This is a genomic window from Altibacter lentus, assembly GCF_000746845.1.
GTDB lineage: Bacteria > Bacteroidota > Bacteroidia > Flavobacteriales > Flavobacteriaceae > Altibacter > Altibacter lentus.
In genome coordinates this window covers 2,818,188-2,933,530 of record NZ_KN050846.1, presented here as the reverse complement: position 1 = coordinate 2,933,530, position 115,343 = coordinate 2,818,188, and the positions used below count along the sequence as shown (strand labels likewise).

117 protein-coding genes and 1 tRNA gene (2 of these 118 cut by a window edge) are annotated in these 115,343 nt (G+C 42.1%); 58 read left to right on the top strand and 60 right to left on the bottom strand.

Annotated elements, in window-relative coordinates:
* The 3 genes in view from JS40_RS13665 to prfA are tightly spaced (each overlapping or abutting the next) and all read right to left on the bottom strand, a layout consistent with a single transcriptional unit that may run on beyond the window.
* A protein-coding gene (locus JS40_RS13665) for an ABC transporter substrate-binding protein (protein ID WP_034261440.1) crosses the window boundary here: on the bottom strand, window positions 1–333 show its start. Its footprint begins 441 nt before the window's first position; only the first 333 of its 774 coding nucleotides appear in the window; the start codon lies at window positions 331–333; the stop codon falls past the left edge of the window.
* Entirely contained in the window at window positions 323–1,141 is an 819-nt protein-coding gene (gene pyrF, locus JS40_RS13660) for an orotidine-5'-phosphate decarboxylase (RefSeq protein WP_034261439.1), read from the bottom strand. The genes JS40_RS13665 and pyrF overlap by 11 nt, the downstream gene beginning before the upstream one ends.
* Window positions 1,142–2,218 carry a peptide chain release factor 1 gene (gene prfA / locus JS40_RS13655; protein WP_034261437.1) on the bottom strand — a complete coding sequence of 359 codons (1,077 nt, stop codon included), beginning with the start codon at window positions 2,216–2,218 and terminating at the stop codon, window positions 1,142–1,144.
* Between the two features lie 116 nt (window positions 2,219–2,334).
* On the opposite strand from prfA, the gene JS40_RS13650 reads away from it, so the two are divergent.
* Entirely contained in the window at window positions 2,335–2,850 is a 516-nt protein-coding gene (locus tag JS40_RS13650; RefSeq protein ID WP_034261435.1) for a peptide-methionine (S)-S-oxide reductase, read from the top strand.
* Here the strand turns inward: JS40_RS13650 and JS40_RS13645 are convergent.
* From JS40_RS13645 to JS40_RS13595, 10 genes are all read right to left on the bottom strand, one after another.
* Window positions 2,819–3,550, bottom strand: a complete 732-nt coding sequence (locus JS40_RS13645; RefSeq protein WP_152558191.1) for a hypothetical protein — start codon at window positions 3,548–3,550, stop codon at window positions 2,819–2,821. The genes JS40_RS13650 and JS40_RS13645 overlap by 32 nt on opposite strands.
* 55 nt (window positions 3,551–3,605) lie before the next feature.
* Window positions 3,606–4,784, bottom strand: a complete 1,179-nt coding sequence (locus tag JS40_RS13640; protein WP_034261432.1) for an AIR synthase related protein — start codon at window positions 4,782–4,784, stop codon at window positions 3,606–3,608.
* Window positions 4,785–4,861: 77 nt separating this feature from the next.
* Window positions 4,862–6,361: a carboxypeptidase-like regulatory domain-containing protein gene (locus JS40_RS13635; protein WP_084677514.1), complete on the bottom strand. Its 1,500-nt coding sequence runs from the start codon at window positions 6,359–6,361 to the stop codon at window positions 4,862–4,864.
* Window positions 6,362–6,368: 7 nt separating this feature from the next.
* On the bottom strand, window positions 6,369–7,766 hold the full coding sequence (locus JS40_RS13630; RefSeq protein WP_152558190.1) for a CsgG/HfaB family protein: 1,398 nt from the start codon (window positions 7,764–7,766) through the stop codon (window positions 6,369–6,371).
* Window positions 7,767–7,788: 22 nt separating this feature from the next.
* Window positions 7,789–8,163, bottom strand: a complete 375-nt coding sequence (locus tag JS40_RS13625) for a curli assembly protein CsgF (protein ID WP_034261427.1) — start codon at window positions 8,161–8,163, stop codon at window positions 7,789–7,791.
* 10 nt (window positions 8,164–8,173) lie between these two features.
* Window positions 8,174–8,956 (bottom strand): CsgE family curli-type amyloid fiber assembly protein, encoded by a 783-nt coding sequence (locus JS40_RS14925; RefSeq protein WP_051957617.1) that lies wholly within the window; start codon window positions 8,954–8,956, stop codon window positions 8,174–8,176.
* Window positions 8,957–8,962: 6 nt separating this feature from the next.
* Window positions 8,963–9,478: a hypothetical protein gene (locus tag JS40_RS13610; protein ID WP_034261425.1), complete on the bottom strand. Its 516-nt coding sequence runs from the start codon at window positions 9,476–9,478 to the stop codon at window positions 8,963–8,965.
* 146 nt (window positions 9,479–9,624) lie between these two features.
* Window positions 9,625–10,455, bottom strand: a complete 831-nt coding sequence (locus JS40_RS14920; RefSeq protein WP_051957616.1) for a hypothetical protein — start codon at window positions 10,453–10,455, stop codon at window positions 9,625–9,627.
* A gap of 578 nt (window positions 10,456–11,033) precedes the next feature.
* Window positions 11,034–13,220: a glutamine synthetase III family protein gene (locus JS40_RS13600; protein ID WP_034261423.1), complete on the bottom strand. Its 2,187-nt coding sequence runs from the start codon at window positions 13,218–13,220 to the stop codon at window positions 11,034–11,036.
* 186 nt (window positions 13,221–13,406) lie between these two features.
* Window positions 13,407–14,360 carry a calcium/sodium antiporter gene (locus JS40_RS13595; RefSeq protein WP_034261421.1) on the bottom strand — a complete coding sequence of 318 codons (954 nt, stop codon included), beginning with the start codon at window positions 14,358–14,360 and terminating at the stop codon, window positions 13,407–13,409.
* Between the two features lie 241 nt (window positions 14,361–14,601).
* On the opposite strand from JS40_RS13595, the gene JS40_RS13590 reads away from it, so the two are divergent.
* The 4 genes from JS40_RS13590 (at window position 14,602) to JS40_RS13575 (ending at window position 17,573) form a co-directional block, all read left to right on the top strand.
* Entirely contained in the window at window positions 14,602–15,048 is a 447-nt protein-coding gene (locus JS40_RS13590; RefSeq protein ID WP_152558189.1) for a hypothetical protein, read from the top strand.
* Window positions 15,049–15,054: 6 nt separating this feature from the next.
* Entirely contained in the window at window positions 15,055–15,411 is a 357-nt protein-coding gene (locus JS40_RS13585; protein WP_034262554.1) for a BlaI/MecI/CopY family transcriptional regulator, read from the top strand.
* Between the two features lies 1 nt (window position 15,412).
* Entirely contained in the window at window positions 15,413–17,356 is a 1,944-nt protein-coding gene (locus JS40_RS14915; protein WP_051957615.1) for a hypothetical protein, read from the top strand.
* A 64-nt stretch (window positions 17,357–17,420) separates the two neighbouring features.
* The gene (locus JS40_RS13575) at window positions 17,421–17,573 is read left to right on the top strand and encodes a hypothetical protein (protein WP_034261415.1); all 153 of its coding nucleotides are present in this window, start codon (window positions 17,421–17,423) and stop codon (window positions 17,571–17,573) included.
* On the opposite strand, the gene JS40_RS13570 is transcribed toward JS40_RS13575, so the two are convergent.
* The 10 genes from JS40_RS13570 to JS40_RS13525 form a co-directional block, all read right to left on the bottom strand.
* Window positions 17,570–18,082, bottom strand: coding sequence for an adenine phosphoribosyltransferase (locus tag JS40_RS13570; RefSeq protein ID WP_034262552.1), 513 nt, complete (start codon window positions 18,080–18,082; stop codon window positions 17,570–17,572). The two genes, JS40_RS13575 and JS40_RS13570, sit on opposite strands and share 4 nt — an antisense overlap.
* Before the next feature lie 133 nt (window positions 18,083–18,215).
* On the bottom strand, window positions 18,216–18,434 hold the full coding sequence (locus JS40_RS15425) for a hypothetical protein (protein ID WP_152558188.1): 219 nt from the start codon (window positions 18,432–18,434) through the stop codon (window positions 18,216–18,218).
* Between the two features lie 91 nt (window positions 18,435–18,525).
* Window positions 18,526–18,599: transfer RNA gene (locus JS40_RS13560), tRNA-Arg, on the bottom strand.
* Between the two features lie 102 nt (window positions 18,600–18,701).
* Window positions 18,702–19,547: a zinc-dependent metalloprotease gene (locus JS40_RS13555; RefSeq protein WP_034261411.1), complete on the bottom strand. Its 846-nt coding sequence runs from the start codon at window positions 19,545–19,547 to the stop codon at window positions 18,702–18,704.
* A gap of 156 nt (window positions 19,548–19,703) precedes the next feature.
* Window positions 19,704–19,979 (bottom strand): ATP-dependent Clp protease adaptor ClpS, encoded by a 276-nt coding sequence (locus JS40_RS13550; protein ID WP_034262550.1) that lies wholly within the window; start codon window positions 19,977–19,979, stop codon window positions 19,704–19,706.
* A gap of 16 nt (window positions 19,980–19,995) precedes the next feature.
* Window positions 19,996–20,829, bottom strand: a complete 834-nt coding sequence (prmA, locus tag JS40_RS13545; RefSeq protein WP_034261410.1) for a 50S ribosomal protein L11 methyltransferase — start codon at window positions 20,827–20,829, stop codon at window positions 19,996–19,998.
* Window positions 20,826–21,578: a triose-phosphate isomerase gene (gene tpiA, locus JS40_RS13540; RefSeq protein WP_034261408.1), complete on the bottom strand. Its 753-nt coding sequence runs from the start codon at window positions 21,576–21,578 to the stop codon at window positions 20,826–20,828. The genes prmA and tpiA overlap by 4 nt, the downstream gene beginning before the upstream one ends.
* A gap of 11 nt (window positions 21,579–21,589) precedes the next feature.
* Window positions 21,590–22,663, bottom strand: coding sequence for an ABC transporter permease (locus tag JS40_RS13535; RefSeq protein ID WP_034261406.1), 1,074 nt, complete (start codon window positions 22,661–22,663; stop codon window positions 21,590–21,592).
* A gap of 1 nt (window position 22,664) precedes the next feature.
* Complete coding sequence (locus JS40_RS13530) at window positions 22,665–23,762, bottom strand: BT_3928 family protein (protein WP_034261404.1); 1,098 nt, start codon at window positions 23,760–23,762, stop codon at window positions 22,665–22,667.
* Window positions 23,759–24,301, bottom strand: coding sequence for a DUF1599 domain-containing protein (locus JS40_RS13525; protein WP_034261402.1), 543 nt, complete (start codon window positions 24,299–24,301; stop codon window positions 23,759–23,761). The genes JS40_RS13530 and JS40_RS13525 overlap by 4 nt, the downstream gene beginning before the upstream one ends.
* Window positions 24,302–24,353: 52 nt before the next feature.
* Here JS40_RS13525 and folP point away from each other — a divergent pair, with 52 nt between their 5' ends.
* Genes folP through JS40_RS13510 form a run of 3 tightly spaced genes read left to right on the top strand, consistent with a single transcriptional unit; the run spans window position 24,354 to window position 26,845 of the window.
* Window positions 24,354–25,187 (top strand): dihydropteroate synthase, encoded by an 834-nt coding sequence (gene folP, locus JS40_RS13520; RefSeq protein WP_034261399.1) that lies wholly within the window; start codon window positions 24,354–24,356, stop codon window positions 25,185–25,187.
* Window positions 25,188–25,230: 43 nt separating this feature from the next.
* Window positions 25,231–26,016 (top strand): diadenylate cyclase, encoded by a 786-nt coding sequence (locus JS40_RS13515; RefSeq protein ID WP_034261397.1) that lies wholly within the window; start codon window positions 25,231–25,233, stop codon window positions 26,014–26,016.
* Between the two features lie 4 nt (window positions 26,017–26,020).
* Complete coding sequence (locus JS40_RS13510; protein WP_034261395.1) at window positions 26,021–26,845, top strand: DUF3667 domain-containing protein; 825 nt, start codon at window positions 26,021–26,023, stop codon at window positions 26,843–26,845.
* Here the strand turns inward: JS40_RS13510 and JS40_RS13505 are convergent.
* Together JS40_RS13505 and truA are read right to left on the bottom strand one after the other, a co-directional pair.
* Complete coding sequence (locus JS40_RS13505; protein WP_034261394.1) at window positions 26,809–28,572, bottom strand: ABC transporter ATP-binding protein; 1,764 nt, start codon at window positions 28,570–28,572, stop codon at window positions 26,809–26,811. The genes JS40_RS13510 and JS40_RS13505 overlap by 37 nt on opposite strands.
* Window positions 28,573–28,576: 4 nt before the next feature.
* Window positions 28,577–29,350 (bottom strand): tRNA pseudouridine(38-40) synthase TruA, encoded by a 774-nt coding sequence (gene truA / locus JS40_RS13500; protein WP_034262549.1) that lies wholly within the window; start codon window positions 29,348–29,350, stop codon window positions 28,577–28,579.
* A gap of 75 nt (window positions 29,351–29,425) precedes the next feature.
* On the opposite strand from truA, the gene JS40_RS13495 reads away from it, so the two are divergent.
* A complete protein-coding gene (locus JS40_RS13495) occupies window positions 29,426–29,917 on the top strand; it encodes a metallophosphoesterase family protein (protein WP_034262547.1) in 492 nt (163 codons plus the stop codon).
* A gap of 80 nt (window positions 29,918–29,997) precedes the next feature.
* On the opposite strand, the gene JS40_RS13490 is transcribed toward JS40_RS13495, so the two are convergent.
* On the bottom strand, window positions 29,998–30,408 hold the full coding sequence (locus tag JS40_RS13490; RefSeq protein ID WP_034261392.1) for a DUF4293 domain-containing protein: 411 nt from the start codon (window positions 30,406–30,408) through the stop codon (window positions 29,998–30,000).
* Between the two features lie 192 nt (window positions 30,409–30,600).
* On the opposite strand from JS40_RS13490, the gene rho reads away from it, so the two are divergent.
* On the top strand, window positions 30,601–32,364 hold the full coding sequence (gene rho / locus JS40_RS13485) for a transcription termination factor Rho (protein ID WP_034261390.1): 1,764 nt from the start codon (window positions 30,601–30,603) through the stop codon (window positions 32,362–32,364).
* 175 nt (window positions 32,365–32,539) lie between these two features.
* On the opposite strand, the gene JS40_RS13480 is transcribed toward rho, so the two are convergent.
* On the bottom strand, window positions 32,540–33,409 hold the full coding sequence (locus tag JS40_RS13480) for a T9SS type A sorting domain-containing protein (RefSeq protein WP_034261389.1): 870 nt from the start codon (window positions 33,407–33,409) through the stop codon (window positions 32,540–32,542).
* A gap of 146 nt (window positions 33,410–33,555) precedes the next feature.
* On the opposite strand from JS40_RS13480, the gene JS40_RS13475 reads away from it, so the two are divergent.
* Window positions 33,556–35,301, top strand: a complete 1,746-nt coding sequence (locus JS40_RS13475) for a M14 family metallopeptidase (protein ID WP_034261388.1) — start codon at window positions 33,556–33,558, stop codon at window positions 35,299–35,301.
* Here the strand turns inward: JS40_RS13475 and JS40_RS13470 are convergent.
* Window positions 35,263–35,892, bottom strand: a complete 630-nt coding sequence (locus tag JS40_RS13470) for an NUDIX hydrolase (RefSeq protein WP_034261387.1) — start codon at window positions 35,890–35,892, stop codon at window positions 35,263–35,265. The two genes, JS40_RS13475 and JS40_RS13470, sit on opposite strands and share 39 nt — an antisense overlap.
* 7 nt (window positions 35,893–35,899) lie before the next feature.
* On the opposite strand from JS40_RS13470, the gene pyrE reads away from it, so the two are divergent.
* Together pyrE and JS40_RS13460 are read left to right on the top strand one after the other, a co-directional pair.
* Window positions 35,900–36,568: an orotate phosphoribosyltransferase gene (pyrE, locus tag JS40_RS13465; protein ID WP_034261385.1), complete on the top strand. Its 669-nt coding sequence runs from the start codon at window positions 35,900–35,902 to the stop codon at window positions 36,566–36,568.
* A gap of 36 nt (window positions 36,569–36,604) precedes the next feature.
* Entirely contained in the window at window positions 36,605–36,997 is a 393-nt protein-coding gene (locus JS40_RS13460; protein ID WP_034261383.1) for a hypothetical protein, read from the top strand.
* Here the strand turns inward: JS40_RS13460 and JS40_RS13455 are convergent.
* Window positions 36,994–37,725, bottom strand: a complete 732-nt coding sequence (locus JS40_RS13455) for a biotin--[acetyl-CoA-carboxylase] ligase (RefSeq protein ID WP_034261381.1) — start codon at window positions 37,723–37,725, stop codon at window positions 36,994–36,996. The two genes, JS40_RS13460 and JS40_RS13455, sit on opposite strands and share 4 nt — an antisense overlap.
* Window positions 37,726–37,810: 85 nt before the next feature.
* Between JS40_RS13455 and rsfS the strand changes: the two genes are divergently transcribed.
* The 6 genes from rsfS to JS40_RS13425 all read left to right on the top strand — a co-directional run bounded on the left by rsfS (window position 37,811) and on the right by JS40_RS13425 (window position 42,567).
* Complete coding sequence (gene rsfS / locus JS40_RS13450) at window positions 37,811–38,182, top strand: ribosome silencing factor (protein ID WP_034261379.1); 372 nt, start codon at window positions 37,811–37,813, stop codon at window positions 38,180–38,182.
* Window positions 38,183–38,197: 15 nt separating this feature from the next.
* Complete coding sequence (gene ftsH, locus JS40_RS13445; RefSeq protein WP_034261378.1) at window positions 38,198–40,141, top strand: ATP-dependent zinc metalloprotease FtsH; 1,944 nt, start codon at window positions 38,198–38,200, stop codon at window positions 40,139–40,141.
* A 113-nt stretch (window positions 40,142–40,254) separates the two neighbouring features.
* Window positions 40,255–40,857 carry an LUD domain-containing protein gene (locus tag JS40_RS13440; RefSeq protein ID WP_034261376.1) on the top strand — a complete coding sequence of 201 codons (603 nt, stop codon included), beginning with the start codon at window positions 40,255–40,257 and terminating at the stop codon, window positions 40,855–40,857.
* 3 nt (window positions 40,858–40,860) lie between these two features.
* Window positions 40,861–41,664, top strand: coding sequence for a phosphatidate cytidylyltransferase (locus tag JS40_RS13435; protein WP_034261374.1), 804 nt, complete (start codon window positions 40,861–40,863; stop codon window positions 41,662–41,664).
* Window positions 41,654–42,304 carry a phosphatidylserine decarboxylase family protein gene (locus JS40_RS13430; protein ID WP_034261372.1) on the top strand — a complete coding sequence of 217 codons (651 nt, stop codon included), beginning with the start codon at window positions 41,654–41,656 and terminating at the stop codon, window positions 42,302–42,304. The genes JS40_RS13435 and JS40_RS13430 overlap by 11 nt, the downstream gene beginning before the upstream one ends.
* Window positions 42,301–42,567, top strand: coding sequence for an acyl-CoA-binding protein (locus JS40_RS13425; RefSeq protein ID WP_034261370.1), 267 nt, complete (start codon window positions 42,301–42,303; stop codon window positions 42,565–42,567). Before JS40_RS13430 ends, JS40_RS13425 begins: the two co-directional genes overlap by 4 nt.
* 88 nt (window positions 42,568–42,655) lie before the next feature.
* On the opposite strand, the gene JS40_RS13420 is transcribed toward JS40_RS13425, so the two are convergent.
* Entirely contained in the window at window positions 42,656–45,286 is a 2,631-nt protein-coding gene (locus tag JS40_RS13420) for a valine--tRNA ligase (RefSeq protein WP_034261368.1), read from the bottom strand.
* A 126-nt stretch (window positions 45,287–45,412) separates the two neighbouring features.
* Between JS40_RS13420 and JS40_RS13415 the strand changes: the two genes are divergently transcribed.
* A complete protein-coding gene (locus JS40_RS13415; protein ID WP_034261367.1) occupies window positions 45,413–45,808 on the top strand; it encodes a DUF1573 domain-containing protein in 396 nt (131 codons plus the stop codon).
* Between the two features lie 51 nt (window positions 45,809–45,859).
* Here the strand turns inward: JS40_RS13415 and JS40_RS13410 are convergent, their stop codons facing one another.
* Window positions 45,860–47,212 carry an aspartyl protease family protein gene (locus JS40_RS13410; RefSeq protein WP_160172977.1) on the bottom strand — a complete coding sequence of 451 codons (1,353 nt, stop codon included), beginning with the start codon at window positions 47,210–47,212 and terminating at the stop codon, window positions 45,860–45,862.
* A 94-nt stretch (window positions 47,213–47,306) separates the two neighbouring features.
* On the opposite strand from JS40_RS13410, the gene JS40_RS13405 reads away from it, so the two are divergent.
* Both JS40_RS13405 and murB read left to right on the top strand, forming a co-directional pair.
* Window positions 47,307–48,497 carry a pyridoxal phosphate-dependent aminotransferase gene (locus JS40_RS13405; RefSeq protein ID WP_034261365.1) on the top strand — a complete coding sequence of 397 codons (1,191 nt, stop codon included), beginning with the start codon at window positions 47,307–47,309 and terminating at the stop codon, window positions 48,495–48,497.
* Window positions 48,497–49,510, top strand: a complete 1,014-nt coding sequence (gene murB, locus JS40_RS13400; RefSeq protein WP_034261364.1) for a UDP-N-acetylmuramate dehydrogenase — start codon at window positions 48,497–48,499, stop codon at window positions 49,508–49,510. Before JS40_RS13405 ends, murB begins: the two co-directional genes overlap by 1 nt.
* Here the strand turns inward: murB and JS40_RS13395 are convergent.
* The gene (locus JS40_RS13395) at window positions 49,507–50,124 is read right to left on the bottom strand and encodes a fasciclin domain-containing protein (RefSeq protein ID WP_034261362.1); all 618 of its coding nucleotides are present in this window, start codon (window positions 50,122–50,124) and stop codon (window positions 49,507–49,509) included. The two genes, murB and JS40_RS13395, sit on opposite strands and share 4 nt — an antisense overlap.
* 90 nt (window positions 50,125–50,214) lie before the next feature.
* Here JS40_RS13395 and JS40_RS13390 point away from each other — a divergent pair, with 90 nt between their 5' ends.
* From JS40_RS13390 to JS40_RS13360, 7 genes are read left to right on the top strand one after another with little or no spacing between them, the layout of a single operon-like run.
* Window positions 50,215–50,421, top strand: a complete 207-nt coding sequence (locus JS40_RS13390) for a hypothetical protein (protein ID WP_034261360.1) — start codon at window positions 50,215–50,217, stop codon at window positions 50,419–50,421.
* A gap of 14 nt (window positions 50,422–50,435) precedes the next feature.
* Complete coding sequence (locus JS40_RS13385; protein ID WP_034261358.1) at window positions 50,436–51,527, top strand: glycosyltransferase; 1,092 nt, start codon at window positions 50,436–50,438, stop codon at window positions 51,525–51,527.
* Window positions 51,518–52,084 (top strand): RNA polymerase sigma factor, encoded by a 567-nt coding sequence (locus JS40_RS13380; protein ID WP_034261356.1) that lies wholly within the window; start codon window positions 51,518–51,520, stop codon window positions 52,082–52,084. The genes JS40_RS13385 and JS40_RS13380 overlap by 10 nt, the downstream gene beginning before the upstream one ends.
* 5 nt (window positions 52,085–52,089) lie before the next feature.
* The gene (locus JS40_RS13375; RefSeq protein ID WP_034261354.1) at window positions 52,090–53,295 is read left to right on the top strand and encodes an Nramp family divalent metal transporter; all 1,206 of its coding nucleotides are present in this window, start codon (window positions 52,090–52,092) and stop codon (window positions 53,293–53,295) included.
* Between the two features lie 42 nt (window positions 53,296–53,337).
* Entirely contained in the window at window positions 53,338–54,210 is an 873-nt protein-coding gene (gene lipA, locus JS40_RS13370) for a lipoyl synthase (RefSeq protein ID WP_034261353.1), read from the top strand.
* A gap of 3 nt (window positions 54,211–54,213) precedes the next feature.
* Window positions 54,214–55,218 carry a type I glyceraldehyde-3-phosphate dehydrogenase gene (gene gap / locus JS40_RS13365; RefSeq protein ID WP_034261351.1) on the top strand — a complete coding sequence of 335 codons (1,005 nt, stop codon included), beginning with the start codon at window positions 54,214–54,216 and terminating at the stop codon, window positions 55,216–55,218.
* A gap of 51 nt (window positions 55,219–55,269) precedes the next feature.
* The gene (locus JS40_RS13360) at window positions 55,270–57,525 is read left to right on the top strand and encodes a response regulator (RefSeq protein WP_034261349.1); all 2,256 of its coding nucleotides are present in this window, start codon (window positions 55,270–55,272) and stop codon (window positions 57,523–57,525) included.
* Here JS40_RS13360 and lpxK read toward each other — a convergent pair.
* The gene (gene lpxK, locus JS40_RS13355; protein ID WP_034261348.1) at window positions 57,522–58,541 is read right to left on the bottom strand and encodes a tetraacyldisaccharide 4'-kinase; all 1,020 of its coding nucleotides are present in this window, start codon (window positions 58,539–58,541) and stop codon (window positions 57,522–57,524) included. The two genes, JS40_RS13360 and lpxK, sit on opposite strands and share 4 nt — an antisense overlap.
* A gap of 122 nt (window positions 58,542–58,663) precedes the next feature.
* Here lpxK and JS40_RS13350 point away from each other — a divergent pair, with 122 nt between their 5' ends.
* The 3 genes from JS40_RS13350 (at window position 58,664) to msrA (ending at window position 61,334) form a co-directional block, all read left to right on the top strand.
* Complete coding sequence (locus JS40_RS13350) at window positions 58,664–59,758, top strand: Nif3-like dinuclear metal center hexameric protein (protein WP_034261346.1); 1,095 nt, start codon at window positions 58,664–58,666, stop codon at window positions 59,756–59,758.
* 3 nt (window positions 59,759–59,761) lie between these two features.
* Window positions 59,762–60,544 carry a zinc ribbon domain-containing protein gene (locus JS40_RS13345; RefSeq protein ID WP_034261344.1) on the top strand — a complete coding sequence of 261 codons (783 nt, stop codon included), beginning with the start codon at window positions 59,762–59,764 and terminating at the stop codon, window positions 60,542–60,544.
* Between the two features lie 106 nt (window positions 60,545–60,650).
* The gene (gene msrA, locus JS40_RS13340) at window positions 60,651–61,334 is read left to right on the top strand and encodes a peptide-methionine (S)-S-oxide reductase MsrA (protein ID WP_034261342.1); all 684 of its coding nucleotides are present in this window, start codon (window positions 60,651–60,653) and stop codon (window positions 61,332–61,334) included.
* Here the strand turns inward: msrA and JS40_RS13335 are convergent.
* Window positions 61,331–62,131 carry a class I SAM-dependent methyltransferase gene (locus JS40_RS13335; protein ID WP_034261341.1) on the bottom strand — a complete coding sequence of 267 codons (801 nt, stop codon included), beginning with the start codon at window positions 62,129–62,131 and terminating at the stop codon, window positions 61,331–61,333. The two genes, msrA and JS40_RS13335, sit on opposite strands and share 4 nt — an antisense overlap.
* Window positions 62,132–62,315: 184 nt before the next feature.
* Between JS40_RS13335 and JS40_RS15420 the strand changes: the two genes are divergently transcribed.
* Window positions 62,316–62,474: a lmo0937 family membrane protein gene (locus JS40_RS15420; protein WP_152558187.1), complete on the top strand. Its 159-nt coding sequence runs from the start codon at window positions 62,316–62,318 to the stop codon at window positions 62,472–62,474.
* Window positions 62,475–62,523: 49 nt separating this feature from the next.
* Here the strand turns inward: JS40_RS15420 and JS40_RS13330 are convergent, their stop codons facing one another.
* Both JS40_RS13330 and JS40_RS13325 read right to left on the bottom strand, forming a co-directional pair.
* The gene (locus JS40_RS13330; RefSeq protein ID WP_034261339.1) at window positions 62,524–62,808 is read right to left on the bottom strand and encodes a GNAT family N-acetyltransferase; all 285 of its coding nucleotides are present in this window, start codon (window positions 62,806–62,808) and stop codon (window positions 62,524–62,526) included.
* A gap of 2 nt (window positions 62,809–62,810) precedes the next feature.
* Entirely contained in the window at window positions 62,811–63,227 is a 417-nt protein-coding gene (locus JS40_RS13325) for a (4Fe-4S)-binding protein (RefSeq protein WP_034261337.1), read from the bottom strand.
* A gap of 66 nt (window positions 63,228–63,293) precedes the next feature.
* On the opposite strand from JS40_RS13325, the gene JS40_RS13320 reads away from it, so the two are divergent.
* Complete coding sequence (locus JS40_RS13320; RefSeq protein ID WP_034261335.1) at window positions 63,294–63,977, top strand: hypothetical protein; 684 nt, start codon at window positions 63,294–63,296, stop codon at window positions 63,975–63,977.
* A gap of 4 nt (window positions 63,978–63,981) precedes the next feature.
* Here JS40_RS13320 and JS40_RS13315 read toward each other — a convergent pair whose 3' ends face one another.
* On the bottom strand, window positions 63,982–66,141 hold the full coding sequence (locus tag JS40_RS13315; RefSeq protein WP_034262541.1) for a T9SS type A sorting domain-containing protein: 2,160 nt from the start codon (window positions 66,139–66,141) through the stop codon (window positions 63,982–63,984).
* A gap of 112 nt (window positions 66,142–66,253) precedes the next feature.
* Here JS40_RS13315 and kynU point away from each other — a divergent pair, with 112 nt between their 5' ends.
* The 7 genes from kynU (at window position 66,254) to JS40_RS13280 (ending at window position 73,622) form a co-directional block, all read left to right on the top strand.
* A complete protein-coding gene (gene kynU, locus JS40_RS13310; protein ID WP_034261334.1) occupies window positions 66,254–67,516 on the top strand; it encodes a kynureninase in 1,263 nt (420 codons plus the stop codon).
* Window positions 67,517–68,914, top strand: coding sequence for an FAD-dependent oxidoreductase (locus JS40_RS13305; RefSeq protein ID WP_034261332.1), 1,398 nt, complete (start codon window positions 67,517–67,519; stop codon window positions 68,912–68,914). It begins immediately after the preceding gene.
* A 5-nt stretch (window positions 68,915–68,919) separates the two neighbouring features.
* The gene (locus tag JS40_RS13300; protein ID WP_034261330.1) at window positions 68,920–69,348 is read left to right on the top strand and encodes a RidA family protein; all 429 of its coding nucleotides are present in this window, start codon (window positions 68,920–68,922) and stop codon (window positions 69,346–69,348) included.
* A gap of 38 nt (window positions 69,349–69,386) precedes the next feature.
* Window positions 69,387–70,832 (top strand): aldehyde dehydrogenase, encoded by a 1,446-nt coding sequence (locus tag JS40_RS13295; protein ID WP_034261328.1) that lies wholly within the window; start codon window positions 69,387–69,389, stop codon window positions 70,830–70,832.
* Window positions 70,833–70,871: 39 nt separating this feature from the next.
* A complete protein-coding gene (locus tag JS40_RS13290; protein WP_034261326.1) occupies window positions 70,872–71,657 on the top strand; it encodes an SDR family oxidoreductase in 786 nt (261 codons plus the stop codon).
* A 153-nt stretch (window positions 71,658–71,810) separates the two neighbouring features.
* Window positions 71,811–72,896: an amidohydrolase family protein gene (locus JS40_RS13285; RefSeq protein WP_034261324.1), complete on the top strand. Its 1,086-nt coding sequence runs from the start codon at window positions 71,811–71,813 to the stop codon at window positions 72,894–72,896.
* An 81-nt stretch (window positions 72,897–72,977) separates the two neighbouring features.
* The gene (locus JS40_RS13280) at window positions 72,978–73,622 is read left to right on the top strand and encodes an O-methyltransferase (RefSeq protein ID WP_034261322.1); all 645 of its coding nucleotides are present in this window, start codon (window positions 72,978–72,980) and stop codon (window positions 73,620–73,622) included.
* Here the strand turns inward: JS40_RS13280 and JS40_RS13275 are convergent.
* The 10 genes from JS40_RS13275 to JS40_RS14910 all read right to left on the bottom strand — a co-directional run bounded on the left by JS40_RS13275 (window position 73,619) and on the right by JS40_RS14910 (window position 81,988).
* Window positions 73,619–74,257 carry a response regulator transcription factor gene (locus JS40_RS13275; RefSeq protein WP_034261320.1) on the bottom strand — a complete coding sequence of 213 codons (639 nt, stop codon included), beginning with the start codon at window positions 74,255–74,257 and terminating at the stop codon, window positions 73,619–73,621. The two genes, JS40_RS13280 and JS40_RS13275, sit on opposite strands and share 4 nt — an antisense overlap.
* Window positions 74,258–74,263: 6 nt before the next feature.
* Window positions 74,264–75,025, bottom strand: a complete 762-nt coding sequence (locus JS40_RS13270) for a sensor histidine kinase (protein WP_034261318.1) — start codon at window positions 75,023–75,025, stop codon at window positions 74,264–74,266.
* Window positions 74,995–75,636, bottom strand: coding sequence for a hypothetical protein (locus JS40_RS13265; RefSeq protein ID WP_034261316.1), 642 nt, complete (start codon window positions 75,634–75,636; stop codon window positions 74,995–74,997). Before JS40_RS13265 ends, JS40_RS13270 begins: the two co-directional genes overlap by 31 nt.
* A gap of 11 nt (window positions 75,637–75,647) precedes the next feature.
* The gene (locus JS40_RS13260) at window positions 75,648–76,133 is read right to left on the bottom strand and encodes a hypothetical protein (protein ID WP_051957612.1); all 486 of its coding nucleotides are present in this window, start codon (window positions 76,131–76,133) and stop codon (window positions 75,648–75,650) included.
* A gap of 387 nt (window positions 76,134–76,520) precedes the next feature.
* Window positions 76,521–77,105 carry a phosphatase PAP2 family protein gene (locus JS40_RS13255; protein WP_034261314.1) on the bottom strand — a complete coding sequence of 195 codons (585 nt, stop codon included), beginning with the start codon at window positions 77,103–77,105 and terminating at the stop codon, window positions 76,521–76,523.
* Window positions 77,106–77,393 carry a Sec-independent protein translocase subunit TatA/TatB gene (locus tag JS40_RS13250; protein ID WP_034261312.1) on the bottom strand — a complete coding sequence of 96 codons (288 nt, stop codon included), beginning with the start codon at window positions 77,391–77,393 and terminating at the stop codon, window positions 77,106–77,108.
* 82 nt (window positions 77,394–77,475) lie between these two features.
* Window positions 77,476–79,782 (bottom strand): M1 family metallopeptidase, encoded by a 2,307-nt coding sequence (locus JS40_RS13245; protein WP_034261311.1) that lies wholly within the window; start codon window positions 79,780–79,782, stop codon window positions 77,476–77,478.
* A 71-nt stretch (window positions 79,783–79,853) separates the two neighbouring features.
* The gene (locus JS40_RS13240) at window positions 79,854–80,360 is read right to left on the bottom strand and encodes a DUF6702 family protein (protein WP_034261309.1); all 507 of its coding nucleotides are present in this window, start codon (window positions 80,358–80,360) and stop codon (window positions 79,854–79,856) included.
* 55 nt (window positions 80,361–80,415) lie between these two features.
* Window positions 80,416–81,189: a hypothetical protein gene (locus JS40_RS13235; RefSeq protein ID WP_034261308.1), complete on the bottom strand. Its 774-nt coding sequence runs from the start codon at window positions 81,187–81,189 to the stop codon at window positions 80,416–80,418.
* The gene (locus tag JS40_RS14910) at window positions 81,176–81,988 is read right to left on the bottom strand and encodes a carboxypeptidase-like regulatory domain-containing protein (protein WP_051957611.1); all 813 of its coding nucleotides are present in this window, start codon (window positions 81,986–81,988) and stop codon (window positions 81,176–81,178) included. Before JS40_RS14910 ends, JS40_RS13235 begins: the two co-directional genes overlap by 14 nt.
* An 85-nt stretch (window positions 81,989–82,073) precedes the next feature.
* Here JS40_RS14910 and pepE point away from each other — a divergent pair, with 85 nt between their 5' ends.
* A complete protein-coding gene (gene pepE, locus JS40_RS13225; RefSeq protein ID WP_051957610.1) occupies window positions 82,074–82,775 on the top strand; it encodes a dipeptidase PepE in 702 nt (233 codons plus the stop codon).
* 5 nt (window positions 82,776–82,780) lie between these two features.
* Here pepE and JS40_RS13220 read toward each other — a convergent pair whose 3' ends face one another.
* Entirely contained in the window at window positions 82,781–83,215 is a 435-nt protein-coding gene (locus JS40_RS13220; RefSeq protein ID WP_051957609.1) for a GNAT family N-acetyltransferase, read from the bottom strand.
* 36 nt (window positions 83,216–83,251) lie between these two features.
* Here JS40_RS13220 and JS40_RS13215 point away from each other — a divergent pair, with 36 nt between their 5' ends.
* From JS40_RS13215 to JS40_RS13185, 7 genes are all read left to right on the top strand, one after another.
* Window positions 83,252–83,995 carry a M15 family metallopeptidase gene (locus JS40_RS13215; protein ID WP_034261303.1) on the top strand — a complete coding sequence of 248 codons (744 nt, stop codon included), beginning with the start codon at window positions 83,252–83,254 and terminating at the stop codon, window positions 83,993–83,995.
* A 24-nt stretch (window positions 83,996–84,019) separates the two neighbouring features.
* Window positions 84,020–84,781, top strand: coding sequence for a M48 family metalloprotease (locus JS40_RS13210; protein WP_034261301.1), 762 nt, complete (start codon window positions 84,020–84,022; stop codon window positions 84,779–84,781).
* A gap of 86 nt (window positions 84,782–84,867) precedes the next feature.
* A complete protein-coding gene (locus JS40_RS13205; RefSeq protein ID WP_034261300.1) occupies window positions 84,868–85,386 on the top strand; it encodes a RidA family protein in 519 nt (172 codons plus the stop codon).
* Window positions 85,387–85,524: 138 nt separating this feature from the next.
* Entirely contained in the window at window positions 85,525–87,039 is a 1,515-nt protein-coding gene (gene gpmI, locus JS40_RS13200) for a 2,3-bisphosphoglycerate-independent phosphoglycerate mutase (RefSeq protein ID WP_034261298.1), read from the top strand.
* Window positions 87,040–87,125: 86 nt separating this feature from the next.
* A complete protein-coding gene (locus tag JS40_RS13195; RefSeq protein WP_034261297.1) occupies window positions 87,126–87,530 on the top strand; it encodes a BT0820 family HAD-type phosphatase in 405 nt (134 codons plus the stop codon).
* Window positions 87,531–87,539: 9 nt separating this feature from the next.
* A complete protein-coding gene (gene map / locus JS40_RS13190) occupies window positions 87,540–88,358 on the top strand; it encodes a type I methionyl aminopeptidase (RefSeq protein WP_034261295.1) in 819 nt (272 codons plus the stop codon).
* A gap of 11 nt (window positions 88,359–88,369) precedes the next feature.
* A complete protein-coding gene (locus tag JS40_RS13185; protein ID WP_034261294.1) occupies window positions 88,370–89,146 on the top strand; it encodes a class I SAM-dependent methyltransferase in 777 nt (258 codons plus the stop codon).
* Here JS40_RS13185 and JS40_RS13180 read toward each other — a convergent pair.
* The 10 genes from JS40_RS13180 to JS40_RS13130 all read right to left on the bottom strand — a co-directional run bounded on the left by JS40_RS13180 (window position 89,132) and on the right by JS40_RS13130 (window position 102,610).
* Window positions 89,132–90,139 carry an FAD:protein FMN transferase gene (locus tag JS40_RS13180; RefSeq protein ID WP_034261292.1) on the bottom strand — a complete coding sequence of 336 codons (1,008 nt, stop codon included), beginning with the start codon at window positions 90,137–90,139 and terminating at the stop codon, window positions 89,132–89,134. The two genes, JS40_RS13185 and JS40_RS13180, sit on opposite strands and share 15 nt — an antisense overlap.
* A complete protein-coding gene (locus JS40_RS13175; RefSeq protein WP_034261290.1) occupies window positions 90,136–90,498 on the bottom strand; it encodes a hypothetical protein in 363 nt (120 codons plus the stop codon). The genes JS40_RS13180 and JS40_RS13175 overlap by 4 nt, the downstream gene beginning before the upstream one ends.
* A gap of 106 nt (window positions 90,499–90,604) precedes the next feature.
* The gene (locus JS40_RS14905; protein ID WP_051957608.1) at window positions 90,605–95,386 is read right to left on the bottom strand and encodes a S8 family serine peptidase; all 4,782 of its coding nucleotides are present in this window, start codon (window positions 95,384–95,386) and stop codon (window positions 90,605–90,607) included.
* Between the two features lie 177 nt (window positions 95,387–95,563).
* Window positions 95,564–96,871, bottom strand: coding sequence for an NADH:ubiquinone reductase (Na(+)-transporting) subunit F (gene nqrF, locus JS40_RS13160; protein WP_034261288.1), 1,308 nt, complete (start codon window positions 96,869–96,871; stop codon window positions 95,564–95,566).
* A gap of 1 nt (window position 96,872) precedes the next feature.
* Window positions 96,873–97,610, bottom strand: a complete 738-nt coding sequence (nqrE, locus tag JS40_RS13155) for an NADH:ubiquinone reductase (Na(+)-transporting) subunit E (protein ID WP_034261286.1) — start codon at window positions 97,608–97,610, stop codon at window positions 96,873–96,875.
* A gap of 74 nt (window positions 97,611–97,684) precedes the next feature.
* Complete coding sequence (locus JS40_RS13150) at window positions 97,685–98,332, bottom strand: NADH:ubiquinone reductase (Na(+)-transporting) subunit D (protein WP_034261284.1); 648 nt, start codon at window positions 98,330–98,332, stop codon at window positions 97,685–97,687.
* A 3-nt stretch (window positions 98,333–98,335) separates the two neighbouring features.
* Window positions 98,336–99,085 (bottom strand): Na(+)-translocating NADH-quinone reductase subunit C, encoded by a 750-nt coding sequence (locus JS40_RS13145; protein ID WP_034261282.1) that lies wholly within the window; start codon window positions 99,083–99,085, stop codon window positions 98,336–98,338.
* Window positions 99,086–99,087: 2 nt separating this feature from the next.
* Window positions 99,088–100,311: an NADH:ubiquinone reductase (Na(+)-transporting) subunit B gene (locus JS40_RS13140; RefSeq protein ID WP_034261280.1), complete on the bottom strand. Its 1,224-nt coding sequence runs from the start codon at window positions 100,309–100,311 to the stop codon at window positions 99,088–99,090.
* 4 nt (window positions 100,312–100,315) lie between these two features.
* Window positions 100,316–101,668, bottom strand: a complete 1,353-nt coding sequence (locus JS40_RS13135) for a Na(+)-translocating NADH-quinone reductase subunit A (RefSeq protein ID WP_034261278.1) — start codon at window positions 101,666–101,668, stop codon at window positions 100,316–100,318.
* Between the two features lie 225 nt (window positions 101,669–101,893).
* On the bottom strand, window positions 101,894–102,610 hold the full coding sequence (locus JS40_RS13130; RefSeq protein ID WP_034261276.1) for a T9SS type A sorting domain-containing protein: 717 nt from the start codon (window positions 102,608–102,610) through the stop codon (window positions 101,894–101,896).
* Window positions 102,611–102,834: 224 nt separating this feature from the next.
* On the opposite strand from JS40_RS13130, the gene JS40_RS13125 reads away from it, so the two are divergent.
* The 5 genes from JS40_RS13125 (at window position 102,835) to JS40_RS14895 (ending at window position 109,584) form a co-directional block, all read left to right on the top strand.
* Entirely contained in the window at window positions 102,835–104,088 is a 1,254-nt protein-coding gene (locus JS40_RS13125) for a type IX secretion system plug protein (protein ID WP_034261275.1), read from the top strand.
* A 109-nt stretch (window positions 104,089–104,197) separates the two neighbouring features.
* Window positions 104,198–105,337 carry a DUF3667 domain-containing protein gene (locus tag JS40_RS13120; RefSeq protein WP_034261274.1) on the top strand — a complete coding sequence of 380 codons (1,140 nt, stop codon included), beginning with the start codon at window positions 104,198–104,200 and terminating at the stop codon, window positions 105,335–105,337.
* Window position 105,338: 1 nt separating this feature from the next.
* Window positions 105,339–105,725 (top strand): Co2+/Mg2+ efflux protein ApaG, encoded by a 387-nt coding sequence (apaG, locus tag JS40_RS13115; RefSeq protein WP_034261273.1) that lies wholly within the window; start codon window positions 105,339–105,341, stop codon window positions 105,723–105,725.
* A 378-nt stretch (window positions 105,726–106,103) separates the two neighbouring features.
* Window positions 106,104–106,637 carry an SgcJ/EcaC family oxidoreductase gene (locus tag JS40_RS14900; RefSeq protein WP_051957607.1) on the top strand — a complete coding sequence of 178 codons (534 nt, stop codon included), beginning with the start codon at window positions 106,104–106,106 and terminating at the stop codon, window positions 106,635–106,637.
* Window positions 106,638–106,752: 115 nt separating this feature from the next.
* The gene (locus JS40_RS14895) at window positions 106,753–109,584 is read left to right on the top strand and encodes an ATP-binding protein (RefSeq protein WP_051957606.1); all 2,832 of its coding nucleotides are present in this window, start codon (window positions 106,753–106,755) and stop codon (window positions 109,582–109,584) included.
* Here the strand turns inward: JS40_RS14895 and JS40_RS13100 are convergent.
* Window positions 109,581–110,288 (bottom strand): NRDE family protein, encoded by a 708-nt coding sequence (locus tag JS40_RS13100; protein WP_034261271.1) that lies wholly within the window; start codon window positions 110,286–110,288, stop codon window positions 109,581–109,583. The genes JS40_RS14895 and JS40_RS13100 overlap by 4 nt on opposite strands.
* Window positions 110,289–110,470: 182 nt before the next feature.
* Between JS40_RS13100 and pruA the strand changes: the two genes are divergently transcribed.
* Both pruA and JS40_RS13090 read left to right on the top strand, forming a co-directional pair.
* Window positions 110,471–112,096, top strand: a complete 1,626-nt coding sequence (pruA, locus tag JS40_RS13095; protein WP_034262522.1) for an L-glutamate gamma-semialdehyde dehydrogenase — start codon at window positions 110,471–110,473, stop codon at window positions 112,094–112,096.
* A 172-nt stretch (window positions 112,097–112,268) separates the two neighbouring features.
* Window positions 112,269–113,345, top strand: a complete 1,077-nt coding sequence (locus tag JS40_RS13090; protein WP_034261269.1) for a T9SS type A sorting domain-containing protein — start codon at window positions 112,269–112,271, stop codon at window positions 113,343–113,345.
* 54 nt (window positions 113,346–113,399) lie between these two features.
* Here JS40_RS13090 and rsmG read toward each other — a convergent pair whose 3' ends face one another.
* A complete protein-coding gene (gene rsmG / locus JS40_RS13085; protein WP_034261267.1) occupies window positions 113,400–114,029 on the bottom strand; it encodes a 16S rRNA (guanine(527)-N(7))-methyltransferase RsmG in 630 nt (209 codons plus the stop codon).
* A 127-nt stretch (window positions 114,030–114,156) separates the two neighbouring features.
* Between rsmG and JS40_RS13080 the strand changes: the two genes are divergently transcribed.
* Window positions 114,157–115,257: a fatty acid desaturase family protein gene (locus JS40_RS13080; protein WP_394332686.1), complete on the top strand. Its 1,101-nt coding sequence runs from the start codon at window positions 114,157–114,159 to the stop codon at window positions 115,255–115,257.
* 6 nt (window positions 115,258–115,263) lie between these two features.
* Window positions 115,264–115,343 carry the 5' portion of a pyridoxal phosphate-dependent aminotransferase gene (locus tag JS40_RS13075; RefSeq protein ID WP_034261266.1) on the top strand. 1,111 nt of this gene lie beyond the right edge of the window, so only the first 80 of its 1,191 coding nucleotides appear in the window; its start codon is at window positions 115,264–115,266; its stop codon lies beyond the right edge, outside the window.

Genomic DNA, 115,343 nt, shown 5'->3' with positions numbered 1-115,343 from the left:
AGAATCTTCCAGGGTCACAATATCACTTACCCACACAGGAGCAACATCAGTTAAATCATTGACCATGGCTTCTGTGTTTTCTTCCTTATTACAAATGATAACATCGGGAGCAAGGGATCGAATCTTATCGATGTGTACTTGTTTAGTACCTCCTACTACCTCTATTTCGTTTCGAAGTGTTCCGGGGTGCACACAAAATTTGGTGATTCCAACAAGCTGTTCTTTAAGCTGAAGGTCTACAAGCAATTCCGTTTGAGAAGGAACAAGTGAAACGATTCGCTGTGGTGTTTTTTTAAAAACCAGTTCTCTATGGAGTTGATCCTTAACGAGCATTGAGGATCTGTTCCATTTCAAATTGCAATTCTGCGGCTTGAGAGGCAGCAGCCGATGCAAAATCATCCCCTTCTGAAGCATAAATAATGCTTCTTGAAGCATTAATTAGCAAACCAACCGTATCGTTTAATCCGTATTTACACACTTCCTTAAGACTTCCTCCTTGCGCTCCTACGCCGGGCACAAGTAGAAAACTGCTAGGAATAATTTCACGAATATCGGCCAAGAAACTTGCTTTGGTAGCACCTACTACGTACATTAAATTTTGAGCATTCTTCCACCTCTTCGATGTTTCCAAAACACTCTTGTACAATTCTAGATCGTCTATTAATTTCGTTTGAAAATCGAAAGCTCCCGGGTTGGATGTAAGTGCTAATAGTATGGTGTGCTTATCGTTGAATTCCAAAAATGGTTCCACAGAATCCTTTCCCATATACGGTGCAACGGTAACCGAATCGAAGCCGAGGTTTTCAAAGAATGCTTTCGCATACATGGAGGAAGTATTCCCTATATCGCCGCGTTTCGCATCGGCAATGGTAAAAACTTCCGGATGGTGTGCATTGAGATATTCAATGGTCTTCTGAAGCGATCTCCAACCGGCCAGTCCGGAGGCTTCATAAAATGCAGTATTAGGTTTATATGCAACCGCCAAATGATGGGTCGCATCTATAATTGCCTTATTAAAGCTGAAGATAGGATCTTCTTCTTTCAGAAGGTATTTGGGAATTTTATTGATGTCACTATCCAGACCAATGCATAGGAATGATTTTTTTCGCTGTATTTCTGAAACAAGTTGCTGTGTAGTCATTTAAAAGGCTTCTCCCGATTCTTTTAACTTCTCGGTATTACTTACTAACTGCAATTCATCAATGATCCTTTGAACGTCCCCATCGATAATATTGCCCAGATCGTAAAGGGTAAGATTTATACGGTGATCGGTGACACGTCCTTGCGGATAGTTGTATGTTCTAATTTTTGCACTTCTATCACCACTGGTCACCATAGACCCTCGTTTCGCGGCATCTTCTGCTTGCTTCTTTGCTAACTCCATATCGTAGAGACGTGAACGCAGCACTTTAAAAGCCTTTTCCTTATTCTTATGCTGTGATTTTTGATCTTGGCATTGTGCCACCAATCCTGTTGGAATGTGTGTTAAACGCACCGCCGAATAAGTTGTATTTACCGATTGTCCGCCGGGTCCCGAAGAACAAAAGAAATCAACTCTCACTTCCTTTGGATCTATTTCCACATCAAACTCTTCGGCTTCAGGAAATACCATAACGGTAGCAGCACTCGTATGCACACGTCCCTGTGTTTCGGTTTGAGGTACCCGTTGTACCCTATGTACACCTGCTTCAAACTTTAACGTTCCGTAGACATCTTCCCCTTCAATTTCGAACTGGATCTCTTTGAATCCGCCACTGGTACCTTCACTAAAATCTACAACGCTGGTACGCCAGCCTTTACTCTCACAATATTTGGAATACATTCTAAATAGATCTCCTGCAAATATACTTGCCTCATCTCCACCCGTTCCTGCCCGAATCTCCATCACTGCATTTTTAGCGTCTTCAGGATCCTTAGGCACTAAAAGAAACTTGATCTCTTCTTCCAGTTTGGGAATACGCTCTTTGGCCTCTTCCATCTCGAGTTTGGCCATGTCGACCATTTCGGGGTCACTGCCATCTGCTATGATCTCTTCGGCTTCCTTTATTGAATTTGTAAGCTGTATATATTCCTCGCGCTTATTCATAAGCAAACGAAGATCTTTGTACTCTTTATTAAGCTGAATGTATTGTTTTTGATCGCTGATGATATCCGGCTGAATGATAAGATCACTCACTTCATCGAAACGTTGTTTAACTATTTGAAGTTTTTCTAGCATATTTCTTTATAAGCCTGCTACCTTTACTGATAGACAGCTGCAAATTTACGATAATTTCATCTAATTATTTTTATCGAATCTTGAAATGAATATCAAACAATACCGACAGTAGTAATATGCAGCATTACAAAAAAATTGGCTTCGGCGGGGGATGTCATTGGTGCACTGAAGCAGTCTTTCAACACATAACCGGGGTCCACGAAGTGCTTCAAGGGTACATTGCAGCGGAGGGCGCCTATGCCGACTTTTCGGAAGGGGTTATTGTAACCTACGACCCTAATGTTATTTCACTTACTCAGTTAATAGAAGTACATCTGCGCACACATCAAGCTACCGTTTCACATTCATTTCGAAAAAAATACCGCAGTGCCGTATACTATTTTGAACAAGAACAGAAAGCTTCGGCGCAAGCAGCTTTACAAGAGCTTCAGCAGTACTTTCAAGCTCCTATTATAACTAAAGTACTTCCGCATGTACAGTTTTCTCCAAGCAGAGAATCTCTTCAGAATTATTTCAGAAAGAACCCCACGGCTCCCTTTTGCGAACGTTATATCCTTCCGAAACTGGCAAAATTAAAAGAGAGGTCACTTATAACATCAACTAAAGGAGATATTCCCTTTTGCGTTCGGTGATACGGCTCTCTTGAATTATCTTTTGATTTAGCGAGAAATTTACCAACAATACTAGCCCTATAATATAGAAAGCCCGTTCTGGAAAATATGCTGGTTCAAACTTGAAAAAATAAGCTGCCAACCCGCAGAGATCCGACAAAATAAAGCACAATACAAAATAGAGATAGATAAGAGGTGTCTTCCCCTCAACACGTTCATTGTACATAAAACCAACAAAGCCAAGTACAATGAGAACAGCACCCTGCACAAAGAAAAGCACCAACTGAAACGGAGTATCTAACTCGTTTCTAACAACATCTGACAGATAATAGACATTGAAAACGTTGAGCGCTATCAAAGTGAGAACAAAAATAATGATAACGGGCGTTGACTTGGATAAACGTAGTTTTTTCAACGGAACAGACACCAGCAAGAGGTAAGCAAAAATTGTAATTATAAATACGAAGGTTTTATTGAACTCGGTTTCATAATCGATGATCAAACTGTCTCTTAATGCAAAAAACAATATTCCTAAAAAAACGATCAACTGCTTATGTCCCCTGTGATACGATAAAAAGAGCAGTAATAAAAGGGTCGTTGACACTCTAACCAAACGACTTAATTCTATAGGCAATAGGGCGACTGTAGCCATATTGATCACTAAAAAAATAATGCATAGCAGTGTGAGCTGAAGGCAGGCATCAGGCAGTTTTGTTTTCATAATTTGGCTGTTTAGTAAATACTTAATGTTAAAATAATAGGAATTACCCTACATATTAATACGTAAACACTCCAAACTTGGATTTAATTGTTAGCTGTTTTTTTTCTGAAGATTCCACGCGCCCAATAATTTGAGCGGGAATATTAAACGATTCTGAGATCGCAATGATGGTTTCAGCAATAGATTCCGGCACATACAGTTCCATACGATGCCCCATATTGAATACCTGATACATTTCCTTCCAATCGGTGCCGCTTTCCTGCTGAATTAGTTTGAAAAGAGGCGGGATCTCGAACATGTTATCTTTGATGACATGAAGGTTTTCCACAAAATGAAGTATTTTGGTCTGTGCTCCTCCACTGCAATGGACCATGCCATGAATTTCGTTGTTTGAAAACTGCGAAAGGATTTTCTTTACCACCGGCGCATAGGTTCGCGTAGGCGAAAGCACCAGTTTACCTGCATTTAAGGGGCTGTCAGGGATCTTATCGGTCAAGTTCTTGCTTCCGGAATACACCAGGTCCGCCGGCACCGAAGGATCAAAGCTCTCTGGATAACGTTCTTTAAGTCCTTTCCCGAAGACATCATGGCGAGCGGAGGTAAGCCCGTTACTTCCCATACCACCGTTGTATTCCTTTTCATAGGTAGCCTGGCCAAATGAAGCCAGCCCTACAATGACATCCCCATCCTGAATATTGGCATTGTCGATAACGTCACTTCGTTTCATGCGCGCAGTAACCGTTGAATCAACTATGATCGTTCGAACGAGATCTCCAACATCTGCTGTTTCGCCTCCGGTGGAATGTATTACTACACCAAATTTTGCCAGATCTTTAATTAGTGCTTCGGTTCCGTTAATAATCGATGAGATCACCTCACCCGGGATAAGGTTCTTGTTTCTTCCAATGGTAGAGGACAGGAGTATGTTATCCGTAGCTCCTACACAAAGGAGGTCATCCACATTCATGATCAAAGCATCTTGGGCAATGCCTTTCCATACAGACAGATCGCCGGTTTCTTTCCAATAGGTATAGGCCAGAGATGATTTGGTTCCGGCACCATCTGCATGCATCACCAAACAATACTGGGAATCTCCTGTTAGATAATCGGGTACTATCTTACAAAATGCTTGTGGAAATAATCCTTTGTCAACATTCTTGATAGCACTGTGCACCTCTTTCTTAGAAGCAGAGACGCCTCTTTGTGCATAACGTTTGGAAATTTCCTGACCCATGGAAAAAATTTAGATTACAAAAGTACGCAATAAAAAAAAGCTCACAAAGGTGAGCTTTTCAGTAATTCTTAAAAATATTATTCCCAATCGGGCATAAAGGCATTTTCATACAATAGTTCTCGCGAATCTTCAGCACTTTCAATTTCCAGGCGATACACATCCTTTTGTGAGATACCGTCATTTGACGTGTTGGTAAAAATAACGAATGCTTCGTTAGGCGAGAAAATAGGCTCAAGGTCGTTAGTGCCACTTGGCTTGTCCTGTGAAATATCGGTTGTAATATCAGTTACAAGATCATACACAAATAGGCGCATGTCCAGTCTTCTGTAGTTTGCTCCTTGGAATCCGGAAACATCATAGGAATAAAGCACCATTTGATTGGTTACGGATATATTTAGACCACTTGTTGCACCCGGCATCCCGGTAAGAATAGTATCCAGTACATTTCCGGCAAAATCGATCGTATAGATCTGAACATCATAGCCTTGTAGGTTATTAGTTTTGAGAGCGATAATATCATCGGTCTCACTTACATCTACTTCAGATATCAACGATCCGTCGGGTGTTTGATAGACTAATTCTAGTCCTTGTCCGTTGGAGTTTATTCGGTATAATTTATCCAATTGAGGAAAATAGATCATATCGCTGGTGGGAGGCCAAGAAAAATTGATCTCGTTTAAATTGAACCCGGTAGGCTTTACTGCTCCGGTTACCCGTTGTACATCGGTACCATCACGTTTCATTGTGTAGATATGAACCTGAGCACCATCATTTTGTAGAAAGGCTATGCGGTTGGCCGCAACGTTTCGTCTTGGTCGATAACTGTTCTTTTCTTGAGAAGTCAATTGAAATTCTGCTCCGGACTCATCGGCAGAGAAGATCACGTTATTACCATCTATCTTTCTAACAAATAAAAAGCGATTGTCTATGGGAGCGCTAATAACTTCAAAAGTTCCAACCGGACTAAGTACCGGGTCATTGATCTCATCGCTCGCCGTAACCTGCCAAAAATACTTTGCCCCCAGAATTAGTGGTGAGTATGTAAAAGTAGTATCGGTTATTTCCTCGAAAATCTGTACGTCATCATTTTGATCGTTGCGAAGTTCTAGCGTAAATGTTATTGGATCTTCATCGGGATCTGTGGTGGTCCATTGAAATACTGCTTCAATACTTTGTAAAACCTCATTTTCAGTAGGAGCGATCAATTCGGGTGCCGCAGGGGGTCTGTTATTTGCCGTAGAAACTTCCAATTCGAATACGACGTTCACATCGGCATTTGCCACGACCACAGTAGGCTCAAAATCGGTAATATAACCATCGATCCTGGCTTCAACCGCATATTCTCCTACCGGGACATTCTCAATTCTGAAAGCACCTGTGCTATCTGTAAATACAGTACTTGTAATTGGCTGGGTAGATATCCTTACGTTCGTTAGAGGGGTGTTGGATCCTGAAGCAACCACGGTCCCTTTTATTGTTCCAAGGTCATTTTCACCAATTCTGTCCTCATTACAAGAAAATAAAAGAATTAGGAATACACCTATATATTTAAAAAATGTTCTACTTCCTTTCATCATCACTGTATTATTGGTTAGTTTTTAATTGTGTTTTTTTAGAGCCGAAATGATAGTTTAATCCTAAGCCGAACGTGTAGTGAAAATCGTCTCTTCTACCACCTATCTCGCTGTCTATCTTATCTGAAAAATTAGAATTCCACTCTCCGCTCAATGTCATTGATACTCGATCTGAGACGGCATACTCCAATCCTGCACCTGCCTTTAATAAAAAGAATGCATCCCATCTATCTAACAAATCTGTAGGTGAGTCATCGGCAAATAGCATGATCCCAGGTCCTCCAAAAATATAGGGAGATAATTTATCGTGTGGAAGGATATTGTATTCCAATAAGAACGATTCACTAATCCACCAATGGTTTTGAGTAGTGGTAGAATTCAATCTAAATATTTGAAAATCGGCACCAAGACTTAGTTCGGGTATTAAGCGGTATTTATAACCAATACCTGCTTTATAATCTATCACCCCGGTAGTGAAATCACCATCGATAAGTGCAAAGCCCATATTTATGTTGACGGCATGACGGAAATTATGCTTTAAATATTTACGCTCATAAAGGGCTGTTGATTCCTCCAACTCCTTTTCAAGCATGTATTGTTCCACAACTTCCTTATCCTTTGCTTCTCCTTCTTTAGTAGACCAAAGCCCATCTTTAATCCCTTCGTAGATAAGCACTTCCACAGCCTTTTCAATTGCTTCTTGAACCGCCATCTGTGTGGGTTCATTTTTGGTAAATCCGGTTTCGACCTCTAATAACTTCTGAAAATTCACATAACGAAACAAACCTACATCTACCGCTTGTGAAAGGATCGTCTTAGAGACATTTACTGTCTTAAGCACCTCTCCGGTCGAGGTAGAGACGGCTCGTAAGTAGACAGTGATCCTATCCTGTCTGTATTGTGAGGATCCTCCAACACCAAAGTAACGAGCACCCACACCTCCGGTTAAAATGTTGGAATCGTAAGAAATAACCCCTCCTTCTAGCAGCACACCTGCAAAGAGTAATGGATTTAAACGCTGTGGCGGATCATTTGGATTTGCGCGATATTCATCTCTGGTTGTTCTAATAATATTTCGCTCATTCAACAGGTTACTTAAATTCTCCCGTTCAATGGGAGTGAACCATTTTGAATCTTCCAAAGCCTTAATAAGGATGGTCGTTGCTCCTTGCGTAACAGCCGTACTAAATGTACTTCCATTTTCTATATTCTTATACTGCCCGGTTTGATCCTTAAAATTATAAACACCCACATAGGTTGGACTGGCCGGCTCGGGTAAATTGATCAATTTTTCTGTTTGCTGGGTCAATTCAGAAATTCGTGCTTCCTGATTTCCTATAGGCTGGTTATAATAAGCCCCGCAGCTCACCATTAGCAGTGACACAATAAAAAGACCTATATACTTCATATATTTCGTCATACTTTCGATTCTAGTTTGGAATTATTATTTGTGTCTGTTCTCCCGTAGTGATGTCCAAAATATTTATTACAAGTCCTTCATTAGATTCGTAGACCTCGTACTCCAGATTCCCGTCGGTAGAAGTCCCAAGAGGCGGTAGACCATCTCCACCAAATTGTTGTCCCAACAACTGATTGTTAAGACTATCATTTAAAGCATCTAAATTTCCAAAATCTCCTAGTTGCGAGTCATCGCTAAAAGGGTTTTGTGCATTTGCCGAATTCAACAACCAGGTATAGTTAAACGGGTCTCCTCCAAATGCCGGATTCTTTGGCGTATACACCAGTTGTTGTCCAAAACTATATGAGGTGGCTGCTAAAAAGAGTAATAGAATGATCGTTCTCATGATATACTTTTTAAAATCGTTGTACTTTATTTTGTTCTTCCCGCAACTGTTTCAATCGCCAGTACACTCTATCTAACGCTTCACTTGCTGCAGCTTTAATAAAATCTGTCTGGGGTCGCACAATAAATTCCAATATCATTTCATCTCCCAAAAAAACCTCTATTTTCGTGTTATTGGCTAACGATAGGCTTTCCTTTATTTTTACGATGAGCTCCGCATTGATATTATTACGGTTATAAAGACTCCAGAATTCTCTGTAAAAATCCCTCCCTGGTTTCGTCTTTGTTTCTTCTAGAACAAGACCTCGAAGTACGACGCCATCTTCTTTTTCGTATCGCGCATCTTGAGAGTAGCTATCCTCAGAGTTGATCTTCGCGGCGGCTTCTTCCTTCTCGTCTGCGGTACCGTTTAAAACAACCCTGTCTTTCCCAAGCAGTTCATCTTTGGCATCATAAACTAATAAAAGGATAATTATTCTGTCTTTTTCTTGAGAATTGATTGTTGTACTGGAAAGATTTTTCTTTTGACCGGGTTCAAGTACAATTCGTCCGCTTTGATCGTTCTTAGAACGATTGGAGTTCAGCGGATTCGTTTTTATGACAGAAAGCACATAACGCAAACTTTGATTTATCCGGGTATTGTTAAAAGCAGAACCCACGATTTCAATGAATTCAGAATTGTATTCTAGATTGATTTTTGCCTCAACCTCGGTATTATAAATCTGGCCTTGTACCACATAACTAGAAAGCACAAGAATCCATAATAAAATGATATGTTGACGTATTAAACGCAAAACGAATTATCTTTTAATGTTACGAATAAAAACCGTTTGGTTTTTACCTTGCATTGAAATAAGCAATTTATCTGAAATAGAATTGGTTCCGTACCAAATTAAATTTTGATCTCTTCCTCTTTGAATAACGGTGGCAGAATGGACTATGTTTCCTCGAGAAACATCAATGAAGCTGTTGTTCACACCTATTTGGAGTACATTTTCTTCAATGTTCGCAGCTGTTACATCTAGTAAAATTTCGTTATTGTCTCCTCTCTGAAAGAGATTGACAGCACTTGAATTGGATCTAGTATTAACTACGGAAGTATTGTAATTTCCTACTTGCTGAATATAGATAGCATTGTTAGCAGAGGTGTTTCGGTTGGCGGCAATTTGAGAAGTTAGAAGGTCGAGTTGTGCCACCCTATTTTGAAGATCTGTTCCTCCTAAAGCGGAAGAACTTGTGGAATAGGTTTGTGCTATCAATAAACCACTTCCGAAAAAAAACAAGAAGGTGAATAAAATGTATGTTGCTGCCTTCATGGTTGTAATGCTAGGTTGTTATTCGTATCGTTATTTTAGGGGAAGTTAGTTAAAAAAGCCGAGAAGCTTATCTTTTTTAAGAAGTAATGTATGGGAGCTACTTGAGCAACTCCCATACAAAACTACTATCTACTTGAAAGTTCTAATTAAGAACCTCCTAAGTTGTGTTGGTTAGTTACAGAAGTGTTACCGGCACCTAATTGTACGGTAGTACTCATGTGACCAAGACCATGCTGATGAGTGTACTGGAAGTTCAATAATCCAACTTGTAATACATCGTTGTCATTATCTCTTCCATACTGCTCAGTCCAAGATCCGTTACCAATTCCTACTTGAAGGATGTCGTTATCGTTGTCACGACCGTGCTGATCAACAACACTCCAGTTACCAAGACCAAACTGTAAAGAAGTATTTGTGTTACGTCTTCCTAATTGGTGAGTGTACTGGTAGTTACCAGCTCCAACTTGTAAAGCATAGGTATCGTTTCTTCTTCCTTCCTGATCGATATCAGAAGTATTGAAGGCTCCTAACTGAACAGCGTCTGCGTCATTACGACGACCGTACTGATCAATGTCAGAATCGTTACCCCATCCTAATTGGAAAGTGTTGGCGTCGTTACGACGTCCTTGCTGATACACGTCAGACTCGTTACCTACACCTAACTGTACAACGTTAGATACGTTACGACGTCCTCTTTGATCAACTTCAGAATCGTTACCGATTCCAACTTGTAATACATCAGACTCATTAAGAATTCCTCTTTGGTCAACATCCGATATGTTACTAACACCGTACTGGTCAACTTCAGAATCGTTCGCCAATCCTAATTGGAATGTGTCCGAATCATTAGTCAAACCAACTTGGTTAACGTCAGAGTTGTTTAAGATACCCACTTGTAGGACATCATTGTCATTGTACTGTGCAAACCCTACGGCTGCGATCAAAAGCGCTGCTGCGCTCAAAACTACTTTTTTCATAATTTAAAAGATTTAAAGATTAATATTGGTTAATAAAAATTGTTTGTCAAATTTAGCTTGAGAATGTCAACACCCTCTATCTGTAACATTATTAAATCATTATAATAATGTATAGACATATATTTTGCGACTTATCTTCGCGCAACATATAAAAATGATATGTATCAATCATTTCTATTTCAACTTCAAAAAATTTCAAATACCCATACACATGTCATCAATATCAAGATGACTATTAGGCTTAATCAGTATGGTAAAAAATGAGGAGTATAATTATGAATCACTTGGTTAGTTACATTCAAATTACATTTCAAATATCTAAATTATTTTCTAATTAAAACATACGTGCTTACACGTATATTCTTATAAATCAATTATTTGTAGGAATTTTCTCGTTAAAGATATTAGTAGGAATCGACTTACATGTCGAAAAGGTCGTTTAAAGACACAAATTGTCGTAACTCACCAATATGTTAATTTTTTGTTAAAAGAATTTTCGTAGGAAAATATTTCAAAAACACATAAAAAAAGCGGCTGATCCAAGAAAAAATCAGCCGCTTTTTTTAAGGTGGAACGTATTATCTTGTAAATAATAATTCCCTGTATTTTGGTAATGGCCAGATCTCGTCGTCTACCAGCAACTCCAGTTTGTCGCAATGATATCTAATTTCATCAAAATAAGGCTTCACTTTAGTACAGTAGGCGGAGGCTCTTTTTTCGGCGTTTATTATGGTATTTGCCTTCTTTCGTTCTTCGATCATTTGTGTGATCCCGTTGTTTATTTTAGCAATATGCTCAGAGATCTGCTCAATAAGTTCCATCTGTTCTCCGGCTAACTTCTTGAATCCGGCCCCGTAAATGTCCTTAAGACCTTGCACATTCTCTATAAGGATATTTTGATAGCGAATTGCCGTAGGGATCACATGATTACGTGCAATATCTCCTAAAATTCGCCCTTCAATTTGGATGCGTAGTGCATATTCCTCAGTTTCTATCTCATAGCGCGCTTCCATTTCTACCTTATTCATGATACCCAGTTCTTCGAACAATGCGATCGATTTTTTTGAAATCTTGGCCTTCAATGCTTCAGGAGTGGTCTTGTGATTGCTCAATCCTCGCTTTTTAGCTTCCTTTTCCCAGGCTTCTCCATACCCGTCTCCTTCAAAACGAATTCGCTTCGAATCCTTTATATATTCACGCAGAACATTGAAGATAGCATCATCCTTCTTCATTTTCTTATTCTTAATAAGACCGTCTACCTTTTCCTTGAACTCTATTAATTGTTTTGCGACAATCGCATTGAGCACGGTCATAGGATTGGCACAATTCGCTTTAGATCCCACGGCGCGTAATTCAAATTTATTCCCGGTAAAGGCAAATGGGGATGTTCTGTTGCGGTCGGTATTGTCCAGAAGGATTTCTGGGATCTTACCAACGACGTTTAATTTAAGGTCTGTTTTTTCCTGCGGAGATAATTTCCCATTAGTCACTTTCTCCAGTTCATCCAACACCTGGGTCAATTGTGATCCAATAAATGCTGAAATGATCGCAGGTGGAGCCTCATTTGCTCCCAGTCGATGATCGTTGCTGGCACTTGCGATGGAAGCACGTAAAAGTTCTTCGTATTCGTTTACGGCCTTTAGTGTATTAATAAAAAAGGTTAAGAACTGAAGGTTCTTCATTGGTGTACTGCCGGGACCTAATAAGTTCACTCCCGTATTTGTAGCCAACGACCAGTTATTGTGTTTTCCGCTACCGTTTACACCTTTAAAAGGCTTTTCGTGAAACAGCACTTTAAAATTATGTCGGTCTGCTACCTTATCCATCACATCCATCAATAAGGAGTTATGATCCACCGCCAGATTCGTTTCTTCAAAAATAGGTGCCAATTCAAATTGGTTGGGCGCTACTTCGTTATGTCGGGTTTTCACAGGAATACCCAGATACATACATTCCGTTTCCAGATCACGCATATAATTGAGAACGCGTGTAGGAATTGATCCAAAGTAATGATCATCCAATTGTTGTCCCTTGGCAGAAGCATGTCCTAATAAGGTTCTTCCGGACAATGCAATATCCGGACGCGCAGCAACAAGTGCTTTGTCGATCAAAAAATATTCTTGCTCCCATCCAAGCGTTGCGTTTACTTTACTTACATTCTTATCGAAATACTTGGCAACAGCCGTAGCAGCTTGGTCGATGGTTTGTAATGCGCGTAATAGAGGTGTTTTATAATCCAATGCCTCACCGGTATATGAAACGAACACCGTAGGAATACACAGGGTAGTTCCATAAATAAACGCCGGAGATGTAGGATCCCATGCCGTATATCCACGAGCTTCAAAAGTATTTCGAATACCGCCGTTAGGAAAACTTGAAGCATCCGGCTCCTGCTGAACGAGCTGACCGCCTCCAAATTTTTCTATAGTCTGTCCGTTCCCTACCGTTTCAAAAAAAGCATCATGCTTTTCGGCTGTAGCTCCGGTAAGTGGTTGAAACCAATGTGTATAATGAGTTGCACCTTTAGAAATGGCCCACTCTTTCATACCTGTTGAGATATGATCTGCCATACCCCTGGCGATCTTAGAACCATTTTCGATGGCATCCATAACACTGTTATAGGAATCTTTAGTAAGGTATTGCCGCATGGCTGCTTCGTTAAAAACGTTTTTACCAAAGATGGAAGAACGACGCTCCGTTTCGTGAACCGTTACAGGAACGCGATGAAATGTTTCTTGCAATGCTTGAAATCGTAATGTTGCCATAAACTAATATATAATAAGGTGATTGAATTAAACCGGACAAAAATAACTATATTTTGAACACACCCCCTATTTTTTAATGTTAAGTTATTAATAAAGTGATAAAATGTGTTTATAACCCCCTTAGAGAAGGAGGGCATTTTACAATTAAGTAGATGTTTTCTGAAATTGTATCGCAAAAATACAGGCTTACTCCATAAAAGCCAGACTTATAAAGATGGCATAAGCAACCACGATCACCAATCCCTTGATTCTCCCTATCTCGAATTTCTTCGGAAGGAATGCTAACGGAATCAATACGGCAGCAAAGCCAATCATCCAGAAGATATCGTTAGTCAACACAGCTCTGCTCTTCAGTAATATAGGTTGAATAATGGCTGTGATACCTAATACCGAAGCGATATTGAAGATGTTAGAACCAATAAGATTTCCCAAGGAAATTGCCTTTTCTTTCTTCAAGGCGGCAATCACAGAAGCAGCCAGCTCAGGAACACTCGTACCAACAGCGATCATGGTGACAGCAATTACACGTTCACTTACCCCTAACCGGGTAGCAAGTTCCACAGCACCGCTCACCAATAATTCACTCCCAAAATACAGTGCGACACCTCCTATGAATAACCATATAAAGATCTTGAAATTGGAAACCAAGGATAACCCTTCATCAATACTATCTCCCGTAGGCTCGCTCGCTTTGGCGTTCTTAGCTCTGCGCAACAGTAGAAGAAGATAGACGAATAAGAGACCTGCAAGAACGAACCCCTCGAGTCGGTTAATTTGATCACCGCTACTTAATATAAAATAAAGTGCAATGGAGAGGAACATCATCACCGGCCAGTTGAATTTGTAAAAATCACGATCAACCGTTAAAGGAGAGATTACAGCCGTGATCCCCAACACCAATCCAATATTGGCAATATTCGATCCAATTACGTTTCCAAGAGCGATATCACTAAAGCCGCTCCAAGCCGCTTGCACACTCACTAAAAGCTCGGGTGCGGAAGTAGCGAAGGACACTACGGTGAGACCAATGACCATTTTCGACAAACGAAGTTTAAAGGACAGGCCTACCGATGCCCGTACTAAAAACTCTCCCCCTACTACCAGTAACAACAATCCTATAAAAATGTAAACGATGCTCATAAATCTTAAATGAATTGCGAATATACATAATTGCTCAAGCATTTCAGAATTAGAAAACCATAGAATCAGGTCCCTCTTCACACTAAATAACTAAATTATTCGTTATAAAACTAAATAAATAGTTGTATAACTATAAAAATAGTTTTAAGTTTGTGTCTATATGAAATGTAAGCATTGGCCATTCGTCTTCTTTCTTTTGTCAGTGATTCTATTGTCCTGCTCAAATCATTCAGATAAAAAAGTGTCCGAAGAAGAGCAGCAACTCATTCGGGAGCAGATCAAAATTGACCTTGAGAAAGGTATAGAAGCTACACAACGTAAAGATATTGATGTATACATGGAACGACTTCCTGCAGACCTAGTGATTTATGATGAAAGCGGCGAGGTTATTTCCCGTGAAAAACAACGGGAATATGTGCTACGCGATTGGTCCATCATCGACACCACTTTGGCCATACGTATGCACATAGACAGTATTGATTATCTTGCTTCAGATAGTGTTTTGGTCTACACCTCTCAATTCTGGAAGCGAATGATGTTTCGCAGGGATGGTGTTTCACTGGACACAATTATTACGACTCAAAAACATAAAGAAACCTGGAAAAAGAATGCTCAAGGCTGGTGTGGATATACCATCGAAGAATTGGGCGGAACTATTTTAATAAACGGAATCCCTTATACCGAATAGATGCAACTGGAACCTCTAACCAATAAAGAAGAAGAAGTAATGCAAGTCCTTTGGAATTTGCAAAAAGCCTTTGTAAAAGAAATTGTCGCTGCACTTCCTCAAGAGAATCATTACAATACCATTTCTACCATTGTACGGAACTTGGAAGAGAAGAAATATGTGTCCTATACAGCCTATGGAAAGACGCATCAGTACTTTCCGCTGGTTACCAAAGAAGCATATACAAAACGCTTCATGAATCTGGCCATGAAACGATTTTTCAATAATAACTACAAGAGCATGGTATCTTTCTTTGCAAAAGAAGAGAAGATCAGTGCTTCCGAATTACGTGAGATTTTAGAGATCATCGAAAAAAAGAAATAACATGGAACTGCTGCTATACTTAGGAAAATCGATGCTGCTTCTTAGTATGTTCTACGGGGTCTATCGCTTTATGCTGCAAAAGGATACGTTGTTTGTCTCAAAACGCCATTTTCTGCTTTTAGGGATCATTAGCACTGTGTTGCTCCCTGTTGTGGAAATTACTACCGTGACCTATCAAGAGGTTGTCCCGCCTCCGGCAGTTGTTTCTTATACCGAAACTATCCCGCTCACTCATATTGTTCAGGATCAAGAAGCCATTGCGATCTATTGGTGGGAGATAGTTCTCGTACTATATTTCCTGGGGGTGCTTATCATGGGAGTTCGTTTTATCCTTCAGTTGGCCTCCCTTTTATCGATCATCCATGAAACTCCTTCGGTCAGGGTTCAGGATAAAAGGCATGTGCAAACTCACAGGAACATCGCTCCTTTTTCCTTCTTTCAATATATTGTTTACAATCCTAGTCAGCATTCCGCAGAAGAATTACGTATGATCTTGAAGCACGAACGGGTTCACGCTTCGCAATGGCATACGGCCGACATCATTGCGACAAACTTGGTATTGATCCTACAATGGATGAACCCCCTTGCATGGTTGTACAAGAGCGCCATAGAAGAGAATCTTGAGTACATCGCAGACAGCGAGACGATACAGCAAATTCAATCTAAAAAAGCGTATCAACTGGCCTTGGTAAGGGCCTCATCAACCTTTACCGTACCGGCACTTACCAATAATTTTTATCAATCATTCACCCGTTTGGTGGTTTTTGGAAGACAGATCCGACTCTTCAAAAGCTCCAGACAAATCAAAAAACGAATCATTATGTTAAACAAAAGCAATTCAAAAAAAGTAAATGTACTAAAAGGCGCTATCGTGCTGCCTATGCTGGCCTTGTTCCTGGTGAGCTTCAATGTGAAAGAAGTAGTGAAATATGGCAGCCTTACTGCTGAAGGCAAAGCTTCAGAAGATCATGAATCAGCTGCTCTTAAGCCGGTCTCGAACCCTCCCGATCGTATCGCTGAAACAATGGTACTCCCGGAAGTTTCAGAAAAACCAACCAGCCACACTGGTGATCCTAAAAACGATGATGAAACAACCTCTATCCTTAACGAAACTCCCAAAAAACGCATTCAGAATAAGGGCGTTCGTTTTGGCGATGAGATCTATATTTTGATCACGAAGAACACCACTGAAGCAGACTTGAAAATGCATCAAAAGACCTTGAAAGAAGAACACAATGTTACTTTTACCTACAGCAATGTAAATTACAATGCAAAAGGAGAACTTACCTCTATTTCAATAAATATCAAGAGTGATGGAGGCAACGGCAACTATCAGGTCGCAGAAGACGGCCCCATAGAAGATTTTTATTTTTACATTTCTGAAGACGGTTCGCTGGGGTTTGGATCTAAAGAACTCGAAGAACGTATGGAGGAACGTGACGATAGAAAGCGGGCGAGGTTCGAGAAACGAGAAGAATTACTTATAGAACGCAAGAAAGAACTGAAAGACCGACGCACAGCGATAGAAGTGAAACGCAACGAGATGCGCGATAAGCTCATGGAGAAGGAAGTAGAGATCGAAGAAAGAAAAAAGGATCTGAAAGACAGACAGCTTGCCATAGTGCGCTCCAATACAGAAGATACCGACGACAACGTCTTTGTCTATAGTGGTTCCTCTGGATCTGTTGCCAAATTTGGCGGTGGCACTATGGAACATAGTATCTTAATAGACAAAAATACCAGTGACGAAACGCTTGCGGAAATGAAAAGTGATCTGTCCGCTAAAGGAATTGAATTCAATTATTCGAAGCTTCGCCGCAATGACCGCAATGAGATCACGCGAATTAGAATTGAAGTTGACAACGGCAAAGGCCAGCATTCTATTACCACGACTCAAACCGACGATGGTCAACCCATTGATGATATTTTGATCGAATTAAAATAGCATCTCCAGATCGAAACCGAAAATGCCTCGTATCACGAGGCATTTTTATTCGTATTTTTAAGATATGAAAAAGAGATTCTTCAAGTTTCTGGCAAAATTCAATAAGGCGGTGCTTCCAAGTTTTACGAAAAAAGGTGTGGACCTAAGTCAAGCTTCTAAATGGCAATTAGCGCTTTTTGCCTACAAACTCTGGGTTACAAAGAATGCCTTGGACTAATATGTAAGTAAGGAACGGATTTCGTATGATCTCAGCTTCTGTGCGCCTTTCAAAAAGGCCAATTCGATCAAAAAATTGCATTGGACGATCTCGCCTCCCAATTGTTCGATTAACTTACAAGCTGCTTTGGCGGTCCCTCCCGTAGCCAACACATCATCGTGCAGCAACACCTTATCGCCCTTGTTAATAGCATCTTCATGTATCTCCAGCGAATCCATACCGTATTCTAATGCGTACGGCTGTTTCAAGGTAGCGTGGGGTAACTTTCCTGCCTTACGTATGGGAATAAAGCCGGCGTTGAGTTCTTTGGCTAAAAGGGTGGCGAAAAAAAATCCTCTCGATTCGATCCCAACTACTTTGTCTATGGGCTGCATCTCGGTAAGTCTAACCAGTTCCATCACGCAAAACGCAGACGCTTCCGGATTTGCCAGTAACGGTGTAATATCTTTGAACAACACTCCTTGCTTCGGAAAATCCTGAATGTCGCGAATATAGTCTTGTAAGGCAATCATGTTGAAAGTTATGCAATAAAAAAATCCCAAACAATAGTTTGGGATTTTTTTGTGACCTCGCTACCATTGCAGATCTTGAGTAAACTCCCCTGTGCAAATAGAAAATCTACACAGCTAAGCCGTGCCTTTTTTAGTTCCTATCATCCCTCGAATCTTCGATTCGGGATCGGTAAGGATTGTAGATCCTGAGTAAACTCCCTTGTGCAAATAGAAAATCTACACGGCTAAGCCGTGCCTTTTTTAGTTTCTCATCATCCCATGAATCTTCGATTCGGGATCGGTAAGGATTGTAGATCCTGAGTAAACTCCCCTGTGCAAATAGAAAATCTACACGGCTAAGCCGTGCCATTTTTAGTTCCTCATCATCCCTCGAATCTTCGATTCGGGAGTCTGAGAAACTAAAAAATCCGCACCTTTCGGTGCGGATTTTCTGCTTGTAGTGACCTCGCCAGGATTCAAACCTGGAACCTTCTGAGCCGTAATCAGATGCGCTATTCAGTTGCGCCACGAGGCCTTAACGGGGTGCAAATATAAAAAATAGTTGCGCATTAACCATGTCTCGAATAAAAAAAAGCTCACTTTCGTGAGCTTTTTCAATTTACTAAGTTGGTTACTGTTAATACATGGCCTGTAAAGCCGTAATATCGTTGTTGTTAAACTCCCCATCTGCATTGGAACTAAAACACGCAAGCATGATGGAGGTAGAATCATACCCGGTAGGCGTTCCGCTTATATGGATCGCTCCCACACCGGCTGTACCCTCATTGACATTTTGCCCACAAGACTGCCGACTGAACCAATCAGTATGACGAAATCCTACAGAGTGTCCTATCTCATGGGTAATGACGTGCTCTTTAACATTGGTGTCATAACCGTTCAAACCGTAGATCTGAACAAACTTGTGAGGCAATCCTCCACTGGGAAAACCGGCACTACCTCCTGTACCACCGGGATTGTTGACGGTGTTATTGTAAACCACCATATCCTTGCTTTGGTAGTTTGTTCCGAAGGTAAGCGTAAAACTAATAGACACGCCGCTAAGTCGGTTATAGTTGTTTACTGCCCATTGAAGTGCAGTCCGCTCGTCTGAAGTAAGTGCCTGACTTCCTCCGGTATACCCGATAATGGAAATATTACGACCCTGACTTACGAGACTTGAAGTGCGATACTGGCGAGAATCGGTATCCACACCTTCCAGTGCCAACAACTCTTTCTCGGTCATCACAATATCTTCTTCAATAAAAATTCGCTCTTCGGTACTGCCATCGGGGAAATGGAATGTACCATAACGAACATAATTAGGATTTAACTCTAAAGCTGTCACGATGTCAATAATTCGTTGGGGAACTTCTTTGACACTGGCTGCTTCAGTTTCGTTCTCTGTTCCTTCTTCTTTAGAACAGGATACCATAACTAGACCCAGAGCTATTAAACTCAAGAGTCCGTACTTTAATTTTTTCATACGTAGTGATTTAAATTAGTGAATAATAATAAGTAGGTTAACCTAATTTAAAAGTAGGAAAAATATTACAAACTTTGCAAAAACTTATCCCTTTTATTGAGAAGCATCCACAAAATAAATCTAAGAAATATGAAAAATGTATATAAGAGTGAGGTTTTATAGGATTTCTGCACTAAGTCCTGCTTCCAAAAGCATCGTGCATCGCGGGTGCAGATCGTCGTAGGATCCGGACTTTACATCACATTTTCCTTTGTAATGCACAATTATAGAACACTGTTCGGCTTGCTCTGGCGTATGATCGCAAGCATAAATTAGTGTATTGATCACATGATCGAAGGTGTTCACATCGTCATTATAAAGCACAATGACATTTTCTTTTTGTTCCTGCTCGGCATAAACAACTTCTTCTTGTATTCTCTCTTTGGTACTCATAACAAGGGTCATCCAGTTAAATTACAAATTTTGCTGCAATCCAATTGTTTTTCTTTTTGTTATCAACGAATTGAAAGCCCAAATTATTGCAACACGTTTGAATGGCCGGAAGGTCCTCCTCGTAAAAACCACTAAGGTACAAAGTACCTCCCGCCAAAAAACTGTTTTTATAATGCTCCATATCATTAAGAAGAATGTTCCGGTTGATGTTTGCGATTACTACGCTATATTTTTTCTTCGGAATGACGGCGGCATCTCCCAGATGGACTGAGATATGTTGACAATTATTACGAGCAATATTCTCTTCGGAATTTTCCACACACCAGGGATCGATATCGATCGCATCCAGCTGTTTTGCTCCTCTTTTTTCGGCCAAAATAGCCAATACGGCAGTCCCACAACCCATATCCAAGACAGACTCATTCTTAAAATCATGATCCAACATATACTGAAGCATCATAAAGGTAGTTTCATGATGTCCGGTTCCAAAAGACATTTTTGGTTCGATCACGATTTCGTAGGGTACTGAGGTTTGGGGGTGAAATGGGGCTCTAACCACGCAGCGGTCATCTACCACTATAGCGTCAAAGTTCTTCTCCCATTCGGCATTCCAGTTTACCTGAGCGATCTCTGCAGTCGTCCAGTGGATCGAAAATTCTTCAGATTTCAGCACCTGTATCTCCTCTAAAATATCATCGCGCCATTCTTCCTTCTGAATATACGCCGTTACCCCATTCTCGGTCTCTACAAAACTTTCAAAGCCGGCGTAACCTAACTCTGCTATCAAGATCTCTACTCCGGGTTGCAAGGGCGCAACTTCAAATTGGTATTCAATATAAACCGAACTCATAAAAACGCACTTACAATTTCCATAAAACTCCTTGCATTTAAAGAAGCCCCACCAATGAGGCCGCCATCTACGTCGGGCTGGCCAAAGATCTCTTTTGCATTCTCCGGTTTTACACTTCCGCCGTAGAGAATAGATACCTTATCTGCAATACTTTCAGAATAGGAAGAAGCGACAATATTTCTAATTTCCTTATGCATTTCCTGTGCCTGCTCGGGCGAAGCTGTTTCCCCTGTGCCAATGGCCCAAACCGGCTCGTAAGCAAGTACGATGTGCTGCCAATGGTTTTCAGAAATATGGAATAAACCTTCCTCCAATTGTGCTGTGACGACCTCTACATGATGCCCTTGTTTGCGTTCCTGGAGTGTTTCCCCAATACAAAAAATAACTGTCATTTCATGTCGTAATGCGGTAGTCACTTTCTCGGCCAACAATGCATTGTCTTCATCAAAATAAGCGCGTCTTTCACTGTGACCCAAGATTACCGTTTTCACACCCACACTTTTAAGCATCGCTGCAGACACCTCACCGGTAAAGGCACCGTGATCAGATTGATGCATCGTTTGTGCTGCCACGGCTATGGGATGATCGCGTAAAGACTCAAATGCATGTTGCAAATTAGTAAAGGACGGGGCCACCAATACCGAAACCTTTTCCGGTATTACCTGTTTCTTCAGTTCCTGCAACAGCACCTCCGTTTCAGCCAGGTCGTTATTCATTTTCCAGTTTCCGGCAACAATTCTCTTTCTCATAATACTATCATTTACGTTCTAATTTTTGGATCCAACCATCCGTAGATCAAGTCTACAAAAATATTGATTAGAATGAAAAGGGTGGCAATTACGATTACCGCTCCCATGATAATAGGTAGGTCCAACGTATTAAGAGCGTCTACTATCTCTTTTCCCAACCCATTCCAACCAAATATATATTCCACAAATACGGCTCCGGCCAACATCGAAGCGAACCATCCCGAAATGGCGGTGACTACAGGGTTGAGCGAATTCTTTAGCGCATGTCTTCTAATAATGGTGGTGAAGGAAAGTCCTTTTGCCTTTGCAGTACGTATGTAATCCTGATTGAGCACTTCCAATAAGGAGTTCCGCATCAACTGACTCACCACAGCCAAGGGACGAATCCCCAGGACGATGGCAGGAAGGATCAAATTCTTCCATTGTATATAAGTCCCTTCCCCGAAATCGTCCACAGCATACAAACTTCCTGTCATGTTAAGATGCGTGTACTCATGAAGTACAAACCCGAAGATCCATGCGAAGAGGATGGCGCTAAAAAAAGAGGGGACGCTCATCCCCAGCGTACTCACCAATTGTATGAACTTATCGACCCAGCCATCTTTAAATATTACTGAGATGATTCCAAGGATCACCCCTAATAACATAGCTATAGTAATGGCTGAAACCGCCAGAATTACTGTATTGGGTAACGTTTCTGCGATTACGGCACTTACTTTTTTTCCGTTCTTTTGAAATGATTCTCGCAAATAAGGTACTTTCACAACCACCTCGGTATGGGCTATACTGAATAAGGAAATTGCTTGGTACTTCCCCTCCGAACGAAAGGAATAATCTTCCGGTTCAAGACTGTGCAAAGAAATAGGCGAGAGATCATTAAGGTATTGCAAGTATTGTAAGGGGACCGGTTGATCGAAACCATATTTCTTTTTTACAACGGCGATCTGTTGCGCACTTTCATTTTGTCCCAGCATCATACGGGCAGGATCTCCGGGTAAAATCGTGAACAGCAAAAAGATCACCGTAACAACTCCAAATAGTGTAAACAGTGCATAACCTAATTTTTGAAGTACGTAACGCCCCACTTTACTTGAGTTTTAGATCTTCGGCGTCATTGAAATGAAGTTTTTGAACGATGGTCCCTTTTTGCAATTCGAGGATGCCCGGGTTGCTTCGAACTATAGTTTTAAGTGTGGTCTCATCACAAAAGTAAAAATCGAAATTCAATTGATACTCTTTAACTACTTCTCCCATTACTTCCGGAGACGAAGCAGACATCCCTATCACTTTATATCCCTTTGCCAGGGCTTCATCGGTCACCTTTCGAACAGCCGCAAATCCTTCCTTTTCACTATTGGCAAGATTATATACCACGATCACGATAAGGTTTTTCTCGTCAAGAAATTGTGTGGTAAAATCTTCTCCATTTCTTTCGATGCTAAAATCGTGTACAGGTGGTTCATATCCTTCCTGGATCTCTTCCGTTTCAACACCAATAAAGGTTCCATCTACTTGCGGATAATCCCCGTTGGTAGTAATTACCTGCTCCTCTCCATCTATATTGAATTTCCAGTGGTATTCAAAAATGGGTTGCGGTGCTCCTTCAGGAATCGTCATTCCCTCTTGAATATTAGCTCCAATTTTATACGGTCGAAAGTCTATAATGGGTAAATGCTGAAGGACGTAATATGTGATCCCCAAACATCCCACGAAAGAAGCGAACACAATAATACTTCGGGTGCCGCTGGTAAAGAATGGCTGAAGGTATCTCTTTCCGAAGAAAAGTATTAAAATAAGCACTAAGAGCACCACATCCTTGGTAAAGGATTCCCAAGGCGTGAGCTTTAAGGCATCCCCAAAACACCCGCAATCTGTCACCTTGTTGAAATAGGCAGAATAAAAGGTGAGAAAGGTGAAGAAGACGATCATAAGCAAGAGGCTCCAGAGTGTAAACCGTTTTGCATAGCCTATAATGATCATAACGCCCAGCAACACTTCATAGATCACCACAAAAATTGCGATGAGCAGTGCATAGGGGACCAAAAATTCCAGATCAAGAACATCGGGGGCAAAGTAATCCTTCAGCTTAAAGGAAAAACCTACCGGATCGTTCAATTTGATCAATCCACTAATAAGAAATAAAATTCCGACAAAGATGCGTGATACGCCCACTATTACTTTCATTCGTTTTCGTTTAAATGGATTAGCGCAAAGACCGCATAATTGATCATATCCTGATAATTAGCATCAATGCCTTCGCTTACAAGTGTCTTACCTTGATTGTTCTCTATTTGTTTTACCCGTAACAATTTTTGAAGGATAAGGTCTGTCAACGAACTCACCCTCATATCCCGCCAGGCCTCTCCGTAATCGTGATTTTTATCGAGCATAAGCTGCTTAGTATCGGCCACCTGCTCGTCGTATAATTGTGTTGCCTCTTCCAGTGAAAGATCTGGCTGTTCCACAACACCCCTTTTTAACTGAATAAGCGCCATCACCGAATAATTGATGATCCCCACGAATTCACTCCCCGCTCCCTCGTCCACTTTGCGCTCTGCATTTTGCTGTAATCCCCGAATGCGTTGAGCTTTAATAAAGATCTGGTCTGTGAGCGAGGGCAATCTAAGAATGCGCCAGGCACTTCCATAATCCTTCATTTTATTAATAAACAGCGCTCTGCATCGTTCTATAACATCGTTGTACTGTTCTGAGGTATCCGGCATGGGGTTTCTACTATTTTGCGTAAATTTCGGGTAAATAAATCAATTTAAAAAATTGCAAACCATCAATTGTAACGGGAAACTTTTAGACCTCTCTACCCCAAGGGTCATGGGAATCATTAATGTAACCCCGGATTCGTTCTATGATGGGGGAACGACCATTTCTTCGGAAGCGATTCTGAAACAGGCTCGTAAAATGCTTTCTGAAGGAGCTGCCATTCTCGATGTGGGAGGTTACAGCTCACGTCCCGGCGCCTCAACTGTTTCCGAAGCGGAAGAACTGAAGCGGGTCCTTCCCGCTATAGAAAATATCCTTGCCGAATTTCCGGATACCATTCTTTCTATCGACACTTTTCGGGCCGCCGTGGCCAAGGAAGCTGTGATAAAGGGCGCAGCTATTGTGAACGACATCTCCGGAGGACGTTTGGATGATACTATGTATACTACCGTGAGTCAACTAGGCGTCCCTTATATTCTAATGCACATGCGGGGTACACCCCAGACCATGGCACAGGAAGCGAAATACGAAGATGTGACGCAGGAGGTTCTTTTTTATTTTTCTGAAAAGCTCACATTGGCACGACAGGCCGGGATCAACGACATTATTGCAGATCCGGGTTTTGGCTTCGCCAAAACCCGACAACAGAGTTTCGAATTATTAAACCAATTGGATCAATTTCAAAGCCTTGAGATTCCGTTTCTTGCCGGGATCTCAAGAAAATCGATGGTGTACAAAACGCTGGAATCCACCTCGGAGGAAGCATTAAACGGAACCACAGCCCTCAACACCATTGCTTTACTGAAAGGTGCCTCCATCCTGCGAGTACACGATGTGAGAGAAGCAGTAGAATGTATTACTTTGGTTCAAAACCTAAAATCCAATTCTTAATTTTCTATATATTTAACCTACATTTACAAAAAGTGAAACGCCCTTGGAACTCTTAGATTTTACCCAAATTAAGATCATCGATGTAATTGACGTAGTGCTCGTAGCTTTTTTAATGTACTACATCTATCGACTCGTAAAAGGGACAGTCGCTATCAATATCTTTGTGGGAATTGTAATTCTCTATGGTATTTGGAAACTTACCGAACTTCTCGAGATGGAATTGTTCAGTAAGATCTTAGGAGGTTTCTTAGGGGTGGGTATGTTTGCCTTGATCGTGGTATTCCAACAAGAGATCAGGAAATTTTTACTCATGCTGGGATCAACCAATTTTGGCGCACGCCGCAAGTTTTTAAAGCAGTTCAAATTACTGTCAAGTGAAGGCGGGACCATCACCAACGTAAAAGAGATCGTCGAGGCTTGTAAAAAAATGAGCACGAGCAATACAGGTGCCATTATTGTCCTGCAGCGTAACAACAGTTTGGATTTTGTAAAGAATACCGGTGACGAGATGCGTCTGGAGGTCAATCAACCTATTATTGAAAGTATCTTCTACAAGAATAGTCCGTTACACGATGGGGCGATTATCATTGAAGACAATGTGGTAACAGCAACCCGCGTGATACTTCCTGTCTCCAACGACAGATCCATTCCGCTTCGGTTTGGATTAAGACACCGAGCAGGTGTTGGAATTACAGAAAAAACAGATGCTGTATGTTTGGTCGTTTCGGAAGAGAACGGACAAATTTCATATTTAAGGGACGGGGATTTCGTGTTGTTTGAAAATTTGGAGGAATTAAAGAAGCAACTTGAAAAGGACCTAACCTATTAACGGTATGAATTGTAAAAATTGCGAACACCAACTTCAAGAACAAGATAGCTTTTGCAGTAACTGTGGTGCAAAAGTTGTTCACCACAGACTTTCTTTAAAATATCTGTGGCACGAAATCACCGAGAAGTATTTTAATGTAGACAATACACTGTTACGAACCTTCCTAAAGTTATTCACTCACCCGGAAATCGTTATTGGCGAATACATAAAGGGCGTACGAAAAAAGTATGTAAATGTGGTGAGCTATTATGCCATTGCATTGACCTTTGCCGGATTACAAATATTCATACTTCGCAAGTTTTTTCCCGAGGCACTCGACATCTCCTTTTTGATCCCCGAAAATACACCTCAGGCCAATATGGATATGGAGTGGACCTATGACTACTATTCTATATTGGCACTGATCAATATTCCAATATATGCGTTAATGGCCAGACTTACCTTTATTGGACTGGATAAATACAACTTTACAGAGCATTTAGTGATTATGGCCTATTTGTTCGCACAATTCACTTTAACCACATTTCCAATTATTCTAACTATTATTATACTTGGCGGAAATTTTTATGTGGTCAGTTATGCTATGCTCCCTTTTTTGTTCTTTTATACAGCTCTGGCCTATAAACGATTATATGCTTTGACGTTTAGGAACATCCTTTGGCGGTCCATGTTCTTTGTTGTGGTCGCGGGAATCCTCATGCTACTTATTGGTTTATTGCAGCTTGTGGTAATGATTTTCACCGGGGATTTTCAGGAAATGGTAGAGTTCGAGAAAGCAAAAATAGGAATTTCCTATAGCATCTCTTCAGCCATGAACTGGACCTCATAAAGGTTCCGGTAGTAGCCGTCCTGTTTCTTCAACAATTCCTTGTGTGTTCCCGTTTCAACGATCTTTCCGGCATCCATGACCAAAATGGTGTCTGCTTTCTTTATCGTTGCCAAACGATGCGCTATCACTATAGAAGTTCGGCCCTGAGTGATCTTCTCTGTAGCGGTTTGGATCATTTCTTCGGAATAGGTATCGACAGACGATGTTGCTTCATCCAAGATAAGTATGCTTGGCTTACTCACATACGCTCTTAAAAAAGCGATCAATTGCCGTTGTCCTGAAGATAACATACTGCCGCGTTCTTTAACATTATAATGATAACCACCGGGCAGTGTCTTTATAAATTTGTGCACTCCTATTTCCTTAGCAGCAGCAATTACCTCATCTTCTGTAATATCAGGATCCTGAAGGGTGATGTTATTGAGAATGGTATCTGCAAAAAGAAAAACATCCTGAAGTACAATAGCAATATTGCTTCGTAGTGATGCTAAAGTGTAATCTTTAATATCGACTTTGTCTATGAGAATCGAGCCGCTGTTGATCTCATAAAAGCGATTGAGAAGATTGATTATTGTAGATTTTCCTGCACCGGTAGCACCTACTATGGCCACCGTTTGACCGGACTGTACTGCAAAGGAGATGTCTTTAATTACCTCTTCATTCTCATTATACCCAAACCGAACATTCTTGAATTCGATCGATCCTTTGGTTTCCTCCAGTTTTATTGTTCCCTCATCTGCGATATGGGATTTGGTGTCCAAAATACCAAAAACACGATTCGCTGCAACCATCCCCATTTGGAGGGAATTAAATTTATCTGCGATCTGCCGTAAAGGACGGAAAAGCATTTGTGCGAGCTCTATAAACATGGTAATGATCCCTAGCGTGATCACACCACCACCCACGGCATTCAGTCCGCCGTACCAAACAACGAGACCAATGGCGACCGATGAGGCCATCTCGGCAATAGGAAAGAATATCGAGTTGTACCACACTGTTTTTACCCAGGCCTTCTTATGCTTTTCGTTGATCTCTTTGAAGTGACGGTACTCTGTGTCCTCTCGTGTAAAGATCTGTACGATCTTCATGCCGGTGATTCGCTCTTGCACAAATCCGTTTAAGTTGGCCACCTGATTTCGCACTTCTTCAAACGCCACTTTCATTGCTTTTTGAAATACCCGTGTTGCGTAGATAATTAAAGGAAGTATAGTAAAGACAATAAGCGATAGACGCCAGCTTTGGTACAACATAAAGCCTGCGATTACAAACATCTTCAACAAATCACTAATGATCATAAAAAGACCTTCGCTAAAAATACTCGAAATGGTCTCTATATCATTTACCGCACGCGTGGTCAAGCGCCCCACGGCACTTTTGTCAAAATATTTCATCCGGAAACTCATCATCAACTTAAAGAGCTTGACTCGAATATCCTTGATCACGCTTTGTCCTAACCAGGTGGCATAGAATATAAAGGCAAATTGAAAGAGCACCTCAAGCAAGAGAACCACCAGCATCAAGGTAATAAAGTAAATTAATTGATCGCCGTCTTGAGGGACAATCGACTTATCGATGGTCTGCTGTAATAAATAAGGTCTTAAAATGGCCAGACCAGACATGACAATCGCAGCAAATGCCACAAAATAGAAGATCAAACGGTAAGGTCGCGTGAAGGCCAATAACCGTTTAAAGAGTTTAAAATCGAATGCTTTTCCAGATTCTTCCATAGTACTATTGTCCTAGCGATTCGTTTATCGGTTCGTTTATAAAAATACTGTTTGGGTATCTAACGCGTGTTAAAAACAAACCTTGTGCAGATGCCGAAGCCCCCGCCTTACTTCTGTCCCTGCTTTTTAGAATATTGTGAAAATCTTCTAAAGTAATTTTTTCAAAGCCAATTTCCAATAAGGTGCCTACAATGGCTCGCACCATGTTGCGCAAAAAACGATCTGCCGCTATGGTAAAGATCAACTGTTGGTCTACTTCTTCCCAAGAGGCCTTATTAATGTTACAATAATAAGTCTTTACATCTGTCCTGGATCTGGAAAAGCATTGAAAATCGTTATAGTCCAATAATATCTTTGCGGCTTGGTTCATCAATGCTACGGAAGGTTTTTGATGAACAAAATAAGCCAGATCGATAGAAAAGGGATCCTTCTCCAAATTGATCACATATTTATATTCGCGTTCTAAGGCGTCGAATCTGGCGTGCGCCTCTTCATTAACTTCCAGAATATTCTTTACTGAAATATCTTTCGGAAGGAGGGAATTGAGCCTAAATTGTAAGACCGAAGCATCCGCCAGAGGTTCGGTATCGAAGTGCGCGAACAACTGTTTGGCGTGAACGCCGGTGTCGGTTCGACCTGCTCCTGTTACCTTGATCTCTTTCCGAAGCAAGGTAGAAAGGCTTTTCTCAAGAACCTCTTGTACACTGGTAGCATCGGGTTGTACCTGCCAACCGTGATAATTTTTTCCGTTGTAGCTTATTTCAATAAAATAGCGCAAGAATCTGTACTTTTGAACTACCGCCAAAGATACGCAAACCAAACACTTCTAAAGACAGAAGCCTTTCAGAAAAACATGAAAAAAATCCTACTACTTAGCGACACCCACGGTTATATGGACAACAAAATCCTGAAATACGTACAACAGGCCGATGAGGTATGGCATGCCGGTGATATTGGAGATCTGGCGGTGACCGATGCCATACAAGAATACCAATCGCTGCGCGCTGTTCATGGGAATATCGACGGGACCGAAGTGCGCACTTCCTTTCCGGAGCATGAACGCTTTATGTGTGAAGATGTTTCGGTGTGGATCACCCATATTGGAGGGTATCCGGGTCGCTATGCTTCAGGGATTAGAGCCGAAATGCAGGCGAATCCGCCACGTCTATTTATATGCGGACATTCACATATTCTAAAAGTAATGCCCGATAAAAAGTTCGGGGTGCTCCATATGAATCCCGGAGCAGTTGGAAAACATGGTTTTCATAAGGTACGAACCATGCTTCGGTTTGAAATTGACGGACAGAAGATACAACAACTGGAAGTGATCGAATTTCCCAGATAGAATTCTACCTATTGAAAACAAAAAACCCCCGAAGATGGCATTCTTCGAGGGTCTTGCACTAATAGATACTAAGACGTAGTTTAACGTAGTCGGTCCACAGATTTTACGAGATCCTCGTCCCTTTTAATGGCCTTATTGGCCAGCACTAAAAAAACGATAGAAATGATGGGAAAAAGCACCCCAATACCCTTCTCTGAGACCCATGTCTCTCCGGATAAGGTTAGCGACCTGTACACGAAAACTCCCAGTAATACAAAGTTTAATATGATCGTTAAACGGTTGAGCACAAATTGCAGCTGCCGTTTTTTAAAACTCAAAATTGAAATGATCGTCAAAGCAATGCTAACAAAAATAAGACCAAATACCAAGGGCTCACTTCGTTCTATAACCAGTACCCCAGCTAAATCCCGCACTACAGGAAACCACATATACAATGCACCCATCACCAGTATGGAGATCACTAAATAGATCGTTTGGATGCGTTGCAACATAAGTAAGCTTCTTTGCCTGCAAAAATAGAACTTATTTATAAAAAATTTAAATGTAAAATTTAATTTATTGTCGTATACTTGCAGTATCAATTCGTAACCACTTCAATAACGGTTACTTAGTCTTCGATAATTTTTCAGCTAACTACACGTATCTAAGAAATTAGTATCAATTTAAAATCATAGTATTTTTACATGTTTGAAATTTCAGAATTAAAAGCAAAATTGTTGCCTGAGCTTCAGGAACTTGCTAATGCTTTAGGTGTTCCTAAATACCGAAGCTTAAAAAAACTAGACCTAGTCTATCAGATCCTTGATTACCAAGCAGCAAATCCTAAAGCTGTAAAGTCTGTTACCCAAGAAGAAAACGCTTCAAAAGACACTTCAGAAAAAAAGGAAAGCAACGAGAAAAAGGATACAACGTCTTCTTCTCAAAAAGAGAATCGTGATCGCAAATCGCGAAATGACAACCGCAATCAAAAGAATCGCTCCAAAGATCAGGATTCCAGATCTCAAAAGGACGATGCTAAAAAATCCGATTCAGGTTCCGATAAAAAGGACACTAACAGATCGAAAGACGGAAATCAACAAAAGAACACAAAGGACAACCGCAACCAAAAAGACGGGAATCAACAGAGCGCTTCAAAAGATAACCGAAACCAAAAGGACGGGAATCAACAGAGCACTTCAAAAGATAACCGAAACCAAAAGGACGGGAATCAACAGAACGCTTCAAAGGATAACCGCAATCAAAAGGACGGGAATAAACAAAATCACCCAAAAGACAGTCGGTCCAACGGAAACAAAGACAATCGCAATCGATATAAGGAACCCGATTTTGAGTTCGACAGTATTATTGAAAGCGAAGGTGTGTTGGATATCATGCAAGATGGCTACGGCTTCTTAAGATCGAGTGATTACAACTACTTGTCTTCGCCGGATGATATTTATGTATCCCAATCGCAAATTCGATTGTTCGGTCTTAAAACGGGAGACACCGTTCTAGGAGAAGTACGTCCCCCGAAAGAAGGTGAAAAGTATTTTCCTTTAATAAAGGTGAACAAGATCAACGGATTAAATCCAAATGTAGTTCGTGATCGTGTTTCATTCGAGCACCTAACACCTTTATTTCCGCAGGAGAAATTTAATATAGCCGATAAGCAGAGTACGATCTCTACACGTATTATCGATCTATTCGCTCCTATTGGAAAAGGACAACGAGGTATGATCGTTTCGCAGCCTAAGACAGGTAAGACCATGTTGCTTAAGGACATTGCAAATGCAATAGCTGCGAATCACCCGGAGGTGTATCAGATCATTTTATTGATAGATGAACGCCCGGAAGAGGTTACAGATATGCAGCGAAATGTGAGTGGTGAAGTAGTTGCCTCTACTTTCGATAAGGAAGCCAGTGAGCATGTTCGTGTGGCCAATCTTGTAATAGACAAAGCAAAACGACTGGTAGAATGTGGGCACGATGTAGTGATCTTATTAGATTCCATTACACGTTTGGCAAGAGCCTATAATACGGTTCAACCTGCCAGTGGAAAGATATTGAGTGGTGGTGTGGATGCAAATGCATTACACAAACCTAAACGATTCTTTGGTGCTGCCAGAAATATTGAGAATGGTGGTTCTTTAAGTATCATCGCGACGGCTCTTACTGAAACAGGTTCTAAAATGGACGAAGTGATCTTTGAAGAATTCAAAGGAACAGGTAACATGGAACTTCAATTGGATAGAAAGATCTCCAACCGAAGAATTTTCCCGGCCATCGATCTTACCTCTTCAAGTACGCGTAGAGACGATCTACTGTTGGACGAGAATGTGATCCAGCGCATGTGGGTGCTTCGCAAATATCTTGCAGACATGAACCCGGTGGAAGCAATGGAGTTTATTAACGAGCGTGTAAAACAGACTCGCAACAACGAAGAGTTCTTGATCTCAATGAACGCTTAATAAAGCCAAGAGATTTCTTTACTTACAAAAAGTCAGGGCCGGAATTAAATTCCGGCCCTGACTTTTTATTATATTTTGAATGAGGATGGGAACGATATGACATTATCAATCCAAAAATTAGACATAAAAAAAAGCTTCGCAAATTGCGAAGCTTTTCTATATCATAAGGTATTTCTTATCTCTTAATGATCTTCTGAGTAAGTGTTCCTGCAGAAGTTTTTACATTCAACATGTAAATTCCTTTAGCAAGACCGGCAATATTGAATGTACCGTTTACCATTTGAAGACCTGTGTCTTTTCCTAAGATATCAAAAAGTGTAGCACTTGTTACATCGATAGAAGAAGGGATCTTCACATTCAATACATCACTTGCAGGGTTTGGAAATACAGAAGCGATATCGTTGATGTTGTCATTCACTCCTAACACTTCTTCACCAACTAAATTGATAACATACTCTTGTGGGTCTGCAACAATTGTGTTTGAATTAGTGTAAGGGATACCACAACCTGTTCCAGTTCCACCTGTTCCGGTTCCGTCAGATCTTAACCAAGCGATATTGTTTTGACCTGCCAAGTTAAAACCTGGAAAGAAACGCTGGAAAGTAACTGATCCTTCATCCGGAGCAAAGATCTCAACTGCAGCGATAGTTCCGGCTGGAATGTTTGCTGCTATCGGCGCAACCTGAAGACTTAAGTCACCGGCTGAACCAACAGGTACAGTAACACTAGAAATTAAAGTAAAGGTTGCAGAACTTAATGTTTCGGTGTCCACAGTATAAATGTTTACGTCAAGCATTTTACCGTCATCCGCACTTCCTTGACCAAACTCAACAGCAGAAACTAAAAAGTCTCCTACAATTCCTAACGAGCTAATGTCATAAGTTCTTGCAAAGGCGTTGTCACGGTATTCACCGGTACCACTCGCCCAACAAGCTACCCCACCAGTATCGACTGTAGCAGGATCAACACTTTGTGATAATGTTGTCTGCGCCTGCGCAGAAAGGGCCACTAAAAAAGCACCCACCATTAATGTAATTTTTTTCATAATTATTGGATTTAAAGTTTAACATTGAGTAACAAATATAGAAAAGCAATTCATAAAAACATATTTTTTCTGTTAAAAGTTTAAGTATGTAAGGACTTAAGCTACGAATGTTGGTAGAGTTACTTGGAATTTTGTTATTTAGCAAAATGAAAAAATCGGCGCTTCTTCTTATAGCTATTTTGAGCATTTCTTGTCAGAAATCTAAAGATCCAAATGACTTTAATTTTACAACAGTTTTCGAAAAATCGGAAGGCATTGAAACTAGCACCTACCAAGAAGTAGTTGAATTCTACACACAACTTTCAGAAAAATATCCTGAAATCGCCATGTATACCATGGATAAGACCGATAGTGGTGAACCATTGCACCTCATCACGTTTAACCCGGACCGCTCTTTTGAATCTGAATTCTCTTCAGAAAAAGATAAAAACATCCTTCTTATTAATAATGGTATTCATCCCGGAGAGAGTGACGGGATCGATGCTTCTATGCTGCTACTCCGCGATCTTGCCGAAGGAAAAATACCGGCTCCGCAACATACCATCATCGCAGTAATTCCCGTATACAACATTGGTGGCGCCCTTAATCGCAATAGCACCACCCGCACCAACCAGAACGGCCCGGAATCCTATGGATTTAGAGGAAACGCTCGCAATTACGACCTCAACCGTGATTTTATTAAAGCAGATACGCGCAATGCTTTGGCATTCATCGATATTTTCAAAACGGTCGATCCCGATCTTTTTATAGACACTCATGTGAGCAATGGTGCCGACTACCAATACGTGCTTACGCAACTGTTCACACAACATAATAAACTTGGTGGTGAATTGGGAAATTACCTCCACGAGTCCTTCATGCCAAAACTCGAGGATTCCCTTCAGAATAAAGAATGGGACATCACACCTTACGTAAATGTATTCAATCAGACACCGGATACCGGGTTTACACAGTTTATGGATGCTCCCAGATACTCCACGGGGTATGCTGCGCTTTTCAACACCTTAGGCATGATGGTAGAAACGCATATGCTAAAACCTTACAAAGTGCGTGTGGAGGGCACCTATGAGCTATTAAAGAGCTTCATAGCGATCGCCGACGCCGAACACCAAACCATTAAACAGTTGCGTGAACAAGCGAACAACGCTTGGCAGGTGGGCGATACTTATCCAATACAATGGCAAATCGACAGTTCTAAATCATCCACCTTGTCCTTTAAAGGATACGAAGGCGAAATGATCGCCAGTGAGATCACCGGTGCCCAACGACTTAAATACAACAGGGACAAGCCTTTTGAGAAGGATGTACCTTATTACAATCATTTTAAACCTGCCGACTCCATTACCATACCCCAGTATTATATTATTTCTAAAGGCTACCACAATGTGGTGAATCTATTACGTGCGAATGGCATAAAATGCGACATGATCCCGAAGGATACAACCGCAACGGCGGAAGTCTATTATATTGACAGCTATGAGACGGTTCGAAACCCCTATGAAGGGCATTACCTTCATTATAATACACAAGTGAAAACCAAAACCGAATTGGTGAAAGTGACCAAAGGAGACTACAAAGTGACCACAGACCAAAAAGGCATACGATATATTCTGGAAACGCTAGAGCCCGAAGCTCCCGATTCCTTTTTCAATTGGAATTTCTTCGATACCATCTTACAGCAAAAAGAAGGTTTCTCCCCCTACGTATGGGAAGACAAGGCCAAAAGTTTTTTGGAAGAGAATCCTATCATCAAAAAACAGTTTGAAGCTAAAAAAGAGGCAGATCCCGCATTTGCAGCAAATTGGTTTGCGCAGTTGGACTGGATCCATAAACAATCCCCTAATTACGAAACATCACACCTGCGATATCCTATCGTTCGGGTGGGTGGTTAAGTATTCCTTCGGAAAAAGCAACTTGATATTCTCATAGGAATCCTGAAGGGCTTTCTGTGTTTTTTCAAAATCCTTCCAGCGCACCTTTTTAATACCTTCTGAAGGCTCAGGGATCAGAGGGCCATCGTAGGTAGAGTACATTTCGTACCAATAGGTAACCTTTAATTTAAATTTTTCGTTGCGCTTAAAGACATGATAGGTCTTTGTAAGAAAACGCTTTACCACAAGATCCTTTACTCCGGTCTCTTCTATGGTTTCACGAACAGCAGCTTCTTCGTAGGTTTCGCCTTTTTCTACTTTTCCCTTCGGAAGATCCCATTTCTTATTACGCCGAATAAACAGGATCTCCTTCTTATCATTAAATACCATTCCGCCGCCGGCCTCTACTACGGGTAGTTTTTTCCGAAGAAATTGTTCTAGCTTTTCAGGATTCTTGTGATATAGATTCACATAGGTAAGCTCGCCGTTATTGATCGCATTGATCAATTTCTTGAACTTTGCTAACTTAAGAGGAATGGCTGTATACTGTTTCCCTATTTTTTTTTCCGTAGAAAGGATTATAGGAATATCATTGACAAAAACTTTATACATTTGCACTATGATTTTAAATAAAGAAACAGCACAAAAAACGGCTGAATTATTATTGCAAATTAATGCAATTAAATTGCAACCACAAAAACCTTTTACGTGGGCTTCAGGATGGAAATCGCCTATCTATTGCGACAACCGAATCACACTCTCCTATCCCCCCATTCGAAATTTCATTCGCGAACATATGGCGACACAGATCGAGGAGGTCTACGGACGCCCGGATATGATCGCCGGAGTGGCGACCGGTGCTATTGGAATGGGTGCTCTGGTGGCAGATTATATGAATTTACCGTTTTGCTATGTTCGCCCGGAGGCTAAGCAACATGGACGGCAGAACAAGATCGAAGGCATGGTTGTCGAAAATCAGACTGTGGTGGTGATAGAAGACCTTATAAGTACAGGCAAAAGCAGTCTACTGGCAGTAGAAGCATTGCGTGAAGCGAATGTAAATGTAAAGGGTATGATGGCCATTTTTACCTATGGTTTTGCAGTCGCCGAAGAAAATTTCACAAAGGCCGATGTTTCCTTACACACTTTGAGTAATTACGATAGCCTTTTAAAGCAGGCCGAGAAATCGCGCTATATTTCGGCAAAAGAATCGAAACTGCTGGGTCTTTGGCGTAAGGACCCTTCCACTTGGGATCCTGCCGCAACCCCTGTTTCCAAAAAGGCATAATTTTTGTCTATTACCATCACCTCTAAAAAATCTGCTATGGAATTGAAAAGTAAAAAAGTAATCGTTCAAAAATCGGCGTCACAATTGTGCGACTTTCTTAGCGATGTGAAAAATTTTGAACAACTAATGCCCGAAAGTATCAGCAAATTTGAGGTGATCAAAGAAGATGCCTTTGTGTTCGCTCTCAAAGGAATGCCGGAGATCGCTCTGGAAGTAAAAGAGGTAGATGCGCCAAACAAAGTGGTCCTGGGAGCCATGAGCGACAAGATCCCGTTCACTCTTATAGGTCATATCAATCCGGTTACTGAAACCACTTCGGAAGCGGAGTTACATTTTGAAGGTGATTTCAATCCCATGATGGCCATGATGATCAAAGGCCCGATTTCAAAATTCTTGGAGACCCTGTCCGGTAATCTGGAAACGATCTAGAACAATAGCTTAATTTCCTTCAGTCCGAATTCCTGTACCAAATCGTCTTCCATAGAAATCTTTAACTTCCCTTGGGCGGTGACCCCTACAATAATGCCGTTAAAACGATTACTGAAGGCATCTTCGAACACCGAAACCTTACCTTTACGGAACATATTAGTTTCATATGCTTCTTGAATTTTTTCTGAAGGGCTTGTGGCAACTTGCTGCAATTGTAACTGTATTTCGGCGGCAACTGCCGTTAGTACCGTATCCAGATCGTATCGCTTTCCGGTTATAAGATGTAGGGATGATGCTTGCGGGAGTTCTGAAAGAGCCTCATTGTTTACATTAAGACCCACACCAATGATCGATCCAGCAATGTTCGATCCCTGCACCTGATTCTCGATAAGGATGCCTCCAATTTTTTTATCGTATGACATAATGTCGTTTGGCCATTTTATGGAAAGTGTTGGAATCTCGAAGCGCTCTAAAGCTACTTTTATTGCCAGAGAAACTGCAAAAAGCAGCGTTGCCGACTCTTTTGCAGGCAGACCGTCAAGTCGTTTAAACATACTGAACGTAAGGCTTTTCGACGGTTGCGACAGCCATTGAGATCCCATTTGCCCCCGCCCATGCGTTTGCCTCGTGGCGACCACGACCAACCCGTCCTCAACAGCGTGATCCTTACTTAATTCTTTCAGGTAGCTATTTGTTGAATCAATGGCACTAAGTTTGATTATTTTCAAATCACAAAAGATTGTGTTAATGTTACGCTCGCAAAGCGTTTCAAGAAACAAAAAAGTAATAACTTTGTGCAAATAAATAGTATTAATGTCGAAAAAAGAAGTAGGAACAGATCAACTTGTAACACAAATTATTTCAGGAATTGAAGAAGTTAAAGGCCAGAATATTGAAATTCTCGACCTTCGCGAAATAGAGAACACTGTATGCGACTATTTTATCATCTGTGATGGTACCTCCAATACGCAGGTCAATGCGATTGTAAATTCCGTTCAAAAATTAACCAGTAAAGCCTTAAAAGAAAAACCCTGGCACGTTGAAGGTAGCGAGAATGCCGAATGGGTATTGATCGATTATGTCCATGTCGTGGTGCATGTGTTTCAAAAACACATTCGCGAATTTTACGATATTGAAGGGCTTTGGGGCGATGCCAAGTCGGTTAAAATTGAAACAACTTATTAAAAAGAAAGAAGCCTCATGGCAGAAGAAAATAAAAAACCCGAAAATAAAAAACCAAGGTTCAATGCCTATTGGATCTATGCTGCGATCATTCTCGTATTCCTTGGAATTCAGTTCTTTGGCGGCAGTAGCTGGACACAACCGGCAAAGACCACGCAAGCACAGTTCCAGACTTATTTAAAGCAGGGGGATGTTGAAAAGATAGAGATCATCAACAAAAAGATGGCAAAGGTCTATTTAACTCCAGAAGCCAAGACCAAAGAAGTTCATTCTAAGAAGGATGGAAATGCTATCTTCCCTCCGGGAGCGAACGATCCTACGTATCAATTTGAGTTTGGCGATCTTCAAAATTTTGAGAATAGCATCAAACAGATCAAAGAAGAGAACAATCTGGACACCCAGATCGTTTGGAATACCGATAGCAACATGTGGGGTGAGCTTTTCCTTACTTTGTTGCCGTTTATCGTAATCATTGGTATCTGGATCTTTATCATGCGCCGTATGTCATCCGGTGCCGGAGGCGGTGCAGGCGGACAGATCTTTAATATTGGGAAATCGAAAGCAAAATTATTCGATGAAAAGACCGATGTAAAGACATCGTTCAAGGATGTGGCCGGACTGGAAGGTGCTAAAGAAGAAGTTCAAGAAATTGTAGATTTCCTTAAAACACCTGCAAAATATACCGCCCTAGGTGGTAAGATCCCAAAAGGAGCCTTATTGGTAGGCCCTCCGGGAACAGGTAAGACCTTATTGGCTAAAGCCGTGGCGGGAGAAGCGAAAGTGCCATTCTTTTCATTATCGGGATCAGATTTTGTGGAGATGTTCGTAGGTGTAGGAGCTTCTAGGGTTCGTGATCTATTTAAGCAAGCAAAAGAAAAATCTCCAGCAATCATCTTTATAGATGAGATCGACGCCATTGGAAGGGCCAGAGGAAAGAATAATTTCTCCGGTTCAAATGACGAACGAGAAAATACGCTCAACCAACTACTTACCGAAATGGACGGTTTCGGCACCAATACCAATGTGATAGTTCTCGCTGCCACCAACCGTGCCGATGTACTGGACAAGGCCTTGATGCGTGCTGGCCGGTTCGATCGCCAGATTTACGTGGATTTGCCGGACGTTCGAGAACGCAAGGAAATTTTTGAAGTACACCTGCGTCCTATCAAGATCGACGATTCGCTGGATCTCGATTTCTTGGCTAAGCAGACACCGGGATTTTCCGGAGCCGATATTGCGAATGTTTGTAACGAAGCCGCGCTTATAGCCGCTCGACAAGAAAAAACATATGTGGGCAAGCAAGATTTCCTAGATGCCGTAGACCGAATTGTAGGTGGGCTTGAAAAGAAAAATAAAATCATCACTCCTGAAGAGAAAAAAGCGATCGCATTCCACGAAGCCGGTCATGCCACAGTAAGCTGGATGTTGGAACATGCCGCTCCGCTGGTTAAGGTAACTATCGTGCCCAGAGGACAATCACTGGGTGCTGCGTGGTACTTGCCCGAAGAACGATTGATCGTTCGCCCGGAGCAAATGCTAGATGAAATGTGTGCTACCATGGGAGGCCGGGCTGCCGAAAAAGTGATCTTCGGAAAAATCTCTACGGGAGCGTTAAGTGATCTTGAAAAAGTAACCAAACAGGCACGTGCCATGGTAACGATCTACGGCCTTAATGATGCTGTAGGAAACCTAACCTATTACGATTCTTCGGGTCAAAACGAATATGGTTTTACTAAACCGTATAGTGAGAAAACGGCAGAGTTGATCGATAAGGAAATCTCAAGGATGATTGAAGAACAATACCAACGCGCCATCGATCTATTGGAAAAGAACAAAGATAAACTTACGCTTCTCGCCAATGAACTTTTGGAAAAAGAAGTGATCTTTAAGGACAATCTTCAAAGAATCTTTGGCGACAGACCTTTTGAAAAGACAGAAGAAGAAAAAGTGGCAACAACATAGGTTGCCACTTTTTCGTTTCTATAGGTAAACTTTAGATTTTGGCATACAAACTTCTATTTAGATTTTATATATTTGAAGAATAACCTAATAAAACTCCTCAATACCCCTAGTAAATGAGTCTATTTAAAAGACTTTTAAACCCAAACTACAAGTCAGAAGAAAAAGCAAAGAAATCTGACCAGAGCAAATATTATCCCGAGGAGAAATTACCCACCGACGAAAAATTCACGTATAATTTCAATAAAAATGGCGGTAAGTTCTTGTATTGTGAAAATCAAGAAGAAGTCTCTGAAGCCTTCGATAACATACTGCTGGAAAACGATTGGTACGAACGGGATGTCTTTTGTATCAATGATCAATTGACATCACGGTTTGACGGTTACAACCTCAACTTCAGTAAAAAAACCAACGCCACCTTCTTCTTATCTACCTGCGAATCACTGGTCGCCAACAATGGCTCTATCCTTCTAAGTTCCAATCAGATAAAGGAAAAGAAGCTAAAAGAACTTCCTTCAAACTTCATCATCTTCGCAACCACAAGTCAATTAGTGGAAAATATAAGCGAAGGGCTTCGTAAAATAAAAAATCAGAGTCAGAATCATATTCCCAGCAATATCACGACCATTCAGGACTTTGAAACCGAAAAAGAAAAGGACTTCATGAGTTATGGAAGTAGCACAAAAAACCTATATTTGCTGCTACTGGAAGACCTATAATCTATGAAGGAACTTATCGTGCGATCCATATCGGGTGTCTTGTACATTTCGATTATTATCTTTTCTATGTTTGCGTCGCGCGAATGGTTCATGGGACTCTTTTTTATCCTCGCTTTGATCACTCTAAACGAATTTTTACGATTGGTCCATCTCACGAGTTATTTGGCCTACCTCCTACTGGCGGCAGCCCTGTATTTTTTAAGTTATTCGGTGTTTGACATCAATGCCGTTTATCTGTTCTTGATCCTTTCGTGCTTTGTGAACCTGTTTCTTTTAAAAGATGTGCTTTGGGTCAATAAGATTCCCATGTTTCAGAAAAAGAAGTATGTAACTATTATCTTTTATATAATAAGTGGTTTCGTATTCTTGACCTTAATTCCATTTCGAGATGAAGAATTTACGCCAAAGGTAATTATAGGTGTCTTTGTGTTGGTCTGGGCCAACGACAGTTTTGCATATCTAATAGGAAAGAACTTCGGAAGGATCAAATTGCTGGAACGCATCTCCCCGAAAAAGACCGTTGAGGGATTTTTGGGAGGTCTGGTAGGGTCGATTTGTGCTGCTTTTATTATCTTTAAATACACAGACCTATTTGATCTCGCCACTTGGTTCACCTTGGCAGTGATCGTGACTGTTTTTGGCACCATAGGAGATCTTATACAATCCAAATTCAAGCGTCAGGCCGGCGTAAAGGATAGTGGTATTCTAATGCCGGGGCACGGCGGGCTTTACGACCGATTGGATAGTATTATTTTTGCAAGCCCGTTTGTATATGCTTTTTTAGAAATTACAGCCTATGTTTCATAAGGAAGGACATAAAATTATTTTAGTCGCATTTTTTCTATGTGTGGTTCTTAGCCTCACGGCGCATTTTTTTACTGAAAATACCACCGTGAAAGCAGTGATCATCATTACATTGTTGGTATTGCTCGCATTGATCTTACAGTTTTTTAGAAATCCGAAGCGGAAGTTCACCCCAGATACAGCACTGGTACTCTCACCGGTCGATGGAAAAGTAGTAGTGATCGAAGAAGTGTTCGAAAAAGAATATTTTAAAGACAAACGCCTTCAAGTTTCGGTCTTTATGTCCCCCATCAATGTACATGTCACCCGTTATCCTGTGGGAGGAAAAGTGATCTACAGCAAATACCATCCCGGAAAATATCTCGTGGCCTGGCATCCAAAATCTTCCGAAGAGAACGAAAGAACCACTGTGGTAGTAGATAGTGAAGAATTTGGCCCTGTATTGCATAGACAGATCGCCGGCGCCATGGCAAAACGCATTGTGAATTATGCCCAGGAAGGACAGGAGATCCGGCAAACAGACGACAGTGGCTTTATCAAGTTCGGTTCTCGAGTAGATGTGTTCCTGCCATTAGACACAAAAATAGAGGTAAAGCTCCACGCAAAAGTGAAAGGTGGATTGACTGTATTGGCTTCAAAATGACCCCCGAAGAATTAAATAGTGCCTTTGAACGTGCGGTGGAAAGTATCAATAACCACACAGAACCATTCCCTGCCGATGTTCTATTGAAGCTCTATGCTTACTATAAACGTGCGACCAACTCTCAAGACCAGCCCAGTAGCGACAATCCGTTGATAGGCGCATTTAAGACCAATGCCCTCTTTCAAACACGCGGACTCTCCAGTGAGGAAGCCAAATTGCTCTACATTGAAGCAGTAAAGCAGTATTTCTTATACAGAAAGTAGCTATTGAACAAACCGGAACCCCTGCTTTTGTTTAAGAAAAATATCTCGTACAACCTTTCAAAACTTCCGTTGAACGCTACAGTTCCCTTTACTTTAAGCTGGCGAGCGAAGTTTTTAGTGTCTCGATCTTAGCGATCGCATCGGCTTCTTTTTGTTTTTCCATGGCCACGACCTGTGCGGGAGCACCGCTTACAAATCGTTCGTTCTTCAACTTTCCTTGAACACTCTTTAAGAAACCTTCGGTATATTTCAATTCTTGTTGTAGTTTTTCAATTTCTTCATCCACGTCAATGGCTCCGGCAATAGGAATAAAGTATTCATTGGATTTTACGCGAAACGTAAGGGCGCCCTCTATCGCTTCAGAAGTGTATTTTAATTCTGAAATATTCCCCAGTTTTTGAATAACAGAATCGAAATCCTTAGATTGACCTTCGTTATTTATCACCCACAAAGAAATACTATCCCTAAATGAAATATTCTTCTCCTTCCTAATTGTTCGTACACCCGAGATCACTTCCGAAGCAATCCCAAAATCTGCGATCAGTTTTTCGGATGTTCTCGTTTCTTGAGGCCAAGATGCTATAATAAGGGCCTCTTCTGGACTACGCTTTGTAATATGTTGCCAGATCTCTTCAGAAATAAACGGAACGAAGGGGTGTAGGATCTTTAAATTATCTTCCAAGATCGCGATCACCTCCTTACGAGTCGATGCCGCAATAGGATCTCCGTACCCCGGCTTGACCATTTCCAAGAACCACGAACAGAAGTCATCCCATATTAATTTATAGGTGGCCATGAGCGCGTCGCTTATACGATATTTATTAAAATGGTCCTCGATCTCGACCAATGTCTTCTGAAATTTTGCCCGATACCAATCTATAGCGATCGTTGCTGTTTCGGTAGGAGCTTGTGTGTCTGAAACATCCCAACCATCGATCAACCGATATGCATTCCATATCTTAGTTACAAATCCACTTCCCTGTTTACAGAGATCTTCGTCGAACATTAGGTCGTTTCCGGCGGGAGAACTTAGAAGCATTCCTACTCGCACCCCATCGGCACCGTATTTGTCCATAAGCTCAATAGGATCCGGAGAATTACCCAGCGATTTGCTCATCTTTCTGCGCTGCTTATCCCGCACGATCCCTGTAAGATAGACATTGGTAAATGGTTTCTCATTTCTATATTCGTACCCGGCAATAATCATTCGAGCTACCCAAAAGAAAAGGATCTCTGGTGCGGTGACCAGATCGTTTGTAGGGTAATAATAATTGATCTCCTTATTGTCCGGTTCTAAAATTCCCCCAAAGACACTAATGGGCCATAACCATGATGAGAACCAAGTATCTAAGGCGTCCGGATCCTGCGTAAGATCTGCTATATTAAGAGTATTGTTCCCCGATTTTTTTCGTGCTTCTACAAGAGCATCTTCCAGGGTCTCTGCCACTACAAAATCGTTCTTCCCGGCACCATAATAATAGGCAGGTATCTGTTGCCCCCACCATAACTGCCGCGAAATATTCCAATCGCGGACGTTTTCCATCCAGTGACGATAGGTGTTGACGAACTTTTCGGGAACTAAATGAACATCTTTTTCAAGCACCGCATCTAACGCGGGCTGCGCCAATTCTTTCATTTTTAAGAACCATTGGTCGCTCAGTTTAGGTTCGATTACAGCACCGGTACGCTCGCTGGTACCCACCTTATGGGTATGTTGCTCGGTCTTTAACAGCACGCCCATGGTCTCAAGTTCGTTCACTATTTCCTTTCTGGCAACAAAGCGGTCCTTTCCTTCGTAATGCAGTCCGTATTGATTTAAACTCCCGTCGTCGTTTAAAATATCGATCACTTCCAAATCGTGTTTATCCCCCAGCATCTTGTCATTCTCGTCATGTGCCGGCGTCACTTTCAAGCAACCCGTCCCAAATTCAATGTCAACATAATCATCTTCAATAATAGGGATTATCCTATTACAAATAGGGACCACGGCTTTTTTACCTTTTAAATGAGAAAAACGCTCGTCATTTGGGTTGATACAAATGGCGGTGTCACCCAAAATGGTTTCAGGTCTGGTAGTTGCGATCGTTAAAAATTCGTCACTGCCATCGATCCTATAATTAAGATAATATAGATTTCCTTGTTTCTCTTCGTAATTCACTTCTTCATCCGACAAGGTGGTCTTTGCTTGCGGATCCCAGTTTACCATTCGATACCCCCGGTAGATATGCCCTTTATTGTAAAGGTCGACGAAAACTTTAATAACAGAGGCTGACATATCGTCATCCATGGTAAATTTGGTACGTTCCCAGTCGCAGGATGCTCCCAGTTTCTTTAATTGCTCAAGGATAATACCTCCATGTGTATGCGTCCACTCCCAGGCATGTTTCAAAAATTCATCACGGGTAAGATCAGATTTATGGATACCTTGCTGTTGCAGTTTAGCCACTACCTTCGCCTCTGTAGCGATAGAAGCATGATCTGTCCCCGGCACCCAGCAGGCGTTATATCCCTTTAAACGCGCTCTTCGAATCAACACGTCTTGTAACGTATTGTTCAACATATGGCCCATGTGCAGTACACCGGTTACGTTTGGGGGTGGGATGACGATAGTGTACGGCTCCCTATCATCTACTTCACTATGAAAATAGTTATGCTCCATCCAGTAGCTATACCAACGATCTTCAACTGTTTGAGCATTATATTTTGCCTCTAATCCCATGTTTGGTCTGATTTTTGAAATATAGTATGCAAAAGTAGTTATATCTGCAAGATTACAAAAGTGAATAACTTATTTTGCAGTTTGTAAGAAAGATACTTACTTTAGCTATTCAAAATTATAGAAATTATGAAGAAATTAGTACTTATAGCCATTGTTGCTTTAGTGAGTTTTAGTGCTCAAGCGCAAGCGAAGATCAGCTTTAAAACTGACACAATAGACTATGGTGAAATTGCGAAAGGAAGTGATGGAGTACGCGTATTTGAATTTACAAATACCGGAAATGCTCCCCTTATCATTTCAGATGTGAAATCCAGTTGTGGATGTACTGTTCCTAAAAAACCGGATGGCCCAGTAGCCCCGGGAGAAAGCAGCACTATTCAAGTAAAATATGATACCAATCGAGTGGGTCCTATAAGAAAGACCGTTACCGTTTATTCTAACGCCGATGAACCTATTAAAGCCCTTAAGATTAAGGGAGAGGTTTTGGATGAAGGAAAAAGCGTTCTCGAAAAAACAGAATAATTATATTGATTATTTTATACTGAACCGTCCGCACCAATGCGGACGGTTTTTTTATAGCACCTCTTTAAGATCGAATTTTTTTATAAACTTCACACCGTTTCGTTCAATCTGAAGTTTTATACGCTTGCCTTCCTCAGAACTAAAGAGGGCAACGATTTCGTATAATTTATACTTATAAGCCGGCCTCCCGTTAATAGAAATGATCTCGTCATTCTTTTCGACACCCGCTAATGCCGCCGGGGAATCCTCCCGAAGTTCGGCAACGATATAGCGCGGAACAAGAATAAAGTCGAAGACAGTTCTATAGTTTATTTGAAATGAACCATCGTTCTCCACAGATATACTAGCGCCTCCTTTTGAATTGTCCACCTTTCTTTCTTCTCGTATCACTGAAATTCCTTCATGCTCTACAGTTAAGCCGCTCATATTATAATGGAACTTATCGTTAAATGTTGAATTCTTTTTTAGAAGCAACCGCTTAGATGCATAATCAATCGTAACTGTAAATCTTCTTAATAAATCGCCTCCTATACTTCCCTTTCGATCCTTATAAAAGTTAATATCATTAAGAGCTTCCAGGCTAGGATAAGACACATTTACATCCTTTATAGTAAAATCCGAAAATGATATCTCTTCAAGTTTTGATCGCTTTCCGAATATATTTCCACTCAACCCTAAACCAAGAAAATCGATAAAATAATTCTTAGGCGACTCAGTTATTCCTATTGTTTCATCAAACAACCAAATAGCATCACTCGATCCTGAGTCCAACAACATAGTTGTGGATATCGGGCTACCATTTTTAAAGACCTCTATATCAACATAAGGGCGATTCTCATACATGGATAATTCTAAAACACTACACCGCTTACATACTTTTAGCGTATGTTGCTCAGGATCATAGATGGTAAGTCTTTTTCGGGTATAGTCGGTCTTTACAATAAACCTCTTAAAAAAGTCGTATCCAATAATGCCGTGAATGGGTAATCCCATTCGGGGTGAGAGATTCAAAGATTGTTCGAAGATCACATAAATGGTATGGTCTTCATCTATAGCATTTCCAATGGTTACTTTATTGTTCTCGGTTTTTAAAGCTTCTATACTTCCTCCTTCACCCAAGCCTCTAATTCGGATAGTACTTGCATTATTAAGCTGAAGGGTATCTTCTTGCGAAAGTCCAAACAGTATAGTAGTATTAACACCCGTATCGAGTAAAAAGGAGAACTCGGTCCCATTGATGGTGACAGGAACCACCACCAAGTTGTTCACCAATTCAAAATCGATCTTATCCTTAGTAGTTCCATCCGGCAATGCAAAGCCATCTTGCCCTACCATAGATGCAGGCAGCGCAATTAAAATTCCCACAATAAGGGACAGGATGCGTATTTTGGAAAAGGTTTTCAACAGTATTGAAGATATAAAAATTTGATGAAACATGCTCCCGGCAGCATGGGAATCTTAAATATATTTCGGAACTTTGCCTTTAAACTTCATCGCTATGCCTTCAGTATCCAACAAGGGAAAGAATATGCCGGAATCACCTATACGTAAATTGGTTCCTTATGCCGAAAAGGCCTATAAAGACAAGAAAACAGTATATCATCTCAATATTGGTCAGCCGGATATAAAATCGCCACAGATCGCCATGGATGCTGTAGCAAATCATCATTTGGAAGTATTGGCATACACCCGTTCTGAAGGTTCTGAAGAATACCGGAAAAAGATCGCAAACTATTACAACGAGTTGAACATTCCTGTGGAAGCAAATGATATTGTTGTTACTACAGGGGGTAGCGAAGCATTGTTGTTTGCTATGGGAAGCATCGCCGATGTTGGTGATGAGATCATTATACCCGAACCCTTTTATGCAAATTATAACGGTTTTGCCACGGCTTCAGGAGTAACTATCGTGCCTGTGATCTCGAAGATAGAGAACAATTTTGCATTACCCCCTATTTCAGAATTTGAAAAATTAATCACTCCTAAGACCAAAGCTATTTTAATCTGTAACCCCGGAAATCCCACAGGGTATCTATATTCCAAAGAAGAAATTAAGATGCTGGCGGCTATGGTGAAAAAACACGATCTGTTTTTGGTGGCAGACGAGGTGTACCGTGAATTCACGTACGACGGCTCTAAGCATTACTCGATTCTTGAGGAGCCCGGCATGGCAGAGAACGGGATTCTTATCGACTCTGTCTCTAAGCGTTACAGTATGTGCGGAGCCCGCATTGGGTGTCTGGTCTCGAAGAACAAAGAGGTTATTAAAACCGCCCTTAAGTTTGCGCAAGCGCGGCTCAGCCCGCCTACCTTCGCTCAAATTGCCAGTGAAGCTGCATTGCTTACACCACAAAGCTATTTCGATGAGGTCATTTCCGAATATCAAGAACGGCGTGATATCCTAGTGAAAAGCCTTAAAGAGATCCCCGGCGTAAAAGTGGGAGAGCCAAAGGGTGCTTTTTATTGTATTGTGGAACTTCCTGTAAAAAACAGCGATGCGTTCGCCCAATGGTTGCTGGAATCGTTCGATCACAACGGAGAAACTGTAATGGTGGCTCCTGCAGCGGGCTTTTATTCAAGTCCGGGAGTAGGTCTTAATCAGGTGCGCATTGCCTATGTGCTTCGGAAAGAAAGTCTTATCCGGTCTGTTGAGATCCTTAAAGTTGCCTTAGAAGAATACAACGATTAATGCATCTTGAAGAGTATACATCACTGAAACACCACAATAGCTTCGGAATTGCCGCTAAAGCCAGATATTTTATAGAGGTCACCTCTGTTTCAGAATTAATTGAAGTACTAAAGATACACGGTGATAAAACGTTGTTCGTGCTGGGTGGCGGCAGTAACATGCTGCTCACCAAAGATATCGATGCCTTGGTGCTGCATATAAACCTAAAAGGTATTGAGGTCGTTACAGAAGATGAAGATCGAATTACGCTAAAAGTAATGGCCGGCGAGAACTGGCATGATTTCGTGATGTACTGTATCTCGCATAACTACGGCGGCGTGGAGAACCTCTCTCTTATTCCCGGAAATGTAGGCACGGCTCCTATCCAGAATATCGGGGCGTATGGTGTGGAATTGAAAGATGTGTTCCAATCGTGTACGGCAGTAGAAGTTGCAACGGGCGAAATAAAAATATTTGACAAAGCGGCTTGTGCCTTTGGATACAGGGATTCTATCTTCAAAACAACATTAAAGGGGAACTATATTATTACCAGTGTGACATTCTCTCTCACTAAAAGAGATCATTTGTTGCATACCTCTTATGGAGCAATCAAAGAAGTATTAGCTGAGAATAACAGTACAGACCCCACCATTGCAGATGTTTCGGAAGCAGTGATAGCCATTCGACGATCAAAACTCCCCGACCCTAAAATTTTGGGAAATAGCGGTAGTTTCTTTAAAAATCCTATTGTCGACTCAGAAACTTTTAAGAAATTTCGCCTTGCGTTTCCTGAAGCGCCTTTTTACGAAGTATCTCCTACACAATTTAAAATTCCGGCCGGTTGGTTGATCGAAAAAGCAGGATTTAAGGGGAAACGTTATGGGGATGCAGGTGTCCATGAACATCAGGCACTGGTTCTCGTGAATCACGGTGATGCCACCGGTCATGAGATCTGGGAACTTGCACTAAAAATACAGCGGGAAGTGAAACAAAAATTCGGGATCTACATAGAACCCGAAGTGAATGTATTTTAGTTGGACACGAAGACAGCGTCCACAATGTGAACCACGCCGTTCGAACCTTGAATATCACTTTTCCCAATTTTCGCTTTTACCCCTGAAGCAGCAGTGATCACAATATCATTCCCTTCTTTTGTTACGGTAAGAGTTTCTCCGTTCAAAGTGGTGAGGGTATAGTTGCCGTTCTTACTATTCTGAAATAAGGTCGCCGAATCCAACGACCCACTTACAATATGGTTTCTCAAGACCGCCGTGAGTTGTTCTTTGTTTTCTCTACGCAAAAATCCATTGCGGACACTTTCTTCCAAGTTATCAAATGCTTCATTGGTAGGAGCCAAGATGGTATAAGGACCTTCATCTTTCATTACCAGATCGGTCAATTGGGCGCTCACCAAAAAGCTGGTAAAGGCTTTTAGCTCTGGTGTGACCATCAATTTGCTCAAGACACTTTTTGCTTGCTTTTTTTCAGCTTCTGTAGGGATCTTTCTTTCCTTTACTACCGGTTTTTCGGAAACAACCTGTGTGGCTTCCTCTGAAGTATCTCCTGTAGCTTCCTTGGTATCGCTCTTACAACTTAAAAGCGTGAGGAAAACAAGCAATAGCGAAAGAAATGGGTACATATTTTTCATACTTTTTTGGCTTCAAATTTGTGCTAAAAATAATCAAATTACGCACACATGACCAAGAAAGATTGTACTTTTGTGCTTTAAAATTGCTCTATGGAACTTTTAGTGATCACCTTAATTTTATTATTCTTAGCTATCGGGGGAATCGCCATAAAATTGTGGGCGAAAAAAGATGGCAAATTTGCAGGCACCTGTGCGAGTCAAAGTCCTTTTTTGAATAAAGAAGGCGAAAGTTGTGGCTTTTGCGGGAAGACTCCGGACCAGTTTGAGAACTGCACCGAGACACCTCACAAGCAATAACTAGAGGACGGTCTATGGTGCTATTTTACGTATTCGCGGCAGTTGCTCTTATAAACTGTTGCTACTTCCTTCTCTTTTCTAAATTTTCTTTCTTACATCCTTCTGAAAGTTCGTCGCAGGGCAATGCTCCCGTATCTTTATTGATCTGTGCCAAAAACGAGATCGAGAACCTGCGAAAGAATATTCCGCTATGGCAAAAGCAATCCTATCCTAACTATGAGATCATTTTGATCAATGATGCCTCCTTCGATGACACCTTGGAGGTAATGGAACAATTTTCTGAACAAGATACGCGAATCAAGATCGTGAATGTAGAGAACAATGAAACCTTTTGGGCCAGTAAAAAATATGCACTCACTCTTGGCATTAAACGTGCAAAACACCAGCGAATGGTCTTTACCGATGCCGATTGCAGTCCGGCAGGCGATGAATGGTTAGGCGAAATGGCATCTCATTTCTCAACAGATAAACAGCTTGTCTTGGGCTACGGTGCCTATGAAAAGCGCAAAGGGTTTTTAAATAAGATCATTCGATTTGAGACCATGCTTACTGCCCTTCAGTATTTTTCCTATGCCAAAGCAGGAATGCCTTATATGGGCGTGGGAAGAAATTTAGCATACACCAGTGATCTTTATTACGCCAACAATGGTTTTATATCGCACGTGAAGATTCCTTCCGGCGACGACGACCTGTTTGTAAATGAGGTCGCCACCGGAGCTAATACAGCTATTTGTTTTGCTCAAAAGGCCTTCACTTATTCAGCACCAAAGAATACATGGAAAGAATGGATGCATCAAAAAAGACGTCATGTTACCACAGCAAGCTATTATAAGCCTCAACACAAGTTTCTGTTAGCACTTTTTTATATATCAGGCTTCTTGTTTTGGCCACTTGCGATCCTTGCTTTGTTTGCAAGTTGGAAACTCACCTTACCGTTTATTATTGCTCGAATGGGCCTTCAATATCTGGTTTTCGGCAAGGCTGCCACAAAATTAAAAGAATCAGACCTCATCCCGATATTACCCCTATTAGATTTATTTTTAGTCTTCCTGCAATTGAGTATCTTTATTTCCAATAGCAACTCAAAACCGAAGCGGTGGAAATAACGCAACAGGATATAGACCATCAAATTCAGAAAGCAAAAAAAGGAAAGCAAAGCGCATTCAAATTCTTATTGGACCATTACTGGAATGAAGTATACGGCTTCCAAATGAAACGGGTTCGGGATGAATATGAAGCCGAAGATATCACGATAGAAACGTTTTCCAAAGCCTTTGATAAGATCGATACTTTTGATGAGAACTATGTGTTTAGCACATGGCTCGTTGCTATTTCAAAGAATATCCAGATCGACAAGACCCGAAAGAAGAATGCCTCCATCTACTCCCAAACGACCGATGCAAGTGAAGACCATATTCGAAAGATAGCCGATGCAAATCCTACCCCGGAAGATAAATTGATCACAGAACAAAATTTAGCAGAGTTGCTCCAATTTATTAAAGAATTGAAACCCCACTACCAGGAGATCATCAACCTACGCTATTTTCAGGAAATGAGCTATAACGAAATTTCGGAAGCGCTGGAAGAACCTCTCAACAATGTAAAAGTGAGGTTGCTGCGAGCTAAGAAATTATTGGCCGAGATCATTACGCAACACCATTAGACACGATGCAGATCCTCAAGAGACTCGGACCCGGTTTTCTGTTTGCAGGAGCTGCCATAGGCGTTTCACATTTGGTTCAGTCCACGCGTGCCGGAGCCGATTTTGGCTTTGGGTTGCTGTGGGCATTGTTATTGATCAATGCTGTTAAATATCCTTTTTTTGAATTTGGACCGCGCTACGCTTCAGCTACCGGAGAAAATTTACTGGCCGGGTACGCCAAGATGGGCAAAGGTGTTCTTATCGCGTACTTTATCATCACATTAGGCACCATGTTTACAATTCAAACTGCAGTTACTATTGTTACGGCAGGAATCGCCTCTTCCTTATTTGGAGTAGGATCTGTAGTTCTGTGGACTGCAGTGATCACGGGGATCTGTTTTTTTATTCTAATCGTGGGCCGGTATAAGATTTTAGATTCCTTGATGAAAGTAATTGTACTTTCCCTAACCATAAGTACCATCGTTGCTGTTGTTCTAGCAATAAAACCCGAATCCAATCTCTCTTTTACACAGGTGTTACCAACTGATGCTCTTTCGGTAGCTTTCTTGATCGCTTTCATGGGCTGGATGCCCGCTCCCCTAGATATCTCTATCTGGCATTCTATTTGGACAGTAGAAAAAAAGAAACTTGATGAGGCTATTACTCCAAAAGAGTCTCGTTTCGATTTTAATGTAGGATATCTTAGCACAACATTTCTCGCCATGGGTTTTTTAGCCTTAGGGGCTTTAGTGATGTATAATAGCGGCGAACGATTTTCAGGAAATGGCGGAGAATTTGCCAATCAGTTGATCTCGATGTACACTTATAGCTTGGGAGAGCACACAAAGATCATTATTGGTATCGCTGCTTTAACAACCATGTTCAGTACAACCCTCACTACGCTGGACGGTTCCCCGAGAGTGATGAATGCTTCCGTGGAGATTTTAACCGGTATGCGGTCAAAAAGAGGATACTTGTTTTGGTTGCTCATTCTTGTAACGGGCACCTTGTCTATTTTTTTCTTCTTTGTTTCTGAAATGGGTCTGCTTATAAAAGTAGCCACCATCCTTTCCTTTCTAACTGCGCCGTTCTATGCCATTATCAACTATAAATTAATATGCGGAAGCCATACTCCCGCCCAAGCAAGACCTTCAGCATTTATGCGCTACTACAGTCTCGTATCCATCGTGGTGCTCATTGCTTTCAGCTTCTGGTTCCTAAGTACGATCTAATACGTTTTTTTCTAGGTATTCTTTGTACCTTTGTAACTGCTTATGAATACAGAAACCATAGAACTGAAAAAACCGGCCCCAAAGCCAAAATGGCTTCGGGTGAAACTTCCTACCGGTAAAAAATACACGGCACTTAGAGGTCTAGTGGATAAGTATGACCTCCATACGATCTGCACCTCCGGAAGTTGTCCTAATATGGGCGAATGCTGGACCGAAGGGACCGCAACTTTTATGATCTTGGGCAATACTTGTACACGTTCATGCGGATTTTGCGGTGTAAAGACAGGCAGACCCGAAACTGTGGATTGGGACGAACCCGAAAAGGTAGCGCGTTCCATTAAACTTATGGAGATAAAACACGCTGTGATCACCTCTGTAGACCGCGACGATCTTAAGGATATGGGTTCGATCCTGTGGGCCGAAACGGTTAAGGCGATCCGCAGAATGAATCGCGAAACCACATTAGAGACGCTTATTCCCGATTTTCAAGGTGTCACTCGCAATATTGATCGTATCATTGAAGTACAACCCGAAGTCGTATCACATAATATGGAAACTGTAAAACGCCTGACCCGTGAAGTACGAATACAAGCGAAATATGAGCGCAGTCTGGAGGTACTCCGCTATTTAAAAGAGCAGGGTATTGAACGTACCAAAAGTGGGGTCATGCTGGGATTGGGTGAAACTGAAAGCGAAGTGATTCAAACTCTGGAAGATTTGCGAAACGTAGGACTCGATATTGTTACTATTGGACAATATCTCCAACCTTCAAAACGTCACCTCCCGGTGAAAGAATTTATAAACCCGGAACAATTTAAGAAATACGAAGAAATAGGTCTGGAAATGGGGTTCCGCCATGTAGAAAGCGGAGCGCTGGTACGTTCTTCCTATAAAGCTCAAAAGCACTTAACGTAGGCTATGCACACTGAAGCTCCTATTCGAATTGGTATTAACGGCTTCGGGCGCATTGGTCGTAACCTGTTCCGTTTATTACTGCACCACCCAACCATTGAAGTTGTTGCGATAAATGACATCGCCGACGCTAAAACGTTAGGTCATTTGTTGAAATACGACAGCATCCACGGAGTGTTACATGAATCCATTAACACTACCAAAGACACCCTAACTGTAGCCGGGAAAGTGGTTCGGTTCTCTTCGGAAAAAGACCTGTCGGATTTGAACTGGCACGGAATAGACATCGTTATTGAATGCACCGGTAAGTTTCGGCTTAAGGAACAATTACAAGAACATATAGAAAACGGAGCCAAAAAAGTGATCCTATCGGTTCCCCCTTCCGAAGACGACATTAAAACAGTCGTACTAGGTGTCAATGATGGAATTTTGAACAAGGAGGACACTATCGTCTCTAATGCTTCTTGCACCACCAATAACGCCGCACCTATGTTGAAGGTTGTCGATACCTTATGCGGCATAGAGCAGGCCTATATCACCACCATACACTCCTATACAACCGACCAAAGTTTGCACGACCAACCCCACAGAGACTTGAGAAGGGCGCGTGCAGCCGGACAGTCAATCGTCCCTACAACTACGGGGGCTGCCAAGGCGCTAACAAAGATCTTCCCGGATCTGGCCTCGGTAATCGGGGGCTGTGGTATTAGGGTCCCGGTTCCAAACGGATCGTTGACCGACATTACCTTGAACGTTCGCAGGGAGGTTACTATTGAAGAAGTGAACGAAGCTTTTAAGAATGCTTCTGAAAATGAATTGAAGGGGATCTTACAATACACCGAAGATCCTATCGTATCCATCGATATCGTGGGTAATACACATTCCTGTATTTTTGATGCACAGATGACCTCGGTCATAGGTAAAATGGTCAAAATAATAGGTTGGTATGATAATGAAATTGGCTATTCGTCTCGAATTGTCGATTTAATCCTACAATTTTCCTCAAAATAGACTTCATTATCGAGGAAATGACTATATTTATCGCCGAAGTACATAAGATTAATGAAGAGTATCTCTCTAACATACAAGATATTACTCCCCGCCTTCTGCTGTCTTATGCTCTCTTTTGGTGCGTTGGCACAAGAGACTGCATTAGACACTATTGGTACGGTTAAAAAGTTTCAGAAAGAAGCTAAGACAGCCGTACAAGCACAGGATTTTGAGACGGCCATGATTCGTCTCAATAAAGCCAACAAATTAGTGAGTACTTCAACCGATCTATTATTACGGGTCGATGTACTGCTGAGCATTGCAGAACTTAACTATTATCTTCAGAATTATTCGAAGGCAGCTACAGAAACAAACAATGCCATTATCTTGCTCAACAAGATAAATGATCAAGAAAAGTTGGCGAAAGCCTACAGTCTATATGGTTTTATTCTAACACGCACAGGAGATTTTGCCAATTCTGAAAAATTCTTAAAAGAAGCCGATAAGATCATCACTCAGTTAGGAGATGAAAAAAAACAAGCAGAAGTAGTATTAGGCATCGGAATACTGGAATTGAAAAAGAAGAATTACAAAATAGCCATCAACTATTTTGATGCTGCCATACCGCTATTTCAAACCTACAATCTCAATTATCAAGAAGCATTTGCATACCTCAATAAAGCTGAAGCCTTGCTTAGCCTATCCCCCGAAGAGGTACGTTACAATCCGTTAAACCAAGCAGAAGCCACACTTCAAAAATCTCTTGCGATTAGTGAAGCAAATGCCTATTCCAAACTAAAGATAGACAGCTATAAGATCGCTTCTTACATTGCCATTCGTCGTAATAATAATAGCCTGGCACAGGAGTATTTGGACCTTTACGAAAGCAAAAGCGATTCCCTTTACCAACTTTATCTTAGTGCTATCTCGAAGGGCGTGGATGCCGAAACCGATGTTGGTAATTTGGAAGAGATCATTGTGACACAGCAAAATGACCTTGATAAAAAGCAAAAGTCGATCAATTTTGGTAAAATGACAACGGGATTGAGTATCGCGTTGATCGTGATCCTGTCGTTGCTAACATTGTCGCTTTACAAGAACAACAATTTACGAGCCAAAGCCAACGAATTGCTTCAGGACAAGAACAATGAGTTATTGTTGGCAAAGGAGAAAGCCGAAAAAGCGTCATTGGCCAAAGCACAATTTCTGTCCACTATTACCCATGAGCTCCGTACACCATTATATGCGGTGACCGGACTCACGCATTTATTATTAGAAGAAGACCCTAAACCGCATCAAAAAGAACACCTTAATTCATTGAAGTTCTCCGGAGAATATCTTTTGTCCCTTATTAATAATATTCTGGACCTCAACAAGCTGGAAGCCAATAAGGTGGAGATAGAAAAAACTACCTTCTCTCTGAAGAAACGCATCAATGATGTGTTGGTTGCCTTAAAGAAATCGGCAGACGACCGTAAAAATAACTTACACCTAGAATTTGATGAATCCATCCCCGATAAGCTTGTGGGTGATCCCTTGAAGTTATCTCAAGTATTGATCAATTTAATTGGAAATTCGGTTAAGTTCACTCAAAATGGGGATGTGACCGTTCGGGTACAGAAGCAGGAACATACTGATAAAAAGGTAATGCTTCATTTTGAGATCGAGGATAACGGTGTCGGGATTTCCAAGAAAAAACAAAAAAGCATCTTCGAAACTTTTTCTCAAGCTTCCCTACAGATCAATAGAAAATTTGGGGGTACAGGCTTAGGACTTTCAATCGTTAAGAATCTCTTGGAGCTTATGGGCAGCAAAATACAGCTCGACAGCCAGTTGGGGAAAGGGTCTAAGTTCTGGTTCAATATCAAATTTGATATTTCCGAAGAGATACAAAGCGACACCAACCCTAAGAACATTATATACGATGTGGATTATGTAGCTCTAGAGAACAGAAAGGTATTGGTGGTCGAGGACAATAAAATCAACCAGATGATCACTAAAAAGATCCTGGAAAAAAATAAAATGCAGTGTATGGTGGCCGACAATGGTATGGATGCCATCGAACTGGTAAAGACACATGATTTCGATGTGATCCTTATGGACATCCACATGCCGGGTATAAGCGGTATCGAGGCTACACAAAAGATCCGGGATTTTAATAAGCACCTTCCTATCATCGCGCTAACCGCGGTGACCATTGACGAGAATCTGGACGAGTTCTATCGAGCCGGTTTCAATGAGATCATTCCAAAGCCTTTTAAAACTGAAGAATTCTTCGAAAAGATCTATCGCACTTTAGAAGGACGTAAGTTTCCGGTAAATACTTAAGGGGTCTCCTTTAGCGTATTTCTTATTTGCTTTCTAATAAATTCCTGAAAAAAAGATTCCTGCTCATTAAGAAAAATGGTCTTGATAGGCAGGTAGTACAATGCAAATTTCTGAAGCTTCGGCTGTAGTCGCATATAATCCTTTTCAGTCGTAAGAATAATGTCGTTCTTCTGCAATTTCTTTACTTCTGACGCACTAAAATCATGATGGTCGGAAAATTTCTCATGCTCAAACACATACCCTTTCCTTTCTAGAAAATCCACCAAAGGCTTGGGATTGGCGATTCCTGTTACCAAGGTAAAGGGTTTGTCCAAAAGGTACTCCAAAGACAATGTCTCGGTCTTACCGTAAATAAAAGAATCGTATCCAATTCTGGTGAAGTATAGTTTCTGGTACGGTTTCAATTGCATTCTAAATTGAATTTCTTGCTGTTTCGCATAAGAAACTCCTTCCGGACATTTGGTCACTAGGATCACATCGGCCCGTTCTGCACCTAGGCGAGATTCACGAAGGTTCCCGGCCGGTAAAAGATAATCATCAAGATACAGGTTAGAGTAGGAAGTGAGCAATATTGACGTGGACGGCCGTACTTTTCGATGCTGAAAGGCATCATCCAGCAGTATCACGTCCGCTGAAGGTTCCAACTTCTCGACACCGGTTCGCCTGTCGGCACATACGGCTACGGTCACATTGGGAAAATTCTGTTTTATTTGAAGTGGCTCATCGCCCACCTCTTCTACAGTACTATTCATTGCTACTTCCAAATATCCCGACGTTTTCCGCTTATATCCCCTGCTTAGAACAGCCACCGTAAAATCATTGAGAAGAAAGGACAATAAATACTGAATCATGGGAGACTTTCCGGTACCTCCGGTGGATAAATTCCCTACGCAAACAAGCGGAGTTTTATACAACCTACTTTCCCACCATCCGCGATCGTACAAATAATTGCGCATCCCGGTCACAAAACCATAGAAAACCGAGAAGGGAAACAATAAAAAACGAAATCGCTTCATGTAACGAAAATACTAATTCCCTTTTAAAGCCGCTCTCCCTTTCTTACTTTTTGAATTAGCACTTCAGAAATCATTTCCGGTAGCGAGAAGATTCTGTTATCTTTACGCTAAATTATCACAGCATGAAGATAAATGAAGTTGTATCTATCCTAGAAACATGGGCACCAAGAAGCTATGCAGAGGATTTTGACAATACCGGACTATTGGTAGGTGATGCCAATGCTTCAGTAACGGGTGTTCTGGTCACATTAGACACTTTGGAAGCCGTCGTTGATGAAGCGATAGCTGCCAAGTGTAATCTTATAGTAAGTTTCCATCCCATTATTTTTTCAGGATTGAAAAAAATAACCGGAGCTACTTATGTTGAGCGGGTGGTGCAAAAAGCGATTAAGAACGATATCGCCATCTATGCCATTCACACCGCCTTAGACAATGCATGGGAAGGGGTGAATGCAAAAATTTGCGAACAGTTGGGACTAACCAACAGAAGCGTCTTGATCCCACAGCCCGGCACCATAAAAAAACTACGCACCTTTGTACCGCTATCGGCTGCAGAGAAGGTTCGTGATGCGCTGTTTACGGCAGGTGCAGGTGCCATTGGCAACTATGAGAATTGCAGTTTCAACGTAGTTGGAAAAGGCAGTTTTAAAGGAAATGAAGCCTCAAACCCTACGTTGGGCAAAAGAGGTGAACTGCATTTTGAAGAAGAAGTACAAGTAGGGATCACTTTTCAAAAACATTTAGAAGCTAAAGTGCTTCATGCCTTGAATACGGCCCATCCTTATGAAGAAGTGGCCTATGAAATTACAACGCTAGAAAATACCAATCAGCATATTGGGATGGGGATGGTAGGTGAATTACCGCAAGCGCTTTCAGAAAAGGATTTCTTAGCACATCTTAAATCTAAGATGAAGACCGAAGGGATCCGCCATTCGCCTCTTTTGGGCAGGACCATAAAGAAAGTGGCTGTGCTGGGAGGAAGTGGAAGTTTTGCAATTGATGCTGCCAAACACGTTGGAGCCGATGCATTTGTGAGTGCAGATTTCAAATATCACGATTTTTTTAAGGCTGAAGGCACCCTCCTGCTTGCCGATATTGGACATTATGAAAGTGAACAGTTCACAAAAGAGCTTTTAGTTTCTTTCCTTAACAAAAAAATTAGTAATTTTGCAATCGTTTTATCTCAAACAAACACCAATCCTATTAGCTATTATTAGAATATGGCAGCAAAAACAGAAAGTACTGTAGAAGAGAAGTTAAGAGCATTATTCGATCTGCAATTGATCGATTCCCGTATCGATGAAATCCGCAATGTTAGAGGAGAACTTCCTTTGGAAGTAGAAGACCTGGAAGATGAGGTTGCAGGAATGAATACACGTCTCGAAAAATTGAAGTCGGATCTCGATGTCATCGACGAAGAGATCAAAGGAAAGAAAAACCTTATCGAAGAGGCCAAAAGCCTGATCAAAAAATATACCGGACAACAGGACAACGTTCGTAACAATCGCGAATACAACTCATTGAGCAAAGAGATCGAGTTTCAGGAACTGGAGATCCAATTAGCCGAAAAACACATTAAAGAGTTCAAGGCACAGATCGAGCAGAAGAAAGAGGTTATTGACGAAACAAAAGCTCGTTTAAAAGAGCGTCAAGAGCACTTAAAGCACAAGCAAGGTGAGCTGGACGAAATTCTTTCGGAAACAGAAAAAGAAGAGCAGGCACTTATCAAGAAATCTGAAGATTACGAAAAGCAAATTGAAGAGCGCTTGATCAAAGCTTACAAGCGAATTCGTTCGAACGTTAAGAATGGTTTAGCCATCGTTCCTGTAGAGCGCGGCGCTTCGGGTGGATCTTTCTTTACTATTCCTCCCCAAGTACAAATGGAGATTGCATCACGTAAGAAGATCATTACCGATGAACACAGCGGACGTATCTTGGTTGATCCTGAATTGGCGACCGAGGAACGTGAAAAGATGGAGAAATTATTTGCGAAAGTGAAGTAATTCTTTCTTGTATATTATAACAAAGCCTTCACATATTGTGAGGGCTTTTTTTATTACTTTGATAGAAAGGAACATTATCAATTCTCGACTGTATTAAAAAAAGAATATGAAAAAGAACATTCTCGCATTGACGGTAGTTACAATTATTGCCTTTACTGGGGCCTGTAAACCTTCCAACGAAACTAATAAAGAAGCAGAAACTAAAGCTCAACAAGATATTACCGCTATAGAAGTGCCCGCCCAGGATGGGTTGAAGCGCGCCTATTTTGCCAGCGGTTGTTTTTGGTGCGTGGAGGCTATTTACGAAAGCGTGAAAGGCGTGAAAGAATCGATCTCCGGTTATAGCGGCGGCCATACCAAAAACCCTACTTACGAGGAAAGCAACACAGGAAACACAGGACATGCCGAAGCTGTAGAGGTCATCTATGATCCGGAGGTAGTGTCTTTTGAAACGCTGGTGGATGTATATTTTGGTTCGCAAGATGTTACCCAAGTGAACGGTCAGGGCCCCGATAAAGGTTCACAATATCGTTCTATTATCTTCTACCAAAACGATGCTGAAAAAAGAATCATTGAGGAGAAAATCGCTGCACTCAACAAAACATTGGGTGATGAGGAAGTAGCCGCTCAGGTCATGCCTTTTCAAAAATTTTGGGAAGCTGAAGGGTATCATCAAAATTATGAAGCACGAAATCCCAACAATCCCTATATTCAAAATGTATCCATTCCCAGACTAAAACGTTTTCAGAAAAAATTTCCGGAACTTTTAAAAGAAGATGCAAAGCACTAAGGATGCTTGGTTGCGATGACTTCGAAGACCAGCGGATATAATTTACGCTCTAGTTCGTACATGCCCTTTTTGTTTTTTTGGAGCTTGGGAAAGATCGCATAGGGTGATGCGTCGTATTCCTTTAACGAATCGATCCTCAATCCCGCATTAGCAAGCGCTGAAATAACCTTACCCAAGGAATGATTCCAACCACATTCTTTATTGATAATGGGTGCTTCGGTATTGGCATAGGTCCCCTGATACTCTTCATAGATCATATCCTCTTGGTGGTAGCCGTACCGCATCACGGGAGGCGATTGGGTATAATCGAACATCCATGCAATGGGATGAAACTCGATCATGTAAAAAACCCCTCCGGGTTTTAACCGTTCAGCGATCATTTTTGCCCAGGGTTGCAGATCTGGTAACCAGCCAATAACTCCGTAACTAGTAAAAACTATATCGAATGTTTCTGAAACATATTGCGATGTATCCAATACATTACAACACACAAAGGTTGCGTTGAGCGAGAGAGATTCATTGAGTTGACGGGCCAGTTCGATGGCTTTTTCAGAAATGTCCACGCCCGTAACATCCGCTCCTCTTCGGGACCAGCTTAAGGAGTCCTGACCAAAGTGACATTGTAGGTGTAAGAGGGAAGCATCTGATACATCGCCCAGTGCCATTACTTCATACTCGTTCAAAGAACATTTTCCTTTTAAAAATGCCTCTAAGTCGTAAAATTCGCTGGCGGCATGAATTGCCACCTTTTTATTCCAGGTCTCTTTGTTTACGTCAAAAGCTTTTTGAAGGTCCATTGGTTGTCAATTTGGGTAAAAATAGAAAAGTGAACCGGATCTGGCTCGCATCCTAACTCAAAAAAGTAAGACAAGAACGCTTTTCAAACAATTTTAACAGCTTTCGTTAAACACGGGTTAAACTTGTCGCATCGGATTACTGAATATCGTAGCTTTAGTGTACTAATCTAAAACACCAATAATTATGAGAGATTTAATTTGGTTAATCGTAGTAATACTATTAGTAGGATGGCTAGTAGGTTATTTTGGCTTCGGAGATGCTGTAGGAAGTCTTATCCACATTCTACTTGTACTTGCCATCATCGGTATATTATACCGATTGGCAACCGGACGCAGACCTTAAGCCAGTAACATTTTAAAAACAGAAAGCCCTTTTAACTCCAAAAAGGGCTTTACACCGTATAACCGGCTGCCAAAAGGGTCTTATACTCTGGGTGCCGCTTTACGTAGCTTGCAATAAAAGGACAGAGCGGAACCAATTTTAGGCCTTCATCCTTGATCTGTTCTAAGGCATACTTCGCCATCGAAGAGGCTATGCCCTGCCCTTCCAGCGCATCGGGTACCTCAGTATGGGTAAGATACATCTTGTCTTGTGCGCGAATGTATTCGATCACTCCCGTCTTACCTTCCACAGTTGTTTCAAATCGTTTCTTTTCTTTGTTCTCTGTTATTTCCATGATTAAGCTTTATGTGAGCCGTCACAAAAGGGCTTGTTCCCGCTTTGTCCACAACGGCAAAATGCCGTAGCTCTCGATTTTTGTTCTTCTCGACCGTCATCATGTACAATAGAAAGAGCACCATAGACCATTAAAGGTCCGTTCTCCATAACTTCAACCCGCATCATTTCTTTTTTTGTATCGCTATCTACCGGAGCAGGTCCCACTGCATTCAAATAATGACTTAATGCTCCGCTGGGGCATGCTTTTACTGTATTGATGATCGCTTCTGTATTGGAATTCGCTACTTGCACCCAGGGTTTTTCCTTGGGCTTGAAGACTTCCGGAAGATTGTGTACACATTTCGCAGAGTGGATACAAAGTTCAGGCTTCCAAATTACCGTTACTTCTCCATTTGAATATTCTTTTGTCTTTCCCATTCTTAAATTTACAAAAATTATCGATGCTACATTAGTTTGTGTATTTTTACTGAAAATCAATTTGTAATGAAAAGAATCCTGCTCCTATGTCTGCTTTTTTTAAGTTTCGTGAACTGTAAAAATCCTTCTTCTTCTGAAATCGATTCGGAAAAAGAAACTACTCCTGTTCGAGAATTGACAACCGCCGAAGCCATTGCCTATAAGAATGGTTACGCGCATTGGGAAGAGGTTGCAGAACTTAAATTTACATTTAATGTAGACCGTGGTGATAGCCATAGTGAGCGCTCCTGGATCTGGAACCCGCAATCCCACCAAGTCACCCTTATCACGGGAAAAGACACTGTTTCTTATAATAGAAAGGGTATAGATAACATTCCAACTAGTGCCGATGCTGCATTTATCAACGATCGATATTGGCTGCTTGCTCCCTTTAATTTAATGTGGGATGAAGGAACGACCTTTTCCGAAGTAGAAAATGTCATAGCTCCTATCTCAAAAGATACACTTAACAAACTCACTGTGGTCTATGGTTCGCAAGGCGGTTATACCCCAGGCGATGCCTACGACTTTTTCTATTCCAATGATTTCATGGTAAGCGAATGGATCTTCAGAAAAGGAAATGACAGCCTACCGTCCCTGATTACTACCTGGGAGGAGTACTCTCAATTTGGTAAACTTGAACTGGCGACCATGCACAAAGACAGCACGGGCAGTTTTAAACTATATTTTACTGATATTTCGGTGAAATAATTTTTTAGATCTTGATCATTTTCTGAGACCATACAATGCTATCGCCATCATTCAGCAGAACCAAATAAAGTCCTTGTTGAAGTTGTGAAACGTTAAGCTGAAGGCTTTCACCATTGCTGAATTCTGCCGGGGTTGACATCACCTGTCTCCCTTGAAGGTCGAACACCGAAAGCTGCAAAGTACCATTTGAACGATACAGGACATTTACTAACTCCCGCGCCGGATTGGGGTACAATACCCCTTCTGAAGCTATCTTGCCGGTAAAGAATCGTTCTGCGAAGGCAAACGCCTGTTTTCCTACTTTCGCACCAATGATACGCCCGGGAATGTCGTCAATGGGTGGATGAATGCCTCCCCATACACGTGACAAACTGGTTTGATCACTTGCATCTTGATAGGTGGCCCATTGCAACTCCATAGCAACGGAAGGCCCTTTTTCGAACTTGAGAAATGTATCTTTCTCGATACTGAACGTGCCCATCCCCCCGGGAAAATATTCACTACCGGTTAACATCGTCAAAATCTCGGCTGCTGCCCTGGAAAATGTAGAATGCCCCGAAACATATCCTGCAAAAGGAGGTGTTACAAAAGATGGCCGTTGGTAAGGAAACCATTCTTCTGCCAAGATCCAGTCGACACCTGCAATATCATTTACCGGATCTACTATAAATCCCGGCCCACGCCAAGTGAACAGTTTTAGTTTATGTAAATTCTCTTCAAAGGCTCCCGCCAGTGGGTCACCCTCCTTCACTAGCTCAATGAATCCCGGAACCAACGGCAAACCATGCGGATGGTAATTGGGTTGCGTAGGGTCGCTGGACTGGCCTTTCTCTGCCATGTACCTAATGGCACTTATGGGGCGAACATAATCGTAATATCCCTTAAGTCCCCAAGCGGTAACAGCCACATCGTGCATAGCTCCCCCCAATATTAAATACGACTTCACATCCCATTCGAGTTCACTTAGTTCGGGCCCTACTCCTTTTATTTTTTTCACAAGATCAGGATGATCACTCACATAGTTAAGCAAGGTAAACCAATGTCCCGGCGGCGTCTCGCTATCGGGTCCATCGGCCCAAAATTCGGCCAGTACTCTGGTATAATCACCTCTCGGGACCCACTGCTCTTGGTAAGCTGCTCCTGTAACGGGATTGATCTCCCGCCCCGTACTTGGATCTCCCCCGTTCTGGAAATCGTAGAAACTGGTATACTCTGTAAACTCCTTAGGATAGGATTGCATCGCCAAATTTCCCAGGCTTTTAGGGGAAATATCGATGAGTGTCGGATCTGCCGGATCTAAGTGCGACCCCCAGGCTGCCACCATAGAAAAGCCCCATTTATAAGGATCGGAGATACCAAGTCCCTCCTGTATATAGGAAGGCGGTCCGGGATCGTGATAGACGTGATAGGTGTTACCGGAAACCTCGAAGGTCTTCTTATCTTCTTCAGAAAGAGAAAAAGGAGTGACCGCTCCCCACTCCGGGCCCAGAAAAGGAGGTTGTCCTCCGGGAATCGTGTTACCACTTTGATCCACATAATTCTCTACTTTCAATGGTTGCCAATGGTTTGGAAACTCCATGTCGGGATTACCGGAGACATCCGTATTTAAAGGGTCATTCAAAGGCTCATAGAAGCGGTTCTCATATCCATTTGCTTCGTTGGAACCGTCCTGTAACCCAAAGGCGATCATCTGTGAGGCAATATAATTACCCAGTGCCGCCGGGTCGCCGGTGGAATAATCGGTTGATGTATTTTGAGTAGCATAGCCTAGATCATTCATCAATGATTCAATGGAAAGTAGAATCTCTTCGTTACCGGGAGAGTTTGAAAAACGATGTCGAATCAAGCGATAGACCGCATAGCTCATCGCTTTTTTTTGTGCTTCGGAAGGTGTTTCAGACGTTATGAATCCATTAAACGGACAGGTAAATCCGCCAACCTCTTTTCCGAGGAAATAAGGCTCTGCCACATCATCGAACACTGCCCACATATCATAAAGTAAAACAGAGGAGTGAAATAAGTTTCGTGCGTGCACTGTGGGTCGCGCAAAGTCTTTGCGAATGGCATGGAGGATTTCTTCGTTCCATTGGCGAGCTACAGACTGCCCGAAGGAGGTCCAGCCAATAGCGAGGAGAAGCAAAAAGAATACGCCGCGTTTGCCCATGATATTTTTTTCAAATATACTACGAAGGAGCATGAATCCCAAGTGCTGATGTACCCTTACTTCAAATATTAATTGTTATTTTTGTTAGGATTCGAAAAACCAACCTGCGTCTATGTTCCATAACAGTTTAGATTTCGCCAGAAAGTGTGATGCCGAAGACCCCTTGTCCCATTTTAGAGATCGATTTCATATCCCGCAACATGCTTCGGGAACACCCCTTATTTACCTCTGCGGAAATTCACTCGGACTCCAACCAAAACTCACTTCAGAATACATTCAGAAGGAATTGAACGATTGGGCAGCGCTGGGTGTTGAAGGACACACCGAAGCCGAACATCCTTGGCTTCCATATCATGAGTTCCTTACCGAGAACATGGCAACCCTGGTAGGAGCTAAACCCAGTGAGGTGGTTATAATGAATACCTTGACAACCAACCTTCATCTTATGATGGTTTCGTTCTACAGCCCTACATCTTCCAAATATAAGATCGTGGTAGAAAGTGACGCTTTTCCTAGTGATAAATACGCAGTGGAGAGTCAGTTGCGGTTCCACGGATTTGATCCTCAGGACGGACTTATATTATGGAAGCCAAGACCCGGTGAGGAACTGTGCCGGTTTGAAGATCTGGAGACCATTATGAAGGAACAAGGAGAAGCTGTTGCTTTGCTTATGATTGGCAGCACCAATTATTACACAGGACAGGCATTTCCGCTTAAGAAGATCACACAGCTAGGACATCGTTTTGATTGCAGAGTAGGATTCGATCTGGCGCACGGGGTGGGAAATATTCAACCAAACCTTCATGAAACCGGTGCCGATTTTGCCGTGTGGTGTAGTTACAAATATCTCAATAGTGGTCCCGGAAGTTTGGGAGGTTGTTTTGTTCACGAACGACATGCAAATAGTGAGAAACTGAAGCGTTTTGCGGGATGGTGGGGCCACAACAAGAAGACTCGTTTCAACATGCGGCATGAATTTGATGCGCTGCCGGGTGCCGAGGGTTGGCAATTGAGCAATCCGCCTATTTTGTCCATGGCGGCCATTCGGGCATCTCTGGATACTTTTGCAGCGGCAGGGTTCGATAATCTTCTCAAGAAAAGTCATAAACTTACAGGATTCCTGGAGTTTCTAATCGATGCGCTTAAGGATGAACATATTCGCATCATCACACCACGAGATCCTGAATCGCGTGGCTGTCAATTGTCAATACAGGTTAAGAACGCCGATAGATCATTACATACAAAATTAACCGAAGCCGGAGTTATTAGCGATTGGCGCGAACCGAATGTGATACGTGTTGCTCCCGCACCGCTGTACAATAGCTTCGAGGATGTATTCCAATTTACCCAACGATTAAAAGATGTATTGCAATAAATGAAAAACGACAAAATCCTTATCATTGGCGCAGGCCTATGTGGTAGCTTATTAGCCTTACGTATGGCCCAACGAGGGTATGCTGTGACCTTGGTGGAAAAACGTCCCGATCTTCGGAAAGTGACCCAGGACGCCGGACGGTCCATAAATCTTGCCCTAAGTGATCGTGGATTGCGCGGACTGCGATTGGCCGGCGTTGAAGCGGAAGCCAAAAAACTGTGTATTCCTATGTATGGCAGAATGATACACGATGTGCAAGGAAATACTTTTTTAAGCAAATACAGCGGGCGTCAAAACGAATACATCAACTCCATCTCACGTCCGGGATTGAACATGCTGCTATTGGATGCCGCAGAGAAGATGCCTAATGTCTCCATTATTTTTAATCATGGTTGTAAGAGTGTCGATCTCGAGCATGCTTCAGCAGTATTTAAAGATTACAAAACTGGGCGCGAGATCTCCTATCAGGGAGATGTGATCATTGGCACCGACGGTGCAGGATCTGCCGTGCGTAAGAGCATGTTTCAGCATAAGAAATTCTTGTTCAGTTTTTCACAACAATGGCTCACACATGGCTATAAGGAACTGGAAATACCAGCGACCAAAGAGGGAGGATATAGAACCGATAAGGGTGCACTGCACATTTGGCCGCGTGGCGAAGATATGCTTATCGCATTACCCAATCTGGATGGCAGCTTTACAGTGACGCTTTTTGCACCTTATGAGAACAGTGAATATTGTTTTAAGAATCTCACCACCCAGGAGAATGTTATAGCATATTTTAGTAAAGAATTCCCTGATGCCTTAGCATTGATGCCACGACTGGGAGAAGAGTTCTTTCAAAATCCCACAGGACCTTTGGGAACAATTAAATGTTCTCCCTGGAGCTGCTATGGAAAAACCCTGCTTCTGGGGGATGCGGCACATGCGATCGTTCCGTTTTACGGACAAGGGATGAACGCCTCTTTTGAAGATGTTGTAGTATTCGATGAGATATTGACAGCTCATGAAGGCGACTGGGATCGGGTCTTTAAGGAATACGAGAAGGCGCGTAAAAAGGATACTGATGCGATTGCCGATCTGGCAGTAGATAATTTTCACGAAATGAAGGAGCATACGGCCAGCCCTCTGTTTCAACAGAAACGAAAATTGGAAACCGCTTTCGAAGCCGAGTTCCCCAATGATTATTACTCCAAATATTCGTTGGTTACGTTCAATGAAAATATAAGTTATGAAGATGCCATGAAAAAAGGCAGAGCTCAAGACAAAGCGATTCTAAATTTGTTGGATGATGGAAAATTCACAGAGCAGATGACCCTAGAAGAAAAATTAACGCTTGTAACGAAGGAGACCAATGACATCCTTCATGACGATGCCGTAGTACGAAACTTAAAATAACAATCATGAGCAATAAGAGTAGATTGGTAGAAGGAAAAGCAACGCCTCGTGGGGCCTACCCCCATGTGAAAAGAGTTGGTGACTTTATTTTTGTGAGTGGAACCAGCTCACGATTACCGGACAATACCTTTGCCGGAGTACATCAGGTGGATGAAATGGGCAGTATGCGTTTGGATGTGCGAGAACAGACACGTGCCGTTCTGGAAAATATCAAAGATTACTTAGCAACCGAAGGTGCTACCATGGAGGATGTGGTAGATGTAACCTCGTTTTTGGTCAATATGAACGATTTCGCCGGCTACAACGAAGTCTATGCGCAATTCTTCAATAAAGAAACAGGTCCGACGCGCACTACGGTTGCCGTTCACCAGCTACCACACCCCTATCTCGTAGTTGAGATTAAAGCCATGGCGTATAAGCCTGCAGGAAATTAAGCACTTAAAGTAAACAGATCCTGTAAAAAAATTGACGTATGCAGAAAATCCAAAATTACATAAACGGCAACTACTGTGATCCTGTTTCGGGGAAATGGCTGGATAATTATAATCCGAGTAACGGAGAAGTATATGCTCAAATTGCCAACAGCAGTTCAAAGGATGTTGCGGCAGCCTACGAAGCAGCAAGAGACGCCTTTCCTTCATGGTCCAATACACCTATAGAAGAACGCAGTCGGATATTACTGAAGATCGCAACTTTGATAGAAGAAAAAATGATGGAATTGGCAACGGCCGAAGCCAAAGATAACGGGAAGCCATTGAGTCTGGCACTTGCTGTAGATATTCCAAGAGCATCCAGTAATTTCCGATTTTTCGCAAACGCCATCACCCAGTTTGCGAGTGAAGCCCACGAGAGTGTAGGTCTGGGCACCATGAATTTCACCTTACGCCAACCCATCGGGGTGGTAGGTTGCATCTCACCCTGGAATTTACCACTCTACTTGTTCACATGGAAGATCGCTCCTGCAATTGCAGCAGGGAATACGGTAGTTGCCAAACCCAGTGAAGTAACCCCTGTGACGGCTGCTATGCTAGGCGATATTTGTACCGAAGCGGGGCTACCCAAAGGCGTACTTAACATCTTACATGGGGAGGGACCCTCTGCCGGTCAGGCGATCGTAGAACACCCGCACATTAAGGCGATCTCGTTTACCGGAGGCACGAAAACGGGTGAACATCTGGCGCGTACAGCCGCTCCCATGTTCAAAAAATTATCGTTGGAACTGGGAGGTAAGAATCCCAACCTCATCTTTGCCGATTGCGACTACGAAAAGATGCTGGCAATTACCGTAAAGTCATCTTTTGCAAATCAGGGGCAGATATGTCTCTGCGGAAGCCGGATCTTTGTAGAGCGATCCCTTTTTGAGCGTTTTAAAAAAGATTTTGTCGCCAAAGTGAGTCAGTTAAAAGTAGGTGACCCTTTTGACGCAGATAGCGACCTGGGCGCATTGGTTTCTCGTCCGCATCTGGAAAAAGTTCGGGCTTATATCCGTTTAGCAAAAGAAGAAGGCGGGACGATTCTCTTTGGAGGCCAGCCTGTGACCGTGAAGGATCATGAGCAGGGATATTACCTACAGCCTACCATAATTGAAGTATTTGACGACCAATGCAGGGTGAACCAGGAAGAGATCTTTGGTCCTGTGGTAACCCTTATGCCCTTCGATACCGAGGAAGAAGCACTAAAAATGGCCAATGGAGTGAGATATGGATTGTCTGCCACATTATGGACCAATGACCTCAACCGAACCATGCGCATCTCAAAACAATTGGAAGTAGGTATTGTTTGGGTGAACACATGGCTTAATCGTGATCTCCGTACGCCTTTTGGTGGTGTAAAAGACAGTGGTGTGGGCCGCGAAGGGGGTTTTGAAGCTTTGCGCTTTTTTACGGAAGCTAAGAATGTGTGTATTAAATATGAATAAGGTACCGCATCTTGGGAATTAATATAAAAAACTAAGAACATGAATTTAGATCTTACAAATAAAAATGCCTTGATCTGCGGAAGTACAGCCGGAATTGGTAAAGCTTCTGCGATACAACTGGCTAAGCTGGGAGCTACCATTACCTTGGTCGCTCGTGATGAAGAAAAACTGAAGCATACTTTGTTAGAACTCCCGTTTGAAAAGGGACAAAAACACAATTATTTTGTAGCCGATTTCAATGATCCAGATACGCTGAGGGAAAAAGCAGCGATTGCCACTGCGGAAAAAACATTTCATATCCTGCTGAACAATACGGGAGGCCCCAAAGGAGGTCCTGTTTTTGAGGCCGCTACTTCTGAATTCGAAAAAGCCTTCACACAGCATCTTATATGCAACCAGATCCTGGTGCAGGCCGTCGTACCCGGAATGAAGAAAGCAGACTATGGCCGTATTATCAATATCATCTCAACTTCGGTGAAGCAACCCATAGACGGTCTGGGTGTGAGCAATACCATTAGGGGTGCCGTGGCAAACTGGAGCAAGACCTTGGCAAACGAACTGGGCGCTTTCGGGATCACAGTAAACAATGTCTTACCGGGGTTTACGGCAACAGACCGACTTGATGATATTGTTGCGAATGCAGCCAAAAAGATGGACAAGACCGAAAAAGAAGCCGGAGAGTTCATGAAACAGCTCGTGCCTGCCCGACGTTTTGCGCAACCGGGGGAGGTTGCCAATGCAGTGGCTTTTCTCGCCAGCGAGGCTGCCAGCTATATCAACGGAATTAACCTGCCGGTTGATGGCGGAAGGACGAAAAGTTTGTAACTTTAACCTGCGCTCTGCTGGCCTTCCGTAAATGATGGCAATAGACCCGTTCTTAACAGTACGGGCAGGGATTGCAGCAAGCTACCGTGTAGCGCGGAAAGCCCGGTCGAGCTGTCTGGCGAGAGCCCGCCATAAAATAACGAAACAAAACCTATGAAACGAAAACTTCGCATAAACGGTCATTCGCACCTGCTTCCTTATCCGGAAGAGATCCCGCAATTTATGAAGGATAAGGGGATCTTTTGGGTAGATAAGGATCGAAAGTTCATGCTTCAGAAAAATTGGAGCCGCCCGGTAACAGATTCGAGTTTTTTCTTAAATGAAAAACTGGAATGGATGGAGCGGTTTAAGATCGACCATGCGGTGGTTCTTAATTTGTCGCAACTTTACGGTAACGGTTTGCGGGTGGAGGAAATGAAGCAGGCCCTGCGGTTTCAGAACGATTTTAATGCCAAAGTGCAACACGATCACCCTTCTAAATTCACCTGTGGGTTTGTAGTCCATCCGGGGTTTGTACGCGGTGCTTTGTGGGAAATAGAGCGTTGCGTAGAGGAACTGGGCTTACAACTTTTGTGTTTGCCAACCCATTATATGGATACCATTGGCACCTGGCGCTGTATCTTTGACGAAGAGAACGAACCTATTTTTGAGCTGGCCAGTAAATACAATCTTGCTGTGGAAATTCATCCATACGACGGGGAAAAATTCATTTTGCTGGAAAATACGGCCTGGCGTTTTCACTTGATATGGATGTTGGCGCAGTGTGCAGACGCCTATCACTTTTTAACTTTGAACGGCTACGCCGATAAATATCCGAACATGCGCACCTGCTTTGCACATGGCGGGCAGTTGGCACAGATCAATCTGGGAAGACGCATACAAGGCTTCGACGGCAGGCCGGACCTCTTTGAAGGAAAAGTACACCCGCGTAGAGCGGTAGGCCATAAGAACATTTTCTTTGACACGCTTGTACACGATACCGGCTCCCTGGAATTACTGGTAAAGAATCAAGGGGCGAAACAAGTACTCATGGGACTGGATGACCCGTATCCTTTAGGTGAGATGGAAAGTTTACAACAATCCTCTTACCCGGGGAAGATCCTGGATCTGGCTATGGAGCGTAAGATCTTGAATTCGGAAGAATGCGATGCCATATGGGAGGAAAATGTGATCCAATGGCTTTGCGGGGACGATGAAGCAGCCAAGAAAAAATTGGTAAAACGGATCTTGGGAGCGTGATCCGGTAGTAGAAAGACGCTGTAAGCATAAAATATGGATTACATCCCTCGACACTAAATTCTCAAAACTCAATACCTATACATGGAATTTCTTCCTCCAAAGATAGACGCATACGCTGTTTCACATTCGCAACAGGAACCGGAACTACTTCAAGAATTGAGCAGGGAGACCTGGCTTAAAGTACTGGCACCCCGAATGCTGAGCGGGCATTTTCAAGGGCGGGTATTAAGCATGTTGTCCAAATTGATCGCACCTCGTTATATTTTAGAAATTGGCACCTATACGGGTTATTCGGCTTTGTGTTTAGCGGAAGGAATGGCTTCCAACGGCGAACTGCACACCATTGATAATAATGAGGAGTTGTATACGCTTCAACGCAAGTATTTTGACAAATCGGGATGGGGCGCACAGATCATTCAACATACCGGAGAGGCTTTGGAGATCCTTCCGAAGCTAAAGCAATCATTCGACCTTGTTTTTATAGATGCCGACAAGATCAACTATCCAAATTATTTGGAGATGCTCCTTCCCAAGCTTTCCAAAGGCGCTGTAATTTTAAGTGACAATGTACTGTGGAGCGGCAAGGTAGTGGCCGCCGTAGCAGAGGATGATGCAGATACCAAGGCTTTGATCACCTATAACAAGCTCTTGAACACACACCCCCGATTGGAAACCGTGTTGTTGCCTATACGCGATGGTCTAACGATTTCCAGAGTCATCGATTAGGGAACGAAAATCTTGTTTTTGATAGCATAGATTACAAGACCGGTTCGATTTCGCAGATTTAATTTTTCAAACAGTACGTTTCTGTACCCTTCTATGGTCTTATAACTTAAGCACATTTGATCTGCGATCTCTTTATAGGTCATCTCGGTACAAGCGTGTTTTATAAATTCGATCTCGCGTTCTTTCAGCGAAGCCACTCCTGTTTCTTTAGGCACCAATGAATCAACCAGTATCTTTGCCACAGTATTGGTATGGTAATATCCTTTTTTCATGACTTCGAGCAGGGCATTTTGCAGTTCGCTCTTTTTGGCGTCTTTCATAAGATATCCCTTGGCGCCGGCCCTTAGCATTTTCAATATGGTGTTTTCATCTTCTTCAATGGATAATGCCAATACCTTTACTTCGGGAAAATGTTGGCGTAGGTGATCTGTGGTCTCGATACCATTTAAGATAGGCATGTTGACATCCATGAGAACGATATCCGGAATATTCCTGGGGTTCTTAAACTTTTCCAGGAGTTCTTGTCCGTTGTTACACAGGTATAGAATTTTAAACTGTTCAAAATCATCGATGAGTCCACCAATGGCCTGTGATAATAAATTGTGATCATCAACTACAACTACCGAATACTTCATAACACATTAATTTATATAGGTAAGTGAAAATTTGGTTCCCTCGTTAGGAATAGATGTAATCTTGACATCTGCTCCTATTAGTTTGGCTCTATTTCGAATGTTGCTTAAACCGATTCCTTTTTTAATACTATTCTCTGAAGTATCAAATCCAATTCCGTTGTCTTGAGCTACAATTTGAAGTACTTTATTGCTGTAGTCCACAGCTACCATAAGCTTTGACGCTTTGGAGTGCTTTACGGTATTGGTAAAGAACTCCTGTAGCATCCTAAAGATAATGATCTCCTTTTTATTATCAATAAAAAAAGAGGCTCCCGTATAGCTAATGGTCGCTTCAAGATATTTTAAGCGATTGAAGCGCTCTACTTCCTGTTGCAGTGCTTCCACGAGTGACAGGTTGTTTAACGCACTTGGATTAATGAGTTTTGACAAGCTGCGCAATTCGTTTAAACTCGTTCCTATGGTCTCTATCGCCTCTTCTATGGCTTCCGGACTTCCTTTAGCATTCTGTAATTGTATCTTGGCAAGGGTGAGCAATTGCCCTATATTGTCGTGCAACTCCCAGCTCACATTGCGCAATGTGTCTTCTTTGATCTCGATTTGGGTTTCTATCAATTCCTCCTGAAATCGATTCTCGGCTTCCTGTTGCTCCTGAATCAATTTGTTCTTTCGTTTCTGAAAAATGGCAAAAAGAAAAATAACAGTGAGCGCCAAGAATAGCGCAATAACCGAGAAAATAATTAGAAACGATTGTACTTCTTTTTCGTCCATATAAATCCAATGCTATAGCAGCCGTATAGAATACTATTAAGAATTAATAAAATTACCAAATAACTCAAACCCCTAAACTCAATATATCCCGATAAGGAGAACAGCGGGATCATTCCCATATAGAATAACAAAAGTGCCGTAGAGATCCAAAAGCTAAGTTTGTATTTTACTATAAGCACTTCGTCACTGTATAACAACTGATAAAAATGGAACAGCGTAAGTACAAGAACACTTAGGGCTCCTGTAATAAAAGTGTATTTATGATATTCTACCCAGCTGTGATAGACCAGACTCCATGCAGCCACTATCAAAAAAATTGCGCTGAAAACAAATACAAGTTTCTTAAACAACTGACTCTCCAAAATGCTGTGATACCAATAAAAATAGAACAGGAAGCTAGTGATGGTAAATGCATTATACAACCAAAAATTCTTAACATCGACCACGTATCCTAAATAGGCACCCAAGAGTTCAACCACAAATGTATACCATAGAAAATACAAAAAGAACTTCTCGGTGGACTCCTTGTATTTTCCAAAGTAAATTGTTGCAAGAATGGCTGCCGTAAGCTCAAGTACTAAAGGAATTATGGACAATGGTTGAATTTCCATATTTTATGGAATCAATAGTTAGTAGGTGGTTGTCCTCCTTGAGAATAATTTAAAGGCGGTATTCCTCCAATATTATTGTTGGAAGGCTGGACCGGTAAAAATCCTTTTCTAAGGTCAGAAGAAGCTTGTTGGGTTGTAGGCACCAAAAATACAGTAGAATAGCCGGCATCGGGGTAATTACTGTTTTGCGGGTAGGCTCCAAAATAGATACGCATCCCCAAATTCTCTAATCCTTGGTTTCCCGCTTCCTGTTCTACATATTCGATATATTTTTTAAGGGTATCCAGTGAGAACCAGAACTCTCGGGTGTCTTCATACCCAAGCGCGGCATTGATGACATTGTAGCGTGTTTCAATAAAATCTTCTTCCAACGCGTTCGCTTCTTCGTAGCTAATGGTTTGTTGGGGTGGTTCTACTTGAGGATCGCAGGAAACACAAAAAATAATAAGTGCTACTACTGCCGTACATGCGAGCATGCTTCGTAAAAGTGATTTCATAATGTATTGATTTTTAAGGTTTCAGTAAAATTAAGTATTTAAATCTTACAAAACCGTTCCTTTACACAATGGTAATTCTGAAAACACCGGACTAATCTGTTTATCAAACACTTACCTTGATGCTACTTAGAAAGAATAGGGGTTTTTCCCCTAAAGAGGACGGTGTTTTACCGAGATGTTTTTGAGGGGAATCGTAGGTATTGATTATACAATAGAGGGCTAAAAAAGCAGGAATTATCTCCTGTTAAATTCAGTTGTTTTACTCTAGGCACTCCACTGCAAATGTCGCATCTTTGAAGTGTTCAGAAAAATTTAAAATTAGCCAATAGAATACGGCAGCACCCTCTTCAAGACGTAAGCAGCTTTGGGGAGGGTTTTGTTATTTAATTATTCTAATGACCTGGGAGATCTATCACCGTCCATATACCGCAAAACGCGCTTTGATACCTTATAGAACAAATAACCCATGATGGTTCCCACCATAGCGCCAACAAGGATATCACTTGGATAATGAACCCCTACATAAATCCTGCTCAACACAAAAATAAGCGGCCATAGGTACATAAGATAGATGGAATGGTTGTAGCGCCGAAGGGACAGAACAACAAAGGTGGTAATTGAAAAACTGGATGAAGCATGACCCGAAAAGAAGCTAAAGGTGGAAGGCTTTTGTAGAATGCGGATGAGTTCAGAAAACGTATCTACATTGTTTGGGCGCAACCGTGCCACGAAATCTTTGGTCGTGTCTGTAATAAAAAGGGTAATGGCAAAGGTGAGCAATACAAATGCAAAAACGACAGCACCTTTTCTGCCTTTATAGTAATAGAAGATCAATGCCACAATCAATAGAAATAGTGGGATCCAAGATTCGATCTGAGTCACGAACAACCAAAACCCGTCGTATTGTTCAATTCCAAGGTTATTCAGGAAAATGAATAGTTTACGATCCCATTCTTTAAGTGCCTCGAACATTTAGAATTTTCTTTTGATAGGTCCTGTGATCTCATCGACATCGTCTTTTACCTTATCAATCTCCTTTCGCACGTCTTTGGTGATATCGATATCGATGCCTTGTTTTTCGGCACTTTTACTTATCTCACTCTTAATATCGTTGGTAGCATCTTTGATCTGTCGCATTCCCTTTCCTAAGCCACGGGCAATTTCCGGAACCTTATCTGCCCCAAAAACCATGAGAACGATAAAAAGTATGAATGCGATCTCCGCGCCACTAATAAATAAAAAGAAACTATTGAAAATCATACCGCAAATATACGTAAGTTTCGCACTCAACATAAAAAAGCCCCGTTAAAGTAACGAGGCTTTTAGTATACATTCAAAGGGATTATTCTCCTTTTGCATCATTTTTAAACTGTTCGAATTCGCCTAATTTCTTGCGTTTCGGCCAGGTATTATTGGACGTATCAATATCGGCAGTTTCTTCATCCGGATCTACGACGATCTTAGTGATCTCTTTTTCTGAAGCGATCACTTTTCCTGCAGTTTCATCGTTCTTTCTCCAAATCTCGGCAGGATAGGTAATTCGCTCGGTTGTTCCGTCACTATACGTATATTCTGCGATGATAGGCATAGGAATACCCCCCGGTTTTTCAAAAATAACTTCATAGAAATATTTAGGATTCTTAAGTTTCGCACGATCCGCTGCTGAAACATTATCCATAATGTATTCTTGAAGTGTTTTTACATCTTCCAGCGAGGCAGTACGCATACTTTCCTCAAAATCTTCGCTACCTTCTTCCACCAAATATACCAAAGGTGGCAAATCACTTTCCTTCATCCCTCTCGCTTCCATCATTTCTCTCACTTCCTTGTTCATTTTGGAAGTCACATAGAATTTCTTTACTTCCTTCACACCAATATCTGTGAAATCGGTGGTATAGAACCATGCTCTCCAAAACCAATCAAGGTCTACAGCCGAAGCATCTTCCATTGTGCGGAAAAAGTCTTCAGGAGTTGGGTGTTTAAACATCCACCGCTGTGAATAGATCCTGAAAGCATAATCGAACAACTCACGACCCATAATGGTCTCACGAAGGATATTCAATCCGGTTGCGGGTTTAGAATAGGCATTGGCACCAAAATTATAAGTGTTCAACCCTTTGGTCATGATAGGCGCGAGTGAACTTTGATCTCCGGCCATATAATCTACAATATTCTTTGCAGGTCCACGACGGGAAGGATACGATTTGTTAGGGGCGATCGCTTCAGGATACCACTCCCCAAAATCCTGTTCGGCTACATATTGTACAAAGGTGTTCAATCCTTCGTCCATCCATGTCCATTGACGTTCGTCACTATTAACGATCATGGGGAAGTAGTTATGTCCTACTTCATGTATGATCACACTCATCATTCCGTATTTGGTACGTTCGCTGTAATTTCCGTCTTCATCGGGACGCCCGTAGTTCCAGCAAATCATAGGATATTCCATTCCCTGATTCTTAGCGTGTACCGAAATGGCTTTATGATATGGATAATCGAAGGCCATTCGAGAATATGTTTTCAAGGTACTGGCAACCACTTTCGTGGAATAATCTTCCCATAATGGATTTCCTTCGGGAGGATATACAGATACTGCCATAACATCTTTGTTGCCAATCTTAACAGCCATCATATCCCAGATATAACGTCGCGAGGTAGCAAAACCGTAGTCACGCACATTTTCAGCCTTGAATTTCCAGGTCTTGGTGTTCGTGGCAAAGCCTTTGGAGGCAGCTTCAGCTTCTGCTTGTGTTACGATGAGCACAGGTTTGTCGTACGATTTCTTGGCTTGTTCGTAACGGTTCATCATTTCTTTTGAAAAAACCTCTTTTCTGTTTAATAACACCCCGGTCGCATCTAAAGTGTGATCGGCGGGAACTGTAATATTTACTTCGAAGTTTCCGAAGGGCAAAGCGAACTCATCACGCCCCCAGAACTGACTGTTCTGCCATCCTTCCACATCGTTGTAGACAGCCATACGCGGATAGAACTGTGCAATGACATAGCCGCGGTTACCATCGGCAAAAGTCTCATATCCACTTCGCGCACGGTCAATAGTATGGTCCGGTATGTTATACCACCATTTAATAGAAAACGTGAACTTTTCACCAGGCTTTAATGCTGAAGGCATTTCTACACGCATCATGGTCTGGTTGATGGTATAAGGAAGATCTCCTCCTTTTTCGTTCTTTACCTCCTCAATGTTGAACCCGCCGTCAAAAGGCGCACCCATATATTGTCCTACAAAGGTACCCGTCATTTGTGCAGGCGTTGCTCCGCTAGGTTCTATTAAAGGCGATTTTGAGTCTTTTGCGCGAACATTCTGGTCGAGTTGTACCCATAGAAACTCCAGAACGTCCGGAGAGTTGTTTGTATATGTGATCGTTTCATTTCCATAGATCTTTGTATTCTTATCGTCTAAAATGATGTCCATCACATAATCGGCTTGTTGCTGATAGTATTGTGGACCCGGTGCCCCGCTTGCAGTTCTAAACACATTGGGTGTTGAGAATTCTTCGTACAATTGCTTGAAGCGATTGTTGTTGTAATGTCCGGCTTCCCTTTTAGGGGTTTCACTTTCGTCTTGAGCGTGGCTCATTCCCGCGATAAGGAATAGAACGACCAAAGAGAGGTACTTTGCTACTTTCATAATGGTAAGAGAGATTTTATAAAAATTTTAAGAGTTTAAAAATAGGTCTAATTATGTATTTAAAAGGCGGTTTAATCCAAGTTTAACAATCCTTTAGGATTGTCCTTGTCCAAAACAATACTCCTGCGTTTTGCCGGTGTTTTTAAATGGATGATATTTTGCTGATCCTCGAACATTTCGAACAAGATCTCATTTTCAATTTCAATGGAGGATAGCTTCGGAATTTTAGTGATCTCAATATATACTTTAAGTACATCTATATCATATTCCTTCCCCACATAGGTAAGGGTAACAGGCTTCCCGTTCACCAGCACCTTGAACTTTTGAAGGATATAATTTTTTAAATATTCGGCATCTTCTGCCGTTTCCTTTTTAGTTCCTATTGAAATGGACGGATCGTAACGCTCCTGTAAAACATCTTCAATATCGTCCACAAAGATCTTACTAATAATTTGCAGCGACTGTTTTTCTTCGACATACTCGATCGTAGTAGTGCTCACATAAAATTTATGAGCATCGGAAGCACTTATAAGTACCGGAAATAAGAATAGCAGAACACTATAGAATAAAAATTTCATGAGATGCATATTTCAAAGGTTATTAGACGCGGTGCAATGGTATTCGTTACAAAGACTATTCCTTTTTTTCGAAACTTCTGGAATTGTAAATGGCGCTTCGGTTGTTGAAGGTTTCCAGGACCAATGCATACTGCTCGTTCTCAAAATCAGTTTGCAGGTCGGAGGTCTCGATACAAAAAAGCAAGAAGTCCTCCAGTTTTCCCTCCGGTATATTATAGGCTTCTTCAAAAAAAGTCGCCGTGTAGAATGCGATTACATTATGTACCGTAACATTTTCACGGTCCCATTTACGTTTCAGCTTTAATTTACGGTAATACCCACTTATGTGTTTGTACATGGCCTCCAGGTCTACCGCACTGGCAAGACCCAGATAGGGAACGATAGGAACGATCTTCTCCTCTCCCTTTCCTTTGAAACCGGGAATGCCAACATCATCGAAATTGAGCGGTTTTTCGGTTTTTATATTCTTAATATCGGTTTGTAGATTTCCTGATAGATTGGGCCCAAAAACAACTTCTTTTAGCTCATTAACCAGAGGGTCTAAGAATACCATAAGCACTCCTTTTTCATAGAGCTCCTTTGTAACGATAATGGTTTTCGGAACAAAATTGACCGAAGAGATAAAAAGAGAATCCTGTGCACGTACCGTGATCGAAAAATTTCCCAGCGCATCTGTCACCGAATTGTATCGGGAACTTCTATTTAGAATATGGATGCCTTCCACATCTGTTTCGTTCGTTATTTTCCCGTGCAGCATTCGCTCCTGTCCTGTTGCCGGAAAGGCAAAAAGAAAAAGAAAACCTAGTAATAAAAGATTATTTGCTGTCAAGTTTCTGCAGGTAAATAACACTCTCGCGTTGCATAAGCGCTAACAACAGCAATTCATTTTCGGCTTTTAGCAATTCGGTCTTCACCCCTTTTTCTTCTAGGAAATAAAGGAAATCATTCACGCGATTTTGCGGTATGTTGAAGGTTTCAGAAACGTATGCATTACTAAAACGCTGTCGCAGTGCGGTGTGTAATATAAGTTTATTTGCAAACGCTTGATCGGCATTTTTGTTCTTCTTCGGAAAAAGAAGTCCTGCCAGACCTACAAAATCCAAACTAGCTTGTTTTTGTCCGTTGTAATACGCTTCTTCGGCTTTATTCCCCTTCACAGAAGTGGCTTCGTCTGCAGAAAATTCGTATTCGAACTCAAGCGTTTCATACGAAAGGTCCCAACCCGGATTGATCGTTGCTGTTTTAATACGATTGAGATCGGCAATAATATTTCCAGATAGATCATACGGGCGCACGATCACTTCCTCTAATTGATTCACCGCAGGATTTAGATAAATCGCCATGCGCCTGCTTTCTATCACGCCCTTATCAACGATTACCGTAAAGCTTTGAAACTGTAAGGCCGTGACCTGGACCCGATCATTCTCTGCGACTTCCAGTTCAAAAAGTCCTTCGGCATTGGTAATGGTTCCCTTTTGTGAAGAAATATTATAAACACTTACACTTTCTACATCTTCTCCTACCGGCGCTGTGATCTTCCCTCTAATCAGTACCCGCTCAATGTCCTGCTGAGCCATTCCGCATAGAGGAACAAAGATAAAAAGAAGTAAGAAGTATATTTTTTCCATAGTTTAAAAGTATGGATTTGTTTTCTTATCAAACTCATAAGGTTTCGGCGGATATTGTTAAATTTACCTTTTTAGAACCCACATAATGAAGAACCTTATTGTTGCAAGTACTTCGACGGTCTACGGCGGCGGCTATTTGGACTATTTATCTGAAACGCTTTCCGATCTGTTTAAACACACCAATGAAGTGATCTTTATCCCCTATGCCCGTCCCGGCGGAATTACACACGATGCCTATACCGAAAAAGCTTCCGAAGCATTTAAGAAAATAGGAAAAGAGTTGCGAGGACTTCACACGTTTACAGACCCTCAAAAAGCAATACGGGAAGCCAAAGGTATTTTTACCGGTGGCGGAAATACTTTCGTGTTGGTCACGGCGCTCCATCAATTACAATTAATGCAACCCTTACGGGAAGCGATCTTCAATGGTCTTCCCTATTTAGGCACCAGTGCGGGCAGCAATATTTGTGGGATCTCTATGCAAACCACCAACGATATGCCCATTGTCTACCCTCCGTCCTTCAAAACGCTGGGGGTGGTTCCCTTTAATATCAATCCGCATTATTTGGACCCTGATCCGTCAAGTACTCATATGGGAGAGACACGGGAAACACGTATTAATGAGTTTCATACCCAAAACACCATTCCTGTGATAGGGCTTCGGGAAGGCAGTTGGCTGGAAGTAAAGGGAGCTATTATTAAATTACGAGGTGACTTGAACGCTCGTATCTTTGAACAGGGTAAAGAACCGTATGAGCTCACCCCGAATTCGATCGTATCTTTTTAAATCCGCTACAATTCCTTTACAAAATGATAGCCTTTGGCGACAAACCCCTGATTGTAATAAAATTTGTGAGAAGGGAAATTATGTACGTATGTATTTAACTCTACCCACCTGCAATCCGTTTGTACTGCATAGACATAGATCCATTCCATGAGTTCCTTCCCAATCCCCTGTTTTCGATACGCTTCATCTATAAAAACATGATCGATCTCCATACTTCTTCCGGCATAATGCCGTGTTTGGAACCACATGCCGCAGGTTCCTATAAGCACTTTGGAAGCATAGATCCCGACACATTGGTAATTTTGGGAGGCCATTTCCTGCACCCGTTCTGTTAGAAGGGCTTTAGGAACGCTGTTATTCCCCAGTTTCTGAAGCAAAGGCACAATACTTGTGATGTCCTGCTTCGGAATTAAACGGATGGCAATATTGGAATCTTTCAAAATAATGCTACTTTTAGAACAGGACTAAGATATAAAATGAAGCGAAGCAAATTTATAAAAATAAGCGGGGCAGCCGCACTGGGCATGAGCTTACTGCCTCAATTATCCTTTACAGCCCTCCAAGAACCTTTTACCCGTGATCAACTTATTGGTAAAGGCAACGCAAACATTGAAGGTGATTCGTATACATCAAAGATGCACAAGGAGGCTAAAGTAGCTTTTGAAAGGATGAAACAGGAAGCGGCCAAGGAAGGGATCGCCATTGAAGTAGTTTCTGCTTACCGTAGTTTTCAACGGCAAAAGGAGATCTTCGAAGGCAAGTTTCGCCGGTTTACAGATCAAGGCCTATCCCCTTCCGAAGCGATCGCAAAAATTATAGAATACTCTACCATTCCCGGCACTTCAAGGCATCATTGGGGAACCGATCTGGACCTTATTGACAGCAGTGTCCCACGACCTGCGAATGTGCTTCAGCCCGAGCATTTTCACGGCACAGGTCCTTTTTGCAAACTCAAGGAATGGATGAACCACCACGCCAATGATTTTGGTTTCTACGAAGTCTATACAGACAATGCACACCGCAAAGGATTTAAATACGAGCCCTGGCATTTTAGCTTTGCCCCGGTTTCCATACCCATGCTGAATGCCTATAAAAAGCTGGATGTGCAAAGAATCCTTCAGGAAGAGAAGATCCTGGGAGCGAAGCATTTTTCCGAAGCATTTATCACAACCTACCGAAACGAAAATATTTTAGATATCAATCCCGAATTACTTTCGTAATTTTAAGAATCAAAATTTGAAGCTATGAGAGGTAGTTGGAAAATTCGCATATTGATTGGGCTGGCTATTGTCGTGTTCGCATTCTTCAGAAAATGTGCCATGACCGAAGAGAACCCTTATACAGGCAAAGATCAAGCAATCTCGCTGAGCACAGAAGAAGAGATCGCCATAGGCTTGCAAAGCGCACCGCAAATGGCAGCCGAATACGGAGGACTCTACCCGGACGAACAAATGCAGGCTTATGTGGACATGGTGGGTGCCAAGTTGGTCGATAATACTGTGGCTCGTGACACCCCTTACCGCTACGAATTTCATCTGCTCGCAGACCCCAATATCATTAACGCTTTTGCACTTCCCGGCGGACAAATATTTATCACCTATGCCCTGCTTTCAAAACTGGAGACCGAAGATCAACTGGCCGGAGTGCTCGGGCATGAAGTGGGTCACGTATTGGGACGACACTCTGCAGAACGCATTGCCAACAGCGAGTTTTGGCAAACAATAGCCCAAGGGGCTTCGGTAGGAGCCGATGCAGGGAATGTTGTAGCCGGCATAGGTCAAAATGTATTATTAGGCAATGGACGCGATGACGAGTTGGAAAGTGACGATCTGGGCGTACGCTTTATGATCAAGGCAGGCTACGACCCGTATGAAATGATCGAAGTGATGCAAATCCTCAAGGATGCCGCAGGACCAAACCGTGCCCCCGAATTCAAAAGTACACATCCCGATCCCGAGAACCGTATTGAACACATTAAAGAGGCCATCAAAAAATATGGAGGGTAGCTGTGTACCTCTAGCCGAAAAACTATACGCTGCATAAAAACGGCACAATCGAAAACCGACCAAAGTAGTCACTAAAATTAAACATTATGAAAAAGCTAACCAACCGCCTAACAGCACTCACAGTACTTTTTACCTTGTTTCTTGGATTCCAGAGTTGTGAACAAAAAGAGAAGCAAGAAACCAAAGAAGTTGAAAAGGAAGTGCTCGTTGAATCACACAAACCTGAATATTTTTCACTCCGTCCTGAAGTAGAAAAAGCCTATGGGTATTCGCATGCCGTAAAAATTGGGAATAGCATAAAAATTTCCGGAGCTGTAAGCATGGACGACCAAGGAAACCCTACTGCCGTGGACGATATAGAACAGCAAATGAAAAATTGTTACGCAGACCTAGAAAAGATATTAAGGCATTACGGCTGTACTTTTGATGATGTAGTAGTTGAAAATATTTTTACCACCAATATGCCGCTCCTACTTGAAAAATCTGCCTACAGAACAGAGATCTACAAAAACCAATTTCCAACCGGTACGTGGGTAGGCGTAAAGGAACTAGCGCTACCTGAGTTTATGGTAGAGATCGAAATAGAAGCACATAAGTCTGAGTGATCACTCACATAGAAAATACAACTTCTAAAGGCAATAACGGCGACGGATACTCGACTTAATTATATAAATACGCTATTGACTTCAAAATTGTAGAAAAGCTTCGTTTTTTTAAAAGTTCTTTGTGAGTATCTTTGTGCTATGAACAAAAAGGTCCTTCTTTTAATCCTCGACGGCTGGGGAGTAACACAAGACCCTTCCGTGTCTGCCGTTGCACAAGCCCGTACTCCTTTTATAGATTCATTATATAAGAAATATCCCCATGCACAATTACTTACACACGGCATGAATGTTGGACTTCCCGAGGGACAAATGGGCAACAGTGAAGTGGGACACATGAATCTGGGAGCCGGTCGCATTGTCTACCAAGACCTGGCCAAGGTAAATCTGGCCATTCAGCATAAAACACTGCAGGACGAGCCTGAATTAAAAAAGGCTTTTCAATTCGCAAGGGAACATAACAAAAAAGTGCATTTTTTGGGGTTGGTCTCTAACGGAGGTGTCCATTCCCATATCGACCATTTAAAAGGGCTACTTAGCGCTGCACATAATGCCGGTCTTACCGATGTTTTTGTCCACGCCTTCACCGATGGACGAGACGTCGATCCTAAATCGGGTGCCGGACATATCAAAACGTTGGAGGAGCACCTTGCAAAAACCACAGGCACCTTAGCTTCGGTGATAGGAAGGTATTACGCCATGGATCGTGATAAGCGATGGGAACGTGTAAAAAGAGTATACGATCTGTTAGTCTTCGGAAAGGGGACAGCTTCAGAAAATGCGGTACAAAGTATTGAGACTAGTTATTCTGAAGGGATCACAGACGAATTTTTAGAGCCTATTGTAATGACGAAAAATGGCCGGCCACGTGCTACTCTTTCTGAAGGTGATGTGGTGATCTTTTTTAATTTTCGAACAGATCGCGGCAGGCAACTCACCGAGGTACTTACCCAAACCGATTATGAAGGATTTGGCATGAAACGAATTCCTTTATATTATGTAACACTTACCAATTACGACGATTCTTTTGAAGGGATCAAGGTGGTCTACAACAAGGAACACGTTACCGAACCATTGGGCGAAGTACTGGAACAACACGGAAAGACCCAGATACGCATCGCCGAAACCGAAAAATATCCACACGTCACGTTCTTTTTTAATGGCGGACGAGAAACACCTTTTGAAGGCGAGAAGCGTATCCTTTGCCCTTCGCCAAAAGTAGCTACCTACGATCTTCAGCCCGAGATGAGTGCCTATGAGGTACGCGATAAGATCTTACCGGAGATCAAGAACAAAACCGCCGATTTCATCTGCTTGAATTTTGCCAACCCCGATATGGTGGGGCATACGGGAGTCTTTGAAGCAGCAGTCAAAGCCTGCGAAACGGTAGACGCTTGCGCTAAGATCATTGTGGAAGAAGCATTGGAACAAGGCTACACCACCATTCTTTTGGCAGACCACGGCAACAGTGAGACGATGCGCAATCCGGACGGCTCACCCAATACTGCCCATACCACCAATCCCGTTCCCATTATACTTATCGATCCTGAAATAAAAGAGATACATAATGGCATTTTAGGCGATGTGGCACCCACCATTCTTGACTTGATGGGAATTAAAAAACCCGAGGTGATGACACGGGAGTCTTTGCTGTAAGCGTTTTTTGAACACTCTTTTCTTCTGAATATTAAACTTTAAGAATGGTAATATTCTTCGTATTTTTGCCGTTTGAATGACGCATGATGCACGAAACCTATACCATAGCGATCGATTTTGACGGGACTATTGTTGAAGATGAATATCCCAAAATAGGCAAGCCTATTATATTTGCATTCGACACCCTGAAAAAGCTACAGGAACGCGGCCATCGATTGATCCTTTGGACCTATCGAAACGGGCGGGCACTCGATGAAGCGGTTGCCTTTTGCAAAGAACATGGGGTTACCTTCTATGCGGTAAATAAAAGTTTCCCCGAAGAAGAGTTCGACCCAAAGTACAGCAGAAAGATCAACGCCGATCTTTTTATCGACGACCGAAATGTGGGCGGACTGAAGAGTTGGGGTGAGATCTATCAGGATTTGATCGGAGAATCGAAACTCGATACGTCAGGTGCAAAAAAGAGAAAAAAAGGATGGTTTTCCTTTTAAAGAGATACTATGATTATACCAAAGACTTCCGAAGAAATTGAACTAATGCGTGAAGCGGCTCTCGTAGTTTCCAAGACTTTGGGAGTACTTGCCAAAGAGCTGAAGCCGGGTGTGACGACCTTATATTTAGACAGCTTGGCCGAAACGTGTATTCGTGATCATGGGGCCGTACCCGGTTTTTTAGGGTTGTACGACTTTCCTAACACCTTATGCATGAGTCCCAACGCTCAGGTGGTACATGGAATCCCGAACGACACTCCTTTGCAGGAAGGGGATATTATCTCCATTGATTGCGGTGCTATAAAAAATGGTTTCTACGGTGATCACGCCTATACCTTTGAAGTGGGTGAAGTAACACCTGAAGTAAAAAAATTACTGAGAGTGACCAAAGAATCCTTATACGTAGGTATTCGGGAATTTAAAGCAGGGAACCGTACTGGAGATGTGGGGTATGCCATTCAGCAATACTGTGAAGCACATGGCTACGGCGTTGTACGCGAACTTGTAGGCCATGGCCTGGGGAGAAAGATGCACGAAGATCCTGAAATGCCTAATTATGGAAGACGTGGGCGGGGCAAGAAATTCATTGAAGGAATGACCGTAGCCATAGAACCCATGATCAATCTAGGTACGAAGCGTATTGAGCAGTTGCAGGATGGTTGGACGATCTTAACGCACGATCGCAAACCCAGCGCTCATTTTGAACACAATGTCGCGTTGGTTGAGGGCAAACCCGAACTGCTTTCCACCTTTGCTTATATCTACGAAGCTTTAGGGATCGAGAGCGACGAAGAAGACGAATTTAGACAAAAAGCGCTGGTATTGTAATATCCTGGACAATGCATCAGCTCTTTAAATTTTTTCTGAATCTCGTTCCCAGAACCCTCCTCATTAGACTTAGTTATCTGGTACGCCCGGTAGTGGCCTTCTTTCTTCGTGGCGACCGTTACACAGACCCAATAGACGGGCGGTCCTTTCGGAAATTCCTTCCCTACGGTTACGAAAAGGTACGTGAAAATGTACTGGCTCCCGGCACGCTTTCTTTAGAGCGTCATAGATTGTTCTGGTTGTATCTGAAACGTGAAACGACCTTCTTTTCGCAGCCGCATTCTGTATTGCATTTTGCACCGGAACAGGCATTTTACAAGCGTTTCCGTAAGCTGAAACACCTTAACTACACTACTACCGATCTCAATTCGCCGTTGGCCGATGTAAAAGCAGATATATGTGCACTGCCTTTTGAAGACGAAAGTTTCGATGTTATCATTTGTAATCACGTTTTGGAACATATCCCAAACGACACGAAAGCGATGCAGGAGCTGTATCGGATCCTATCTCCGGGAGGTATGGCCATTCTTCAGGTTCCGTATGATGCAGACAGGAAAACGACCTTCGAGGACAACTCCATCACCGATCCAAAGGAACGTGCAAAGATCTTTGGACAATATGATCATGTTCGTATCTACGGAATGGATTATTTTGACAAACTGGCGAGCGTAGGTTTTAAGGTAACTGCAGTAGATTACACCAAGACCCTTTCCGAAGAAGAAATAGATACTTACCGTCTGGCCAAAGGAGAACTACTACCCGTTTGTAAAAAACTACTCGTTGAGTAATTTCCTAAAGCCCTCGGTCATAAATACCTGAGGTGTGTCCAGCGTATCGCTGTACGTAAGATAGACCTCTAATTGTGGCGTCTTTTCCAGCAAAGCTTTGGATCGTTCCAGCCCTAATGCCATAAAAGCGGTCGCATAAGCATCGGCTTCAGCACATGTTTCTGCCACAACGGTTGCGCTGGTAACATCACTTTGTTCTGCCGAACCGGTCAATGGATTAATGGTATGGACGTATTTTTTTCCGCTTACGGAATCCACCCGAAACTTTCGGTAATTTCCGGAAGATGCCATCGCCTTATCCTGCAGTGGTATGGTTATTTGATACGCACGGTCATCAAGTTTAGAATCGACGGTTTCGATCCCAACCACCCATGGCTGTCCCTTTGCGGGATTCACCCCTTTGGCAAGAATTTCGCCCCCCAGTTCAATTAAATAGTCACCGATCCCTTGAGCCGTGAGAAATGCACCTATTCTGTCTATGCCATACCCTTTTGCCACGGCATTGAAGTCGAAATAGATCTCCGGATACGATTTCTCTATGGTTCCTTCGGAAGTAAGACGCACCTTGTTAAAGCCTACGTACTGCAATAGGGAGTCCAGCGTGGTGCTGTCTATCTTTTGAAGCGGTTTTTCATCACCAAATCCGTAGGCATTCCGAAGCACTCCCACAGTAGGATCGAAATATCCGCCCGAACGCTTATATACTTCTTCCGAAAGCTTAAAAACGGCCTTGAAATCGGCATCCACCACAAGATCCACAGTGCCTTTATTTATTTTTGAAATATCACTATTGGGCATGTACGTGCTCATGGAACGATTGATGGCATGAATGACCGAATCGATCCCTTTTTCGATAGTTGCCGGATCGTCACCAACATATTGTATGGTGTAGGTTGTTCCAAAAGCATCTCCCTGAAGCACTTGTTTTGTAGGAGTTTCTTGCTTACAGGCAAAAAACATAAGAACTATAACTATTAAATAGGACTGTTTCATAAAATCTCTTGTAATCCGTTAAACACCATAGTGTAATCTTCTCCTTTGATGACCGGTTTGGCGTAATCGCTGCCGTGCCCCAGGCCCACACCTGCATAAAAGGTTCGCGCTTCAAATTTCAGCGCATGTTCCTTCATAGTTTGCATGAGAACAGGATCATACACATCTGCGTTCGCCGGATAGGCAACCGCACGTACAATCACAAAATGCAGATTTTTATCTTTCAATGCGACAAATTGAGGATCTTTTTTCAGTTTCGAATTAACCCCCAGGAATTCAAATCCGTCTTCCTGTAACTCCTTACCCACGATATTCATGGCGAGGTTGTGCAATTCCTGTTTTGTAAGTTCTTCTTTCATAGCAAATACAAAGATACATCAGCCAGTGAAAATGCTACGGTTCTAATATAAAAAAAGCCGTTTCTAGTGCAGAAACGGCTTTTCTTCAGGATAAATTATTTCAACATTATTCCTTTATGATTCGTTTGGTAACCGTTCCGGATTCGGTGGTGATCGCTATGAAATACATCGCAGACCGTAATGTCGAGACATCTAAGGTATAATTGGTACCGGGTTTAAATTGTATTTTCTGAACCCTGCGTCCGGTCACATCCAAAATCTCTGCGGACAAAACAGCTGTTCGTGGGGAAAGGATGGTTACTATGTCTTGTGCCGGATTTGGATAAACCGCAACGGTATCCAGAATAACATCCGGCGTTTCCAGAATTACCTCAGGCTCAAATTGCAACCTGAACCGTTCGTTAAAGGTTCCTTTTACACTTGAGAAGGTATAATCTGTAACCGTAAGATCTGTCACTGTGTTCTCGAAGGTATCGACCAAATAAATTGCCCCCTGAGAGACCTGTGGTCCTTCCACATTCGCCAAGGAGATCACAAAAGAAGTTTCGGCTTCTACCTGCGTGGCAAAGCCCATAGGCACTTTCACAGTATTTTCGAACGCACCCCTGTTTTGAATACCCAGTTGTTCGCTTCCATTGTCTAAGTGTGAATAGAGCGAAATAGCGGTTGCCATTCGGTTTGTATCATAACCTTGATCAAGACCATCTGTTGCCATAGGATTAAAACCAACCAAGGCATAACTACCAATATTATAAACATCGTTTCGTACTCGAAGCAATACTTTCTCTACGTCTACTAGCGGAGTCCTTAAAGTTGTGTTACCCGAAGTAAGTCGCATGGAGTTGGTAAAGGTGACCGATCCAGTTCCGGGATTTGCACCACCGTTTACTTTAATTCCGAAGCCCTGTCCTGTAGCAACCACACCATTAGGGGTCGTTGACGTACCCGGATCGTTGGCAGCCGGCAGTGCACCACCGGGAGTATACATGGAAATATCTCCCATACTGAAATTGATGCTACCATACCCCGGAATGCTGGAGCTTGGAGGCGTTAGATGTTCCCAGAAATACAATTCGTTGATGAATGAATTATTATCAATAAGGTCATCTCCCGAAATCGCCGAAGGATATGGATTTGCCAATGCATTAGGTGTACCGTCCGGATTGATCCCGGTTCCTCTGTAGGTGACTGTTCGGGTTACGTTTCCGTTGTTAAGTGTTCCTTGATCATAAACGAAGGAATAGGTATGATTGGCAGGATCTGTATATCCCGATTGCGGCCGTACAATGTATCCTTCACCTACATTAATCGCTCCATTATATGAATTCCAGAAGTCTCCGTTGTCATCGGCAAAATTGGTCCCACCTGCTGGAACTCCCGCATGTGGCACAAAATTGCCCGGGGTGTGATCCAATACTAAAAAGGCTGAATTAAATACCCCGTTTCGTGTCTCGGCGCTCATAGGACTTCCCATAACCATAAAGTCACGAGTTTGTAAGACAGGTGTTGTAAGATACACCTCAATGGTTCCATTATTTGTTACCGTGGCGGTAGGATCTACTTGCACGACACTCCCTGTGTGCAGTACATCAAGATCGCCGTTCACGGTAATCGCACCATTAACCTGTAAAAAGTCATTGGGAGATACCGTAAGGGTCACCCCGTTATTAACGATCAACGTACAAGCACTAAGGTCGCCATGAGTAGCTGTATCATAATTTCCGGAGAAGATCACCGGGTTAGACATATCCGGTACTCCCACCGGAGACCAGTTGGTTCCATTCCATGTCTTGGTGACACCGGGACAACTTACAAAAGCACCGATGGGTCCAAAATAATAAGTTCCATCAAGACCGGTAAAGTTTCCTGTAAGCGTCACATGGGAGCCAAAGGCCCCTACGGTGAGCGTAGCAGTTTCGCTGAAACTACTTGCATTTCCTCTTGCCGCCACCAAAGTATTTCGTGTAACGCCAACCGTCCCGCCTACAGCGGTTTCCCAACCGGCGATTTCAGCTTCGGTAAAATAAAAAGTGAGGCTTGTGTCTCCTGCACCTGCAGTGGTTGCCGGAGTAATATCGAACGTTTTATCCATTACCAAATTTGGCATGGTGCTACCGTTATAACTTTGCGCTCCTGTACCGGCTCGTGAAACCGACATGTCCACACAACCATAATCGTGAGTATCGTTGTTGGCAATGGACATCATTATCGCTCCCGAACTACTGTCGGCACCATAAAGCGTACCCGTTCCCGGAACCAGAACAAGATCGTTTGTCGTGCCTGTATTCACAGCTGTTTGAACCGGTGCTTCTATGGTTGCTACTATATCCAGCGCGTCGAACAAGAGAATCCCGTTATTTGCTGAAGAATTATAGTGGCGGATCACAAAATAACCTGTTTGTCCGGCCAAGCTTGTATTATTCACAGTGCGGATATCTCCGGTATTCGCCGTGGCATCCCGTTCTTCCAGAATGATCCCCGCATCTATGGCCGCATAATTGGCAATACTCGTGGTCCATTGGAGTCTGTAATGTTCTATTGTATTGAATCCTGCTACTGAAAAAGTAAAGGCCGTGTTGGTAGTGCTAGCAGGAATCGTGATCTGTGGACTGATCAAATAATTATTCGCTGTAGCCTTAGGCGGATTGGCTGTGGGAGTCAATACCGTTAGATCTGTCTCTGAAGCTGCAAACTGCCCGGTAAAGCCGGTGTAGCCTCCGGATGTAAAGGAGAGCGATAAGAACGTGTTTCCGTCCCCATCTCTGTCCAGGTTAGTCCAGCCGGTCCAATCTTCAAAATCTTCACTGTAAATATTTATGTTTTGCGTACTAGCAGGAACCAGATCGTCGTCATTAATGGTTATTGTAACAGAGTCGGCATTGTTATTTGCCGTGGCATCACCTCCATTGGCATTCACGGTAAAATCTACTGTAAGGGTTTCCGGAACTTCAACAAAACCGTCGTGGTAGACCCGTACGATCATATTCTGTGAGGTGGTTTGTCCTTGTAAAAAAGTTAGTGCCGTTGTTATAAGATCGAAGTCTACGCCATTGGTGGCAGTACCTCCTGAAACCGTAAAGGTGACCTCGGCATCTTGAGAAGGCGCCATAGCAATATTCACAGGTATGGAAACGTCGGTAAAACTACAATCGGTTTGTTCTGTTGTCGTTGCGCTGGTCGTTCCGAAAGAGATCTCCGGCGAAGCAGCTGCAATGGTCCCTCCGGTAACAATGAGTGAGAAGTTCTGTGAACCACTTGAAAGTGTTCCTTTATGGGTGACGGTGAGGGTATATTGTCCCGAAGCTCCGCTTATATCAATTCGCTCGTACGGATCGACCGTGTTGTCACCAAAACCGTTGGTAGTAACGCCGGTTAAACGCCAGGGGGTATATACGGTCCCGTTATTCAACCTAAGATCGAGGTCGTTCACCAGAGCCGGGGTATTACTGTTGGTTCCATTGTTCACGGCACCTGCGGGATCGGTCCAAGAGATAGATGCTTTTAGTGGATTGACCCCGTCTGACTGGATCGTTACTTGATATGATTGTCCCTGATTTAATGTAAGCTCAGAGATCACTGCCCCGGTAGGTGCTGCTGTGATCGCTTCGGCTGCAGCTTTTGTATTCATTTGTCCCCAACCCGTGTTGGCATCGGGACCGTTTGGTGAAACATCGTCTGCAGTATGAAGTGCCAGACCTTTCAGTGTAGCGGCTCTCATAAAAGTAGCATTCAGATTAAAATAATGGTCCTGTAACAATAATAAGGATCCGCTCACATTGGGTGCAGACATGGACGTACCTGTCAAGTTTCCGTAGTCACTATCACTCGTCTCCAAAGAAGAGTACAAACTGGTACCATTACCCATAATGTCGGGTTTAATTCGATAATCGTCTGTAGGTCCTTCACTACTCCCGGAATTTCTGGTTACAGAAATCAAATTCCCATTGGCATCTACGTTTGCGTCTTGACCGTTGGCAATTACAAAATTGTTTTTGGCCGTGGCTGTTCCATTCAACTTATCATACGCCGATTGTCCGTTAAGCGGAACTGCATTGGCGGTATTATTTGCGCCGTCGTTCCCGGCAGAATTCACCATAAGGTAATATGGAGCACTGTACATGAGCTGATCCCATTCACGGGCGTCCTGTCCATATTGGCCAAACCACGCATCCGGAATAGCTGTTGCATTATAACCATAGGAGTGATTGGAAATTAACATCCCTGCCGAAGCTTCGGCAGTCGCCTCCGCCAAATCGTTGTTCCAATCGTGGGTCTTTGCATCTGCCTGCCAAGCCATTCCTTTGGCAGCCGCTACCAATCCCGAAGCAACTATAGTACCTGTTACGTGTTGTGCGTGGAAACTATTTCCATTTATGGTGGTAACTCCGTCGTTAATAGACACCCGATTTGTTCCACCCGGACCATCGAACTCCTGATGCGAAGGTCGTGCAGGACCCCCGTCCCATACATGGGCGGTCAACCCGTCACCATCTACGGTGAGTCCCAGCGTTCCTCCTGTATTCAAGTGGTTCGCTCGTGTTGAGATTGCCGCGTTGACATTGTGCAGGGAATAATAGAGCAAGGTTCCGTTAGGACCTATTCGCTGAAGTTCGTCGAAGGTTCCATCGTCATTATATTTTTGTATTGGGAGGTTGTTCACCAATGCATACGCGATCGCCTCTTGCTTCTCAAGATTTCTTCGTGTAGAAAACGTAGTGTACAATGTCGCAAGTTTGCCTTGATCGTATTGTGCGGTGATGTTTTGAAGCGCTTTGGCATATTGGGTAGTATCAACTTTTTTGGATGTGTTGGATTTCCCTTTTGTAAGTGTTTGCGAAGAAGCTGTGAAAACAGCGAATAGCAGCGCTAATAGTATAAAATTTTTCATAAGCAATATGAATTAGGGGGCCTAAAAAACTCTGTTTGAACAATATAACAAGTCAAAAATAATATTTTATCGTTATAAAGCAACTTTTTATCGATAAAATACATGTTTTTTTAAGAACTAAATAAAAAAAGCCGTTCCAAAATAATGAAACGGCTTTATTTTTATAATAGTATGTGTTTATCCTCCAAAGTCATCAAAACGTATATTCTCGTCTGGGATCCCAAAATCCTCACCCATTTTTTGAACAGCCTGGTTCATTAACGGAGGACCACAGAAGTACAATTCGATATCTTCGGGAGCTTCGTGGTGATTCAAATAGTTATCGATCACAACTTGATGGATAAAACCAACAAATCCGTCTCCTTCATCGTTGATGTCCTTCTTCACCTTCCAGTTATCTTCAGGAAGCGGTTCTGAAAGAGCCATATAGAATTTAAAGTTCGGGAAATCCTTCTCAAGGTTTCTGAAATGATCAATATAGAACAATTCGCGTTTAGAACGTCCTCCGTACCAATAGGTAACCTTACGACCTGTTTTCAGGGTTCTGAAAAGATGATAGAGGTGCGAACGCATAGGTGCCATTCCTGCTCCACCGCCCACATACAGCATTTCTGCTTCTGAAGGATTGATAAAGAATTCACCATAAGGTCCCGAAATGACTACTTTATCGCCCGGCTTCTTATCGAATATATAGGAAGAAGCGATCCCTGGATTCACACTCATCCATTGGTTCTTCGCTCTATCCCAAGGCGGAGTGGCAATACGAACGTTCAACATGATCTCTCTTCCTTCAGCAGGATAAGAGGCCATGGAGTATGCACGCTCGACAGTTTCGGTATTCTTCATAACCAAAGGCCATAAACCGAACTTATCCCACTCATCCTTAAACTTGTCCGGTGTTTCGTGCTCTTCGGGGTGTGCCGTGATGTCTATGTTCTCATACTTCACTTCACAAGGAGGGATCTCGATTTGAATGTATCCTCCTGCTTTATAGTTCATGTCTTCAGGAATTTCCACCACAAACTCTTTAATAAAGGAAGCCACGTTGTAATTACGCACTACGGTAGCATCCCATTTTTTTATTCCGAAGACCTCTTCAGGAATATGAATATTCATATCCTGCTTTACTTTTACCTGACAAGACAATCGGGCACCTTCCTTTAATTCTTTTCTGCTGAAATGAGGTGTTTCCGTAGGAAGTGCTTCACCACCTCCTGAAAGGACGTGACACTCACACTGGATGCAAGTACCTCCTCCTCCGCAAGCAGACGGCAAGAAGATCTTTTGGTTTCCAAGCGTAGATAATAACGTTCCTCCGGATTCTACTTCAATGACCTTTTCATCATTGATCGTAATCTTTACCGGTCCCGAAGGTGATAATTTTTGTTTTGTAAAGAGCAATAGGGCAACCAATAACAAGGTCAAAACCAAAAAGGCTACTACGGTCGCAATAATGACTCCTAAGGTACTTGCTGCTAAAAACATATTATTGTTGTGTTATTTCTGAAACCTCAGTGATCTCAATAGTTTCTGAATTGTCTTCTATATTTTCTTCGGTCTTAAGACCTACTTCCCCATCGGTTTCCAGAGAAGATGTTTCTTCTCCACCGCCTGTTAACATTCCTCCGAAGCTCATAAAACCAATGGCCATAAGTCCCGTAATGATGAAAGTGATGCCTAATCCCCGAAGCGGTGCCGGTACATTACTATACCGAATCTTTTCGCGAATGGCAGCAATCGCCAAGATCGCCAGGAACCAACCAATTCCGGAACTGAAGCCGTAATTTAATGCCAAACCAAAAGTGGCAATATCACGAGATTGCATAAACAATGAACCTCCCAGGATCGCACAGTTTACAGCGATAAGCGGAAGGAAAATCCCTAACGAGTTATATAAGGAGGGTGAAAATTTCTCTACTACGATCTCTACCAGTTGTACCATGGTGGCGATAGTGGCAATAAAGAGAATAAAGGACAGGAAGCTCAGGTCGTAATCGGCATAGCCTTCACCTAACCAAACCAGGGCTCCTTCACGTAAGATATATTGATCCAGAAGCCAGTTCAATGGTACGGTAACCGTTAATACGAAAATAACCGCTGCACCAAGACCTACTGCAGTGCTCACTTTTTTAGAGACCGCCAGGTATGAGCACATTCCTAAGAAATAAGCGAATACCATGTTGTCCACAAAGACCGACTTAAAAAACAATTCTATATGTTCCATTTTTCTATGATTCAGTTATTGAGTAATTCGAAAGTACCGGGAGCGCCACCTTGCGCCTCCGGCCTTCCTGAATACTAATTTTCTTCAATTAATTCTTTATTTCTGCTTCGCTGCACCCAAATAATCAATCCCACAACGATCAATGCCATGGGAGGTAGCACCATAAATCCATTGTTTTCATATCCAATGGCGTAAAGTCCAGATTTCTCAACCGGGTCTCCTAATACTTTAAAACCGAACAAGGTTCCCGATCCCAACAACTCACGGAAGAATCCTACTATAATAAGGATCACCCCATATCCTGCCGCATTTCCAATACCGTCAAGGAAAGACCTCCATGGGCCATTCCCTAAAGCAAAGGCTTCAAAACGGCCCATAATGATACAGTTTGTAATGATCAAACCGATAAATACCGAAAGTTCCTTACTCAATTCGTATGCGAATGCTTTCAGCACTTGGTCCACAATAATTACCAAGGTAGCAACTACAATTAGCTGAACGATGATACGTATCTTAGACGGAATGATATTTCGCATCAACGAGATCACTACGTTACCTACTCCCAATACGAACACCACCGAAATCGCCATTACGACGGAAGGCTTCAACTGGGCCGTGATCGCCAACGCCGAACAAATCCCCAATACTTGTATGGTAATCGGGTTGTTATCTGCTAACGGGTCTAAAATTAATTTACTGTCTTTTTTTGATAGAAGTCCCATAGCTTATTGATTTAATTTTTTAAAATAGGGCACATACATTTTAACATCTTTTCTAAGCATGGCAGAAACACCGTCGCCTGTAATGGTCGCTCCCGCTAAAGCATCTACTTCATTATCTGAAGTGTCGGTATTCTTTGGATCATTATTTCCTTTCGCCACGTTAATACCTTCAAAAGCATTACCGTTTAAGAAACTTTCGCCGGTGAAATCATCCATGAAATACCGTTGTTTGATCTCTGCTCCGAGTCCGGGAGTCTCACCTTTGTGGTCAAAGTAAACGCCTTGAATGGTCATACCCTTGTCTACAGCAACAAATCCCCATATTGCGTCCCAGAGGCCTTTACCGCGCACCGGGATCACATACAGTTCTTTTCCGTCCTTTTCTCCAATGAAAAGTGGCAGCCTACGTGTATAACTTTCATCTTTCGCCAGTGTTTCTTCTTTCTTAAGGTCGATCAAATACGCCTGATCATTCTCAGTAATATTATCCCCCTGAATTACCAGCTGCTTCGTAATATATTTTTCAAACTCTTCCTCCACTCTGTCTGTTGGAATAAAAGTCACATCGTTAGGACCTTCATTGTCATTGACATTCATGGCATACAAGATGTTCTGCATCTTTTCGTACTTCTCATTTGCCTTCACAAGAGGTTTAAGGCCACTGGCAAATCCTGCCAAAATAGACCCAACCACGATCACCATGACAATGGCGAAGATGACGGTATAACTGTTTTTATCTGTGTTAATAGCCATTCTTATGCTGTTTTAACTTTTAAACGTTTCATTCTTCTCTTAATGTTGCCTTGCAACACATAGTGGTCTATGGTAGGAGCAAAGACATTCATTAGCAGGATCGCAAGGAAAACACCCTCAGGATACGCAGGGTTGAACACACGTATCAATATTGATATAAAACCAATGAGGAAACCGTAGATCCATTTCCCCTTATTGGTCTGAGATGCCGTAACAGGATCTGTAGCCATATAAACCGCACCAAAGAGGATACTTCCAATGATCAAGTGTTGCCAAAACGGAACGGTCATCAAACCATAGAATTTACTTCCCTCGTTGATCCAACCCATTTCCACTACCCCGTTAAAGATCAATCCCATGGCAAGGGCTCCAATCAAGGTGCTGAAAATAATACGCCAGCTACCTACTTTGGTGAAGATAAGGAACAAGGCTCCAAAAATGATCAACAACTTCGAGGTCTCTCCAACAGATCCCGGGATGAATCCCAAGAACATATCCTGAAGGCTATAAAGCACATCTTGATTTTGTGCATAGCTACCTAATATTGTTTCTCCCGAAATGGCATCCGCATTCGATCCGGCTGCAATCTCTTTTGCTCTTTCTACCGCACCATGCACCCATACTTTGTCACCACTCATCCACGTAGGATAAGCAAAGAACAAGAAAGCACGAATGGTAAGCGCCGGGTTCAAGATGTTCATACCGGTACCGCCAAAGACTTCTTTCCCGATCACTACACCAAAGATCACTGCAACGGCCAACATCCACAATGGAATATCCACCGGCACAATCAATGGCACCAACATTCCTGTTACAAGATACCCTTCCTCTACTTCGTGTCCTTTGATCACTGCAAATAAAAACTCTACCGCCAGTCCTACTCCATACGACACGATAACTAGAGGCAGCACCGTCCAAGCACCCATGGCAAAGTTTTGAAAGGACCAAAACTCCCCACTAAAGAACCCGGCAGCAGCTTCGATCTCTCCTGTAGCCAAATAGTGCTGGTAACCTGCGTTATAAATCCCAAACACCAAACAAGGGAGCAACGCCATGATCACAGTGTTCATAGTACGCTTAAGATCATCTGCTGCACGCACATGCGATCCGGAGTGTGTTGTTTCATTGGGCAGATACAAGAAAGTATGCAATGCGTTGAAGGCCGGAGCCATCTTCTTTCCTTTGTATTTTTCTTTTAGCGTATGTAATTTTTGTTTCAATCCCATAGCATTATCCTATTTCTTTATACATTAAGTCAAGACCTTTTCGAATGATCTCCTGATGTGGTTGTTTGGACACACAAATAAATTCGGTAAGGGCAAAATCTTCCGGAGCCACTTCGTACATACCCAGCGCCTCCATGGCGTCCAAGTCCTCTACCATACAAGCTTTTAGTATTTGTAAGGGATAGATGTCCATAGGGAAGACCTCTTCATAATTTCCTGTTACCACGAAAGCTCTGTGCTCACCATTGGTATTAGTATCCAGTTCGTATTTCTTATTCGGAAAGAGCCATGAGAAGGTCAATGCTCTGCTTGTAGAGATTTTATCGAATACGGGCTTATTCCATCCAAAGAATTCATAGTCGTCACCTTCAGGGATCACGGTAACGGTATCGTTGTAATAACCAAGGTTTCCTTTTACCGAGATCTGTTTTCCGGTAAGAACGTCGCCGCTTATTACACGAACGTTCTCTTCCACAAGCCCTGAATCGTACACAAAAGTGGCTACTTCGGCACCAATTCGGGTTGTATAATATTTTGCTGTTTTTACAGAAGATCCTACCAGCGCGATCACGCGTTCTGCATTGAACTTCCCTGTGGTCAATAATTCACCTATAATTACAAGGTCTTGTGCGTTTACTGTCCAAACGGTCTCTCCTTTGTTCACAGGATCGATCTTAGCGATCTGAACTCCTACATTTCCTGCCGGATGTGGACCGCTCACTTTATGAATTGTTATATCCTTTAGGCCTTCAAAAGGAGATACTCCTGTTTTTCCTACAGAGACGTGTACTTTACCTTCGGTAAGTTTGCTGAGCGCCGTGAGCGCTGCCTGCAATTGCTTTTCTTTTCCGCGTAAGGTAAAATCGTAATCGGCCGCTAAGGGTGCCGTAGCATATCCTGAAATAAAAATAGCTTTGGGCGTACTATCCGGATCGGCAATTACATGATACGGACGTTGTTTTATGAACGGCCAACATCCTGCAGTCAACAAATGCTCCTTAATGGCTTCCGGCTGCATGTTTGCGGGGTCTGCGACACCAAAGTCCTTATAGGAATCCTGTGGTTCCGCCTCAATGACCAGTTCGGTAATAACGCGTTTTGCCCCACGCTCTATCTTGGTGAGCGTGCCGCTTACCGGTGAAGCGAATTTAATTCTTTCATTTGCCTTGGAGTAGAAAATCGTGTCTCCGGCCTGAAGTTTAGCACCTTCTTTAATTACCATTTTAGGGGTAATTAAGTGAAAGTCTGAAGGTCTAATCGAGAAGGTTCTAGATCGTGGCGCGTTGGATATGGTTTTATCGGCTTCGCCTTTTAATCGTATGTTTAGACCCTTTTTAATCTTAATGTCTTTGGACATAGGATGCTAGTGTTAAATTTCTTTTTCGTCCCGTCCCGACGAGTATCGGGATTTAAGGGAGTGCAAATTTATAAATTTAATGTAGCATCACATAATAATTGAGTATAATTTTAGCAGCATTCGTTACGGTTTTTTTTCCTGAAATGCTGCTTCAGGGACAACTCACTAAAAGAGGCATCTCAAGAGGTGTAGTTAGGAAGGAAGAAATTGCTGAAAGACGGTTGCTTACTGTTTTATGAACTTTTTTATTTCGGTTTGACCTTGGGTGTCTTTAATTATAAGAAAATAAATTCCTTGCGACAGCATAGATACATCTATGATCTTTTCTGAAATGCTTTCCGAAGAAGGCCTACTTACCACCATACCCTGCAAATTATATATTTCCAAGATGTAGCCGGCCATATCAAGCTCTGAAGCAATATTCAATTGGTCCACCGCAGGGTTGGGAAACAACGTACATGCTTCAAGAACGAAAGAAGGTGTGGATAACTGCTCGTTCCCATACACCGCCCGGTTGCCGTCTGCATTCTCGACAGTAAGGACTATCTCTCCACTGCTCCCGGAGCTAAAAGCGTATGTAAATGGATTCTTGGCAAAATTATTGTCCAAATAATAGATCTCATAGTGATCTTCCATAAACTCCCAAACAACAGGATCTCCACATACTCCCGGAAGCACTACTCCGCCGTCACCTATTTCAAATACATCATTGTTTGTATATTGAATATTATTCTGAAAACCTTCTTCACAGGAAGGATGAACTACTTCAATAAATTCGGGACTAAAATAAGCTCTCCCCTCAAATGATGTGTAGGGCGGGAAATAATTGGTTTTATCAATTACAATTTTATGTAAATACCAATCATTGTCAAACAACTGGGCGTCTTGGGCGATGCCACTAAAGCAGGTAAACAATAGAATAAAGGAAAAAAAGTGTTTCATAAAGTAAATGCTTGATAATTACTAAATGCTTATTTATTGATATTTCCACCTATAAATTAATGAAAAAATAAAATAAATACCCCACACACCACAGCAACCTTCTACAAATTAAGGAAAAATCCCCTGTTTTTAAGAGGGTTTATCCTGTGTATAATGCCGCACTTCTTCTTCAATAATATTGAGGCACAAAAATTGATTATCTTTAGCCTCATAAAACCATCTCTATGTTACAAAAGTTTGTTGTCCTTATACTTCTTGCCTTGCATGCTATTCCCGCGTTTTCACAAGTTGAGGAAAAGGTTGCGCCACCTTACATAAGCACCATTCAATTTAGCGGAACTACTTCTCAAAGTCAGTTGCCCATCATTCGCTTGGGAGAACGGCTGCAGCTTTCCTTCGATGCTTTAAACGGGGAAGAAGAAGACTATTACTACACCATTACACATTACAATTTCGACTGGACGCCCAGTGATCTTTCCAAAGGAGAATATCTGGACGGTTTCGATGAAGTAAGAATAGAAACATACGAGAACTCTTTAAACACGCTTCAAATTTTTTCTCATTATATGCTTACTATTCCTAATCGCGAGACCAGAAGAATTGAAAAAAGCGGCAATTATTTGTTGAGCATCTATAACGACGACAATGAACCTATCTTTTCAAGAAAGTTCATGGTGATAGAGAACGTTGTAGGCGTTGGTGTCGAGATAAAAAGGTCCCGTGACCTCAACTTCATTGAAGAAAAGCAGGTGGTACAATTTACAGTTAACTCACCTAGTTTATTGCTTATCAATCCCAAGCAAACGGTTAAAACGCTCGTCCTTCAGAACAGTAATTTGAAATCGGCCATTACCAACCTCAAACCTCAGTATACCATTGGTACAGAGTTGATCTATCGCTACGATCAGGAAGCCGCTTTTTGGGGCGGAAATGAGTTCCTTAGTTTTGACAATAAAGAAGTGCGATCGGCTACCTTCGGGGTACGACGCGTCTCTTTGAGTGATGTCTATGAGAATTTTTTGTATACCGACGGGGCGCGTAAAGACCGCCCCTATACGTATAACCCCGATATTAATGGAAACTTCGTAGTTCGCAACGTAGATGCCCAAAACCAGAATATCGAAGCCGAATACGTGCGTATGCATTTCAACCTTCAGTATTTTGAAGATATTGGCGACAAGGAGATCCATCTCTATGGCAATTTCAACAACTGGACCATCGATGGGACCACCTATATGGAGTATGATCCCGCAAGTGATACCTATCGCAATTCGCGCTTATTCAAACAGGGCTATTACGATTATAAGTATGTAGTGGTGGATCGCGACGGCTCCATAGACGGCGGCGCCATTAGCGGAGATTTCTGGCAGACCGAGAACCAATATACCGTGCTGGTCTATTACCGCGATCTTGGAGCGCGGTACGACCGCATTATTGGAATGGGAACGGCAAGCTCAATCAATATTACAAATAATTAAGTGTCCTATTTTTTCTGAAAGGATCCCTTCTGAACGATTTTATTGGAAACATGGCGAAATAAGTTGTACCCCTTCTGAAGCAAAATCGGACTTTTACTATCTTTAACCCATGGCCGAAGATAAACTTGTAAAAGGAAATAGCAGAAAGGCGTTCAAATACCGAAGCACCACTTGCCTCAACTGCGGTCACCCTTTAGACCTGAGCGATCGCTATTGCTCTTATTGTTCGCAATTGAACACCAAGAAGCAGTTATCGTTAAAAGATTTCTTTAGAGAGTTCATGGGCAGTATTCTCGTCTACGACTCCAGACTGCGCTATACCATCAAGGACCTTTTATTCAAGCCGGGGACCATCACCCGAAATTATGTCGAAGGTCAGCGGTTAAAATATGCGAATCCATTTCGGTTCTTCTTAAGTGTTTCCATTATTTATTTTTTACTGCAAAGCCTTCTATTATTCTTTAGTTCGGGGCCAAGTCCATTTGTTAATATCAATTCAAACGACACGGCTGTCCCGTTGGATTCCATTCAGAATCAAACCTTCACATACAAAAATGAGGAGGGAACAATAGACACATTAAAACTGAACGAAGGTGCCATAGTGATGAACCTGGATACCCTAGCGAAACCCGAACCGGAAGTCACAGAAGATACTTTTAAATATATTTCTGAAAGCGACCTCGACACCCTTGGCAGTGGGCATCGATTGGTAGAACGCTTTACACTCTATCGTGATTTCTATAAACTACACGACATCAAGAATGCCAATGTGGCCTTGGACAGCTTAAAGCACTCGAAGACCGCTTTTAATCGCTGGATGTACAACAAGAACAGCGCAATAGACCGCATTGCCGAAGATCCCTTTGGGTTTATAAATTACCTCGTGGGGAAAATCCCGTTTTTCCTTTTCTTCTTCACCCCCTTCTTTGCATTTTTCTTCTGGCTTATTTATTCACGCAGGAGGTATACCTATATGGAGCACATGATCTTTATCTTTCATATCTTCAGCTTCCTGTTCCTGGCTTTCCTTATCTGCCTTATCCCGGACACCTTCCTCAATGATGGAGTATTCTCGGGACTTGTCTTTGTGTTTATTGGTCCGTTCTATTTCTATAAAGCCCTTCGCAATTTCTACAAACAAAGCCGTTTGATAACAATCTTAAAATTCGTATTTTTAAACATTGTTTTCTGGATAAGTTCCAGCATTGCCGCTTTGATATTCTTTGCGGCGACGGCAGCAGCATATTAAAATGGTACAACAGGTTACACAAGGGATCAAGGTTTCGGTTGAGACCTCTTTTGAAGGTACATTTTATAAGAACTATAAAATATACTATGCCTTTGGTTATACCATCACTATCGAAAACCAGAGTAAAGATGTGGTACAACTTACCACCCGCCACTGGAAGATAAAAGACGCCCTAAACGATCTTGAGATCGTGGAAGGAGAAGGCGTTATAGGCAAAAAGCCCGTACTACAGCCCGGCACTTTGCATTCCTACAGCAGTGGTTGCTTGTTACTTTCTCCTTTTGGCGCAATGCACGGTTACTATGCAATGGTCAATTTTTCTTCTACCCGCAAGTTTCGGGTGGCGATTCCTTCTTTTAAATTAAGTGCTCCTTTTGCAATGAATTAGACTTTGCTTCTAATTTAGATTAACAATTTTTAGTCATTTACTACAACATTTGGCGCACAGGGTTACCTGTGCGCCAAATGTGTTATGAAGCGCTTCATATCTTCTAACTACAACTCCTTATCGATACTACTTTTGATCCAACATATTTATTTAAAGAAAAGTATATCATGAAAAATTCAATTCAGCTTAAAAAAGTCTCTGTCGGTTACCTTAACACAGTAGCGCTATTAGTGATATCTACAGCCTTACTGGCGGCGTGTTATCATGTAACCGCCAGTGTTTGGGAACATCTTATTCACCAAACGAGCCAAGAAGTTACCAATTGGACTTCAGGTTCCATTTTATTTTAAAAACATCTAAACACTAAAATTTACTCTTATGAAAAAAATCATTTTTATTCTATCGGTTGTCCTTTGCACCAGTTCGCTTATTGCACAGAACGAAAAAGACGAGAAAGAAATCAAGAACCTGATTGCTACCCTACAGAAAGGATGGAATTCCGGCAGTGGTCACACATTTGCTTCCACGTTTGCAGAACCCCATGATTTTATTGTTTGGACCGGTTATTATTTTAAGAATAATACCGTGGAAAGAAATGCAGAATCGCATCAAAGGATCTTTAGCACGATGTATAAAGACACACAACTTTTTTACACCGTTGACAAGATCAAGTTTTTAAGCAATGAGATCGCACTTATGCATGTTCTGGCTGCAGTAGCCCCAAAAAATGAAACCCGCCCTAAGGACCCGCAGGTACTCATTTCAGTCATTGCTCAAAAAATTGACGGTACCTGGAAGATCGTTTCTTTTCACAATCTCGACCTGGAATCTTTTCAACAGGAAGAAATAAAAAAAGGCTCGCCCATACCACCATCGGTAATGTATGCCAGTTGGTACGATGTATCTAAATAAAAAAAACCTATCTGCACAATGGAGTGTTCCTTGATCAATAAGGGCACTCCATTTACGTGCATGAATTTTACATCAAATATTGATTTTTAGTATCTTTAATAACACTAACTGACTCATGCGGCTGTATTTACATTTTCTGAAAGTTCTATGTGTTGTCACATTCCTTATCTTCTCTCAAGCTGTTATTGGACAAGATGCCAGGGTTTCAGATTCTTTACGGCATTATGTGGTCGATAGTGATTATCCGCTGCAAGATCTTTTCAGTAAAACAGAAGTTTTAAAAGAAGGTGCCGAAAATGCAACGATAAAAGACATTCTTGAACGCCCGGAAGAATACAGGTTCACTGCGCTTCATGATTCGGTCATTACTGAAAACAGTATTTGGCTGCGTGTTTCATTCTTTCCAAAACAATCGCTGCAGGATCGATTTATTATCTTTAAAAACGTTATTGAGAAATATCGGTATGTAACGCCTCATGATAGCATTCTGGCTTATTACGTTAGAAGCGGCCACATTATTGATAGTACAAAAAGCGGCGTGTTTATTCCTGCCTCACAAAAAAGCCTAAGCATAGCTAACGAACGAAATACCTTTCCTGTATCGCTAATAAAGAACACACCAATAACGGTTTATCTTAAGATATACGATCAAAATAAAATCTATACTCAGCTAGAATTGAGGGAAGTTGGCATCCCCTTTGAACAGCACAATACTTCAGGTTGGCTACCCGCGTTTGCATTGATACTAGCAGTGTACGTGTTAGCATTTTTCTTCTATACAAAAGATCGCTCGTACTTCTACCTTTTTGGCTTTTATGCCTGTATTGCCATTTATGAGCAATTTGTAGAAAACAACCTTCCCTGGATTGATCAGTTTTTTTCAGAAATTCCAAGAGCCGCCGTAGCCACGTGGCTTATACTCACGTTAGGAAGTAAAGTCTTCTTCCTTCAATTTGGAAGGAAATTCACCAATTTGAGATCGATAAGCCCTTTGTGGGACAAGATCATTATGGGTGTAATTGGCTATTTTTTAATAGCCATTGCAGTACAGCTTTGCTTGCTGATTTACGGTATTAATCCACTTAACTACCTTCAATTTATTTTTGCTGGAATTGGATTTCTCGCTGTGTTAGTTGTCACGATCCGTTTGCTATTTTTTAAAGATACATTGCTTACATACTTTGCGGCTTCTTCTATTTGGTCCTTTATATTTTCGATCACCGGAATATTATGGGAGAATGGTATCCTTCCCTTTTGGAATGAATTGAATCCATGGATCATCGCCAACGTAGGACTTATGTTCATCCTTGCCCTTGCCATAGCAAGAAAAATGCAATTGAGTGAACGCGCTAAGTCTGAAGTTGAAAAAGTGCGTGAGATCGATACAATTAAATCGAAGTTTTTTGCGAATATTTCTCACGAATTCAGAACACCTTTATCGCTGATTCTTGGCCCTGTAAACCAATCACTGGAAAACATTCCTGCTTCGGAAACAATTGAAGATTCTACCGATGTGCCGGTAAAAGGCAAACATTTAAAGGTCATGAAGCGCAATGCACTTCGGCTACAAAACTTAGTAGATCAAATTTTAGACCTTTCAAAAATAGATCAAGGTAAAATGAAACTGCGCGTTACCGAAGGAGATATTATCCAATTTGTACGATCCATTGTTTTTTCTTTTGAAAGTCTCACCGAAATAAAACATATCCACTTTCAAACACATTTCCCAAAAAACATTGAGAATGCTTATTTTGATCGAGATAAACTTGAGAAAATCATTGTGAACATACTCTCTAACGCGATCAAATTCACTCCGGAGCACGGTAAAGTTGCGGTATTGGTAGAAGATCACGCCGGATCCCTAAAAATAAGTATTACAGACACCGGGAATGGTATTCAGAAAGAAGAACTCACCCATGTTTTTGATCGCTTTTATCAAACAGAAACCACACAGGATCAAGGCACAGGGATTGGCCTTGCGTTGGTAAAAGAATTGGTTCATTTGTATCGCGGACAAATAAGTGTAGCGAGCACCGAAGAAGTAGGAACAACTTTTAAAGTACTGCTACCCTATCACAAATCCAGTTTCAGAGAAGACGAAATTGTTGAGGTGAATAACAACCATCCTTCTGAGAATATAGACCATACAGTGTTATTTTCAGAAGCTGATGAACCGACCACAAATGGGAAAGAAATCAATGCTGACTTGCCACTTATACTTATTGTGGAAGACAACCCAGATCTGCGCCATTACATTGCAACCCAAATGGAGGATGATTTCACTATTATTATGGCAAAAGATGGACAAGAAGGGTTTTCCAAAGCCGAAGTAGAAATTCCCGATCTCATTATTAGTGATGTGATGATGCCAAAAATGAACGGATATGAACTTTGTAAAAAACTAAAGACCGACCTTAAAACGAGTCATATCCCTGTAATTCTTCTTACGGCAAAAGCCGAACAAAGTGACAAATTAGAAGGGTTGGAGACCGGGGCCGACGATTATCTCACAAAACCTTTTGACGGCCGTGAGTTAAAGATTCGTGCCGAAAATTTAATTCAGCAGCGTGAGATCCTAAGACACAAATTTAGCGGAGAGCTAAAGATCCGTCCCTCTCAGGTAACTCTCTCCTCCATGGACGAACGATTTATGAATCAAGTAATAACAGCCATTGAAGATCACATGAGCAATGAGTTCTATACGGTGGAAGACCTCGCTTCGCATGTAGGGTTCAGCCGCTCACAATTAAATCGGAAATTAAAAAATCTTACCGGGAAATCACCCAATCAGCTTATACGCGAATTCAGGCTTACACGGGCTAAAGAACTCTTAGAACAACGATCTGCATCGATTTCGGAAGTTGCATACCAAGTTGGCTATACCAACCTGTCCTATTTCTCTAAAAGCTATAAAGAGGCTTTTGGGATGTTACCCAGTGATGCTTAAAGTTCGAGCAATCGCGTATAGACCTCTTTTGTCTGTAGATCTTCATACCGCATAGTTGCAGCTTGTCTTTTGACAATTTGAGTAATACTCTTTGTTTTTACGAATCCCCTATCCATGATGACATCGGTTGCTATGTTTCCGTCACCGGCCGTTTTATGAAAATCAAGTAGCGCTGCTTCGGAAGGAGTTACGTCCTGTAATAAAAACCGGGAGAACCAATATTCGCGTTTGCGTTTTACTTCTTCAGAATATAACAGAGAAGATGACCAAATGGAAGGCGCAAGCGGCTTTTGTGATATGTGCGATCGTTCACCATCCCACACCAATTCTATAAGTTGCACGTCGCTTTTCCAATCGACCATGATAATAGTGAACGGTTCTATGTTTGTATAATCATAATATTGCATGGCCGAAAGCCCTTCCGAAGCAACCAAAAGGTCTTTCACAATGATCCCCCGACTCATACGATAGTTGTCTTTTCTGTCGTGGGCCGTAAATCCGCCATTGAGCAGGCATATGATACGTTGGGTGTTACTTGCGCCTATCCAGGTCCCTCCAGCCACTGCATCCTTGGGAAACAACAAAGTAGCTCCCTCTATTTCGTAGAACTCAGGCGGAAGCGTTCTTCGCCCCGGTGCTTCATCGCGGTTGGAGGTAAGTATAAACCCCTCACTCCCTTTTGGAACAAATGTTACTGTACACATCTAGCGCGTTCTTTATTTTTGCTAAGTAAAATACAAAAAAGCGAGGGAATTACGCACAACTTATCGTGTTGTCAATTTATTTATCCCTTCTGAAATTTGTACCTTTGCAACTTCAGTTTTTAGAATGCTCAAACAGAACTACTAACAATCCCCCCGCAAGGGTGGAGAAAATGAAAATAACTATGGGAAAAGGATTTTTTGAAGTACCCGTTGCAGTGAACGAACCGGTAAAAGAATACAGACCGGGATCTCCGGAACGTGCCGAGGTATTGACCACGTACAAAAAAATGTACAACAGCACCGTTGATGTACCGTTATATATAAACGGAAAGAACGTAAAAACCGGGGATACGGCTACCATGAGTTGTCCTCACGATCATAAACACATTTTGGGCACCTATCACAGGGCAACAAAAAAGAACATTAGCGATGCTATAGACACTGCTTTAAAGGCAAGAAACGACTGGGCAGCGACTCCTTGGGAGCAACGCGCCGGCATCTTTTTACGTGCCGCTGAGCTAATTGCCGGTCCGTATCGCGCAAAGATCAACGCCGCGACCATGTTGGGGCAATCCAAGAATATCTATCAGGCGGAAATCGATGCAGCCTGTGAGTTGATCGACTTCTTGCGTTTTAACGTACAGTTCATGACAGAGATCTACGCCGAACAACCTGAATCTACTTCGGCAGCATGGAACAGGCTTGAATACCGTCCGCTGGAAGGTTTCATCTATGCGATCACTCCTTTCAATTTTACGGCGATCGCCGGAAATCTGCCTGCAAGTGCTGCGTTAATGGGGAATGTTGTTATCTGGAAACCCAGTGACAGTCAGGTATATTCAGCAAAAGTGATTTTGGATGTTTTCAAAGAGGCGGGTGTCCCTGCCGGCGTGATCCAAATGGTAATGGGAGACCCTGTAATGATCACAGATACGGTCTTGGCCAGTCCGGATTTTAGCGGACTGCATTTTACCGGCTCCACCCATGTATTCAAAGATATCTGGCAAAAGATCGGAACGAATATCCACAACTACAAGACGTATCCGCGCATTGTAGGTGAAACGGGTGGAAAAGATTTTATCGTGGCGCACAAGACCGCCAATCCACAGCAAGTAGCTACCGCCATTGCGAGAGGTGCCTTCGAATTTCAAGGTCAAAAATGTAGTGCGGCGAGTCGATGCTATATTTCAAAGAGTATTTGGGAGAAAGTAAAAAAGGTCCTTATTGCCGATGTCAATTCCTTTAAAATGGGTTCTCCGGAAGACATGAGCAATTTTGTTACTGCTGTGATCCACGAAGGTTCTTTTAAGAAACTGGCTAAATATATCGATCAGGCCAAGAAGGATAAAAATGCAGAGATCATTGTGGGCGGAAACTACGATAAGAGCAAGGGGTATTTTATTGAACCTACAGTTATTGTAACCAAAGATCCTAAATACGCCACCATGTGTACAGAATTATTTGGCCCCGTGGTCACGATCTATGTGTTTGAGGATAAGGATTGGGAAAAGACCTTGCACTTGGTTGATGAGACGGGGGAATATGCCTTAACCGGTGCGGTGTTTAGCGAGGATCGCTATGCGCTGGAAAAAGCCGTGCGTATTTTAGAGAATGCCGCCGGAAATTTTTATATCAATGACAAACCTACGGGTGCTGTAGTTGGTCAACAACCGTTTGGCGGTGCACGTGCAAGCGGCACGAACGATAAAGCAGGAAGTAAATTGAACCTGTACCGTTGGGTTTCACCTCGTATGGTCAAAGAAACCTTTGTTTCTCCTACCGATTATAAATACCCGTTCCTGGGATAAGGAAAAACAACGTTAATAAAAAACCCCAAGCTATCAATGCTTGGGGTTTTTAGTTTCATGTATTTATAAACTACTCGTAATTTTTATCTGAATTTACCGGAGCGTGTTGTGAATTTCTTGCAGTATTATCTGCACTTACCACCATGGCGACCAATATGTACATCAGCATCGATTGGTTCATTTAATAACCGGACAATGGGGTGTATCCATTTCACCAACAACAACGGGTAGTTTTATCGATCAAACGTTCACTTATACTATCCCTGCAGATTATAATGGTGTTCCTACCGAACTTGCCGATATGGAGATTGTTGCTTTTGTAACCGAAACACAACAAGAACTGCCTAGTGGCGCAGGAGCATATCCAACCTACACGGGCATCACAAATGCCAATGACGCCAATTTAAGATCGGTTACCGAAATTCCTGACCAGTGTGGAACCACAATTGCTCCTGTGGTAAATATTCAAAATTTGGGAGCTAATCCACTCACAACCTTAGACATTACATATTCGGTAAATGGTGGAACTCCGGCTGTCTATACTTGGACAGGTAATTTAACGTCGTTACAGAATGAGAACGTGGAATTACCGGCTATACCATACACCATGCAAGCGACCAATACAGTAGATATTAGTGTTCCCAATGATGATGTTAATACCAATAATACTCAATCTACCACTTTCGATGAAGCTTTAGAGAGTACAGGTACAGTATATATGACTCTAAATACAGATGATTGGGGAGAGGAATGCACGTGGAATGTAAAAGACTTCGATGGAAACATCTTGTACAGCGGTGGCCCTTATGCCGACAATATTGAGGTGAATGAGACCTTCCAGCTGGCCGCAGATTGCTACACGTTTAATTTGATCGATTCCTACGGAGACGGTGGTGGAGCTGTGTCTCTTGTGGATGCCGAAGGCACTACAGTGTATTCCACAAATGGAAATTACGGATCTGGAGAGAGCAAGAACTTTTCTACCAACGGTGTTCTTGGGATTGAAGACATGGACAGTCTTTACAAATTCGTAGTTTATCCTAATCCGGCTCAGGACCAGCTTTTTATCGTAAATGCTGAAAATGCAACGATCGAATTGTATGATATGCTTGGGAAATTGATCCTTACACAAAGTAATATCTCGTCTACTGAAACCCTAAGCGTTTCAAGGCTACAGAACGGAACATACTTTTTGAAAGTGACGAGTGACAATTCTTCAAAAGTGGAGAAGATTGTAATATCAAAATAAGGCTTATTTTATTCTTTCTGAATAAAAAAAACTCCGGCAATTGCCGGAGTTTTTTTATACTTTATATTTAAGTGGAAGGTGTACCACACTTTTTGTCTCGAAAAAATCTTCCTTGAAAAAATCTTGCAAGGGATAAACGGTAGCGTTAGGGAATCCTGCCAGTTCTTCTGAAAGATCGCCTCCTTTTAAATAAAGTATGCCGTTTTTGAGTTCATGTCTGGACTTTTTAGCCACACGCCCCTTCACCCAATGGACAAATGTTTCCATTTGTGCCACCGCTCTGCTCACAATAAAATCGTATTGCCCGGTAATGGTCTCTGCACGCGCATTGGTTATTTGCACATTCTCCAATCCCAGCCCTGCGGCAACTTCTTCCACTACCTTTATTTTCTTACCAATGCTATCTACTAGATGGAAATTCGTTTCAGGAAAAAGAATAGCCAGCGGGATCCCGGGAAATCCTCCGCCTGTTCCAACATCGAGAATGCTTGCCTCCGGAAGAAACGATTGTATTTTAGCGATACCCAGCGAATGCAAAACATGGCGTAAGTAAAGCTCGTCAATATCCTTTCGGGAAACTACATTGATCTTGAGATTCCAGTCTTGATACAGTTCTTGAAGTTTTGAAAACTGTTCTAATTGAATATCAGAAAGTTGTGTAAAATAGTGTTTCAATAATTCCATAGCCGGGTATTATCGGCAAAAGTAACTTTTCTTTGATAAATTTATGATTTCATACCATTTTTTTACAGCTAAGATGCGTATTTTAGCCCTTTCCTAAAAAAGGATCCCCAATTAAAACAAACAGATTGTGATACAAACACAAATTACCTTCTCAAGAGTTGATTCTGCTAAGTTTTTTAGAACCCTCAACAAACGTGTCAACGATTATTTTAAAGAAAATAACATCTCCCGCAATGGTAACTGGAAGCTGCATATAAAGACAATTGTCATGTTTTCCCTTTACCTTGCCCCCTATTTCTTATTCCTAACGCTCAACTTTCCATGGTGGGCACAACTTTTACTTACTATTGTTATGGGTGTAGGAATGGCCGGTGTAGGTATGAACGTAATGCACGATGCCAATCACGGCGCCTATTCTTCAAAAAAATGGATCAATAAGGTGTTAGGAGGAAGTATGTACATACTTGCCGGAAATGTTTATAACTGGCAGGTACAACACAACGTTCTTCACCATACATATACCAATATTCATGGGCACGATGAGGATTTGGAGGCCGGAAGGATCCTTCGGTTCTCGAAGCACTCAAAATGGAGAAGACTTCACAAATTCCAGCATTATTACAGCATCTTCTTTTATGGATTGCTTACAATCAATTGGGTGCTCACATCAGATTTCCTTCAGACCAAAAGATATTTGGCTCAAAAATTATCCTATGGCAAATTACCCAAACCGGCAACGCAATGGAGTGTCTTGATCGTCACTAAAATTATCTATGCTGCCATCTGGATCGTATTACCTATTTTATTCTTCAACATTGCATGGTGGAAAATATTGATCGGGTTCTTTATAATGCATTATGTGGCCGGACTTATACTAAGTATTGTCTTCCAACTGGCGCACGTGGTGAAAGAAGCAGAAATTGTACTTCCCGACCCATCAGGCACTATGAAGAATACATGGGCTATACACCAATTGTTCACCACCGTGAATTTTTCTACCAAGAATCGTATCATGAACTGGTTTACCGGTGGATTGAATCATCAGGTAGAGCATCATATTTTCCCGAACATCAGCCACATTCACTACACCAAGATCTCTCAGATCGTGAAACAGACCGCCCAGGAATTCAATTTACCTTATAACGAATACAAAACCACAAGAAAAGCAATTATTGCGCATTTTAAACATTTAAGAGAAATGGGACTGAAACCTGCAGTTTCCGCATAATACCCTATGAATCCAAAACTTTCGAATCGAGTCAACGAGATGGCAACTTCTGCCACATTGGCCATGGCGGCTAAAGCACGCGAACT

Coding starts and splice junctions, on each gene's coding strand:
- JS40_RS13390 (WP_034261360.1), top strand. CDS start 50,215: ATGGAACTTTTAGTGATCACCTTAATTTTATTATTCTTAGCTATCGGG.
- JS40_RS13120 (WP_034261274.1), top strand. CDS start 104,198: ATGGCCGAAGATAAACTTGTAAAAGGAAATAGCAGAAAGGCGTTCAAA.
- JS40_RS13215 (WP_034261303.1), top strand. CDS start 83,252: ATGAAGCGAAGCAAATTTATAAAAATAAGCGGGGCAGCCGCACTGGGC.
- lpxK (WP_034261348.1), bottom strand. CDS start 58,541: ATGAAGCGATTTCGTTTTTTATTGTTTCCCTTCTCGGTTTTCTATGGT.
- tpiA (WP_034261408.1), bottom strand. CDS start 21,578: ATGAGAAAGAGAATTGTTGCCGGAAACTGGAAAATGAATAACGACCTG.
- JS40_RS13305 (WP_034261332.1), top strand. CDS start 67,517: ATGAAAAACGACAAAATCCTTATCATTGGCGCAGGCCTATGTGGTAGC.
- JS40_RS13275 (WP_034261320.1), bottom strand. CDS start 74,257: ATGAAGTATTCGGTAGTTGTAGTTGATGATCACAATTTATTATCACAG.
- JS40_RS13175 (WP_034261290.1), bottom strand. CDS start 90,498: ATGAAAGAAGAACTTACAAAACAGGAATTGCACAACCTCGCCATGAAT.
- JS40_RS13600 (WP_034261423.1), bottom strand. CDS start 13,220: ATGGCAACATTACGATTTCAAGCATTGCAAGAAACATTTCATCGCGTT.
- JS40_RS15425 (WP_152558188.1), bottom strand. CDS start 18,434: ATGGCACGGCTTAGCCGTGTAGATTTTCTATTTGCACAGGGGAGTTTA.
- JS40_RS13530 (WP_034261404.1), bottom strand. CDS start 23,762: ATGAAAGTAATAGTGGGCGTATCACGCATCTTTGTCGGAATTTTATTT.
- gap (WP_034261351.1), top strand. CDS start 54,214: ATGCACACTGAAGCTCCTATTCGAATTGGTATTAACGGCTTCGGGCGC.
- JS40_RS13420 (WP_034261368.1), bottom strand. CDS start 45,286: ATGGGATTAGAGGCAAAATATAATGCTCAAACAGTTGAAGATCGTTGG.
- JS40_RS13645 (WP_152558191.1), bottom strand. CDS start 3,550: ATGAAAACAAAACTGCCTGATGCCTGCCTTCAGCTCACACTGCTATGC.
- JS40_RS13315 (WP_034262541.1), bottom strand. CDS start 66,141: ATGGGCAAACGCGGCGTATTCTTTTTGCTTCTCCTCGCTATTGGCTGG.
- JS40_RS13595 (WP_034261421.1), bottom strand. CDS start 14,360: ATGAGCATCGTTTACATTTTTATAGGATTGTTGTTACTGGTAGTAGGG.
- JS40_RS13135 (WP_034261278.1), bottom strand. CDS start 101,668: ATGTCCAAAGACATTAAGATTAAAAAGGGTCTAAACATACGATTAAAA.
- JS40_RS13525 (WP_034261402.1), bottom strand. CDS start 24,301: ATGCCGGATACCTCAGAACAGTACAACGATGTTATAGAACGATGCAGA.
- JS40_RS13185 (WP_034261294.1), top strand. CDS start 88,370: ATGCATCAGCTCTTTAAATTTTTTCTGAATCTCGTTCCCAGAACCCTC.
- JS40_RS13150 (WP_034261284.1), bottom strand. CDS start 98,332: ATGGGACTTCTATCAAAAAAAGACAGTAAATTAATTTTAGACCCGTTA.
- JS40_RS13285 (WP_034261324.1), top strand. CDS start 71,811: ATGAAACGAAAACTTCGCATAAACGGTCATTCGCACCTGCTTCCTTAT.
- JS40_RS13490 (WP_034261392.1), bottom strand. CDS start 30,408: ATGTTGCAACGCATCCAAACGATCTATTTAGTGATCTCCATACTGGTG.
- JS40_RS13430 (WP_034261372.1), top strand. CDS start 41,654: ATGTTTCATAAGGAAGGACATAAAATTATTTTAGTCGCATTTTTTCTA.
- JS40_RS15420 (WP_152558187.1), top strand. CDS start 62,316: ATGAGAGATTTAATTTGGTTAATCGTAGTAATACTATTAGTAGGATGG.
- JS40_RS13300 (WP_034261330.1), top strand. CDS start 68,920: ATGAGCAATAAGAGTAGATTGGTAGAAGGAAAAGCAACGCCTCGTGGG.
- JS40_RS13345 (WP_034261344.1), top strand. CDS start 59,762: ATGGCAGCAAAAACAGAAAGTACTGTAGAAGAGAAGTTAAGAGCATTA.
- JS40_RS13100 (WP_034261271.1), bottom strand. CDS start 110,288: ATGTGTACAGTAACATTTGTTCCAAAAGGGAGTGAGGGGTTTATACTT.
- prfA (WP_034261437.1), bottom strand. CDS start 2,218: ATGCTAGAAAAACTTCAAATAGTTAAACAACGTTTCGATGAAGTGAGT.
- JS40_RS13435 (WP_034261374.1), top strand. CDS start 40,861: ATGAAGGAACTTATCGTGCGATCCATATCGGGTGTCTTGTACATTTCG.
- JS40_RS13330 (WP_034261339.1), bottom strand. CDS start 62,808: ATGGAAATAACAGAGAACAAAGAAAAGAAACGATTTGAAACAACTGTG.
- JS40_RS13405 (WP_034261365.1), top strand. CDS start 47,307: ATGCCTTCAGTATCCAACAAGGGAAAGAATATGCCGGAATCACCTATA.
- JS40_RS13245 (WP_034261311.1), bottom strand. CDS start 79,782: ATGAAAGTAGCAAAGTACCTCTCTTTGGTCGTTCTATTCCTTATCGCG.
- prmA (WP_034261410.1), bottom strand. CDS start 20,829: ATGAGTTCGGTTTATATTGAATACCAATTTGAAGTTGCGCCCTTGCAA.
- JS40_RS13505 (WP_034261394.1), bottom strand. CDS start 28,572: ATGGAAGAATCTGGAAAAGCATTCGATTTTAAACTCTTTAAACGGTTA.
- pyrF (WP_034261439.1), bottom strand. CDS start 1,141: ATGACTACACAGCAACTTGTTTCAGAAATACAGCGAAAAAAATCATTC.
- JS40_RS13335 (WP_034261341.1), bottom strand. CDS start 62,131: ATGGACCTTCAAAAAGCTTTTGACGTAAACAAAGAGACCTGGAATAAA.
- JS40_RS13250 (WP_034261312.1), bottom strand. CDS start 77,393: ATGATTTTCAATAGTTTCTTTTTATTTATTAGTGGCGCGGAGATCGCA.
- JS40_RS13475 (WP_034261388.1), top strand. CDS start 33,556: ATGAAAAAATCGGCGCTTCTTCTTATAGCTATTTTGAGCATTTCTTGT.
- JS40_RS13425 (WP_034261370.1), top strand. CDS start 42,301: ATGACCCCCGAAGAATTAAATAGTGCCTTTGAACGTGCGGTGGAAAGT.
- rsmG (WP_034261267.1), bottom strand. CDS start 114,029: ATGGAATTATTGAAACACTATTTTACACAACTTTCTGATATTCAATTA.
- murB (WP_034261364.1), top strand. CDS start 48,497: ATGCATCTTGAAGAGTATACATCACTGAAACACCACAATAGCTTCGGA.
- JS40_RS13130 (WP_034261276.1), bottom strand. CDS start 102,610: ATGAAACACTTTTTTTCCTTTATTCTATTGTTTACCTGCTTTAGTGGC.
- rsfS (WP_034261379.1), top strand. CDS start 37,811: ATGTCGAAAAAAGAAGTAGGAACAGATCAACTTGTAACACAAATTATT.
- msrA (WP_034261342.1), top strand. CDS start 60,651: ATGAAAAAGAACATTCTCGCATTGACGGTAGTTACAATTATTGCCTTT.
- lipA (WP_034261353.1), top strand. CDS start 53,338: ATGAATACAGAAACCATAGAACTGAAAAAACCGGCCCCAAAGCCAAAA.
- JS40_RS13140 (WP_034261280.1), bottom strand. CDS start 100,311: ATGGGATTGAAACAAAAATTACATACGCTAAAAGAAAAATACAAAGGA.
- nqrF (WP_034261288.1), bottom strand. CDS start 96,871: ATGTTTTTAGCAGCAAGTACCTTAGGAGTCATTATTGCGACCGTAGTA.
- JS40_RS13495 (WP_034262547.1), top strand. CDS start 29,426: ATGAAAAAAATCCTACTACTTAGCGACACCCACGGTTATATGGACAAC.
- JS40_RS13145 (WP_034261282.1), bottom strand. CDS start 99,085: ATGGCTATTAACACAGATAAAAACAGTTATACCGTCATCTTCGCCATT.
- JS40_RS13350 (WP_034261346.1), top strand. CDS start 58,664: ATGAAGATAAATGAAGTTGTATCTATCCTAGAAACATGGGCACCAAGA.
- JS40_RS13610 (WP_034261425.1), bottom strand. CDS start 9,478: ATGAAGGCAGCAACATACATTTTATTCACCTTCTTGTTTTTTTTCGGA.
- JS40_RS13195 (WP_034261297.1), top strand. CDS start 87,126: ATGCACGAAACCTATACCATAGCGATCGATTTTGACGGGACTATTGTT.
- JS40_RS13625 (WP_034261427.1), bottom strand. CDS start 8,163: ATGAGAACGATCATTCTATTACTCTTTTTAGCAGCCACCTCATATAGT.
- JS40_RS13510 (WP_034261395.1), top strand. CDS start 26,021: ATGAATTGTAAAAATTGCGAACACCAACTTCAAGAACAAGATAGCTTT.
- nqrE (WP_034261286.1), bottom strand. CDS start 97,610: ATGGAACATATAGAATTGTTTTTTAAGTCGGTCTTTGTGGACAACATG.
- JS40_RS13205 (WP_034261300.1), top strand. CDS start 84,868: ATGAAAAAGCTAACCAACCGCCTAACAGCACTCACAGTACTTTTTACC.
- JS40_RS13295 (WP_034261328.1), top strand. CDS start 69,387: ATGCAGAAAATCCAAAATTACATAAACGGCAACTACTGTGATCCTGTT.
- JS40_RS13210 (WP_034261301.1), top strand. CDS start 84,020: ATGAGAGGTAGTTGGAAAATTCGCATATTGATTGGGCTGGCTATTGTC.
- JS40_RS13395 (WP_034261362.1), bottom strand. CDS start 50,124: ATGAAAAATATGTACCCATTTCTTTCGCTATTGCTTGTTTTCCTCACG.
- pruA (WP_034262522.1), top strand. CDS start 110,471: ATGGGAAAAGGATTTTTTGAAGTACCCGTTGCAGTGAACGAACCGGTA.
- JS40_RS13280 (WP_034261322.1), top strand. CDS start 72,978: ATGGAATTTCTTCCTCCAAAGATAGACGCATACGCTGTTTCACATTCG.
- JS40_RS13260 (WP_051957612.1), bottom strand. CDS start 76,133: ATGAAATCACTTTTACGAAGCATGCTCGCATGTACGGCAGTAGTAGCA.
- JS40_RS14910 (WP_051957611.1), bottom strand. CDS start 81,988: ATGGAAAAAATATACTTCTTACTTCTTTTTATCTTTGTTCCTCTATGC.
- JS40_RS13640 (WP_034261432.1), bottom strand. CDS start 4,784: ATGGGTCAGGAAATTTCCAAACGTTATGCACAAAGAGGCGTCTCTGCT.
- JS40_RS14920 (WP_051957616.1), bottom strand. CDS start 10,455: ATGAAAAAAGTAGTTTTGAGCGCAGCAGCGCTTTTGATCGCAGCCGTA.
- JS40_RS13575 (WP_034261415.1), top strand. CDS start 17,421: ATGAAAAAGAGATTCTTCAAGTTTCTGGCAAAATTCAATAAGGCGGTG.
- JS40_RS13470 (WP_034261387.1), bottom strand. CDS start 35,892: ATGTATAAAGTTTTTGTCAATGATATTCCTATAATCCTTTCTACGGAA.
- JS40_RS13265 (WP_034261316.1), bottom strand. CDS start 75,636: ATGGAAATTCAACCATTGTCCATAATTCCTTTAGTACTTGAGCTTACG.
- JS40_RS13125 (WP_034261275.1), top strand. CDS start 102,835: ATGTTACAAAAGTTTGTTGTCCTTATACTTCTTGCCTTGCATGCTATT.
- JS40_RS13630 (WP_152558190.1), bottom strand. CDS start 7,766: ATGAAGTATATAGGTCTTTTTATTGTGTCACTGCTAATGGTGAGCTGC.
- JS40_RS13360 (WP_034261349.1), top strand. CDS start 55,270: ATGAAGAGTATCTCTCTAACATACAAGATATTACTCCCCGCCTTCTGC.
- JS40_RS13325 (WP_034261337.1), bottom strand. CDS start 63,227: ATGGGAAAGACAAAAGAATATTCAAATGGAGAAGTAACGGTAATTTGG.
- ftsH (WP_034261378.1), top strand. CDS start 38,198: ATGGCAGAAGAAAATAAAAAACCCGAAAATAAAAAACCAAGGTTCAAT.
- kynU (WP_034261334.1), top strand. CDS start 66,254: ATGTTCCATAACAGTTTAGATTTCGCCAGAAAGTGTGATGCCGAAGAC.
- JS40_RS14895 (WP_051957606.1), top strand. CDS start 106,753: ATGCGGCTGTATTTACATTTTCTGAAAGTTCTATGTGTTGTCACATTC.
- JS40_RS13385 (WP_034261358.1), top strand. CDS start 50,436: ATGGTGCTATTTTACGTATTCGCGGCAGTTGCTCTTATAAACTGTTGC.
- JS40_RS13180 (WP_034261292.1), bottom strand. CDS start 90,139: ATGAAACAGTCCTATTTAATAGTTATAGTTCTTATGTTTTTTGCCTGT.
- JS40_RS14915 (WP_051957615.1), top strand. CDS start 15,413: ATGGAACTGCTGCTATACTTAGGAAAATCGATGCTGCTTCTTAGTATG.
- map (WP_034261295.1), top strand. CDS start 87,540: ATGATTATACCAAAGACTTCCGAAGAAATTGAACTAATGCGTGAAGCG.
- JS40_RS13635 (WP_084677514.1), bottom strand. CDS start 6,361: ATGATGAAAGGAAGTAGAACATTTTTTAAATATATAGGTGTATTCCTA.
- rho (WP_034261390.1), top strand. CDS start 30,601: ATGTTTGAAATTTCAGAATTAAAAGCAAAATTGTTGCCTGAGCTTCAG.
- JS40_RS13290 (WP_034261326.1), top strand. CDS start 70,872: ATGAATTTAGATCTTACAAATAAAAATGCCTTGATCTGCGGAAGTACA.
- JS40_RS13240 (WP_034261309.1), bottom strand. CDS start 80,360: ATGAAATTTTTATTCTATAGTGTTCTGCTATTCTTATTTCCGGTACTT.
- JS40_RS13440 (WP_034261376.1), top strand. CDS start 40,255: ATGAGTCTATTTAAAAGACTTTTAAACCCAAACTACAAGTCAGAAGAA.
- pyrE (WP_034261385.1), top strand. CDS start 35,900: ATGATTTTAAATAAAGAAACAGCACAAAAAACGGCTGAATTATTATTG.
- JS40_RS13480 (WP_034261389.1), bottom strand. CDS start 33,409: ATGAAAAAAATTACATTAATGGTGGGTGCTTTTTTAGTGGCCCTTTCT.
- JS40_RS13270 (WP_034261318.1), bottom strand. CDS start 75,025: ATGGACGAAAAAGAAGTACAATCGTTTCTAATTATTTTCTCGGTTATT.
- JS40_RS13415 (WP_034261367.1), top strand. CDS start 45,413: ATGAAGAAATTAGTACTTATAGCCATTGTTGCTTTAGTGAGTTTTAGT.
- JS40_RS13255 (WP_034261314.1), bottom strand. CDS start 77,105: ATGTTCGAGGCACTTAAAGAATGGGATCGTAAACTATTCATTTTCCTG.
- gpmI (WP_034261298.1), top strand. CDS start 85,525: ATGAACAAAAAGGTCCTTCTTTTAATCCTCGACGGCTGGGGAGTAACA.
- pepE (WP_051957610.1), top strand. CDS start 82,074: ATGAAGAACCTTATTGTTGCAAGTACTTCGACGGTCTACGGCGGCGGC.
- JS40_RS13320 (WP_034261335.1), top strand. CDS start 63,294: ATGAAAAGAATCCTGCTCCTATGTCTGCTTTTTTTAAGTTTCGTGAAC.
- JS40_RS13555 (WP_034261411.1), bottom strand. CDS start 19,547: ATGAAAAAATTAAAGTACGGACTCTTGAGTTTAATAGCTCTGGGTCTA.
- JS40_RS14905 (WP_051957608.1), bottom strand. CDS start 95,386: ATGAAAAATTTTATACTATTAGCGCTGCTATTCGCTGTTTTCACAGCT.
- apaG (WP_034261273.1), top strand. CDS start 105,339: ATGGTACAACAGGTTACACAAGGGATCAAGGTTTCGGTTGAGACCTCT.
- JS40_RS13375 (WP_034261354.1), top strand. CDS start 52,090: ATGCAGATCCTCAAGAGACTCGGACCCGGTTTTCTGTTTGCAGGAGCT.
- JS40_RS13550 (WP_034262550.1), bottom strand. CDS start 19,979: ATGAGTACCAAAGAGAGAATACAAGAAGAAGTTGTTTATGCCGAGCAG.
- JS40_RS14900 (WP_051957607.1), top strand. CDS start 106,104: ATGAAAAAAATCATTTTTATTCTATCGGTTGTCCTTTGCACCAGTTCG.
- JS40_RS13650 (WP_034261435.1), top strand. CDS start 2,335: ATGCAGCATTACAAAAAAATTGGCTTCGGCGGGGGATGTCATTGGTGC.
- JS40_RS13460 (WP_034261383.1), top strand. CDS start 36,605: ATGGAATTGAAAAGTAAAAAAGTAATCGTTCAAAAATCGGCGTCACAA.